Annotated in this window: 103 protein-coding genes and 3 pseudogenes (1 of these 106 running past the window's edge); 37 read left to right on the top strand and 69 right to left on the bottom strand. The window is 65.6% G+C overall.

The window, feature by feature from the left end; all coding sequences use genetic code 11:
• From ACOJB8_RS00530 to ACOJB8_RS00500, 7 genes are all read right to left on the bottom strand, one after another.
• Positions 1–212 carry the 5' portion of a FeoA family protein gene (locus ACOJB8_RS00530; RefSeq protein ID WP_475010496.1) on the bottom strand. Its footprint begins 40 nt before the window's first position, so only the first 212 of its 252 coding nucleotides appear in the window; the start codon lies at positions 210–212; its stop codon lies beyond the left edge, outside the window.
• 141 nt (positions 213–353) lie between these two features.
• The gene (gene iaaH / locus ACOJB8_RS00525) at positions 354–1,808 is read right to left on the bottom strand and encodes an indoleacetamide hydrolase (protein ID WP_475010494.1); all 1,455 of its coding nucleotides are present in this window, start codon (positions 1,806–1,808) and stop codon (positions 354–356) included.
• 33 nt (positions 1,809–1,841) lie between these two features.
• Entirely contained in the window at positions 1,842–2,792 is a 951-nt protein-coding gene (locus ACOJB8_RS00520) for a ferritin-like domain-containing protein (RefSeq protein ID WP_342946730.1), read from the bottom strand.
• A 63-nt stretch (positions 2,793–2,855) separates the two neighbouring features.
• Positions 2,856–3,071: a transcriptional regulator gene (locus tag ACOJB8_RS00515; RefSeq protein ID WP_069261717.1), complete on the bottom strand. Its 216-nt coding sequence runs from the start codon at positions 3,069–3,071 to the stop codon at positions 2,856–2,858.
• A 357-nt stretch (positions 3,072–3,428) separates the two neighbouring features.
• Entirely contained in the window at positions 3,429–4,115 is a 687-nt protein-coding gene (locus tag ACOJB8_RS00510) for an NADPH-dependent FMN reductase (RefSeq protein WP_342946729.1), read from the bottom strand.
• Positions 4,116–4,526: 411 nt separating this feature from the next.
• Complete coding sequence (locus ACOJB8_RS00505; protein ID WP_141710545.1) at positions 4,527–4,859, bottom strand: hypothetical protein; 333 nt, start codon at positions 4,857–4,859, stop codon at positions 4,527–4,529.
• 235 nt (positions 4,860–5,094) lie between these two features.
• On the bottom strand, positions 5,095–6,366 hold the full coding sequence (locus ACOJB8_RS00500; RefSeq protein ID WP_475010491.1) for a cyanate transporter: 1,272 nt from the start codon (positions 6,364–6,366) through the stop codon (positions 5,095–5,097).
• Between the two features lie 216 nt (positions 6,367–6,582).
• Here ACOJB8_RS00500 and ACOJB8_RS00495 point away from each other — a divergent pair, with 216 nt between their 5' ends.
• Positions 6,583–7,308, top strand: a complete 726-nt coding sequence (locus ACOJB8_RS00495) for a GntR family transcriptional regulator (RefSeq protein WP_342946727.1) — start codon at positions 6,583–6,585, stop codon at positions 7,306–7,308.
• A gap of 16 nt (positions 7,309–7,324) precedes the next feature.
• Here ACOJB8_RS00495 and ACOJB8_RS00490 read toward each other — a convergent pair whose 3' ends face one another.
• Together ACOJB8_RS00490 and ACOJB8_RS00485 are read right to left on the bottom strand one after the other, a co-directional pair.
• Positions 7,325–7,537: a hypothetical protein gene (locus tag ACOJB8_RS00490; protein WP_069261722.1), complete on the bottom strand. Its 213-nt coding sequence runs from the start codon at positions 7,535–7,537 to the stop codon at positions 7,325–7,327.
• A gap of 91 nt (positions 7,538–7,628) precedes the next feature.
• Positions 7,629–8,252, bottom strand: coding sequence for a glutathione binding-like protein (locus ACOJB8_RS00485; protein WP_475010489.1), 624 nt, complete (start codon positions 8,250–8,252; stop codon positions 7,629–7,631).
• Between the two features lie 79 nt (positions 8,253–8,331).
• On the opposite strand from ACOJB8_RS00485, the gene ACOJB8_RS00480 reads away from it, so the two are divergent.
• From ACOJB8_RS00480 to ACOJB8_RS00465, 4 genes are all read left to right on the top strand, one after another.
• Positions 8,332–9,000, top strand: coding sequence for a TetR/AcrR family transcriptional regulator (locus ACOJB8_RS00480; protein WP_069261724.1), 669 nt, complete (start codon positions 8,332–8,334; stop codon positions 8,998–9,000).
• Positions 9,001–9,114: 114 nt separating this feature from the next.
• Entirely contained in the window at positions 9,115–9,309 is a 195-nt protein-coding gene (locus ACOJB8_RS00475) for a DUF1653 domain-containing protein (protein WP_069261725.1), read from the top strand.
• Between the two features lie 45 nt (positions 9,310–9,354).
• The gene (locus tag ACOJB8_RS00470) at positions 9,355–9,549 is read left to right on the top strand and encodes a YqaE/Pmp3 family membrane protein (protein WP_069261726.1); all 195 of its coding nucleotides are present in this window, start codon (positions 9,355–9,357) and stop codon (positions 9,547–9,549) included.
• 127 nt (positions 9,550–9,676) lie between these two features.
• On the top strand, positions 9,677–10,060 hold the full coding sequence (locus tag ACOJB8_RS00465) for a hypothetical protein (protein WP_475010486.1): 384 nt from the start codon (positions 9,677–9,679) through the stop codon (positions 10,058–10,060).
• 113 nt (positions 10,061–10,173) lie between these two features.
• Here ACOJB8_RS00465 and ACOJB8_RS00460 read toward each other — a convergent pair whose 3' ends face one another.
• Positions 10,174–10,437: a DUF4148 domain-containing protein gene (locus ACOJB8_RS00460; RefSeq protein WP_069261728.1), complete on the bottom strand. Its 264-nt coding sequence runs from the start codon at positions 10,435–10,437 to the stop codon at positions 10,174–10,176.
• A 389-nt stretch (positions 10,438–10,826) separates the two neighbouring features.
• Here ACOJB8_RS00460 and ACOJB8_RS00455 point away from each other — a divergent pair, with 389 nt between their 5' ends.
• Complete coding sequence (locus ACOJB8_RS00455; protein WP_069261729.1) at positions 10,827–11,117, top strand: DUF4148 domain-containing protein; 291 nt, start codon at positions 10,827–10,829, stop codon at positions 11,115–11,117.
• 84 nt (positions 11,118–11,201) lie between these two features.
• Here the strand turns inward: ACOJB8_RS00455 and ACOJB8_RS00450 are convergent, their stop codons facing one another.
• The 3 genes from ACOJB8_RS00450 to ACOJB8_RS00440 all read right to left on the bottom strand — a co-directional run bounded on the left by ACOJB8_RS00450 (position 11,202) and on the right by ACOJB8_RS00440 (position 14,726).
• Complete coding sequence (locus tag ACOJB8_RS00450; protein ID WP_475010482.1) at positions 11,202–11,528, bottom strand: 2Fe-2S iron-sulfur cluster-binding protein; 327 nt, start codon at positions 11,526–11,528, stop codon at positions 11,202–11,204.
• Entirely contained in the window at positions 11,525–12,655 is a 1,131-nt protein-coding gene (locus tag ACOJB8_RS00445; RefSeq protein ID WP_069261731.1) for a VIT1/CCC1 transporter family protein, read from the bottom strand. The genes ACOJB8_RS00450 and ACOJB8_RS00445 overlap by 4 nt, the downstream gene beginning before the upstream one ends.
• A 100-nt stretch (positions 12,656–12,755) precedes the next feature.
• Positions 12,756–14,726 carry a sigma-54-dependent Fis family transcriptional regulator gene (locus tag ACOJB8_RS00440; RefSeq protein ID WP_475010480.1) on the bottom strand — a complete coding sequence of 657 codons (1,971 nt, stop codon included), beginning with the start codon at positions 14,724–14,726 and terminating at the stop codon, positions 12,756–12,758.
• Between the two features lie 244 nt (positions 14,727–14,970).
• Between ACOJB8_RS00440 and ACOJB8_RS00435 the strand changes: the two genes are divergently transcribed.
• Both ACOJB8_RS00435 and ACOJB8_RS00430 read left to right on the top strand, forming a co-directional pair.
• Entirely contained in the window at positions 14,971–15,192 is a 222-nt protein-coding gene (locus ACOJB8_RS00435; protein WP_069261733.1) for a DUF2964 family protein, read from the top strand.
• 343 nt (positions 15,193–15,535) lie between these two features.
• Positions 15,536–15,826 carry a DUF1488 family protein gene (locus ACOJB8_RS00430; protein WP_069261734.1) on the top strand — a complete coding sequence of 97 codons (291 nt, stop codon included), beginning with the start codon at positions 15,536–15,538 and terminating at the stop codon, positions 15,824–15,826.
• 314 nt (positions 15,827–16,140) lie between these two features.
• Here ACOJB8_RS00430 and ACOJB8_RS00425 read toward each other — a convergent pair whose 3' ends face one another.
• From ACOJB8_RS00425 to ACOJB8_RS00415, 3 genes are all read right to left on the bottom strand, one after another.
• Positions 16,141–17,442: an NCS2 family permease gene (locus ACOJB8_RS00425; protein ID WP_069261735.1), complete on the bottom strand. Its 1,302-nt coding sequence runs from the start codon at positions 17,440–17,442 to the stop codon at positions 16,141–16,143.
• Between the two features lie 335 nt (positions 17,443–17,777).
• Entirely contained in the window at positions 17,778–18,053 is a 276-nt protein-coding gene (locus ACOJB8_RS00420; RefSeq protein WP_069261736.1) for a DUF4148 domain-containing protein, read from the bottom strand.
• A gap of 74 nt (positions 18,054–18,127) precedes the next feature.
• On the bottom strand, positions 18,128–19,138 hold the full coding sequence (locus ACOJB8_RS00415) for an AraC family transcriptional regulator (protein ID WP_475010475.1): 1,011 nt from the start codon (positions 19,136–19,138) through the stop codon (positions 18,128–18,130).
• A gap of 226 nt (positions 19,139–19,364) precedes the next feature.
• Between ACOJB8_RS00415 and ACOJB8_RS00410 the strand changes: the two genes are divergently transcribed.
• The 4 genes from ACOJB8_RS00410 (at position 19,365) to ACOJB8_RS00395 (ending at position 24,289) form a co-directional block, all read left to right on the top strand.
• The gene (locus ACOJB8_RS00410) at positions 19,365–20,498 is read left to right on the top strand and encodes an acyl-CoA dehydrogenase family protein (protein WP_475010474.1); all 1,134 of its coding nucleotides are present in this window, start codon (positions 19,365–19,367) and stop codon (positions 20,496–20,498) included.
• Positions 20,499–20,607: 109 nt separating this feature from the next.
• Positions 20,608–22,332 carry an AMP-binding protein gene (locus ACOJB8_RS00405; protein ID WP_342946717.1) on the top strand — a complete coding sequence of 575 codons (1,725 nt, stop codon included), beginning with the start codon at positions 20,608–20,610 and terminating at the stop codon, positions 22,330–22,332.
• Positions 22,333–22,351: 19 nt separating this feature from the next.
• Entirely contained in the window at positions 22,352–23,137 is a 786-nt protein-coding gene (locus ACOJB8_RS00400) for an enoyl-CoA hydratase (RefSeq protein WP_069261740.1), read from the top strand.
• Between the two features lie 3 nt (positions 23,138–23,140).
• Positions 23,141–24,289, top strand: a complete 1,149-nt coding sequence (locus tag ACOJB8_RS00395; RefSeq protein ID WP_342946716.1) for an enoyl-CoA hydratase/isomerase family protein — start codon at positions 23,141–23,143, stop codon at positions 24,287–24,289.
• A 4-nt stretch (positions 24,290–24,293) separates the two neighbouring features.
• On the opposite strand, the gene ACOJB8_RS00390 is transcribed toward ACOJB8_RS00395, so the two are convergent.
• Both ACOJB8_RS00390 and ppnP read right to left on the bottom strand, forming a co-directional pair.
• Positions 24,294–25,694: a chloride channel protein gene (locus ACOJB8_RS00390; protein ID WP_428995938.1), complete on the bottom strand. Its 1,401-nt coding sequence runs from the start codon at positions 25,692–25,694 to the stop codon at positions 24,294–24,296.
• 175 nt (positions 25,695–25,869) lie between these two features.
• Entirely contained in the window at positions 25,870–26,190 is a 321-nt protein-coding gene (gene ppnP / locus ACOJB8_RS00385) for a pyrimidine/purine nucleoside phosphorylase (RefSeq protein WP_342946715.1), read from the bottom strand.
• Between the two features lie 235 nt (positions 26,191–26,425).
• Here ppnP and ACOJB8_RS00380 point away from each other — a divergent pair, with 235 nt between their 5' ends.
• Entirely contained in the window at positions 26,426–28,687 is a 2,262-nt protein-coding gene (locus tag ACOJB8_RS00380) for a TonB-dependent receptor (RefSeq protein ID WP_342946714.1), read from the top strand.
• A 98-nt stretch (positions 28,688–28,785) separates the two neighbouring features.
• Here the strand turns inward: ACOJB8_RS00380 and ACOJB8_RS00375 are convergent, their stop codons facing one another.
• Complete coding sequence (locus ACOJB8_RS00375; protein WP_342946713.1) at positions 28,786–29,586, bottom strand: family 1 encapsulin nanocompartment shell protein; 801 nt, start codon at positions 29,584–29,586, stop codon at positions 28,786–28,788.
• Positions 29,579–30,664 (bottom strand): Dyp-type peroxidase, encoded by a 1,086-nt coding sequence (locus tag ACOJB8_RS00370; RefSeq protein ID WP_342946712.1) that lies wholly within the window; start codon positions 30,662–30,664, stop codon positions 29,579–29,581. Before ACOJB8_RS00370 ends, ACOJB8_RS00375 begins: the two co-directional genes overlap by 8 nt.
• A 248-nt stretch (positions 30,665–30,912) precedes the next feature.
• Between ACOJB8_RS00370 and ACOJB8_RS00365 the strand changes: the two genes are divergently transcribed.
• Positions 30,913–31,185 carry a hypothetical protein gene (locus ACOJB8_RS00365; RefSeq protein ID WP_069261746.1) on the top strand — a complete coding sequence of 91 codons (273 nt, stop codon included), beginning with the start codon at positions 30,913–30,915 and terminating at the stop codon, positions 31,183–31,185.
• Between the two features lie 16 nt (positions 31,186–31,201).
• Here ACOJB8_RS00365 and ACOJB8_RS00360 read toward each other — a convergent pair whose 3' ends face one another.
• From ACOJB8_RS00360 to ACOJB8_RS00340, 5 genes are all read right to left on the bottom strand, one after another.
• Positions 31,202–33,280, bottom strand: coding sequence for a VTT domain-containing protein (locus ACOJB8_RS00360; protein ID WP_342946711.1), 2,079 nt, complete (start codon positions 33,278–33,280; stop codon positions 31,202–31,204).
• A gap of 247 nt (positions 33,281–33,527) precedes the next feature.
• Positions 33,528–34,742, bottom strand: coding sequence for a CaiB/BaiF CoA transferase family protein (locus ACOJB8_RS00355; protein ID WP_342946710.1), 1,215 nt, complete (start codon positions 34,740–34,742; stop codon positions 33,528–33,530).
• A 57-nt stretch (positions 34,743–34,799) separates the two neighbouring features.
• Positions 34,800–35,936 (bottom strand): acyl-CoA dehydrogenase family protein, encoded by a 1,137-nt coding sequence (locus ACOJB8_RS00350; protein WP_342946709.1) that lies wholly within the window; start codon positions 35,934–35,936, stop codon positions 34,800–34,802.
• Between the two features lie 10 nt (positions 35,937–35,946).
• Entirely contained in the window at positions 35,947–37,143 is a 1,197-nt protein-coding gene (locus tag ACOJB8_RS00345) for an acyl-CoA dehydrogenase family protein (RefSeq protein WP_342946708.1), read from the bottom strand.
• Positions 37,144–37,169: 26 nt separating this feature from the next.
• The gene (locus tag ACOJB8_RS00340) at positions 37,170–39,293 is read right to left on the bottom strand and encodes a 3-hydroxyacyl-CoA dehydrogenase NAD-binding domain-containing protein (protein WP_475010460.1); all 2,124 of its coding nucleotides are present in this window, start codon (positions 39,291–39,293) and stop codon (positions 37,170–37,172) included.
• 147 nt (positions 39,294–39,440) lie between these two features.
• On the opposite strand from ACOJB8_RS00340, the gene ACOJB8_RS00335 reads away from it, so the two are divergent.
• Positions 39,441–40,349 carry a LysR family transcriptional regulator gene (locus ACOJB8_RS00335; RefSeq protein WP_475010458.1) on the top strand — a complete coding sequence of 303 codons (909 nt, stop codon included), beginning with the start codon at positions 39,441–39,443 and terminating at the stop codon, positions 40,347–40,349.
• A 52-nt stretch (positions 40,350–40,401) separates the two neighbouring features.
• Here ACOJB8_RS00335 and ACOJB8_RS00330 read toward each other — a convergent pair whose 3' ends face one another.
• The 11 genes from ACOJB8_RS00330 to ACOJB8_RS00280 all read right to left on the bottom strand — a co-directional run bounded on the left by ACOJB8_RS00330 (position 40,402) and on the right by ACOJB8_RS00280 (position 52,505).
• On the bottom strand, positions 40,402–41,193 hold the full coding sequence (locus ACOJB8_RS00330; RefSeq protein WP_475010457.1) for a DUF4397 domain-containing protein: 792 nt from the start codon (positions 41,191–41,193) through the stop codon (positions 40,402–40,404).
• Between the two features lie 289 nt (positions 41,194–41,482).
• Positions 41,483–41,875 carry a Na+/H+ antiporter subunit G gene (locus ACOJB8_RS00325; protein ID WP_475010456.1) on the bottom strand — a complete coding sequence of 131 codons (393 nt, stop codon included), beginning with the start codon at positions 41,873–41,875 and terminating at the stop codon, positions 41,483–41,485.
• A 9-nt stretch (positions 41,876–41,884) separates the two neighbouring features.
• A complete protein-coding gene (locus ACOJB8_RS00320; protein ID WP_069261755.1) occupies positions 41,885–42,160 on the bottom strand; it encodes a K+/H+ antiporter subunit F in 276 nt (91 codons plus the stop codon).
• Complete coding sequence (locus ACOJB8_RS00315) at positions 42,154–42,648, bottom strand: Na+/H+ antiporter subunit E (protein WP_069261756.1); 495 nt, start codon at positions 42,646–42,648, stop codon at positions 42,154–42,156. Before ACOJB8_RS00315 ends, ACOJB8_RS00320 begins: the two co-directional genes overlap by 7 nt.
• Before the next feature lies 1 nt (position 42,649).
• On the bottom strand, positions 42,650–44,314 hold the full coding sequence (locus ACOJB8_RS00310) for a monovalent cation/H+ antiporter subunit D (RefSeq protein ID WP_475010455.1): 1,665 nt from the start codon (positions 44,312–44,314) through the stop codon (positions 42,650–42,652).
• Positions 44,311–44,664: a Na+/H+ antiporter subunit C gene (locus ACOJB8_RS00305; RefSeq protein ID WP_342946704.1), complete on the bottom strand. Its 354-nt coding sequence runs from the start codon at positions 44,662–44,664 to the stop codon at positions 44,311–44,313. Before ACOJB8_RS00305 ends, ACOJB8_RS00310 begins: the two co-directional genes overlap by 4 nt.
• Positions 44,664–47,477, bottom strand: coding sequence for a monovalent cation/H+ antiporter subunit A (locus ACOJB8_RS00300; protein WP_475010454.1), 2,814 nt, complete (start codon positions 47,475–47,477; stop codon positions 44,664–44,666). The genes ACOJB8_RS00305 and ACOJB8_RS00300 overlap by 1 nt, the downstream gene beginning before the upstream one ends.
• Positions 47,478–47,727: 250 nt before the next feature.
• A complete protein-coding gene (locus tag ACOJB8_RS00295) occupies positions 47,728–49,431 on the bottom strand; it encodes a lactate permease LctP family transporter (RefSeq protein WP_069261760.1) in 1,704 nt (567 codons plus the stop codon).
• Positions 49,432–49,522: 91 nt separating this feature from the next.
• Positions 49,523–50,989: a LutB/LldF family L-lactate oxidation iron-sulfur protein gene (locus ACOJB8_RS00290; protein WP_342946702.1), complete on the bottom strand. Its 1,467-nt coding sequence runs from the start codon at positions 50,987–50,989 to the stop codon at positions 49,523–49,525.
• The gene (locus ACOJB8_RS00285) at positions 50,986–51,717 is read right to left on the bottom strand and encodes a LutC/YkgG family protein (protein WP_342946701.1); all 732 of its coding nucleotides are present in this window, start codon (positions 51,715–51,717) and stop codon (positions 50,986–50,988) included. The genes ACOJB8_RS00290 and ACOJB8_RS00285 overlap by 4 nt, the downstream gene beginning before the upstream one ends.
• A complete protein-coding gene (locus ACOJB8_RS00280; RefSeq protein WP_342946700.1) occupies positions 51,714–52,505 on the bottom strand; it encodes a (Fe-S)-binding protein in 792 nt (263 codons plus the stop codon). The genes ACOJB8_RS00285 and ACOJB8_RS00280 overlap by 4 nt, the downstream gene beginning before the upstream one ends.
• Before the next feature lie 207 nt (positions 52,506–52,712).
• Between ACOJB8_RS00280 and ACOJB8_RS00275 the strand changes: the two are divergent.
• The 5 genes and pseudogenes from ACOJB8_RS00275 to ACOJB8_RS00255 all read left to right on the top strand — a co-directional run.
• A pseudogene (locus ACOJB8_RS00275) lies at positions 52,713–53,366 on the top strand (FadR/GntR family transcriptional regulator); the annotation flags it as partial.
• A gap of 240 nt (positions 53,367–53,606) precedes the next feature.
• On the top strand, positions 53,607–53,987 hold the full coding sequence (locus tag ACOJB8_RS00270) for a VOC family protein (protein WP_342946699.1): 381 nt from the start codon (positions 53,607–53,609) through the stop codon (positions 53,985–53,987).
• A gap of 110 nt (positions 53,988–54,097) precedes the next feature.
• Positions 54,098–55,027: a polyphosphate kinase 2 gene (ppk2, locus tag ACOJB8_RS00265; RefSeq protein ID WP_256094475.1), complete on the top strand. Its 930-nt coding sequence runs from the start codon at positions 54,098–54,100 to the stop codon at positions 55,025–55,027.
• A 188-nt stretch (positions 55,028–55,215) separates the two neighbouring features.
• Positions 55,216–55,448, top strand: a pseudogene (locus tag ACOJB8_RS00260) (type II toxin-antitoxin system RelE/ParE family toxin).
• Between the two features lie 4 nt (positions 55,449–55,452).
• Positions 55,453–55,722 carry a helix-turn-helix domain-containing protein gene (locus ACOJB8_RS00255; RefSeq protein ID WP_414695105.1) on the top strand — a complete coding sequence of 90 codons (270 nt, stop codon included), beginning with the start codon at positions 55,453–55,455 and terminating at the stop codon, positions 55,720–55,722.
• A gap of 74 nt (positions 55,723–55,796) precedes the next feature.
• Here the strand turns inward: ACOJB8_RS00255 and ACOJB8_RS00250 are convergent, their stop codons facing one another.
• Positions 55,797–57,386 (bottom strand): inorganic phosphate transporter, encoded by a 1,590-nt coding sequence (locus tag ACOJB8_RS00250; RefSeq protein WP_069261766.1) that lies wholly within the window; start codon positions 57,384–57,386, stop codon positions 55,797–55,799.
• A gap of 168 nt (positions 57,387–57,554) precedes the next feature.
• Here ACOJB8_RS00250 and ACOJB8_RS00245 point away from each other — a divergent pair, with 168 nt between their 5' ends.
• Positions 57,555–59,180 (top strand): sensor domain-containing diguanylate cyclase, encoded by a 1,626-nt coding sequence (locus ACOJB8_RS00245; RefSeq protein ID WP_342946697.1) that lies wholly within the window; start codon positions 57,555–57,557, stop codon positions 59,178–59,180.
• A 43-nt stretch (positions 59,181–59,223) separates the two neighbouring features.
• On the opposite strand, the gene ACOJB8_RS00240 is transcribed toward ACOJB8_RS00245, so the two are convergent.
• A complete protein-coding gene (locus ACOJB8_RS00240) occupies positions 59,224–59,628 on the bottom strand; it encodes a helix-turn-helix domain-containing protein (RefSeq protein WP_028202557.1) in 405 nt (134 codons plus the stop codon).
• Between the two features lie 804 nt (positions 59,629–60,432).
• Between ACOJB8_RS00240 and ACOJB8_RS00235 the strand changes: the two genes are divergently transcribed.
• Positions 60,433–60,831 carry a hypothetical protein gene (locus ACOJB8_RS00235; protein ID WP_342946696.1) on the top strand — a complete coding sequence of 133 codons (399 nt, stop codon included), beginning with the start codon at positions 60,433–60,435 and terminating at the stop codon, positions 60,829–60,831.
• A gap of 59 nt (positions 60,832–60,890) precedes the next feature.
• On the top strand, positions 60,891–61,505 hold the full coding sequence (locus ACOJB8_RS00230) for a hypothetical protein (protein ID WP_342946695.1): 615 nt from the start codon (positions 60,891–60,893) through the stop codon (positions 61,503–61,505).
• A gap of 25 nt (positions 61,506–61,530) precedes the next feature.
• Here the strand turns inward: ACOJB8_RS00230 and ACOJB8_RS00225 are convergent, their stop codons facing one another.
• The 5 genes from ACOJB8_RS00225 to ACOJB8_RS00205 all read right to left on the bottom strand — a co-directional run bounded on the left by ACOJB8_RS00225 (position 61,531) and on the right by ACOJB8_RS00205 (position 67,391).
• Complete coding sequence (locus ACOJB8_RS00225; protein ID WP_245623541.1) at positions 61,531–61,776, bottom strand: DUF2964 family protein; 246 nt, start codon at positions 61,774–61,776, stop codon at positions 61,531–61,533.
• Positions 61,777–62,096: 320 nt separating this feature from the next.
• A complete protein-coding gene (gene fliD / locus ACOJB8_RS00220; protein WP_342946694.1) occupies positions 62,097–63,539 on the bottom strand; it encodes a flagellar filament capping protein FliD in 1,443 nt (480 codons plus the stop codon).
• A 157-nt stretch (positions 63,540–63,696) separates the two neighbouring features.
• Positions 63,697–64,290, bottom strand: coding sequence for an IMPACT family protein (locus ACOJB8_RS00215; RefSeq protein ID WP_069261771.1), 594 nt, complete (start codon positions 64,288–64,290; stop codon positions 63,697–63,699).
• A gap of 801 nt (positions 64,291–65,091) precedes the next feature.
• Positions 65,092–65,409, bottom strand: a complete 318-nt coding sequence (locus ACOJB8_RS00210) for a hypothetical protein (RefSeq protein WP_342946693.1) — start codon at positions 65,407–65,409, stop codon at positions 65,092–65,094.
• Between the two features lie 311 nt (positions 65,410–65,720).
• Positions 65,721–67,391: an acyl-CoA synthetase gene (locus ACOJB8_RS00205; protein ID WP_342946692.1), complete on the bottom strand. Its 1,671-nt coding sequence runs from the start codon at positions 67,389–67,391 to the stop codon at positions 65,721–65,723.
• Positions 67,392–67,549: 158 nt separating this feature from the next.
• Between ACOJB8_RS00205 and ACOJB8_RS00200 the strand changes: the two genes are divergently transcribed.
• Both ACOJB8_RS00200 and ACOJB8_RS00195 read left to right on the top strand, forming a co-directional pair.
• Positions 67,550–68,317, top strand: a complete 768-nt coding sequence (locus tag ACOJB8_RS00200) for a Crp/Fnr family transcriptional regulator (protein ID WP_428995937.1) — start codon at positions 67,550–67,552, stop codon at positions 68,315–68,317.
• A gap of 116 nt (positions 68,318–68,433) precedes the next feature.
• Positions 68,434–68,793 (top strand): DUF4148 domain-containing protein, encoded by a 360-nt coding sequence (locus tag ACOJB8_RS00195; protein WP_475010453.1) that lies wholly within the window; start codon positions 68,434–68,436, stop codon positions 68,791–68,793.
• A gap of 8 nt (positions 68,794–68,801) precedes the next feature.
• Here ACOJB8_RS00195 and ACOJB8_RS00190 read toward each other — a convergent pair whose 3' ends face one another.
• Complete coding sequence (locus ACOJB8_RS00190) at positions 68,802–70,586, bottom strand: peptidoglycan D,D-transpeptidase FtsI family protein (protein ID WP_083245006.1); 1,785 nt, start codon at positions 70,584–70,586, stop codon at positions 68,802–68,804.
• A 208-nt stretch (positions 70,587–70,794) separates the two neighbouring features.
• Positions 70,795–72,342: a methyl-accepting chemotaxis protein gene (locus ACOJB8_RS00185; protein WP_475010452.1), complete on the bottom strand. Its 1,548-nt coding sequence runs from the start codon at positions 72,340–72,342 to the stop codon at positions 70,795–70,797.
• Between the two features lie 417 nt (positions 72,343–72,759).
• On the opposite strand from ACOJB8_RS00185, the gene aepX reads away from it, so the two are divergent.
• The 3 genes from aepX to ACOJB8_RS00170 are packed head-to-tail and all read left to right on the top strand — an operon-like array spanning position 72,760 to position 76,739.
• Positions 72,760–74,466, top strand: a complete 1,707-nt coding sequence (aepX, locus tag ACOJB8_RS00180) for a phosphoenolpyruvate mutase (RefSeq protein WP_475010451.1) — start codon at positions 72,760–72,762, stop codon at positions 74,464–74,466.
• Positions 74,463–75,662, top strand: coding sequence for a phosphonopyruvate decarboxylase (gene aepY, locus ACOJB8_RS00175; RefSeq protein WP_475010450.1), 1,200 nt, complete (start codon positions 74,463–74,465; stop codon positions 75,660–75,662). The genes aepX and aepY overlap by 4 nt, the downstream gene beginning before the upstream one ends.
• 9 nt (positions 75,663–75,671) lie before the next feature.
• On the top strand, positions 75,672–76,739 hold the full coding sequence (locus ACOJB8_RS00170; protein WP_475010449.1) for a 2-aminoethylphosphonate aminotransferase: 1,068 nt from the start codon (positions 75,672–75,674) through the stop codon (positions 76,737–76,739).
• Between the two features lie 63 nt (positions 76,740–76,802).
• On the opposite strand, the gene ACOJB8_RS00165 is transcribed toward ACOJB8_RS00170, so the two are convergent.
• From ACOJB8_RS00165 to ACOJB8_RS00155, 3 genes are read right to left on the bottom strand one after another with little or no spacing between them, the layout of a single operon-like run.
• Positions 76,803–78,260 carry a YfcC family protein gene (locus tag ACOJB8_RS00165; RefSeq protein WP_475010448.1) on the bottom strand — a complete coding sequence of 486 codons (1,458 nt, stop codon included), beginning with the start codon at positions 78,258–78,260 and terminating at the stop codon, positions 76,803–76,805.
• Between the two features lie 23 nt (positions 78,261–78,283).
• Positions 78,284–79,054 carry an IclR family transcriptional regulator gene (locus ACOJB8_RS00160; protein ID WP_069261780.1) on the bottom strand — a complete coding sequence of 257 codons (771 nt, stop codon included), beginning with the start codon at positions 79,052–79,054 and terminating at the stop codon, positions 78,284–78,286.
• Between the two features lie 8 nt (positions 79,055–79,062).
• Complete coding sequence (locus ACOJB8_RS00155) at positions 79,063–79,950, bottom strand: N-formylglutamate amidohydrolase (protein ID WP_475010447.1); 888 nt, start codon at positions 79,948–79,950, stop codon at positions 79,063–79,065.
• 439 nt (positions 79,951–80,389) lie between these two features.
• Between ACOJB8_RS00155 and ACOJB8_RS00150 the strand changes: the two genes are divergently transcribed.
• Positions 80,390–81,490: a porin gene (locus tag ACOJB8_RS00150; RefSeq protein WP_368682561.1), complete on the top strand. Its 1,101-nt coding sequence runs from the start codon at positions 80,390–80,392 to the stop codon at positions 81,488–81,490.
• Positions 81,491–81,507: 17 nt separating this feature from the next.
• Here ACOJB8_RS00150 and ACOJB8_RS00145 read toward each other — a convergent pair whose 3' ends face one another.
• The 7 genes from ACOJB8_RS00145 to ACOJB8_RS00115 form a co-directional block, all read right to left on the bottom strand.
• Positions 81,508–82,737 carry a PepSY-associated TM helix domain-containing protein gene (locus ACOJB8_RS00145; protein ID WP_475010446.1) on the bottom strand — a complete coding sequence of 410 codons (1,230 nt, stop codon included), beginning with the start codon at positions 82,735–82,737 and terminating at the stop codon, positions 81,508–81,510.
• A gap of 263 nt (positions 82,738–83,000) precedes the next feature.
• The gene (locus ACOJB8_RS00140) at positions 83,001–83,150 is read right to left on the bottom strand and encodes a hypothetical protein (RefSeq protein ID WP_176732810.1); all 150 of its coding nucleotides are present in this window, start codon (positions 83,148–83,150) and stop codon (positions 83,001–83,003) included.
• 121 nt (positions 83,151–83,271) lie between these two features.
• Positions 83,272–83,859 (bottom strand): nucleotidyltransferase family protein, encoded by a 588-nt coding sequence (locus ACOJB8_RS00135; RefSeq protein WP_069261784.1) that lies wholly within the window; start codon positions 83,857–83,859, stop codon positions 83,272–83,274.
• A gap of 143 nt (positions 83,860–84,002) precedes the next feature.
• Complete coding sequence (locus ACOJB8_RS00130) at positions 84,003–86,234, bottom strand: xanthine dehydrogenase family protein molybdopterin-binding subunit (protein WP_475010445.1); 2,232 nt, start codon at positions 86,232–86,234, stop codon at positions 84,003–84,005.
• A complete protein-coding gene (locus ACOJB8_RS00125) occupies positions 86,231–87,247 on the bottom strand; it encodes an FAD binding domain-containing protein (RefSeq protein ID WP_475010444.1) in 1,017 nt (338 codons plus the stop codon). The genes ACOJB8_RS00130 and ACOJB8_RS00125 overlap by 4 nt, the downstream gene beginning before the upstream one ends.
• Before the next feature lie 16 nt (positions 87,248–87,263).
• Positions 87,264–87,980, bottom strand: a complete 717-nt coding sequence (locus ACOJB8_RS00120; protein WP_342946679.1) for a (2Fe-2S)-binding protein — start codon at positions 87,978–87,980, stop codon at positions 87,264–87,266.
• Positions 87,981–88,484: 504 nt separating this feature from the next.
• Positions 88,485–89,453 carry a LysR family transcriptional regulator gene (locus tag ACOJB8_RS00115; protein ID WP_475010443.1) on the bottom strand — a complete coding sequence of 323 codons (969 nt, stop codon included), beginning with the start codon at positions 89,451–89,453 and terminating at the stop codon, positions 88,485–88,487.
• A 63-nt stretch (positions 89,454–89,516) separates the two neighbouring features.
• Here ACOJB8_RS00115 and ACOJB8_RS00110 point away from each other — a divergent pair, with 63 nt between their 5' ends.
• Positions 89,517–90,596 (top strand): zinc-binding dehydrogenase, encoded by a 1,080-nt coding sequence (locus ACOJB8_RS00110; RefSeq protein ID WP_475010442.1) that lies wholly within the window; start codon positions 89,517–89,519, stop codon positions 90,594–90,596.
• A gap of 74 nt (positions 90,597–90,670) precedes the next feature.
• On the opposite strand, the gene ACOJB8_RS00105 is transcribed toward ACOJB8_RS00110, so the two are convergent.
• Positions 90,671–91,966 carry an aspartate carbamoyltransferase gene (locus tag ACOJB8_RS00105; RefSeq protein WP_069261789.1) on the bottom strand — a complete coding sequence of 432 codons (1,296 nt, stop codon included), beginning with the start codon at positions 91,964–91,966 and terminating at the stop codon, positions 90,671–90,673.
• 189 nt (positions 91,967–92,155) lie between these two features.
• Between ACOJB8_RS00105 and ACOJB8_RS00100 the strand changes: the two genes are divergently transcribed.
• Positions 92,156–92,281, top strand: coding sequence for a hypothetical protein (locus ACOJB8_RS00100; protein ID WP_475010441.1), 126 nt, complete (start codon positions 92,156–92,158; stop codon positions 92,279–92,281).
• Positions 92,282–92,418: 137 nt separating this feature from the next.
• Positions 92,419–93,273 (top strand): 4-hydroxy-tetrahydrodipicolinate synthase, encoded by an 855-nt coding sequence (gene dapA, locus ACOJB8_RS00095; RefSeq protein WP_475010440.1) that lies wholly within the window; start codon positions 92,419–92,421, stop codon positions 93,271–93,273.
• A gap of 189 nt (positions 93,274–93,462) precedes the next feature.
• Here the strand turns inward: dapA and ACOJB8_RS00090 are convergent.
• From ACOJB8_RS00090 to ACOJB8_RS00075, 4 genes and pseudogenes are all read right to left on the bottom strand, one after another.
• A pseudogene (locus tag ACOJB8_RS00090) lies at positions 93,463–93,693 on the bottom strand (DUF2866 domain-containing protein); the annotation flags it as partial.
• A gap of 264 nt (positions 93,694–93,957) precedes the next feature.
• A complete protein-coding gene (locus ACOJB8_RS00085; RefSeq protein ID WP_028202533.1) occupies positions 93,958–94,158 on the bottom strand; it encodes a DUF3562 domain-containing protein in 201 nt (66 codons plus the stop codon).
• Between the two features lie 269 nt (positions 94,159–94,427).
• On the bottom strand, positions 94,428–95,489 hold the full coding sequence (locus tag ACOJB8_RS00080) for an alkene reductase (protein ID WP_069261792.1): 1,062 nt from the start codon (positions 95,487–95,489) through the stop codon (positions 94,428–94,430).
• Between the two features lie 100 nt (positions 95,490–95,589).
• On the bottom strand, positions 95,590–95,913 hold the full coding sequence (locus ACOJB8_RS00075) for an ArsR/SmtB family transcription factor (protein WP_069261793.1): 324 nt from the start codon (positions 95,911–95,913) through the stop codon (positions 95,590–95,592).
• 54 nt (positions 95,914–95,967) lie between these two features.
• On the opposite strand from ACOJB8_RS00075, the gene ACOJB8_RS00070 reads away from it, so the two are divergent.
• Entirely contained in the window at positions 95,968–96,192 is a 225-nt protein-coding gene (locus ACOJB8_RS00070) for a hypothetical protein (RefSeq protein WP_475010439.1), read from the top strand.
• Positions 96,193–96,832: 640 nt separating this feature from the next.
• On the opposite strand, the gene ACOJB8_RS00065 is transcribed toward ACOJB8_RS00070, so the two are convergent.
• The 8 genes from ACOJB8_RS00065 to ACOJB8_RS00030 all read right to left on the bottom strand — a co-directional run bounded on the left by ACOJB8_RS00065 (position 96,833) and on the right by ACOJB8_RS00030 (position 104,798).
• Positions 96,833–97,237 carry a reverse transcriptase N-terminal domain-containing protein gene (locus ACOJB8_RS00065; protein ID WP_475010438.1) on the bottom strand — a complete coding sequence of 135 codons (405 nt, stop codon included), beginning with the start codon at positions 97,235–97,237 and terminating at the stop codon, positions 96,833–96,835.
• A 971-nt stretch (positions 97,238–98,208) separates the two neighbouring features.
• A complete protein-coding gene (locus ACOJB8_RS00060) occupies positions 98,209–98,499 on the bottom strand; it encodes an RES family NAD+ phosphorylase (protein ID WP_475010437.1) in 291 nt (96 codons plus the stop codon).
• Entirely contained in the window at positions 98,489–99,151 is a 663-nt protein-coding gene (locus ACOJB8_RS00055; RefSeq protein ID WP_475010436.1) for a hypothetical protein, read from the bottom strand. The genes ACOJB8_RS00060 and ACOJB8_RS00055 overlap by 11 nt, the downstream gene beginning before the upstream one ends.
• A gap of 84 nt (positions 99,152–99,235) precedes the next feature.
• Entirely contained in the window at positions 99,236–100,171 is a 936-nt protein-coding gene (locus tag ACOJB8_RS00050; protein WP_475010435.1) for a sce7725 family protein, read from the bottom strand.
• Between the two features lie 7 nt (positions 100,172–100,178).
• Positions 100,179–101,069: a sce7726 family protein gene (locus tag ACOJB8_RS00045; RefSeq protein WP_475010434.1), complete on the bottom strand. Its 891-nt coding sequence runs from the start codon at positions 101,067–101,069 to the stop codon at positions 100,179–100,181.
• A 327-nt stretch (positions 101,070–101,396) separates the two neighbouring features.
• Positions 101,397–102,923: a tyrosine-type recombinase/integrase gene (locus ACOJB8_RS00040; RefSeq protein WP_475010433.1), complete on the bottom strand. Its 1,527-nt coding sequence runs from the start codon at positions 102,921–102,923 to the stop codon at positions 101,397–101,399.
• On the bottom strand, positions 102,920–103,879 hold the full coding sequence (locus tag ACOJB8_RS00035; protein WP_475010432.1) for a DNA-binding protein: 960 nt from the start codon (positions 103,877–103,879) through the stop codon (positions 102,920–102,922). Before ACOJB8_RS00035 ends, ACOJB8_RS00040 begins: the two co-directional genes overlap by 4 nt.
• A 481-nt stretch (positions 103,880–104,360) precedes the next feature.
• Positions 104,361–104,798, bottom strand: coding sequence for an SET domain-containing protein (locus tag ACOJB8_RS00030; protein ID WP_475010431.1), 438 nt, complete (start codon positions 104,796–104,798; stop codon positions 104,361–104,363).
• A gap of 101 nt (positions 104,799–104,899) precedes the next feature.
• Between ACOJB8_RS00030 and ACOJB8_RS00025 the strand changes: the two genes are divergently transcribed.
• Positions 104,900–105,061, top strand: coding sequence for a hypothetical protein (locus ACOJB8_RS00025; protein WP_475010430.1), 162 nt, complete (start codon positions 104,900–104,902; stop codon positions 105,059–105,061).
• 14 nt (positions 105,062–105,075) lie between these two features.
• Here the strand turns inward: ACOJB8_RS00025 and ACOJB8_RS00020 are convergent, their stop codons facing one another.
• The gene (locus ACOJB8_RS00020; protein ID WP_475010429.1) at positions 105,076–105,429 is read right to left on the bottom strand and encodes a hypothetical protein; all 354 of its coding nucleotides are present in this window, start codon (positions 105,427–105,429) and stop codon (positions 105,076–105,078) included.
• 69 nt (positions 105,430–105,498) lie between these two features.
• Between ACOJB8_RS00020 and ACOJB8_RS00015 the strand changes: the two genes are divergently transcribed.
• From ACOJB8_RS00015 to ACOJB8_RS00005, 3 genes are read left to right on the top strand one after another with little or no spacing between them, the layout of a single operon-like run.
• Positions 105,499–107,121, top strand: coding sequence for a recombinase family protein (locus ACOJB8_RS00015; protein WP_475010428.1), 1,623 nt, complete (start codon positions 105,499–105,501; stop codon positions 107,119–107,121).
• A complete protein-coding gene (locus ACOJB8_RS00010; RefSeq protein WP_475010427.1) occupies positions 107,118–108,020 on the top strand; it encodes a ParB/RepB/Spo0J family partition protein in 903 nt (300 codons plus the stop codon). The genes ACOJB8_RS00015 and ACOJB8_RS00010 overlap by 4 nt, the downstream gene beginning before the upstream one ends.
• The gene (locus tag ACOJB8_RS00005) at positions 108,017–108,919 is read left to right on the top strand and encodes a plasmid partitioning protein RepB C-terminal domain-containing protein (protein ID WP_475010426.1); all 903 of its coding nucleotides are present in this window, start codon (positions 108,017–108,019) and stop codon (positions 108,917–108,919) included. Before ACOJB8_RS00010 ends, ACOJB8_RS00005 begins: the two co-directional genes overlap by 4 nt.
• Positions 108,920–109,502: the final 583 nt, after the last annotated feature.

Below are 109,502 nucleotides of genomic sequence, written 5' to 3'. Positions count from 1 at the left end.
TGCGCTTCCGCGCGGCGCAATGCAAAGCGGGTCGAGCCGATCTGCACGAGCAGCGGGTCCGCGCCCCAGGGTGCGCGCGCAACCACGCGCACGGGCTCGCCGGGAACAAAGCCGAGGTCGCGCAGACGCTTCGCGATCGGGTCGGGGGCACGGATATCCTCGACACGCTCCACGAGGGCGGTCGCTCCTTTGGACAGGTCGGTCAGACGCATAGTTGGGGGGGCTTGCTTATAACGAATGAGAACCGTTCTCATTGTAGCGCAGCGCCGGCATTGTGGCGCTAAATGCGCCTCGGCTCCGTCGATGCGGGCGGGGAACCCGCGGCCGAGGCGGGGTAGCGGTGCCGTGTGCGCTCAAATTTCCGGCGCAGGCAGCGTCCCGAGAATCGCTTCAAATGCGAGACCGATCGCGAGCAGCCTGCGGTCGCCGCCGACCGGTCCGTCGAGTTCGAGCCCGACGGGCAAGCGCGCGTCGACAAGACCCGCGGGCAGCGCGAGACCTGGAATGCCGGCATTGCTCGCGGGATCGGTGTTGCGCAGATACGCCTCCATCTCGTCGATCGGCGCCGCGCCGTCGATCGACACGCGAGACGATCCGTTCAGCTCGTCGATCGGCACGGCGGCGAGCCGCGTCGTAGGAAAGAGCAGCGCGTCGAGTCCGCTGGCCGCGAAAGTCTGCGCATAGAGCTGCTGCAGACGCGGCCGCCACACCGTCATTGCGCTGTGATAGTCGCCGCCGCGCGCGTCGGCGAGCACGGCGTCGTAGGCCGCGCGCACATCGGGACTCGCAATGCGCACGGCGACTTCGGCCACGGTTTGTGCCGGTGCGTGGTTCGCAACGAGCCATGCTGTGAGATCGTCGATGGGCTCGTGCAGCGCGATCGCATAGCTCACGCGGTCGTTCAGCGCGAGCAGCTCGCTCATTTCGACCGGTACGAACGTGACGCCTGCGGCTTCGAGCTTCGCGAGCGCGGCGCGCGCCACGTCTTCGAGCGCGGCTTCGAGGCCTTCCCACAGCGGCGCGGGCAGGCCAATGCGCAGATTCGTCACGGCGGCCGGCGAGAGCGGCCCGTGCCCGGTAATCACGGCGTCGAGCAGCGCGACATCGGCAACCGTGCGCCCCATCGGCCCGACCGTATCGCGCGTATGGCTGATCGGCACGACGGCCTGCGGGTCGTGATAGCGGCGTTGCGTGCCGCCGTCGCCCACGCTCGGGCGCAGGCCGACAATGCCGCATAGCGCGGCCGGTATGCGCGTGGAGCCGCCGGTGTCGGTGCCGAGTCCGGCGGGAACGATGCGTGCCGCAATGGCGGCCGCCGTGCCGCCGGAGGAGCCGCCGGGAATTCGTTCGGGGTCCCAGGGGTTGCGCACGGGCCCCGCATGCGGCGCGAGATTCGTGCTGGTGATGCCGAACGCCAGCTCGTGCATGTTGGCCTTGCCGAGCAGGATCGCGCCGGCATCGACGAGGCGCTGCACCGAAGGCGCGTGACGCGCGGGCACGAAGCCTTCGAGCGCGGGCGTGCCCGCCGAGGTCTGCAGGCCGCGCGTATTGATGTTGTCCTTGACGACTACGGGCAGCCCGGCGAGCGGCAGACGCGCGCGCTCGCTGGCGCCGAGCGAGTCGATGCGCTGCGCGGTGGCGAGCGCGCCTTCCACATCGAGCACGGTGAGGGCGTTGAGGTTGGAGAGCGCCTGCGCGCGCGCCAGCAGCGTGGCGACGTAGTCGGCGGCCTTCAGTTGTCCGGCCTGGATGGCCTCGACGGCTTGCGTTGCGCTCAGTTCCAGTTGCTGGTCGACAGTCCAGGTCATGCAGCGTTCTCCTCGTGCGGCTATACAGCCATGCTAACAACGCGTGCGTTTTACGTTGCGGCGCGACTTCTTCAAGAGGCGCAGCGCGAAGCGTGCGAGCGTGGGCACGAGCGTCGGCCGCAAGAGGCGCGCGTCGTAGCCGCTCATGCGCGCGTCGTTTTCTTCGAGGCAGAGTTCGATCATCTCGCGCGGTTCCAGCGCGTCGCCCAGTACCTCGCGGTTCGCGGGCAGAAAATTCGAGTCGCGCGTATTGCCGCTGGCGTCGATGCCTCGTGCGATCGCGAGCCGCTCCCATACCAGCATGAACCAGATGGCGGCGACGCGCACGGTGTGCCACGGCCTGCGCCACGAGGGCATGGTCCTGCGATACCACGCCACCCAGTTGACGAAGAAGAGGATGTGGCGCGCCTCTTCCTGGATCACCGGTTCGAAGGTTTCGACGAGGTCTGGCGGGAAAAAGCCCGAGCGCTGCGCCGAGCGAAACAGGCCGAACGCGAAGAAGCTGTCGATGCACTCGCTATAGCCGGTGAACATCCACGCCCATTCCGCCTTTTTGGGCGGCAGGTATTCGGGTTCAGGCGCAAGTTCGATGCCGTAGGCCTGCACGAGATTCGAGAGTACGACCTTGTGGCGCGCTTCCTCGGCCGCGTCCATTTCGATTGCTTCGCGCAGCAGCGGGTCGCTGAGGGTTTGCGCGTAAGTCAGCACGCGGATCGAGGCGCGGCCTTCGGTCTGCACCGCCATGTCCCAGATCGGCAGCGATGTGAGGCGGCCGAGCGCATCGGGCTCGAGCTTCGGCCAGTCGAGCACGGCGGGGCGGTAGGGATCGTGGGTGTCGAGCAGCATCCGGCAGAACATCTTGCGATGTTCGTCCGATCCGATCTTGATGGGCCCTGGCGTGCCGTGAGTCCAGCGCCGCAGCGCGGCGTCCTGCTCGGAGATGAAGGCTGCGCCTTCGTCCGGATGCGTCAGGGTTTCGGACATGAGCATCTAACGGGAAGGGGGTATGACTCCTATTCTGTCACAACCGTAAGGAAGCATGCGCCCTCACGCGCAGCGGCGCTGCTGCTCGATCCACATGCGCGCCCAGCGGCAGGCGTAGGCGAGCGCGTGCCTTTCGTCGAAGAAGTAATCGAGTTCGTCGAACGAATGCTGCGCGCCCGGCTGCGTGCCAATGGTGAGATTGGCGGCGAAAAGGCCGTTCGGGAGCTGCCGCGCGCTGGGGGCGACGACGTAGCCTTTGTAGCGTAATGAAGTGTTCATGGCCGCGCTTCCTGCTGATCTTCTGCTGATTTGCTCGGGTTCTCGTTTTCAGTGGCGCGGGTGTTTTGCTGTCCACTCACGGTACCGACACGGACCAGCGTATGAGCCGCCGTATGTCGATGGAACCAATCATTCGTCGCAAGCAAATCACGTGTGGCCTGGAGCGGTCAGCAGGATGATCCGGATGAGGCGAGGGGTGAATCCGGCTTCAATGTGGACCGGACGAAATGCAGCGTCTGTGGGATGGCGCACGTGATCTGCGCCGCGCGACGCCGGCAATGTGGGTTAGGGAACGTTTCCCGCCCCGCACGTTCGACGCGCGGGCGGGCGGCCAGGCGGCAGAGGTCGGGCAGCGTGTCAGACCGCGAGGCTCAGACGTTTTTCGGTGCGCGGCGCGTTGGCGGCCTGCGCGCCGCCGACGCTGTTCAACGCGCTCGCCGGCGGCGCCGCGCGATGTTCCTGGCCGCCGAACGCGAGCGCGAACTGCGCCGCCTGGCGGCCGACCGTTGCGAGCTGTTCGGCGACCTTGGCGTCGGAGCACTGCAGCGCGCTCTCGAAGCGTGTCTCCAGCGTGTTGATGCCCGCGCCGAAGGGTGTCGGCCAGCCGCGCAGCGCGTGCACGATCGAGCGCAGCGAGGTCAGCACCGAGCCCGCGGCCTGCCAGCCATAGGCCGTGACGATGCAGCCCACTGCGCGGCCGTCCAGGTATGGGCGGTTGTCGGCACGCAGTTCTTCGAGCGTGTCGAGCGCGTTCTTCACGAGCCCCGATACGCCGCCGTGATAGCCGGGCGTCGCGATGATGACGGCGTCGGCGGCGCGCACGGCTTCGATCAGCTCGAGCTGGGCGTCGGTTCGCACGGGGTCTTCGGGTGCGTAGTGCGGCAGCGTGTGCAGGAACGTGCCGCCGAACAACTGCGTGCGCGCGCCGGCGTCTTCGGCGCCGCGCAGCGCGAAAGCGAGCGCGCGCTCGGTCGACGAGGCGGCGCGCGTCGTGCCGCCGATGCCCACCACGAGCGGGCGGCGTTGCGAATCGGAAATGCTCAAGGGGGGCTCCCTGAAATGCGATGAGACCTGGCTCGTGGGTGGTCGGGTGACGCCGCCACGAAGCCTGCAGGCCTGGAAACGGTCATCTTAGAGATCGCGCCGAGCGGCGCGAAACGACTTTTTGTTCTATCCATATGCCGGCGGCGCTACGTTGCGCGGCGCCATGCGCCCGAAATGCATATGCGAAACCATTGGTTGGACGCGCAGCGGGCCATGGCTAAGATGAAGCCGTCTCCTCCATGACATCTCCTTGACATGGGATTCGGCCCCGCACTTCTCCGGTGACGGGGCTGTTTTTTTTCTGGAGACGGGAACGGGCGGCGCTTCGAGGTCTTCGAGGCCACGATCGCGGCAGCTGCGTGCCGCACTGTAGGTCGTGTTTTGCGCCGCTGACTGCGGCTGCGCGCTAGCTCAAACCGTGAGGACGTTGCCGTCGGGGCCGATTTGCGGCGGAATTTCCGGCAGGGTCCCGTTGCCCGGCGCGGTGCGCGCGGGGGTGCCCGGCGTGGCCGGCAGCGTGGGCGCGGGAGCGCGCACGGCCGGTTCGGCGACCTTGCGAGTGGTGAGTTTGTCGGTGGAGGCCAGCTTGTGCTTCGTGCCGTGATGCGCCTTCTTGCCGGCATTGCTCGCATGCGCCGAGGGCGTGCGCGCTTCCGGCGGATTCCAGATCTCGATGTAGTGTTCCCCGGCGATCGCGGTGGACGCGAGGACGCCCAGCAAGGTCCCCGTGATGAAGAATCGCACGTCGTGTTCTCCGTTTCGATGTACAGGCCGGGGCCGCGCCATGCGCCGGGGCGCGATGGGGCGGCGTAACCCGGTACGGCGACCGGGCGGCACGAACGGCCGGCTGCCACGCACTGTACATTCATACAGGCGCTTATGCAAACGTTTCACGACGTGCTGCGGGCGATGTGTTGCATGGGCGCGCCGCGGCCTTACGGGGCTTGCGCCGGCGCTCAGTCTGGCGTTTGCGGGCGGTTCAGGCGTCGAGCGCCGCCCGGTTTTGTGCGATCGCTCCGTCCGCGGCCAGGCCGTGGGCGCCGAGCCAGCGCCCATAGCTGCGCGGCGAGAACGCGAGCGTGAGCACGATCATCGCGCTGATCGATACGGCGAGCATGATCCACGCGCCCGTAAAGCCGCCCGTGAGGTCGCGCACGCGGCCGGCCACGATGGGGGCGAGCGCGGCGATCACGAAGCCCAGACCCTGGACGAAGGCGACGAGGCGCGCGGCAAGGCGGTGATCCGCGCAATGGTCGAGCGCCGTGACGAGCGTGACCGAGAACGTGCCGCCGAGCCCCGCGCCCGCCGCCGCGACCCACAGCAGCGGCGCGGCCTCGGGCCACGCGGCGAGGCCGATCACACCGACGAGCTGGCCGCACAGGCCCAGAACGAGCCACGGACGCCTGTCCGTGAACGCCGCCGCGGCGAGCGGCAGGAGCAGCGCGCTGGCGGCCTGGAACACCGTCATCGCCGCGAGCAGCGAGCCGCTCGCTTCGACGCTCGCGCCGTGCTGCTGATAGTAGGCGGGCAGCCACGCGACGAGACTCGTATAACCCCCGTTGACGAGCCCGAAATGAAGCCCGAGCGTCCACGCCCGGCGCTTGCGCCAGACTGGCGCCGTTGCCGTGTCGGCATGCGCCTGCGAGGGTGCGGTAGCGGCGTGCTGCACGTGCCGGCCTGCTCCAAACCCGCCGTTCAACACGCCCCAGATCGCGAGCGCGGCCAGCGCCGGCAATGCCCAGACGGCAAGTCCCACATGCCACGAACCGCTGAGGCGTGCGACGAGCGGGCTCAGGCTCGCGCCCAGCCCGCCGCCGCCCATGATCGACGCCGAGAACAGTCCCATTGCGAGCGGCACCCGCGCGGCGAAGCGTTGCTTCATGACGGCGGCCAGCAGCGCCTGGATGGCCGCGACGCCCGCGCCGGCCGCGGCCGCCGTGAGCATGAGCGCGCCGCCGCTGGCGGCGAACGCGCGGGCCGCGCATGCCGCCGCAATCGCCACGAGCCCGAGCGCGACGTCGCGCGTCTCGCCGAGGCGGCGCGCGAGCAGGCCGGCGCCGAACGCGCCGAGGCCCATCGCGACGACAGGCAGGCTCGTGAGCAGCGAAGCGCCGTAGAAGCTCAGGCCGGTGTCGTTGCGAATGGTCGTCATGAGCGGGCTGATCGAGGTGAGCAGCGGCCGCAGATTCAGGCCGATCGCGACGATCGCGGCATACCACGCAAGCACGCTGGCCGATTCGCCGGACGGCATCCGGAAATCATTGGAGCGGGTTTGAGGGTTCAATGCGGTCAACCTTTTTGCAGCTTAACGGTTGACCATTATACGCAATAATTGTCAACAATCTGGCTCGACCCGCTATGCCCGGCATGGGCGATCGAGTATGGGCGCGGGTCTATATCGCCTCGCCATGCCGCTCGCTACAATGCGACCTGACCCATCGACCCGACCCAGCTAGCGCGCCTGCCCATGGCTCAATCCTCCCGCCACGTTCCGCCCCGCGATACCGACGAACCGTCCGATGTCGAAGCGCGTGTCTATGCGTCGATTTCTTCCGCGTTGCTCGAAGGCAAGCTCGCGCCGGGCCAGCAACTGGTGGAGCGCGAACTCGCGGCGGCGTTCGGCTGCACGCGCGGCGCGTTGCGCAAAGTGCTGGCGCGCCTCGGCTACGACGGCAAGCTCGTGCTCGAACCCAATCGCGGCGCGTTCGTGCCGTCGCCCTCGGAGGACGACATCCGCGCGGTGTACCGCGCGCGCCAGGTGGCCGAAGCGGGCGTGATGGTGAGTCTGTGCGGCACGCTCGACGCCGCGATGCGGCGCAAGCTCGCGGCTCACGTGCGCAGCGAGAAGAAGGCGTTGCGCGAGGCGCGCGTGGACGAAGCGGTACGCCTTGCGGGGCAGTTCCATCTGCTGCTGTCCGAGCAGGCGGGCGGCACCGCGCTCGTGGAGGCACTGGCGCAACTGGTCGCGAAGACGGAGCTTTACAAGGCCTTGTTCGATCCGTCGAAGGCGTCGATGTGCGCACCCGACGAGCACGCGCAGATCATCGAGGCGCTCGAGGCGGGGGACCTCGCGGCCGCGCTCGCCACGATGCGTGCGCATCTGGGCGAGTTGGAGGAGCGGGTGGTGCAGCAGGCACGTGCGCGCGCCGGACGCGATCTCAAGACGGTGTTCGCGGATCTCACGAACGGCTGAAAGCAAGGGGCAAACGTCAGCCCTGGTCTACGCGTCGGCGCAACTCCTTCGAAGCCGCGAGCGGAATGCGCGCATCGTCCCACGTGGCGAGCCATTCAATCTCTTTCGCGGCGAATACCTGGCCATGATTGCGCAGCGCGTACTGCAACGAGTCGATAACGTGGTTGCGGATGATTTCGGGCGTATGCGGGTCGTCGAGGACGATGCGCAAGGCTTCGAGCGTGGCCATGGTGCGGCTCCGGCGAATGTGGCGACCGCAACGTTATCGCACGACAAAAAAACGCTTGCCAGGCGAGAAAAAATGCCCGGCAAAGCGCGCCTCAGTGCCGCGTGCGCTTGAATATCTCGTACTCTTCGGCGAAGGCTCTCGCAACGGCGGGCCGCTCGCGCACGCGCTGCGCGTAGGTCGCGACGGCCTCCCATTGCGATACATCGATGCCCACGTACGGCGCCCAGTTCAGCACGGTCACGAGATAGGCGTCCGCCACGCTGAATTCGTCGAGCAGGAAGGTGCGCGAGTCGAGATGATGCGCGAGCAAGCCGAAACGGCGCGGGATCTTGCCGCGCGCATATGCCTTGACGGCCTCGTCCAGGTCCTTGCCGAGCAGCGGCACGAACACGCCCTTGTGCAGTTCGGTGCCGATGAAGCCTAGCCATTGTTGCAGGCGCGCGCGCTCGCGTGTGCCCGCTGGCGGTGCGAGCCGCGCTTCGGGAAAACGGTCGGCCACCCACGGCAGCACCGCCGAGTTTTCGGTGAGCGTCCAGCCGTCGTCCTCGCGCAGCACCGGCACCTGACCGAGTGCGTTGACGGCGAAGAAGTCACCGCCTTCGGCGAGCTGCTTCGTGAGCGTATCGACCTGGATGTAGCGGGCCTGCGCGCCTGCCTCGTAGAGCGCGATGCGCGTGGCGAGCGAGCACGCCAGCGGGGCGAAATACAGTTCCATCGTCTTCCTCCTTTGCGGGCTTCGGGCTTTTTTGAATTTTTGTACTATAGTGAACAAAAATCGCCGATCCAATATTTCTATGCAATCCAGTACAAAAAAGGATAGCCGCCCGCGCGGGCGGCCGCGCGCCTACGATCCGCACGAGGCGCTCGCCCGCGCGCGCGATACGTTCTGGCGCAACGGCTACGCAGGCACTTCGCTCGACGACCTGAGCGAGGCGACCGGCATGAACCGGCCGAGCCTCTATGGCGCATTCGGCGACAAGCACGCGCTCTATCTGCAGACTATGGAGCGTTACGTGGAAGCGGGGCGCACGGCGATGGAGTCCGCGCTTGACAGCGCAGTGCCGCTGCGCGAGGCGCTGATGCGCGTATTCGACGGCGCGCTCGGCTGGTATTTGCCTGCGCACGACGCGGCGCGCGGCTGCCTGCTGATCGGCACGGCGGCGGTGGAAGCCGTCAACGACGAGGCGGTGCGCGAGCGTCTTGCCGCTGGATTGCGCACATTCGACAAGGCCTTCGAGCGGCGCCTGCGGGGGGCGCTCGCGCAAGGCGAACTGCCGCCCGACGCCAGCGCGCCGATGCTCGCGCGCCTCGCCTCGGCGTTCTTGCATAGCATGGCGCTGCGCGCGCGGGCCGGCGATTCGCGGGCCTCGCTGCGCGCCATGGCGGTGGCGGGCGTCGCGCTGATCTGCGGCGAAGCGCCGACGGCGGCCGATGCGCGTGCGGCGCGGCGCCGCGCGAAGTGATGTCACGCTGAACGTTGCTGCCGGCGCCCTCCAGACGGGTCCGCACGCCGCTTTCCCTTGCTACACTGGCGCAGTCGCGCAGGGACGGCTTGCGCACTCGAAGAGGGGAACACGATGGTGCGCTACAGGCACTACAAGGGTGGCATTTACGAACTGGTTTGCGAGGCGACGCTCGAATCGGATCCTTCCGTCACGATGATCGTGTATCGCGCGGCGAACGGTACGATCTGGACGCGACCCTCCACCGTGTTCTTCGAACTCGTCGAGTATGAAGGCGGACTCGTGCCGCGCTTCGCGCCCGTCAACTAATTCTTTTCACACTCGTCTCTTCCACGCTTTAGAGGGTTTCGCCGAATGCGTTTACTGATTGCGCTGATTCTGCCCTGGCTCCTGTTCTTCACCATTGGGCGTCCGATTGCGGGCATCGTCTGCCTGATCCTGCAGGTCACGCTGATCGGCTGGATTCCGGCCGCGATCTGGGCCGTGTATTCACTCAGCCAGTTCAAGACCGACCGGAAAATAGAGGACGCGCTCGGCCGCCGCGGTTAAATCCCTGAGCGGGCGTCTACGCGCCGTTCGGAGGCGCGTTGCGCGTTACAACGCTAACGCCTGCTCACAATTCAATAAGAACTTAACGCTGATTTTTCTTTCTTACAAATAGAAAGGAGAGTCAGCTATGTTCAAGTTCGTTCTCACGGTGGGCGCCATCGCGCTCCTTGCCGGGTGTGCGGTGGCCCCGGGCTACGACTATGGTTACGGCGGCTATGGCCAGCCGTACTCCACCGGCTATTACAGCGGCTACGCGCCGGGCTATGCGCCCACATATGGCAGCGTGAATATCGGCGTCTGGGACGGTGGCGGCGGTCGCGATTATCACGGCGGCGACTGGCACGGCGGCGGCAGTGGTTGGCACGGGGGCGGCCCGGTTGGTCACGGTGGCGGTCACGGCGGACCTTGGGGGCCGCCGGGCGGTAGTCATGGAGGCGGCCCCGGCGGCGGTCATGGTGGCGGAGGCCACGGCGGTGGCGGTCACGGTGGCGGCGGACCGGGCGGCCGTTGATCCACGCCGAGTCGGAAAATCGCTTCAAAACGAATCAGGCCCGCCACTCTCACGAGGGCGGGCCTGATGCTTTGCACGAGAACCCGGCGTCACAGCCGGGGTTGTCGCGAAACTTACTGGCTCGACTGCGACGTTCCGTTCGTCGACGGGCCATAAGCCGTCGCGCGCTGCGCTGCGACCTTGGCTTCGGCAGCCTGAATGTTTTCCGGATAGTGCATCCAGTCGCTCGGATCGTAGCCGGCGGCGCGCAGTTGCGCGAGATCGGCGCGAACTTCGGCGCGGGTCACGGGTTGTTGCTGGGGTTGTGCCTGCGCGAACGCAGCGGCGGGCACGGCGACGATGGCGGCAAGCACAGCTGCCTTCAGAAACGAATTCATGACTAACCTCCGATGTTTTTGTGGGGAGCCATCGCATCGGCGGGGCCCATTTGGTCAATGTATGTGGTCGGAGGGTCAGGGTAAATACCTGGAAAGCGAATTCAGTGTTCTTCTGGCGGCAACAATCGGGTTCGGAATCTCCTGAAGGGTTGCGCGACGTGCTTGCAATAAGGCCGGACGGCCGCGGATTATCCGGCCCTGAAATCTCGCCGGATTATTGCGAAATCCGTAATTCCAATTCGCCCGAAACGGTCTGTATCCGGCTGTGGCGCTTGCCTAGAATCCACTCACAGCCAGCCGATGCGGCGAATCGCAGCGAGCCGGCCGAGCACGACAGGGTATGCACCGTCGTTGCGCATCGATGCTAAATAATTCCGGAGGTTGTCATCATGAAGTCGCTTCTCAAGGCTGTTGCCCTTACCGTTGCCATGGCTGCTCCGCTGGCCGCTTTTGCCCAGGCCGATCAAGGTCTGACCCGCGAGCAGGTGCGCCAGCAACTCGTCGAATTCCAGCAAACGAGCCGCAATCAGGCGGCAGTCGCCCCGCAGGCGGCCGCGCCGGTCGCCCAGACCGACGGCTCGTTCGGCGGCGTGAGCAACTCGACGTCGGTTGCCGGCGCTCGCTATGTGTCGGAAGCGGCTCGCACCGGTCCGCAATCGGTCTACTTCGGCGGCCAGTAAGTCTTTCGGCAGTCAGCAGATAAAAACGGCCCGCGAATTCGCTTCGCGGGCCGTTTCGCATTTGGGCGCGGCGTTTTGTTGCCGCTACATGGCTTCCGCCTCCGGCACGTCGAGCACGAGATCCGTGCGCGCGACGGCCACGCAGGTCAGCACATAGCCCTCGGCTTTTTCCTCGCGGCTCAATCCGGGCCACTCGATCGTGAAGCTCACGTCGCCGCTCGCTACGCGACACAGGCAGGCGCGGCAGGTGCCGTTGCGGCACATGCGCGGCAAACGGATGCCTTCGAACGCCGCCGCTTCCAGCAAGGTCAGCTCGGGCGGCGCTTCGAAGCTGCGCCCGAGCGGCTCCACGCGGACCACGGGCACGTGCGGCGGGCCCTCCTGCAAGCTTTCGCGGTTCACGTCGCTCATGAAAGCGACACTCCGAGCAGCCGCCCCGCGCCGGCCGTGAACGCCGCCGCGGCGAGTCCGATCACGATCTGCCGGAACGCCGAAAACGTCGCGCTGCGCCCGTTGAAGAGCGACGTGAACACGCCGACGAGGGCGAGCCCGCACGCGCTCAGCGCCACCGACTGCGCGATGGCCGTGACGCCGTGCGCCCACAGGAAAGGGGCAGTTGGAAACGCCGCGCCGAGCGAGAAGAGGCAAAACGAGACGGCGGCGGCCGACCACGGATTGCCGCCCAACTCCTTGGGATCGATGCCAAGCTCCTCACGCGCCAGCGTATTGAGCGCCTCGTCCTTGTTGCGCATGATCTGGGCGGCCACGCGGCGCGCTTCTTCAGGATCGACGCCCTTCGCCTGATAGATGAGCGCAAGCTCGTGACGCTCGGCGTCCGGCGTGTGTTCGAGTTCGTCGGCTTCCTTCGCAAGCTGCGTGCGCGCAAGCTCGCGCGCGTTGGTCACCGAGAGCCATTCGCCGAGCGCCATGGAGCAGGCGCCCGCCACGAGGCCCGCCAGCCCCGTGAGCAAAATCGTGCGATTGACGCTGCCCGCGCCCGCCACGCCCATGATCAGGCAGAAGTTCGAGACGAGCCCGTCGTTCGCCCCCAGCACCGCCGCACGCAGGTCGTTGCCCGCCATCGCGCCCTTGTGCCACGACTCGGCCGCGCCGATCGCTTCGCCGTGGCCGTGTTCGGGCTCGCGCTTCTTCGCGGCAATCGCCTGCACGATGGCCGCGTGCTGCTGCTCCTGGGCCGAAAGCTTCTCGGCGCCGGGCTCGTGCGCGTAGCGGTCGCGGTCGGCGTACTCGGCAGCGGCGACGGTGGGCAGCACGAGTGAAGGGCCGAACGTGCGCGTGAGCGTTTGCAGCAGGCGGGTTTTCGCGCTGCGCCGATGCGGCCGGGGCGTGACGCCGTTGGCCGCGAGCTTCTCGCGCCAGACGCTCGCGTGCTCGCGCTCGGAGGCCGCGAGATCGGCGAAGATGCGGCGGCGCTCGTCGTCTTTCTCGACCGCGGATAGCGTGTCGTAGACGGCGGCGCTGTCGAGTTCGTCGGCGAGATTGCGCCGGAAGCGGTTGATTTCCTGAGCGGAGGCCATGGCGCGCGGTGCGGGAAGTTATCTGCCAAGCTTACCCTGGCGCGGCAACGGCCAGAAGCCGCGCGTCGACGCCCGCCTTGCTCCTGTCGGGCCGGTACGCTCAGCGGCGCTGACGCAGATGCCGGTAGACCGTGTTGCGCGCGAGCCCGAGTTCGCGAGCCGCCGCCGATACATTGCCGCTGTGGCGCGCGAGGGTCTCCTCGATGAGCCGCGACTGCCAGACGGAGAGGCGCGCGGGCTCGCGTTCCGTGTCGCTCGCCTGGTCTTCCGTCGAGGCATCGGCGCACGGCTGCGCGCAGTCACTGGCGGGATCGCAATCGTGCATGAGGTCTTCGGGCAGATGCTCCATGTCGATGGCGTCTTCGCCTTCGGCCATGATCGCCGCCGTGCGCAGCGCGCTCGCGAGCTGACGCAGATTGCCCGGCCAGCGGCAGCGCGCGAAGCACGCCCGAACGGCCGGTGTCAGACGCGCGGGCGCGCCCGGCACCTCGCGCCGCACAATCTCGAGCATGCGGGCGACGAGCGGGTCGAGGTCGGTGCGCTCGGCCAGCGCCGGCAGCGTGACGACGAGGCCGTTGATGCGGTAGTAGAGATCCTCGCGGAACGTGCCTTCGGCGATCATCGCGCGCAGGTCGCGGTGCGTCGCGCAGACGATGCGCAAATCCACCGGCACCGCGCGCGTACCGCCGAGCGGCACGACGGCGCGCTCCTGCAACACACGCATGAGCCGCACCTGTTGCGCGAGCGGCATGTCGCCGATCTCGTCGAGAAAGAGCGTGCCGCCATGCGCCTGCGCGATCTTGCCGGCGCTGCCGCGGCGCTTCGCTCCCGTGAACGCGCCGTCCTCGTAGCCGAACAGTTCCGCTTCGATCAGCGTGTCGGGCAGGGCGGCGCAGTTGAGCGCGACGAACGGCCCGTCGCGGCGCGGCGAATCGCGATGCAGCGCCCGCGCGAGCCATTCCTTGCCGGTGCCCGTGCGGCCGAGCACGAGCACCGGAATGTCGCGGCCGCGCACGCGCGCCACGCGCTGCAGGGCGGCGGCGAGCCGCGCGTCGCCGGTGTCGAGGTCGGCGAGCGTGGGCTGCGGCGCGGTGTCGGCGGCGTTGGGCGCTTTCGCCTGGGAGGGCGCGGGCGTGAAGGGCGAGCGGGACGTGTCGGCTACGGCGCTGCGCGCGAACGTAGGGACGCCCGACATGGCCGCGCCGGGCGTGGCGCGCGCGATCACGCGCACGCCGCTTGGCAGTGCGAGCGCGAGCGGCTCGCCGCTCGCGCGCATGATCTGCTGCATGAACGCCGCGAACGGCTGACCGAAGAGCGCCGCGAACTCGCGCTGCTGCAGTTCGGCGAGCGGTGCGCCGAACTGGAACAGGGCGCTGCGGTTCGCGCAGAGCAGCGTGCCGTCGGCCGAGAATGCGGCCAATCCTTCGTAGAGCATACCAATGAATTCGGCGCGCGCATGAAACTGGAGCCGGATGGCATCGGCGAATTCGGTGTTGAACAGATGGTTCTCGATCATCTGCGCCGACATGCGCACGAGCGCGAGCGTGTGCTTGTGAAAACCGCGCGACTCGCCGCTCACGTCGAGCGCGCCAAGCGTGCGCCCATACGGATCCGCGATCGGCGCACACGAGCAGGTAAGGATGTGATTGGCGCGCAGAAAGTGCTCGCCCGCATGCACCGTGGTCGGCTGGCCTTCGACGAGCGCCGTGCCGATGGCATTCGTGCCGCGATGCTGCTCGGCCCACGAAACGCCCGGGCGCAGCGCGACGCGCTGTGCTTTCTCGACGAAGTCGCTGTCGGCGCAGCTATGGAGGATCACGCCGTTGCGATCGGTAAGCAGCACCATGCTCTGCGTATCGACGATCTGCGCGTGCAAGGCGTCCATGACGGGACGCGCCTGGTGATAGAGCGTGCGGTTCGTGTCGATCAGTTCGCGCAGGTCGGCGGCGGCGAGCGCGTCGAAGTCGGGCGCTTCAGTGGCGCGCAGTCCGAGTGCGCGCGAGCGCGCGTGAGCCTGCGCGATGGCGTCCGCGCGGGCCGCGTCGTGCGGCGTGACGGGGCGTCGGGTCACTCGTGTCTCCAGTCGTTTTGGGCGCTACGCTGCGACGCAACATGGGTGCGCGAGCGGGGCCTCTGGGGCAGTTCATGGTACAGGAAACGCGGCGGCTGCCAATTCGGGTTGAAGCCGGGTTGAAGGCAGCGGTTTCAGCCGCGCGGGCGCCGCCTCAACTGCGTCTTGAGTTTACTGGCGCGAGTGCCATGATGAAGGTGAGGGCGCATTTGCGTCGCGCCCCCGCTGAATAGCGGAGTTCGTCATGGTGCACGGCGAATTGAGGATCGTGGTGGCGGTGCTCGCCACGTTCGTTGCGCTCTTTGGCCTCGGGTATGCGATTGACGGATTGATCTTCGACGAAGACAACGTCGTGCTCTCCGGAATGGTGACCGTGGCTCTTGGGGTCGTCGCGTTCGTGGTGATGCTCACCCTGCACCCGAAAGACCTCGAATCTCTCGAACAGCACCGGCATCGCGAATCCTGACGCGCCCGGGTGGCGCGCATGGTGCGATGCGGCAACCGGCGCAGCGCGTTGGCGCAGGGCCGGGAGGAGAGTATCTTTGCGCGTAACGGCGCACGCGCTTGCTGCACCCGCGAAACAGGGCTCGGACGCCGCCGCCGCCGGCTATTTCAGGCATGTGACAACGTCGACCTTGCGGGCGGCAGGAAGTCGTCTAAAGTGAATCAAATCAACCTGCGCGAACGTGTAGTTTGCAAGGGTTGGTGTTGATCCGCGCGAGCCGGATCGGGTGTTCTCAGGCACCAGGTTGGGGCAGCCCGAAGGCGGTTGAACGCGGCCTTTTCACCCTCCACCAAAGGCGACCCCCATGCAGATCATGTTTCCGAAAGAGGTGCCCGAGTACTCGGGCCCAGACCTGACCTTGGCGTTTCCGGCGATGATCGATGGCGAGCGGGTGGAGTGTCTGATCACGGCGGCGGCGCTGGAAGATCACTTCGGGGCGGCTTCGCCGCGCGCCGAAGACATGCTCAGCGCGTTCGACCATCATCGCGACCGCATCGAGGCCTGCGCGCGCCGTTTGCTCTCCGAAACACGTGCGCAGTGTCTCGTGCTGCGCAGCGGCTACGTGCGTTTCGTGCAGGCGCACGCCAACGCGTAGTCGACAAAAAAGCGCCCGCAGGACGCGGGCGCTTTCCGATCAGCTGAGTTTGCTTGCCGCGCCCGTTGGGGCGCGGCGTTCGTTTACGCGGTTGCCGCGTTGCCGCTGGAAGATGGCGGGTTTCGTGTAGCGTTCGGATGCGGCGGAGTACGTTGCCACGTGGCGGCTCCTGTGTGCAGGGAATCTGACGATAGTTCCCTATGATAAGAAGCACGTGCCGTGCGGGGCAGTGATGCGGCTGGGAAGTTTGATGCTGAGGGGGCGGCAGCGGCGTATCAAAACAAAAAGGGTGGCGCAAAGCCACCCTTTTGCTTTTACGCGTTGCCGAGATAGAAGAACCGGAACAGGAACACGGCGGCGATGATCCACACGATCAGTTTCACGTCGCGCACACGGCCCGTGAGGAGCTTCAGGCCCGCATACGAGATGAAGCCGAACGCCACGCCGTTGGCGATCGAGTAGGTGAACGGCATGGCAAGCGCCGTGAGAGCGGCGGGCACGACTTCGGTGGCGTCGTCCCAGGGCAGATCGGCGAGTTCGCGCAGCATCAGGCACGAGACGTAGAGCAGCGCCGGCGCCGTGGCGTAGCCCGGCACGACGCCCGCGAGCGGCGCGACGAACAGGCACGCGAGGAACAGCACGGCCACGGTGAGTGCGGTCATGCCGGTGCGGCCACCCGCCTGCACGCCCGAGGCGCTTTCGATATACGCCGTGGTCGACGAGGTGCCGAGAACCGAGCCCGCGAGAATCGCGGTGCTATCCGCGAGCAGCGCGCGGTTCAGGCGGTGCATCTTGCCGTGCACGAGCAGGCCAGCGCGGTTGGCCACGCCCATCAGCGTGCCGGTCGCATCGAACAGCTCGACGAGGAAGAACACGAGCACCACGTTGAGCACGCCCGTGGAGAGCGCCGCCTTGATGTCGAGCTGCGCGAAAGTCGGCATGATCGACGGCGGCGGCGAGAAGATGCCGTGGAACTGGTTGCCGCCGAAGAAGAACGAGAGAATCGTGACGCCCACGATGCCGATCAGGATCGCACCGCGCACCTTCAGCACGTCGAGCGTGACGATCGCGAAGAAGCCGATGATCGCGAGGATCGTGTGCGGATCGTGCAGGTTGCCGAGCTCGACGAGTGTGGCCGGGCTGCCGACCACCACGCCCGAGGTCTTCAGCGAGATGATCGCGAGGAACAGACCGATACCCGCTGTGATCGACACGCGGATCGAATGTGGAATGCCATTGACGATGGCCTCGCGTACGCGCAGCAGCGTGACGATGAAGAACAGGCACCCGGAGATGAACACCGCGCCGAGCGCGGCCTGCCACGTGAAGCCCATGCCCTTCACGACCGTATAGGCGAAATACGCGTTCAGGCCCATGCCGGGCGCGAGCGCGATCGGGTAGTTCGCGTAGAGGCCCATGACGAGCGAGGCGAGCGCCGCGACGAGGCAGGTCGCGACGAATACGCTTTCCTTCGGCATGCCGGCGTCGCCGAGAATGGCCGGATTCACGAAGATGATGTAAGCCATCGTGAGGAAAGTCGTGATACCGGCGAGCACTTCGGTGCGCAGGTTGGTGCCTGCTTCTTCGAAACCGAAATAGCGTTTGATGGCGTCCATGAAGATCGGGCCCTTGAGAGTCGAGCGGGTTGTTCGCTGCTTGTTGGTGTGGTGTCTTGCGTGTAGTCGGCGCAGGCAGGTCCTTGACGTGCCCATGCACACGCGCGCATGCCGCAGCGCGCGGCTACGGGCGCGATTGTAAACAATTGTCCGTCGAGCGCAGAAAAGCCGTCGTGAGCGTGGAACGGGTACAACAGCGCGCGTTGCGGTAGCCAGCGTGACAAGGCGCGGCGAATCGCGCCCGTGGCGGGAGGAAATGGACACGACCGCTCGCAGGCGCCGGGCGTTGCTTCGCCTGGTGCCGGGTTACTGCGGCCTGTCCTGCAATCAAGCGATTACTGCTGCATTTGACCGGCGGGAGCGCCATATCCGGCGCCGCCGCGCGCCGCACGCCGTTGCGCGACGATCGCGCCCGCGCGTTGCGCGTTTTCCGGGTAGTCGATCCAGTCGAGCGGATCGTAGCCCGCCTGCCGCCATTCGATCAGATCCGCCCGGACCTGGGCGCGAGTCAGCGGTTGCGAGGGATCGTACGGTTGGGCCACCGCCGCAGCCGACGCGAAGCAGCACGCTGCGGCGAGGACGCCGAGCGTCACACGCGGAAGGGAGTTCATGGCAAGGCCTTTCGTATTAGGGATAACCCTAAAAGTATAGGCGCTATCTCATTAACTCAAAGGGGGATCGAGGGCTACCCGCGGTGCTTCGAAGCGTCTTTGCGGTTGCTTGCCGTGCGGTAGTCGGTCGGGCGCTGTCCGGTCCATTTGCGGAACGCCCGATGGAACGCGCTCGGCTCCGCGAACCCCACAGCGGCGGCGACATCGGCGACCGGGCGGCCCGGCTCCTGCAGCGCCGCGATCGCCAGGTCGCGGCGCAATTCGTCCTTGATCGACTGGCAGCTGTGGCCTTCCTGGCTCAGCCGCCGGCGCAGCGTGGCGGGCGCCACGTTCAGCTGCTGCGCGATGGCGTCGGCATCGGGCCACGCGGCGACGGGCAGGGCGCGCAGCGCGCGTCGCACGCGCGCCGCGAACGAGCCCGGATTGCGGTACTTCACGACGAAGTTGCCGGGCGCGTTGCGCAGAAACGCCCGCGCCGAGCTGGCGGTCTGGATCACGGGCAGTTCGAGAAAGCCGGGCGCGAATTCGAACCATGTGGCCGGCTGATCGAATGCCATGTCGTCGCAGAGCATGAGCTGGTATTCGTGCGCGGCGGCAGGCTGCGGGCAGCGAAAGCGCGCCGCGAGAAGCGGAATGCGGCGCCCCACGAGCCAGCACACGAGCCCGTAGACGAGGATGAACCAGGTCGCGTACGCGAACAGGGTGGGCGTGGGTTTGCCCGCGCGGTGCGAGAGCGTGACGCGCACGCGCGTGGCGTCTATGTCGATCTCGCCCGAGAGATCGTCGAGCACGAGCCGCATGAAGTGCACGGCGCGCTGCAGCGCCTGGCGGCCCGTGCTGGCGCCGAGCGCCGAGTGCGTCATGGCGATGAAGCTGCCGCTTTTCATCGCGTGCGAATCCTGGCCGAAGAATTCGTCGTCGAGCGCGCGCGCGATGCCCGACCACAACTGGCCGTATTGCGCCGCACTCACGCGCGCGCCGGGCGCGAGCAGCACGGCCGGCGCGATGCCGGCGGCATCCGTGAGTGGCGCGGTTTCGAGGCCGCCCGCGCGCGCCAGCGCCAGCGTCTCGTTCACGAGGCTCATCGAGATTGTGCCTTTTTCGCTCAGTGTCTGGGTTCTCGCCGGTTGCATAGAACCGCCTCCCAAAGGGTTGGTCGCAGCCGACATGGTAAATCCGATCAGCGACTTTGAGCGTGGCGGGCATCGAATACGGCCGCTCGCGTGCCTACACTTTTCGTAAGCCTTGCCGCCGGGGCCGCATCGCGCCAAAGTGGAAGGCAAGCGCAAGAGACACAGGAAGGGGACACACATGGACGAGTTCTATACCGACGATCAGCGCATGATTCGCGACGCCGCGCGCGACTTTGCGAGCGGGCAACTGGCGCCGAATGCGGCGCAATGGGATCGCGACGGCAAGCTGCCCGACGAGGTCGTCAAGCAACTGGGTGAACTGGGCTTTCTCGGCATGATCGTGCCGCAGGAGCAGGGCGGCTCGTACACCGATTACGTGGCCTACGCGCTCGCCATGGAAGAGATCGCGGCCGGCTGCGCCTCGTGCGCGACGCTCGTGAGCGTGCACAACTCGGTGGGCTGCGGGCCGATCCTGCAGTTCGGCACCGACGCGCAGAAGGACCGCTGGCTCGGCAAGCTCGCGAGCGGCGAGCTGATCGGCGCGTTTTGCCTGACCGAGCCGCAGGCGGGCTCCGAGGCGAGCAACCTGCGCACGCGCGCCGAGCTGCTCGACGGCAAGTGGGTGCTCAACGGCAACAAGCAGTTCGTGACCAACGGCTCGCGCGCGAACATTGCCATCGTGTTCGCCGTGACCGATCCCGACGCCGGCAAGCGCGGCATTTCCGCGTTCATCGTGCCGACCGAAACGCCGGGCTTCAACGTCGGGCCCCATGAGAAGAAGATGGGCATCCGCGCGTCGGACACCTGCCCGATCTCGCTCGTCGACTGTGCGATTCCCGAAGCGAACCTGCTTGGCCAGCGCGGCGAAGGGCTGAAGATCGCGCTTGCGAACCTCGAAGGCGGACGCATTGGCATTGCGGCGCAGGCGCTGGGGATCGCGCGCGCGGCCTTCGATGCGGCGCGTGCCTATGCGCACGAACGCGTGCAGTTCGGCGAGCCCATCATCAAGCATCAGAGCGTGGCCAACCTGCTTGCCGACATGCATACGCGCATCAACGCCGCGCGTCATCTCGTGCATCATGCAGCGCGGCTGCGTACGCTTGGCAAGCCGTGTCTTTCCGAGGCATCACAGGCCAAGCTTTATGCTTCCGAAATGGCCGAGGAAGTGTGCTCGCACGCGATTCAGATTCACGGTGGCTACGGCTTCCTGAACGACTATCCGGTGGAGCGTCACTACCGCGATGCACGCATCACGCAGATTTACGAAGGCACGAGCGAAGTGCAGAGAATGGTGATTGCACGGCAGCTTTGAAGTGAAGTGAGGAAGACGAAGCAATAAAAAGCGAGCGCTTATGCGCCATAGCTATGCATGGGACCGGAGTAAGTGCTTTGCACCAACTCCGGCTCGACAGGAGACGACGATGACCGGGTTCACCCCTTCCGCGCAGGCCTTCATCGACGCACGCGAGCTGCTGCTGCGTCACCGCACCGACTACGCACGCGCGTACGACGAATTCGCGTGGCCGAAGCTCGACACGTTCAACTGGGCACTCGACTACTTCGACGTGATGGCACGCGGCAACGACAACCCGGCGCTCTGGATCGTCGACGACCTCGCGGACGGCGGCACGCGTTATTCGTTCGCGCAGATGTCGGAGCGTTCGTCGCGCATGGCGAATTTTTTGCGCGAGCAGGGTGTGGCGCGAGGCGACCGCTTGCTGTTGATGCTGCCCAATCGCGTCGAACTCTGGGACGTGATGCTGGCGGCGATGAAGCTGGGCGCCATCGTGCTGCCCGCCACGACGCAGCTCTCGCCCGACGACGTGCGCGAACGCGTGGAAACGGGCGGCGCGCGCTGCGTCGTCGTGGACGCCGCCGAACTCGGCAAATTCGATGCACTCGACCCCAGCGTGAAGCGCATCGCGGTAGGCGCGGCGCCCGGTGCGTGCGAAGGCTGGATCGACCTTTCGCGCGCGTACGAAGCGAGCCCCGCGTTCGAACCCGACGGCCCGACGCGCGCCGCCGACCCGCTGCTGCTCTATTTCACCTCGGGCACGACCTCGAAGCCCAAGCTCGTCGAACACACGCATGAGAGCTACCCCGTAGGCCACCTTTCGACGATGTACTGGATCGGCCTCATGCCCGGCGACATCCACTGGAACATCAGTTCGCCGGGCTGGGCCAAGCATGCGTGGAGTTGCTTCTTCGCACCGTGGAACGCGCAGGCCTGCGTGTTCGTCTACAACTACGCGCGCTTCGTGCCGAAAGACACGCTCGCCGCCATCGTGCAATGCGGTGTGACCACGCTGTGCGCGCCGCCCACGGTGTGGCGCATGCTCGTGCAGGAGCCGCTCGCAACCTATGCGGTGAAGCTGCGCGAGATCGTGGGCGCGGGCGAGCCGCTCAATCCCGAGATCATCGAGCGCGTGCGCCACGCGTGGGGCATTACGATCCGCGACGGCTACGGCCAGACCGAAACGACCTGCCAGATCGGCAATTCGCCGGGGCAGCCCGTGGTGGCGGGTTCGATGGGACGGCCGCTGCCGGGCTACCGCGTGGAACTCGTCGATGCCGACGATCAGCCCGCAAGCGAGGGCGAAATCGCGCTGCCGATTGGGCGAGATTCGGCGCAGCGTCCGCTCGGCCTGATGACGGGCTACGCGAACAACGCGAAGGCGAGCGAATACGCCATGCGCAACGGCTACTACCACACGTCCGATGTCGCCTTGCTTCGCGACGACGGCTATTACGTCTACGTGGGCCGCGCTGACGATGTGTTCAAGTCGTCCGATTACCGCCTGAGCCCGTTCGAACTGGAGAGCGTGCTGATCGAACACGAGGCGATCGCCGAGGCGGCGGTCGTGCCGAGTCCGGACGAGCTGCGCCTGTCCGTGCCGAAGGCCTTCGTCATCGTGCGTCAGGGCTTCGAGGCGGGCCCCGAACTCGCACGCGAGGTGTTCCGCTTCTCGCGTGAAAAGCTCGCGCCGTACAAGCGCATTCGCCGCCTGCAGTTCAGCGACCTGCCCAAGACCATCTCGGGCAAGATCCGCCGCGTCGAGCTGCGCCGGCGCGAAATGGAGCGCAGCGCCGAACCGGCGCGTCAGCCCGACGAGTATTGGGAAGAAGATTTCCCCGAGCTGCGCTGATATCCACACGGAGTCCGAAATGATCGAATTCGAGTACGCGCATGAGGGCGCGGTGGCCCTGCTCACGCTTTCGCGGCCGCCCGCGAATGCCTTTACAGTCGACGGCTTGCGTCAGCTGCAGCAGGTCATCGAGGCGTTCGACCGCGAGCCGCAGGTGCGCGCGGTCGTCATCACCGGCAGCGGGCCGAAGTTCTTCAGCGCGGGCGCCGACCTCAACGCCTTCGCCAGTGGCGATCGCGAGGTCGCACGCACGGCGGCGAGCGCGTTCGGCGCGGCATTCGAGGCGCTGCAGAAGGCGCGGCCCGTGGTCATCGCGGCGATCAACGGCTATGCCATGGGCGGCGGCCTGGAGTGCGCGCTTGCGTGCGATATCCGCATTGCCGAAGAGCATGCGCAACTCGCGCTGCCCGAGCCTGCCGTGGGGCTGCTGCCCTCCGGCTGCGGCACGCAGACCTTGCCCTGGCTCGTGGGCGAAGGCTGGGCCAAGCGCATCATCCTCACGGGCGAACGCGTGGACGCGCAAACGGCCCTGCGCATCGGTCTCGTGGAAGAAGTCGTCGCAACCGGCGGCGCGCGCGAGGCCGCGCTCGCCATGGCCGCGCGCGTGGCGGGCTTGAGCCCGCAGGCGGTCACCTTCAGCAAATCGCTGATCCATCAGGCGCGCAACGGCGTGCCGCGCAGCGCCGCGCTCGCCGTCGAGCGCGAGCGCTTCGTCGATCTGTTCGATTCGCCCAACCAGCGCGAGGGCGTCAACGCGTTTCTGGAGAAGCGCAAGCCACGCTGGCACATTGAAACGGAGAACTAGGCAATGAATGCAACACCCGCTTCCGCCAAGGCTGCAACGGAAGCCGAACAGGACGTGCTGTTTCGCGTGGTCAATCGCGTGGCGATCGTCACGCTCAACCGGCCCGCTGCGCTCAATGCGCTTTCGCACGCCATGGTGCGCGAGCTGGCTGTGCTGCTGGAACGCGTGCGCACAGACGACGGCATCGTCGCGCTCGTGCTGGAAGGTGCGGGCCCGAAAGGTTTTTGCGCGGGCGGCGACGTGCGCGCGATCTATCGGCTCGCACGCGAGAAAGCGCGCGAAGGCGCGAATGGCTGGCAACGATTCTTCGTCGACGAATATCGCCTCGACTACGCGTTGCACGCGTTTTCCAAGCCGCTCGTCGCGCTGCTCGACGGCGTGACGATGGGCGGCGGCATGGGTCTAGGCCAGGCGGCGGCGCTGCGGGTGGCGACTTCGCGCACGAAGATCGCGATGCCGGAAACGCGCATCGGGCTCTTGCCCGATGTGGGCGCGACGCACTTCCTCGCGAAGATGCCGGTGGACATGGCGCTTTACGTGGGCCTGACCGGCGCAATGCTCAGCGGCGCGGACGCGCTGCATTGCGGCCTTGCGGATGCCTGTGTGCCGGGCGAATGGCTCGATGGCTACGAGGCGCGTCTGCTCGCCGCGCAATGGTCGGGCGATGTGCATGCTTCGTTGCGCGAAGTATTCGTCGCGCCGTGTCACGAGGCTAGCGATGGTGCGCTCGCTTCCTTCACGCCGCTCATCGTGCGGCACTTCGACCGCCGTCTGCGTGTCGAGCAGATCGTCGCATCGCTGCGCGCCGACCTCGAACGCGAACACGCGCAAGCCGAACGAGCGTGGCTCGAATCCACACTCGAAGCGCTCACGCACTATTCGCCGACGATGCTCGAAGTCACGCGCGAAGCGCTGTTGCGAGGCCGCCAGATGACGCTCGCCGAGTGCTTCCGCATGGAGCTTGGCATCGTTGGCCGTGCGATCGAGGAAGGCGACTTCTGCGAAGGCGTGCGCGCGCATCTCGTCGACAAGGATCGCAAGCCGCGCTGGGCGCCCGCCACGCTCGTCGAGGTGCGGCCTGAACGCGTGCAGCATTTTCTTGCGTCGCCGTGGCGCGGCGAGGCGCATCCGCTGGCGGACCTCGGCGCATAACGGTTCAGTCGGAAGACTCGCGCGCCGAAGGCTCGCGCAGGGCGGCGAGGCGCAGTTCACGTTCGGCGCCAACTGCTGGCGTGCCGTGGGAGGGGCTCTGCGCACGCGTCAGCAGCCGCAGCGTGGCGACCGAACCTGCCACGGCGAGCAGCAGCGGGATCGCGAGATCGTGATTCGCGTGCGTGAATTCGAGAATCAGCACGGTCGCGGTGACGGGCATCTGCATCGAGGACGCGAGAAACGCACCCGCGCCGACGATCGCAAATGCACCCGGCGATAGACCCGGCCAAACATGGTTCACCAGCCCGGCGATCACGATGGCGAGCAACGCGCCGTTCGCGAGCCCTGGCGTGAGCAGGCCGCCCTTGGCGCCTGCGCGCAACGTGGTCGTCGTGATGAAGACGCGCAGCACGAGCAGCGTCGCCGCGAGGCCAATGCCGAGATTGTCGTCGAAGCTCAGGCCGGCCGCGCCCTTGCCGTTGCCGGGCAACTGCGGAAACCAGATGGCCAGCAGGCCAATGCCCGCGAAATTGACGAGCGTGTAGAGCGGCAGCCGCCAGTCTTTGGGCGAGGCGTCGCGCGCGCGGCTCGTCAGGCGCGCGAAACCGTGCGCGGCTGCGCCGAACACCGGCCCGCAGAGCACCGACCACACCACGAGCTGCGCATTGATGCCGTAGGCGGGCACGTGGTATTGCTGCGCGTCGCCGAGACCGATCCATGCGATCACGGCCGCAATGGCCGAGGTGCTGATCGCCGGCACCGCCACCGACCAGCCGAACGTGCCGAGCAGCACTTCGAGCACGAACATCGCGCCGCCCAGCGGCACGTTGTAGACAGCCGCGAGCCCCGCGCCCGCGCCGCACGCGATCATCACGCGGCGCTCCGCGGCGGTGAGGCCGGTGCGCTTCGCGAGCCAGCTCGCAAACGCGGCGCCGATCTCGCGCGGCGCGACTTCGCGCCCGAGCGGCGAACCCATCGCGACGGTCACGATCTGCAGCAGCGCGTGCACGGTGGTCGCAAAAATGGGCATGCGCTTGCCGCCCGGCTTGATCGCCGCGCTGATGCTCACGAGCGGGCGCGCGTAGCGATAGAGCGCCCACCATCCCCCTCCGGCGATCAGCCCGCACGCCACGAGCACCGCCACGCGCCGCGAGGGCGCGGTATCGGTCACGCCCTGCAGAAAGCTCTCCTCGCCGATGATGTGCCCCGCGCCGTAGCCGTAGGCGACGTGCTGGATCGCATGCAGCAGCAGCGCGAGCAGCATGCCGGAGAGACCCGCGCCGATGCCGGTGAGCACGGTCACGATCGCCAGCGTGACGAGCGGGCTGCGTGGCGGCGGACGATCGGCGTTGGCGCGAGGGCGCGGCGCGGGTTGGGGCGCGGGTTGGTGCGGGAAGGATGACACGGCGGGAAGACAGGCGTGGGAGTCGCCAGGCGACGGGCTGGCGCCCATTGTAGCGAGGGCATGGGGGCGGCGCGTCGAGCACGTTCGGCGCGCCCGGCACGTCCCCCCCAAGGTTCGGCAAAAGCGAAAACGCCCGCCGCGCGTCACGCGGCGGGCGTTCGAATCGATGCAGCGCTTACAGGTAGCTGCAAACGTAGTCGAGCGTCTCGACCACTTCGATGTCGAAACGGCTCTTGCCCGGCACGGAGAAAGACTCGCCGGCGCCGTAGGTCTTCCACTCGTCGGTGCCTTCGAGGCGGATGCGGCACTGGCCGGCCTGCACTTCCATCAGTTCGGCGGCGTCGGTGCCGAAGTTCAGCGTGCCCGGCAGGATCACGCCGAGCGTCTTGCGTGAGCCGTCGGCGAACAGCACGGTGTGCGACACGCACTTGCCGTCGAAGTAGACGTTGGCGCGTTTGATTACGGAAACCTGGTCGAATTGTGCTGCTGCCGTCATGGCGGTCTTCCTCTGTCTTCGTGAATGGAACCGGGCGCCGGGACGACTTCTCGTCCGGGGCGAGGCCGCCATCATACCGGCAGTCGGGCGCGGCGGGCGCATGGCATCGCCGTACAGCCATTCGGTTTGCGAATTGGATATTTACAAACAAATGACCAGTTATTACAATCGCTATCACAAATGAGAATCATGCGCATTTGCAACTACGATAATTCGCCGACCAACTCGCCTACTCATGTCCGTCCATTTCCCGACGCGGATGCGCGCCATCGCCTCCGTCGCTGCGCTCTATTGCTCCGGTTTCTTCGCATCGCCGCTCGTTCACGCGCAAACCGCGCCCGCCGCCGATAGTCCTGCCGCCGCGAGTGCAGCGGCAGCACCGCCCGCATCGTCTACTGCGGCCACGGAAAGCACGCTGCCCGCCGTGAAGGTCGTTTCGGCGCCTTCCGAGATGCAGACCAAAACGCTCGGGTCGTACAAGTTCACCGCGCCGCTCATCGACACGCCGCGCTCCATCACGGTGATTCCTGAGGAGGTGCTCAAGCAGAAGAACGTCACGACGTTCCAGGACGCGCTGCGTACGGTGCCCGGCATCACGTTCCTGGGCGGCGACGCGGCGGCGAATCCGTCCGCGGACCGGCCCGTGATTCGCGGCTTCGAGTCGCGCAACTCGATCTTCGTGGACGGCATGCGCGACTCGGGCGTGCAGAACCGCGAAACCTTCGATGTGCAGAACATCAGCGTCATCAAGGGTCCGGACTCGGTGTATGCCGGGCGCGGGTCGGTAGGCGGCAGCATCGACATCACGACGAAAACGCCGCAGGCCGACAACTTCATCAACGGCAGCGTGGGCCTTGGCACCGATAGCTACAGGCGCGCCACCATCGACTGGAACCAGACGCTCAACGACACCACCGCGTTCCGCCTGAACGCCATGGGCCACGACGCCGACCAGGCCGGTCGCACCGACGTGTACAGCAAGCGCTGGGGCGTGGCGCCCTCGATCGCGTTCGGCCTGAACACGCCGACCACGGTCACGGTGAGCTACTACCACCTGAACACCTACGACATGCCCGACTTCAGCGTGCCGTTCCGCTCGACGGGCGGCACGCCGGTGTCGTCCAACCGCGGCCAGTTCTACGGCCTGAACTCGCGCGACTACCGCTACGGCCAGACCGATACGGGTGAAGTGAAGGTGGAGCACCGCATCAACGACGCGTGGAAGATCAAGAACACCACGATGTTCGGCCGCTCGACGCTCGACTACGTGGCGACCAATCCGCAGTTGACGAACGCGACCTCGAACCTGCTCAGCCTGCAGGCCAAGAGCGGCAAGTACGCGACCAACAGCGTCGCGAACCAGACCGAGGCTTCGGCCAGGTTCGATCTCTACGGCATGCGCCACACGTTCACGGCGGGCGTGGAATTCAGCCACGAGCAGGACCTGTACGAGGGCTATCTCGTGACCGATTCGGCGGGCAACAACATCCGCTCGGGCGGCCCGTGCTCGGTTGCGTACAACTGCGCGTCGATCAACAACTGGAACCCGAATAACCCGTGGACGGGCAGCATCGTCCTCAATGGCGACAAGAGCTTCCCGGGACCTGCCACGCATACGCAGACGAATATCGCTTCGGCGTACATGTTCGACAGCGTGCAGCTTTCCGAGCGCTGGATCTTCAACGCGGGCTTGCGTTTCGACCGCTACGACGTGAGCGCGCAGCAGGCGGGCGTGGCCGATCTGTCGAACACGTCGAATCTCTTCAGCTACCAGTTCGGCCTCGTGTTCAAGCCGGTGCCGACCTTGAGCCTTTATGCGTCGTACGGCACCTCGGCGAATCCGCCGGGCTCGAATTCGGGTCTCGGGGGCGGCACGGACCAGATCACGGCTACGAACAAGGACCTCGCGCCCGAGCGCTCGCGCAATATCGAAGTGGGCGCGAAGTGGGACGTGCTCGATCAGCGCCTCTCGCTCACCACCGCGTTGTTCCAGACCGACAAGACGAACGCGCGCGTGAGCGACGGCCTGGGCGGCACGATCAACGCGGGCTCGCAACGCGTGCGCGGCTTCGAGTTCGGTTTCGCGGGCAACGTGACGAACAAGTGGTCCGTGTTCGGCGGCTATTCGTATCTCGATGCGATCACGACCGATGCCGGCCCGGCGAGCCCCACGCTCTCCGGCTTGCCGATGGTGATGGTGCCCAAGCACAACTTCACGCTGTGGACGAGCTACGACGTGCTGCCAAAGCTCACGGTGGGTGCGGGCGCAACGGTTTCGAGCCTGACGTATGCATCGGTTTCGGCGACGTCGCGCAAGTGGACGCCGGGCTATGCGCGCTTCGATGCTGCGGCGACGTGGCGTGTGTCGAAGAAAATCGATCTGCAGCTCAACGTGAACAACATCTTCGACAAGGCGTACTACCAGAGCGCATATCCGATCTACGCAACCTGGGCGCCGGGCCGCTCGGCGGTGGTGACGGTGAACTTCTATCAGTGATCGCGCACGCCGCTAACGTCGCTTTCGGCGAGGCATGAAAAAAGGGGCGCTCGCGAGGAGACGCCCCTTTTTCGTGGCCTGCGAGAATCAGCGCAGGCTCACTCCGGCTTCACCGCCACCGAAGCCTCGGAGGTCAGCATCATGAACGTGAAACTCTCCTGCAGATACAGCTTCACGCTCTTGTCGTCATGCGACGAATAGCCGATCGATACGTCCTGCCCGAGGTGGAACGCGAAATCGCCGCCACGCGTGCTCAGGATCGCGCCGCCCTCGATGGCCGGCGCCCAGATGATCTCGCCATTCACGAGGCGGCGAATGTGCTCGAGAATCGGGTAACCCTGGTCGCTCGCTTCGCTCACCGCCGTGTACGCATCGGAGCCGAGCAGCACCGCATACGGGCCGTCCACGCCTTGCAGGCGCAACTGTTCGAGCGCCTTGGCGATGACCGTGGGGTAATCGGCGATATCGGCGGGCATCGGCAGGATCGGGTTCGACGAGCCTTCGCGGATGCCGGTGATCTGCGCGGCCGTGTAGCCGTCGAAAATCGCACGGTCTTCCGCGAACGCGAGGCGCGTGGCCGCGTCCTTGGCCGGCTGCCAGTCGGAGTCTTCGGCGCCGCGCTCCACGTCGTCGATGGCTTCGCGCGAAAGCTCGAACGGCACGCGCAGTTCCACGATCGCCTTCACTTCGCGCTGGCGCGCGCGGATGCCTTCGAGCGGCGCTTCGATGCCGTTCTGGTGGCCGGTGCCGACCGCCGCGAGCGCGGGGCCGCCGGGGCCCTCGACGTCCACGACGCGGCGGCCCGCGAGCGAGCGCTTGAAGGTGCGCGCAACTTCTTCTTCGATTTGCGACCACGCGGCCGTGGAAATGGGCGCCAGCTCGCGATGGAGGTTATTCATACCGGGGTGCTCCTTTGAGGGATCCGATGGCGAGCGAGCCGTCCGCGCTGGGCGCGGCGGCAGACTCGGTTTCTGTTTCTGATGCGTTGGCGGCGCTCACCTCGATGGTGGGCGCGGCGCCCGGGTCGACCTCGGCGAGCGCTTCGAGCAGCGTCTGCGACGGCACGAAGAAGAGCCCCCCTGTGACGGCGCGGCTGAAGTCGAGTAGCCGGTCGTAGTTGCCGGGCGGCAGGCCGACGAACATGTTTTCGAGCATCTGTTCGATCGGCTCGGGCGAGCGCGCGTAGCCGATGAAGTAGGTGCCGAATTCGGCCGAACCGGGCCGGCCGAACGGCATGTTGTCGCGCAGGATCTTGATCTCGTTGCCCGCGTCGTCTTCGAGCGTGGTGAGCGAGCTGTGCGACCAGCTCGGCTTCACGGCTTCGTCCAGTTCGATGTCCTGGAGCTTGGTGCGCCCGATGATGTGCTCCTGCGCCTCCACGGAAAGCGCGTTCCAGCCTTTCATGTCGTGCATGTACTTCTGCACGAGCACGTAGCTGCCGCCGCAGAATTCGGGATCTTCGTTTTCGCCGATCACCGTGAAATGGACGGCTTCGTTGCCGGTCGGATTCTCGGTGCCGTCGACGAAGCCGATCATTGCGCGCATGTCGAAGTTGCGAAAGCCGTGCACTTCGTCCACGGTCGTGACCGCGCCTTCCAGGCGCGTCATGAGCTGGGTGGCCAGCTCGAAGCACAGGTCGGTTTCGTCGGCGCGAATATGCAGCAGGATGTCGCCGGGCGTGGCGATGGCCTTGCGCTCGCCCGTGCCGAATTCGCGGAACGGGTGCAGCCCGGCCGGGCGCGGCTCGCCGAACAGCTTGTCCCATGCGTCGGACGAAAAGCCGACCACGCACGACAGATTGCCGGCGGGCACGCGCTTGCCGACCGCGCGCACGAGGTTGGCGACGTCGGCGCACCAGGCGCGTACGGTGGCGCGGCTCGCGGCGTCGTCGTTGACGGTCGCGACGATGAAGAAGGCATTGCGCGTGACGGCGCTGGAGACGGACTGCGGTTCCTGCGTGAGAGAGGCCGGCGTCATGATGTGGGGTATCGCTCGTGAGTCCAGAGTCGGTTTGGGTTTTGCTGCGCCCGCATAGTTTAGCCAAACTCGGGGAAAACGGCCGTTTGCAGGCGAGTGGGTGCCGTGCGAGGATATTCACGGTGATATCGACGTGCCCTGATGGGCAGGCCGGAGTAAGCGCTGAAGCACTAACTCCGGATCGACAGCGTTGCATGGGACCGGAGTAAGCGCTAAAGCGCTAACTCCGGATCGACAGGAGACACAGCATGTGGGACCACACCGAGCATGAAGGCTTCGAGATCTGGGTGCTGCCGATTCCGGCGTTCGGGCCGCGCGCGCCCGAGCCGCTGTTCCACTACAGCGGCTACATCTGCCGCCACGGCGCGGACGCCCATGTCGAAGGGCGCAGCGTGCGCTTTCACGACATGATGCGCAACTACACCGGTCCCGACGCCGCGCTCGACGCAGCCTACGCCGACGCCCGCAAGCGCATCGACCGCTTCCACGCGACGGGGAGCTGGGCCGAGAGCACGGCCTGAGCCTTCAATTTCCCTTTCAGCGGCCGCCCTGCACGATCAGCTTCACGGGCCGCCCTTCGCAGCTCACCTCGCCCGGTAGCGCGAGCGTACGCCAGCCCGCCGGCTGGCCGGGGGCGCTGAGTTCAGCGACGTCGTCGGGATAGGTCGTGACCACGTTGAACGGCCACGACCCGCGCCGCAGCCGCTCATGGACAAGCGAGCCGACCCAGATCGGCGTGGGCTCCCCGTCGCTCGCATGGCCATCGTCAGTGCCGTTTCCATTGCGCCGCGGCGCGAGCGCATAGCCCGAAGGCCAGAAACGCAGCACGTCGCGGCGGCTGCCCGGCTCGCCCGCGTCGTTCGGCTTCCCGTCGAGGCGCGCGCGGGCGAACACGAGCGGCGAGGGCAGGCCGTTGTTCAGCTTCGGCAGCAGCGGCAGCGACATCACATCCACGTTCGGTGCGACGAGCGATAGCACGCTCCTCACCGAGATTTGCGGACCTTCGGCCCAGCCGGCGTCACGCAGCGCCGTGCGCAGATCGTCGGCGCTCGCTGCCCACTGGATCGTCATCGGCTCGCGGCGCGCGCCTTTCATGTCGAAGCGATAGCACGCAAACGTCCTCCACAGCGAATCGCTCCACTGCATTTGCGAGAGGACGACAGGCGGCGCCGCAGCGGTCGTGGGCGGCGCGGGCGTGCGCCTGGCCGGCACCGTCTGCAGCAGAACGGCGCCGACCAGCACGAGCAGCACGATGGGCGGCACATAGGTGCGCTGCGGCGGCCGCTTGGGGTAGCGCCAGAGCGAGGTGAGCACCACGATCGCCACCCAGATGGCGGCGAAGGCCGCGCCGCCGATGGCATCCGAGAACAGGAAGCGGTCGAAATAGAGCCCCGCGAACGCCACCGCGACGATGATCCCGTTGCCGAGCGCGGCGACGAGCGCGGCCTCCAGCATGCTCGCGCGGCGCACGAGCAGGAACATCACGAAGCCGTAGACGATCACCATCGACGACACGCGGTCGCTCGGGAACACATAGGCCTCGACGGCCTGGCCGCCGCCCGGCGACGTATGGTGGATCACGAAGCGCAGGATGAGGATGAGCAACTGCGAAACGGCCGCGGCAATCATCCAGTAAGCGATGGTGCGCCAACGTCGCTCCAGCACCATCCAGATGCCCACCGTCGCGATGAGCGCCGCGAGCGTCCAGGTGCTGCCGAGCGTTTCGACGCGCGCGAGGGCCGCGTCGGCCCACGTGGTGCGGATCGACTGCAGGAACTGGCGCACGGACTGATCGATCTGCACGAGCGGCGCGCCGCGCAGCAAGTTGCCGAGCACATAGGAAAACACGGCCGCGCACACCGGCACGAGGCCCGTGATCACGATGACGGGGCCGAGCGCGGGCTGCGCCGGGTCGAGCAGGCGGGCGATGCGCTTCGAGGCGCGCCCGGGATGCTGCGCTGCCCACTGCGCCGCGCTGCGGCGCGACGCGCCGGCCCAGTTGTCGATGTGCAGTAGCAGCATGCGCACGAAGCGCCAGATGAGCCAGACCGCGAGCGCGACGATGCCGATGACGACCACCAGCCGGAACGACACCGCGCCCGCGAGCTGGAGCGAGGCGCCGAACACGACGCCCGGCACGATATGCGCGGGCGCCCAGACGAGCGCGGAAATCACGTTCATCATGAAGAAGCGCATGGGCTTCATGCCGGCCATGCCCGCGACGATTGGCACCACGGCGCGCAGCGGCGCGATGAAGCGCGCGAGGATCACGCTGCGCGTGCCGTGGCTCACGAAGTAGGCGTGTGCGCGCTCGAGAATGGCGGGGTGGCGGCTGAACGGCCACATCTGGGCCAGCGAGCCGCGGTAGCGATGGCCGATCCAGAAGCTCACGCCGTCGCCGGCCACGGCGCCCGCAATCGCGCAGACGAAGAGCCAGCCGAGGTTGATCGTGCCGGTGGCGGCGAACGCGCCGGCAATGAACATCGCCGTGCTGCCGGGAATGAACGTGCCGATGAACGCGAGCGATTCGAGGAAAGCGGCGACCACGACAAAGGCGAGCGTCCACGTCGCGTGCGCGGCGAGCAGGTGCAGCAGATGATCGTAGGCGTGCTCCATGAGCGGGGCGGGTTCGTTTGCTGGGGCTCGCGGGACGGGCGCGAGATCGGGCGGGTGGCGGTCCGCACCGGCCGTGCGCAACTAGCCGCAAGCGGCGTGCGGAACCATCAGGCGCAATATAACCGGGCGCGCGCAACTACGTGCGACACGAGGCCGGGCGGGGCGAAGCGAGGGGGCGAAGGCGGCGGCCGCGTCGCGCGGCGTAGGCAGGGTGCGCCAGCGAGTCCGGGTACGGCCGTGACGAGGTTCAGATAACGCCCTTCTCCTTCAACGCGGCCAGTTGTTCCGCCGAATAACCGAGCATCGAGTGCAGGACCTCCTGCGTGCCTTCGCCCAGTTGCGGAGGCGCATGCCGCACGGGCAGGCGCTCGCCGTCGAAGCGCCACGGCGGCGCGAGTACCGGCGTCGTGCCGCTTTCGGTATGCGGATGCGGCTGGTGCGTGACGAGCCCGCCAAGCGTTGCGCGTGGCGACAGCAGCGCCTCGCGCAAGCCCGCCACTTCGCCGCACGGGATGCCCGCGCCCGCGAGCCGTTCGAGCAGGAGCTTGCGCGGACGGCTGCCCAGTTCGCGCGTGAGTTCGGGTACGAGCGTCTCGCGGTTCTGTCCGCGCAGGATGTTGGTCTTGTAGCGCGCGTCGTCGGCGAGGTCGGCGCGCTCGATCACCTCGCGGCAAAAGCGCTCGAACTGCGCGTTGTTGCCCACGGTGATGACGAGCGGACCATCGGCTGCATCGAACACGCCATACGGCACGATCGACGGGTGCGCATTGCCGTAACGCGGCGGGTCCTCGCCGATCAGCAGCGCTTCGAGGCCGTAGTAAGCGGTAATCATGAGGCCGCAGTCGAACAGCGCCATCTCGATGTGGCGCCCGCGACCCGTGCGCTCGCGCTCGTAGAGCGCGGCGAGCATCGCCTGTGCGGAATACATGCCCGTGAAAAGATCCACGGCCGCTACACCGAATTTGAGCGGCGGCTGGTGGGCTTCGCCGTTCATCGCCATGAGGCCCGTTTCACCCTGCACGACGAGGTCGTAGCCGGGGCGTGTCGCTTCGGGTCCCGTGCGATCGTAGCCGGAAATCGAGCAATAGATGAGACGCGGATTCGCGGCGCTCAGCTGCTCATAGCCGAGCCCGAGCTTTTCCGCGCCGCCGAACTTGAAGTTCTGTACGACGATGTCGCTGGTTTTCGCCAGCTCGCGCACGATCTGCTGGCCTTCGGGCGTTTGCAGATCGAGCGTGATCGAACGCTTGTTGCGATTCACGCTGTTGAAGTACGCAGTCTCCGTCTTGCCGACGCGCACGCCCCAGTCGCGCGTGTCGTCGCCGCGGTCGGGATGCTCGATCTTGACGACTTCCGCGCCGAGGTCGCCGAGCACCATTGCGCTCCACGGCCCGGCCAGCACGCGCGAAAGATCGAGCACGCGCACGCCCGCCAGGGGCAAGCTGCTTTTGTCCGTCTGCATCAACAGGTACTCCTGGTTCGTTGTCGGGGCGACTGTATGCAGTCGCCCCCTCATGGCTCACGCCGCCTCACGCCCCAATGCGATGTAGCGCGCGAGATGATGATCCTCGTCGCCAAGCTGATGATCGATCATCACGAGCCGCTTTGCATAGTGCGCGAGCGGCAATTCCCACGTCATGCCGATGCCGCCGTGCAGCTGGATCGCTTCTTCGGCCACGCGCGCGCCAATACGCCCGATCGTGTACTTGGCGGCCGAAAGCGCACGTTCGCGCTGCGCGCGCGGCGCGTCGATCGCCGCTGCCGCGTTGATGACCGCCGAACGCGCCTGCTCGATTTCGAGCAGCACGTCCGCCATGCGATGCTGCAGCGCCTGGAAGCTGCCGATGGGCAAACCGAACTGCTTGCGCGTGCGCAGGTAGTCGAGCGTGAAATCACGCGCGATCTCCATTGCGCCCACGGCTTCCGATGCGAGCGCGACGATGCCGTATCCGCGTGCATGTTCGAGCGTCGCGAAGCCGCTGCCTTGCGCGCCGACGAGCGCATCGGCATGCACCTTCACGTTATCGAGCGCCACTTCCGCTGCGCGGCCGCCGTCGATCTTGCGGTAGCCACGCAGGCTCACGCCCGCTGCGTCGCGCGGCACGAGGAAGAGGGAGATGCCTGCTTCGGCGAATGCATCGCCGGAAGTACGCGCCGAAACGAGCAGCACGTCGGCATGTTCGGCGACCTGCACGACGCCCTTCGCGCCCTGCAGCACCCAGCCATCGCCGTTTTTCTCCGCGCGCGTCGCCACGCGTGCGTCCTCGTAATGCGAACCCGGCTCGTCGTGCGCGAGCGCGGCGATTTGCGAGCCGTCGATGAACGATGCGATGCGCGCGCGCTGCGCCTCGCTGCCCGCGTGGGCGAGCGCGCGGCCGACGATCAGCGTGTCGAGGAACGGCTCGACCACGAGTCCGCGCCCGAGCGCTTCGAACACCACCGCGACATCGAAGCCCGCGCCGCCAAAGCCGCCATCGGCCTCGTCGAACAGCGCGCCGATCACGCCGAGTTCGGCGAAGCGCTGCCACATGTCTGCGCTAAAGCCTTCTTCGGAGCGCGCGATTGTATCGCGGGTATTGAAATCGTATTGCTCCGTGATGAAACGATTGAGCGTATCCGCGAGCATGCGGCGGTCTTCTGTGTGCTGGAAGTCCATGGCGTGCCTCTCAAAGACCGAGAATCATCTTGGAGATGATGTTCTTCTGAATTTCGTTGGAGCCGCCAAAGATCGACAGCTTGCGGTTGTTGAAGTACTGCGCGGCGGCGCTGGCGGCCTCAATGGGCCCGATTGCCTCGCCCGCATACCCTTCTTCGAGCGCTTCTTCGACGAACGGCGCCGCATACGGCCCCATCGCGCGGCGCAGCAGCGAGGAAATCTCCTGGCGGATCTCGGTGCCGCGAATCTTGAGCATCGAGCTTTCCGCACCGGGCACGCCGCCGCCTGCCACGGCAGCGATCACGCGCAGGTTGGTCGTCTTCATGTTCTCCAGATCGATCTCGACTTTCGCGATGCGCGCCGCAAACTGCGGATCTTCTGCAAGCGGCTTGCCGTTGCGCGTGATCTTCTGCGCGGCGCGCTTCAGGCGAGCGAGCGCCGCCACCGAAAAGCCTACGCCGGCGATATTCGTGCGCTCGTAAGTGAGCAGATATTTCGCGTAAGTCCAGCCGCGGTTTTCTTCTCCAACGAGGTTCGCCACCGGCACGCGCACGTCGGTGAAGAATACTTCGTTGACCTCATGTTCGCCGTCGAGCGTGATGATGGGGCGAACCTCGATGCCCGGCGTGTTCATGTCGATCAGCAGGAAGCTGATGCCTTCCTGCTTGCGCACGTCGGCGGCGGTGCGCACGAGGCAGAAAATCATGTTCGCGTAGTGGCCGAGCGTGGTCCACGTCTTCTGGCCGTTCACCACATAGTGGTCGCCGTCGCGAACGGCGGTCGTGCGCAGCGAGGCGAGGTCCGAGCCCGCGCCCGGTTCGGAATAGCCCTGGCACCACCAGTCCGAGCCGTCGAGAATGCGCGGCAGCCAGTAGCGCTTTTGCGCCTCGCTGCCGTACTTGATGAGCACGGGCCCGAGCATGTTCACGCCGAACGGCACGATGCGCGGCGCGCCGGCAATCGCGCATTCGTTCTCGAAGATGAACTTCTGCACGGCGCTCCAGCCGGGGCCGCCGTATTCCTGCGGCCAGTGATTCGCGAGCCAGCCTTTTTCGTTCAGGATGGCGTGCCATTGCGCCATGTCGTCGCGCGTGAGGTGCCGGCCGTTGCTCACCTTGCTGGCGAGGCGCTGTGGCAGGCGCTCGTTCAGGAACGCGAGCACTTCGCTGCGAAACGCCTCTTCTTCGGCGGTGAATTTCAGGTCCATGTGTGAAAAGCTCCTTCAGGGCACATTCAGGCCGATTGATTGAGGCTCGCGAAATTCTCGCCGCGCTCGACCAGTTCGACGAGCAGCGGCGAAGGACGCCAGAACAGCGGATCTGCCTTCGCATACTCGCGGATATCGGCGAGCACGTTGGCGAGGCCCACGGTATCGGCGTACTTCATCGGGCCGCCGCGATAGCGCGGGAAGCCGTAGCCGTAGAGCAGCGTGACATCGACATCGAGCGGGCGCAGGGCGATCTTTTCATGCACGACGTTCGCGCCTTCGTTGATCATCGCCGCCATGTAGCGGCGCATGATGGCTTCGTCGCTGAAGCTGCGCGGTTCGATGCCGGCGCGCTCGCGCTCGGTGCGGATGATGGACTCGACTTCGGGATCGGGCGTGCCCGTGCGTGCGCCTTCGGGGTAGAGATAGAAGCCGCGGCCCGTCTTCTGACCGAACCAGCCGCGCTCGCAGATGCGGTCGGCGATCTGCACGTAGCGCGCCTTCGGGTCGCGCGTGGCGGCGCGGCGCTTGCGCGTGGCCCAGCCGATGTCGCCGCCCGCGAGATCGACCACCTGGTACGGGCCCATCGGAAAACCGAAGTCGCGCACTGCCTTGTCGATCTGATAGGGCGAAGCGCCGTCTTCCATCAGATGATCCGCAGCCGTGCGGAACACCGCGAGAATGCGGTTGCCGATGAAGCCGTCGCACACGCCGGCGCGCACCGGCACCTTGCGCAGCTTCTTCGCCAGCTCGAACGCCGTGGCCACGACATCGGCGCTCACCTGCTTCGGCACCACGATTTCCAGCAGCTTCATGATGTTGGCGGGCGAGAAGAAGTGCAGGCCCACCACGTCTTGTGGGCGTTCGATGCTGGCCGCGATGGCGTCGATGTCGAGATACGAGGTGTTGGTCGCGAGCACGGCGCCGGGCTTGCACACGCGGTCGAGCTCGGCGAACACGGCCTGCTTGACGGCCATGTCCTCGAACACGGCTTCGATGACGAGATCGGTGTTCCCGAGCGCGTCGTACGAGGTGCTGCCGCTAAAGCGCGCGAGGATCTGCGCTTTCGCTTCGGGCTTCATGCGGCCCTTGGCGATGAGGCCGTCGTAGACTTTTTCCACATGGGCGCGGCCGCGCGCGAGCGAGGCGTCGTCGCGCTCGATCATCGTCACGGGCAGGCCCGCGTCGAGCACGGCCACGGCAATGCCCGCGCCCATCGTGCCGCCGCCGATCACGCCGACGGTGTCGATCGCGCGCGGCTTCGCGCTCTTCGTTTCTGGGGCCTTCTGCACTTCGCGCTCCGCGAAGAATGCGTGCACGAGACCCGCGCGCTGGGGGCTTTCGAGGCATTCGAGGAACTGCTTGCGCTCGAAGCGCAGCCCTTCGTCGAACGACAGATCGAGCGCGGCCTGCACGCAATCGACGATCTTCAGCGGCGAGAACAGGCCACGCGACTTCTTCGCGGTTTCGGCGCGGGCGGCGTCGATCGCGGCTTGCGCCTGGGCGCGATCGGCGAGCGCCTGGGCGTCGCGCGTGCGTCGCACCGGCGCGTGACCCGCGAGCAGTTCCTGCGCGTAGGCGAGGCCTTCGGCGAGAATGTCGTCGCTTGCGCCCACGCGGTCGACGAGGCCCAGCTTGTGCGCTTCCTGCGCGCTCGCGTGACGGCCGCTCAGCATCAGCGAGAGCGCCGCTTCGGCGCCGATCAGGCGCGGCGTGCGTTGCGTGCCGCCGGCACCAGGCAGCAGGCCCAGCTGCACTTCGGGCAGGCCGAGCTTCGCGCCCGCCACGGCGAGCCGGTAGTGCGCCGCGAGCGCCACTTCGAGGCCGCCGCCGAGCGCCGCGCCGTGAATGGCGGCGATCACCGGCTTGTGGCAGGCCTCGATGCGGTTGCACGCGTCGGGCAGCGCGGGCGGCTGCGGCGGCTTGCCGAACTCGCGGATGTCCGCGCCGGCAATGAAATTGCGCCCGGCGCCGACGATCAGCACGGCCTGCACGGCGTCGTTCGCCTCGGCATGCTCGATGGCGGCGGCGAGGCCGCGGCGCACGTCCACGCCCAGCGCGTTGACGGGCGGATTGTCCACGGTGACGAGCAGCACCTTGCCGCGCAGTTCATGAGTGACGGGGGAGGCGTTCACGGGATCGGATGCCATGGCGATGCTGTCTCCATAATGAGGGCCGGACTGGCGGGCCAGACGGCAATGTTTCATGTTCGCGTCGATTCTCGGCGTGACAGGGGCAATTGACAATCCCATCGCTCGTTGACAGACTGTCAAGGTATTTTTGACAGTGGATGTGCCATGGACGTCAATGCGCTAACCCTGCTCGTCGAAATTCTCGACGCGGGCAACCTCAGCGAGGCGGCGCGCCGGCTCAAGATGAGCCGCGCGAACGTCAGCTACCACCTCAACCATCTGGAGAAGTCGATAGGCCTGCAGCTCGTGCGTCGCACCACGCGCCGTGTCGAGCCGACCGAAATCGGCTTGAAGCTCTACGAGCACGGCCGCGCGATCCAGAACGCGCTGCTCGCCGCGCGCGAATCGGTTTCCACCCTCGGCCAGAGCCTGCAGGGGCGCGTGCGGCTTTCGGTGCCGAGCGGCTACGGGCAGCTCGTGATGTCGGACTGGCTCATCCAGTTCAAGCGGATGTACCCCGGCATCGTGCTCGACGTGATGTTCGAAAACCGCGTGGAAGACCTGCTGCGCGACGAAGTCGATATTGCCGTGCGCGTGATGCACGAGCCGCCGCAGAATCTCGTGGCGCGCGACATGGGGCCGGTGAAGTACATCGCATGTGCCTGTACGGCGTGGGCCGAACAGCACGGCATGCCGCAAACGCTCGACGATCTGGCGCGTGCGCCCGTCATCACGGCAACGGTGGTGGGGCGGCAATTGCGCCTTGCGGGTTATCTAAACGAGGACCGGCACGAAGTGCTGCTCGAACCCTCGATCATTTCGGAAAACTTTCTATTTCTGCGCCAGTCGATTCTCGCGGGACTCGGCGTGGGCATCGTGCCCGACTATGTGATGCACGACGACATTCGCCAGGGCGCTGCCGTCACGTCGCTCGACGCGTGGCGTTTGAGCATATTCGGCACGCATATGTACATGCTCTATATGCCGAACCGCCACCACACGCGGGCGGCGGCCACCTTCATCGATTACGTGCTGGGCGAGGCCCGCAAAACCGGGCGCGGCGCGGCCGCGTGAGCGGCGCAGGTAGCACGCCGCCACTCGCCGCGCCAGGTGCATGCGCAACCGACTACTGGCCTGTGAGCGTGTTGCTGTACTCCACGGCGGGCTGCGAGGTGTTGCCGCCTTGCGCGACGAGCAGATGAATCTGGCCCGGCAGGAGCTGCGAGAGCGTACCCGAGGTCGGCACGGTCGTAATGAGCCAGTCCGCATTGTTCGCGAGGTTGAAAGAGGACGACTCGTAGATCGCCGTCTTGCTGCCCGCTGCCGTGACGATCGCCACGTAGTTGCCGCCGTTCATATAGATCGAGTCCTGTCCGCTTGCGGGCACGGCATTCTTGTAGCCCACGGCCGGCAAGGTCGGCTGCACGGCGCTGATATCCGTGCCGGGCGCAACGATGTAGATGTCGAGATTCTGCGCATTGACGGTGGCGTTGAACGCGCGCAGGCGTGCGCTGCTGGAAAGCAGGCCCTTGTCGAACGGATCGTCGATCAGGCCGATGTCGCCGCCCGTGAGCGCGGGCAACGCGAGCACGGTGTACTCGTGACCCTTCGCCACGTCGGCGAAGGCGCCGCTTGCAATCGGCGTGGTCGTGCCCGTGCTTGCATACGAGACGTTGGTGTTGCCGGTGTTGATGTTGGCGAAGTTCGTGACCTGCTTGTACGCGATGTTCGTCTGAAGGGCGCTGCCATTCACCAGAAAATCGACATTCGGGCCGCCGGGGAGCGCATGCACGAAATGTATCTCGGGGTTCTGCACGCCGATTTCCTTGCCGACGTCGTTGCTGCTGCTGCCGCCGCCGCATGCCGTGAGCAGGGCTGCCGCGCTCGCAAACGCGAGCAGGGTGCGTATCGTCTTCATTGTTGACCTCATTCGTTTCGTTCGAGCTGCACGGTGTACGGCCTCGATTGCGGCCGCGCGTTGTTATCGCGCCCCCGCGCGAGCCGGGACGCCGGCGCGATGCTGCATAGGGGCGATCACGATCAGCAATTGGTGTGCCGTGCGTGGCGATTCGACGCGATGCATGCGCGCGCAACGGGATGAGGAGAGGAGAGCGATGGGGGCGGCGCGCGGATGAAGCGTGGCGCGCCCGACTTTTGCGACGTTCGATGGCAGCTTTTACCGGCGGCGCGAAGATCCGCGCCGATATTCAAGCGTCCTGCGCGGAATTGTTGTCCGGGTTCGCGTCTTGCTTGCCGACTGCACTGGCGCCGGCGGCATCCGGCTGTCCGCGTGTGACAGACGAAACGGCGACGCGTTGCTGAATCCCGGCCTTGGAGAGCATATGCGCGCTGATGGGCGCGGTGAGAAACAGGAACGCTGGAATCAGCACTTCGTGCAGGCTCGCGAAATTGTTGCGCGTACTGAAGTACACAACGGAAGCGAGCACGACGCCGCCTACGCCGAGCGTGGTCGATTTGGTCGGCCCGTGCAGGCGCATGTAGAAGTCGGGCAGGCGCGCGAGGCCGATCGCGCCGATCAGCGTGAACGCGCTGCCGAGCAGGAGCAGCACGCAGACAATCGCTTCGATGACGGTTTGCATGGCGAAGCCCTAGTTCAGTTCGATGATGTCGCCGCGCTGCAGGTACTTCGTGAACGCGACGGTTGCCACGAACCCCATGACCGCGATGAGCAGCGCGATTTCGAAGAAGACCGTCGAGCGCAGCATGATGCCGTAGACGACGATGAGCGCGATCGCGTTGATATTGAGCGTGTCGAGCGCAACGAGCCGGTCGGGCAGCGAAGGCCCGCGCACGAGGCGCACGAGCGTGAGCAGGAACGCGAGCCCGAGGATCGCGAACGACACCGGGATGACGATGGCTAGCATGCGAAGATCTCCATGAGGGGCGCTTCGTAACGGGACTTGATCAAGGCGACGAGCGCGGCTTCGTCTTCGAGATCGAGCACGTGCACGACGAGGCGCCTGCGGTCGTCGGAAAGCTCGGCGCACAGCGTGCCGGGGCTCAGCGAGACGATGCTGATGAGCGCCGACAGCGCGATTTCGTGGGTGCTGTCGAGCGGCACGTCGATGAAGGCGGGGCGCAGGCGCTTCGTGGGGCCAAGCACGAGCAATGCGACTTCGAGATTCGCCACGAGGATGTCGTAGAGCACATGCCCGAAGAGCCGTACGAGCAGCCACGGCCTGCCGAAGCGCACGGGCGCGAGCCACAGCCCTTCGCCCACGCGGTAGGCGATGGCGGTCCCGAGCACGAAGCCAAGGAGCAGGTTGCCCGGCGACACGTCGTTCATCAGCAAGACCCAGCATACGAGCAGCACGACGGTGAGCCAGGGGTGTGGAAAGAGCCTCTTGAGCATGTCAGCTTCCTGCGCCCTGTGACGTTTGCGCGGCCTGCGCGGGCAGGATCGCGTGAACGTAGGCTGTGCGGTCGAGCAACTGCGCGGCGGCGGCGTCGAGATACTGCTTGAGGGGGCCGGCAAACACCGTTGCCGCCACCACGCCCGCGAGCAGCAGCGCACACGCGGCGAGCTTTGCGCGGCTGCCGCGCGGCGCGGTGGCGGGTGCGCCGTCGTAGGCGCGTGCAGCGGGTATCGCCCACAACAGGCGTGTGCCTGTACGGCTGAGCGCGACGATCGACAGCAGCCCCGCGACCAGCACGGCGGGCCAGAGCACGACGGCCTGCGCAAGCGGCGTGGCGGCGAGCACCATGGCCTTGCCGAGAAAGCCCGAGAGCGGCGGCAGGCCGACGGCGCCAACGGCTGCCGCGAGATAGAGCACATCGGCGAGGTTCGAAGGCCAGGGCTTGGGGGCTTTTTCAGGGGCCGTTGCCTTGGGAGCCGTTGCGATCGGCTCGCTGTCTGCTTCGGGTGGGATGGCGGGCGCGGTGGCGTCGTCGAGCGATTCTAGCGAGGCGGGCTCGCGTGTTTCGGTTGCAGCGGGCACGGCCGCCGGCTCGCCTGGTTCGGACTCCAGGGTATCGGCGAGCATGAACAGCGCACCCGTGCATAGCGTCGTGCTGATGAGGTAGTACAGCAGCGCGCTCCAGGCGAGCACGGTCTGCAGCGTGACAGCCGCAATCAGCAAGCCGACCGAGACCAGCACGAGAAAACCGGTCGTGGTCTTGAGGCTCGATACCGCGAGCGCGCCGAGCGCGCCATAGACGATCGTCGCAATGGCGAGCCACCACGCCCATTGATGCAGGAACGCGTCGAGTACGCCGCCCGCCGCGCCGAACACGAGCGCGTCGCAGCGAAGCATCGCGTAGATGCCTACCTTGGTCATGATCGCGAACAGCGCGGCCACGGGCCCGATTGCGCTTCGATACGCCTGTGGCAACCAGAACGACATGGGGAAGACGGCGGCCTTCAGGCCGAATACGAGCATGAGCGTCGCGCCCGCGAACTGCGCGAGCGGCAGCGACGCGGGGTCCAGATGCGCAAGCCGCTCGCCCGCATCGGCCATGTTGAGCGTGCCCGTGAGGCCGTACAGCACGCCCAGTGCGATCAGGAAGAACGACGAGCCCACGAGGTTCAACAGCATGTAGTGCAGGCCATTGCGCACGCGGCGGCGGCCGCCGCCATGCAGCAGCAGCGCGTAGGAGGCGATCAGCAGCAGCTCGAAGAAGACGAACAGGTTGAAGAGATCGCCGGCGAGAAACGCGCCGTTCAGGCCCATCAGCTCGAACTGCACGAGCGCGCGATAGTAGCGCCCGCGCCGGACATCGGCGCTCGTGGTGCCGAGCAGGCAGCAACACGCGAGCAGCGCGGTCAGCACGAGCATGAGTGCGCCGAGCCGGTCGATCTGCAACACGATGCCGAACGGCGCGGGCCACGCGCCGAGTGCATAGCTCGCAACCTGCCCTTGCGAAGCGAATTCGGCGAGCGTCACCGCGATGGGCAGCAGCGCGAGCGTGGCAATCACGTTGATCGCACGCTGCAGGCGCTTCGCGCGCAGCGGCAGCGCGACGATCGCGCCGGCCGCGAACAGCGGAATCAGGATGGGCAGGATGAGAGCGTGATTCATTCGCTGCGCATCTCCAGGCGGCTGCGCTGCGGGTTGTCGCCGTCCACGTGGTCGGTGCCGTCGATCGCGAGCGCGCGCAGCGCGAGCACGACCGTGAAGGCCGTCATGGCGAAGCCGATCACGATCGCGGTGAGCACGAGTGCCTGCGGCACCGGGTCCGCATACTGTGCCCCCGGCGTGATCACGGGGGGCTTGCCGGTGGAGAGCCGGCCCATGCCGAGCAGGAACAGGTTGATCGCATACGAGAACAGCGTAATGCCGAGGATCACCGGCAGCACGCGCGCGCACAGCAGCAGGTAGAGGCCGCTCGCGCAGAGCACGCCGAGCGTAATGGCGAAGGCGGCTTCCATCAGCTTTTCTCCACGGATTGCATGTCCTTGTCGCGCACGCCGAGGTGCGAGACGATCGTGAGCGTCGTGCCGACCACGGCGCCGAGCACGCCGAGGTCGAACAGCATGGCCGTGCTCAGTTCTATTTCGCCGATCAGCGGCACGTGCAGATGGCCGAACGCGCTGGTGAGGAACGGGTGGCCGAGCACGATCGCGCCTACGCCCGTCGCGGCCGCGACGAGAATGCCGAGGCCCGCGAGCCCGCGGTAGTTGATGCGGATGCGCGACTCGGTCCACAGCACGCCGCTCGCCACGTATTGCAGCAGCAGCGCAATGGAAATCACGAGCGAGGCGATGAAGCCGCCGCCTGGCAGATTGTGGCCACGCAGAAAGATGAACACGGCAACGAGCAGGGTGAGCGGCAGCATGAGGCGCGCGAGAATGGCGAGCAGCAGCGGATGCGACTGCGACGACCACGGCAGGCCGCCCGGGCCCGTATCGGGCGATTTCAGGCGCAGGCCGCGCAGCAGCGCCTTCACGGCGAGCCCTGCCACCACCAGCACGCTGATCTCGACCATCGTGTCGAAGCCGCGGAAATCCACGAGGATCACGTTCACGACGTTGTGGCCGCCGCTGCCCGGCAGCGCGTTCGCGAGAAAGAACTGGCCGACGCCACCGATGGGGGCGCGCGTCATCACGGCATATGCCACGGCGCCGATCAGCGCGCCGCCCGCGAGTGCGAGCACCGCGTTGCGGGTACGTGCGGCTGGAGGCTCCTGCGCGCGCTGCACGACAGGCAAAAAGTAGATGGCGAGCACGAGAAGCAGCACCGTGACCACTTCCACTGAAATTTGCGTGAGCGCGAGGTCGGGCGCGGAGAAACGCACGAACGCGAGTGTGACGAGCAACCCGCAGGTGCTCAGCATCACGAGCGCATAGAGCGTATTGGCGCGCACGAGCACGACGCCTACCGCCATCAACGCCATCAGCACGAGGCCGACGAGCGTCATCGCATCGAGCGGTGCCGAGCGGTATGCGCCGTCCAGCGAGGTAAGCGCGAGGAGCGCCGAGCCCGGCACGATCAGCATCGCCGCAATCATCCACGCGAGATACGCCGGCAGCGAGCGCGTTTCGAAGAGATCGACCACGACGCCCGCGGCTTTTTCGAGCTGCTGCACGAAGCGGTCGAAGCCTTCGCTCGCGTTCATTTCGGAGAGCACCGAACGATGATGGCGGAACGCGTCGCGGCGATAGAAGAACAGCAGCGCGCCGCCCACGAACGACACGCAGCTCATCAGGAGCGGCAGATTGATGCCGTGCCACAAGCTCAGGCTGTACGTGGGCACGCTGCCGCCCAGCGCGAACCATGCCGCGGACTCGAGCATCCTGCCGATGGTCTGCTGCGGCACGAGGCCCACGAGCAGACAGATGACGACGAGAATCTCGACGGGCAGCTTCATGAAACGCGGCGGTTCGTGCGGCGGGTAGTGCGGAAGGTCGTGCGGGGTTTCTCCGTCGAAGAACACGCCCCACACGAAGCGCAGCGAATACGCGACCGAGAGCCCCGCCGCGATGACGGCGAGCGCGGGGATGATCCAGTTGAAGTCGCCGAGGAGTCCTTGTGCGAGCGTTTCGCCGAAGAACATCTCCTTCGAGAGGAAGCCGTTGAGCAGCGGAACGCCCGCCATGGCGAGCGATGCCACGGCGGCTAGCGCGGCGGTATGCGGCATGAAGCGGCGCAAGCCACGCAGCCGGCCCAGGTCGCGCGTGCCCGTCTCATGGTCGATGATGCCCGCCGCCATGAAGAGCGAAGCCTTGAACACCGCGTGATTGAAGGTGTGAAAGAGCGCGGCGACGGTGGAGAGCTGCGTGTCGAGGCCGAACAGCAGCACGATGAGCCCGAGATGGCTGATGGTGGAATACGCGAGCAGCCCCTTGAGATCGCGCTGCACGAGCGCCATGGCCGCGCCGCCCGTGAGCGTGACGAGGCCGATCAGGCTCGTCACGTAGAAGAACCAGTCGGTGCCTTCGAGCACGGGGTAAAAGCGCGCGATGAGGAAGATGCCCGCCTTGACCATGGTCGCCGAATGCAGATACGCGGAAACGGGCGTGGGTGCCGACATCGCATGCGGCAGCCAGAAGTGGAACGGGAACTGCGCCGACTTCGTGCAGGCCGCGAAAAGCACGAGCAGGAGAATTGCGGGATACAGCGGATTGCGCTGTACGAGACCCGCATGCGCGAGCACGACATCGAGGTCGTAGCTGCCGCAGACGTGACCAAGCAGCAGCACGGCGGCCAGCAGCGCGAGACCGCCCGCGCCCGTGATGGTGAGCGCCATGCGCGCGCCGCGCCGTGCTTCGGGGCGCGAAGGCCAGAAGCCGATCAGCAGGAACGACACGATGCTCGTGAGTTCCCAGAAGATCACGAGCAGCAGCAGGTTGTCCGACAGCACCACGCCGAGCATCGCGCCCATGAAGAGCAGCAGCAGCGCGTAAAGGCGCGGCAGCGATTCGCTGCCCGCGAGGTAGTAGCGTGCGTAGATAAAAACGAGCAGGCCGATTGCGAGCACGAGCAGCGCAAACATGAACGAAAGACCGTCCAGACGCAAAGCGAACGAGAGGCCGAGCTGCGGGATCCAGTCGGCCTGCCAGTGCAGTACGCCATGGGTGGCCATGCCTACACGTTCGCTGCCCAGCAGTCCCAGGCCGAAGAGCGCGGCCGCGAATGCGATCCACGTGCCGCAGGGGGACGCCCAGCGTCCGGCGAGCGGCCCCGCGAACGCGACGAGCGCTGCGGCGACGAACGGTAATACGACGAGCCACCCCATTGCCATTCGACACTCCCCGTGGGTCCGACAGGGCGCCGAGTCGCCGCGCCGCAGTTCACGATCATAGCCGCAAACGGGGACGGAGTTCATTCATGTGGCATCGAGGCGGCCACGGGGTGCCACAGGAAATGACCGTGCGTCAGGTCCTCCGGCCTCGGGGCTCGTCGACGATCTTCACGGGCACGTTCGTCGCCCGCGCGCGCGGGCGACGGCCCTCATCACTTTGTTACGGCGCGTTGCACCGGCAACTCCGCCATCACTGCGGAATCATGCCAGTCAGCACATAGGCCTGAATCAGCGTCACCACGCCCACGACAGCCGCGAAGAACAGGCTATGACGCACGGTGAAGCGGAACAGCGACGACTCCTTGCCGACGAGGCCGGTTGCCGCACAGGCCACCGCGATCGACTGCGGCGAAATCATCTTGCCGCTCACGCCGCCCGAGGTGTTGGCCGCGACGAGCAGGGTATCCGACACGTTGATCTGGTGCGCCGTGGTGTGCTGCAGCGAGCAGAACAGCGCGTTCGACGACGTATCGGAGCCCGTGAGGAACACGCCGAGCCAGCCAAGGAACGGCGAGAAGAACGGGAAGGCTGCGCCCGTGCCCGCAAGCGCGAGCGCCAGCGTGGACGACATGCCCGAGTAGTTCGCGACGAACGCGAAGGCGAGCACGAGACCGATGGACAGCACGGGGCGGCGCAGTTCACCGAGGGTCTCGAAGAACGCGGCCACGGCGGTGCGCGGCTTCATGCGCAGCAGGATCGCGGAGAGGATCGCGGTGATCATGATCGCGGTGCCTACGGCCGAGAGCCAGTCGAGCTTGAACACGGCTTCGTACGGCTTGGGCGACGCGACGATCGGCGCCGTGCGCACCACGAGCTGATCGAGGCCCGGTACGTGCAGGCTCAGAATCGTGCCCGCGAGCGGACCTTTCGCTGCGAAGAGCGCCTTGAACGGCTTGACGCTCCACACGGTCACGATGACCGTGAGCAGAATGAACGGCGACCACGCGCGCACGGTCTGCGCGATGCTGTACGGCGACGCCTTGCGGCTCGAAGCCGCCGCACGCGAACCGCCGCCGCCGAAACCGCCCAGCGCAGCGGCGCCGCCGCTCACCTTCACGCTCGTGCCTTGCGTTGCCCGGCGCGGTTGCCACACGTTGAGGAACGCGGCGAGCGCGACGAGGCTCACGAGCGCCGAAGTGATGTCCGGCAACTCGGGCCCGATGTGGTTCGACGTGAAGTACTGCGTAACAGCGAAGCTGCCGCCGGCCACGAGCGCGGCGGGCCACGTTTCCTTCACGCCGCGCTTGCCGTCCATGATGAAGACGAGCCAGAACGGCACGAAGAGCGAGAGCAGCGGCAACTGGCGGCCCGCCATTGCGCCGATCAGGAACGGATCGATGCCCGTCACTTGGCCCGCGACGATGATGGGAATCCCCATCGCGCCGAACGCGACCGGAGCGGTATTGGCGATGAGGCACAGGCCCGCGGCGTAGAGCGGCTCGAAGCCGAGGCCGACGAGCAGCGCCGAGGTGATCGCCACCGGCGCGCCGAAGCCCGCGGCGCCTTCGAGGAACGCGCCGAACGAGAAGCCGATCAGCAGCAGTTGCAGGCGCTGATCGTCGGTGATCGAGAGCACCGAGGCGCGGATGATCTCGAACTGTCCCGTCTTCACGACAATCTTGTAGAGGAACACCGCCGTGACGATGATCCACGCGATCGGCCAGATGCCGTAGGCAAAGCCGAAGCCCGCGGAAATGAGCGCCTGGCGCACGGGCATGCCGTATTCGAAGATCGCCACGGCGAGCGCGAGCAGCAGGGTGATCGCCGCGGCGACATGGCCCTTCATGCGCAGGCCGGCGAGCGCGACGAAGAAGAACAGAATGGGAATGGCGGCCACGAGGGCGGACAGCCACAGACTGCCGAGCGGTGTATAGATCTGGTACCAGGGTTGCACTACGGTCTCCTCCGATGATGCGGGTAGAAAATTTATGTGATCTCGTCAGGCTTGCTATGAGCGTTATTTCGCAGGCCTGACGACATGAGCGCTATTGCGGCTGATCGCGTTCGCGCAGCAGGTCGTGCAGGCTGCGCGGCGCGGGCTTGAGCGGTGTGCGATGCTGCGTCCAGCCCATTTGCTGCGAGGGCGCGAGGCCGCGTAGACGCGTCACGGCCCAGCGTAGCGCCCGGTAGGCGCGCGGATGCGCGAACGCGCCGCTCCAGAAGCGCCAGATGAACTGCTCGCTCCTGCTGTGATTCGCGCCCTGGCCGCGCAACGGATGCGCAACGCTTTCCTCGGGGTCGCGGTTCGCTTCGGTGCGCAGGCGCACGAGCAGCTGCGGAATCGGAATGCGCACCGGGCAGACTTCGCCGCACGCGCCGCAAAGGCTCGACGCGGTGGGCAGCTCGGCGGTCGCGTCGAGCCCGAGCAGATGCGGCGAAATGATCTTGCCGATCGGCCCAGGGTAGGTCGTGCCGTACGCATGCCCGCCGATGCGCGTGTACACCGGGCAGTGGTTCATGCACGCGCCGCAGCGGATGCATTGCAGCGTGGCGCGCAATTGCTCGTCGGCGTAGGCCTGGCTGCGGCCGTTGTCGAGCAGGACGAGATGCACCTCGCGCGGGCCGTCTTTCTCGCCTTCGCGGCGCGGGCTGCTGATCAGGTTGAAATACGTCGTGATGGGCTGGCCCGTGGCCGAGCGCGTGAGCAGGCTCGAAAGCGGCACGATGTGCTCGAGCTTTGCCACCACCTTTTCCATGCCCATGATCGCGATATGCACGTCGGGCACCGTGGTGGAAAGGCGGCCGTTGCCTTCGTTTTCCACGAGCCAGAGCGTGCCCGTGTCGGCGGCGGCGAAGTTCACGCCGGAGAGGCCGATCTGCGCATCCACGAAGGCGCGGCGCAGCGCGCGGCGGCCCGTTTGAATGAGCGTGTCCACGTCTTCCGTAAAGGGCGTATCGGGAATGTGCGTTTCGAACAGGTGCCCGATATCCCCCTTCGTCTTGTGGATGGCGGGCATCACGATGTGCGAGGGTTTCTCGCCCGCGAGCTGCACGATGTACTCGCCCATGTCCGACTCGATGCAGTCGACGCCGTGCTCGGCGAGGTAATGGTTGAGCTCGATTTCCTCGCTCGCCATCGACTTGCCCTTGATCACGCGTGTCGCCGCGTGACGCTGCGCGATGGCGTGGACGATGCGGTTCGCCTCGTCGGCGGTCTCGGCCCAATGCACCTGAATGGCGTTCGCGCGCAGCTTCGTTTCCAGTTGCTCGAGGAGTTCGGGCAGGCGCGCGAGCGCATGCTGGCGCACGGCTTCGCCGAGGTCGCGCAGGGCTTCGAGTTCGTCCGCCTCGGGGAACTGCGCGGCGCGCTTGCCTTGCAGGAAGTCCATCGCGCCGCGAAAGCTCTTGCGCAGTTGCGGATCGTCGAGCGCCGTGCGCGCGCGCTGGCGGAATTCCGCAGTCGGGACGAAATGGAGCGTGTTTTCCTGAGAGTTCTGCGTGGTCGTGCTCATTCGGCGGCTCCGTGCTGTGTGCCCGTTGCGCGATCATCGGTCACGAGGACGACCCATAGAGCGCGGGGACCATGCGCGCCGTAGGCGGTGGTCTGCTGGATATCCGAGGTCTTCGAAGGACCGGAGATCATCACGAGATTGGTGGGCATGCCGTCACGCCAGCGCTCCGCGGCCACGGCGGCGTGCAGGTCGGCGTGCAGCGTGTTCGCGTGGATCAGCGCGACGTGCAGCGGCGGCACGAGAGAGACCGTGCGCGGCGCGTTCGCGTCGGGGACGACCACGAGCGTGCCCGTCGCCGCGAGACCCGAGCGCGCGACAGTGAAGCCCGCGTCGACGGTGTCGAAGAGTTCGGCCTTCCACTGCTCGATCGGCTGCGCGTAACTGCGCGCCTGCACGACGGACGGGAGTGCCGCCTCGAGCGCCTGGCCTTCGGCGCAGGCGGTGTCGAGCAGCAGGCTGCGCACGCCCGCCGCCGCGAGGCGGTCGGCGAGATCGGCGGCCCACGTTGCGGCGCTCGCGCAGATCACTTCTGCGTGCGCGGCTTCGAGCATGCGCTGGAACTGCGCGATGTGTTCGTTCAAGGCAAGCGGGGCGAGCGCCCGGCGCCCGGTGAAATGCGCGTCGATGCGCGCGTCGATCGCTTCGAGCGTGGGGGAGGGTGCTGCAGGGGCATGGCCACGCAGGCGTTGCAGCATGCGCGCACGCGCGCTCATCGTATCGACGTTCATGCGGCCTCCCCGCCCGTGCGGCGCCAGAGGAACGAGGCGAGGTGCTCCACGGCGAGCGGCGCGCCCTTGTGCGCTGCCGCGTGGCCGATGTTGAGCAGGCAGCCGCAGTCGGCGGAAACCAGGCGCTCGCAGCCCGTGGCGCAGGCGGAAGCGATCTTGTCGGCGACCATCGCGCCGGAAATGTCCGGGTGCTTGAGCGAGAACGTGCCGCCGAAGCCGCAGCATTCCGATTCGCGTTCGTGCTCGATGCGTGTGACGCCCGGCAGCGCATCGACGACTTCGACGCCGTGCACGCGGGTGCCCATCTCGCGCCGCGCGCCGCACGAGGTGTGCAGTACGACGCGCTCGTCGGGCTGGCGGACGGCACCCTGTGCGCCATACGCGTCGAAGTCGACGTTCAGCACGCGCACGAGGAATTCCGTGAGTTCGTACACGCGCTCCGAGAGTCCCTCGGCGCGCGCGCCGTTGGCCGCGTCGCCGTCGAATAGCGCGGGCCAGTGGTGGCGCATCATGCCCGCGCACGAACCCGAAGGGACGATCACGGGCCAGGGTTTTTCGAAGAGTCCGAGTTGCGCGAGCGCGACCTCGCGCGCCTGGCGCGGGTTGCCGCTGCTGTATGCAGGCTGGCCGCAACAGCTCTGGCTGCGCGGGAAATGGACCGTGAGGCCTTCGCGTTCGAGCAGCTTCACCGCGTCGAGGCCGGCTTGCGGCACGAACAGGTCGACGAGGCAGGTGGCGAACAGATAGACGTCGGTGGGGCGCTCGGTGGGGTATTGCCGTGGCTTCATGTCTCGCTCGGTGTCTTGGCGCGCTTTCGTGCTCCTTCCCCGCGGACCCGAGGCCGGGCGGGTTGAGGACGAGCGCTGGTTTGGGCGCATAATTCCCGCTTCGGGCGAACGGTTCAAACTGGTTGGACCACTTGCTACAAGCTGAAACGAGACTCCGGTATGACAATGAGGGACAGGGCAGGCTCGCGCGGGCGCGTGGAGACCGTGATGCGTCAGATGGAGACGTCGCTGCTCGACGGCACCTGGCGCGCGGGAGCGAAGCTGCCTTCCGAGCGCGTGCTCGCGATGGAATACGACGTGGCGCGCAACACCGTGCGCGAGGCGATCCAGCGCTTGGCCGCGCGCGGCCTCGTGCAGAGCCGGCCGGGCGCGGGCGTATTCGTCACTGACCAGTTGCGCACGGGCTTTGCTTCGCCGTGGGGGCAGCTCGTGGCCGATCATCCGGCCTTGCGTGAAGACATCCTCGAATTTCGCCGCGTGCTGGAAGGCGCGACGGCGTATTTTGCGGCGCTGCGCGCGAGCGACGAGGATCTCGAGCGTATTCGCGCGCTCATGCAGGAACTGGAGCGCACGCGCGAAGTGGACGACAAAGCCGCCGAAGCCGATACCGATGCGAAGCTGCACGAAGTGATCGCGCAGGCCTCGCACAACGCGATGTTTCTGCACTTGCACACGAGCGTGCTGGGCGTGCTGCGCGAGCACATCACGATCAACGGCACGGGGCTGCGCGTGCAGAACGAAGACGCGCCGGACCAGTTGCTGCTGCAGCACCGCACGCTGTGCGACGCGATCGTTGCGCGGCGTCCCGAGGAGGCGCGCACGGCGATGCAGACGCACATCGACTTCGTGCGCACGCGGGTGGGAGAGGAGATCGGCTGGTCGGAAATTGGTCCAACCAGTGACAATGCGCCGCGCGCCGCGCCAGCGGCTGCGCAGGCGGCCAAGCCGGCGCGCAAAGCCGCGCGCAAGGTGGCGGGCGGCAGAGAGAAAACGCCAGTGGGCCGTGCCGGGCGCGCGAACGCTGCTAAAGTCGGCTGATCGGGCCGACGGGCCTCATTCCGGGCCGCAGGCAGTCCCTGGCCGCATGAGCAGGAGGAGCAGATGAACAAACGCGCCGCGCAAATCGTAGCGTTGAGCGCCGTGACGCTGACCGTCAGCGACATCGCGCGGTCGGTGCCCTTTTACGAGGCACTCGGCTTCGAGCGGAGAGACGGGCCGGCGGTGCCGGGCTTCGCGTCGTTCGAACTGGGCGGCGCGGCCGGCGTTTGCTATCTGAACCTGCTGGAGGGACCGCACGGCGCCGTGAACGGCTGGGGCCGCGTGGTCCTCCACGTCGCCGACGTGGACGCGTTCTACGCCCACGCACTGGCCGCGGGCGCGAAGCCCGAATTCGCACCGCGCGACGCGCCATGGGGCGAGCGCTATTTCCATCTCGTCGATCCGGACGGCCACGAGCTGAGCTTCGCCAGGCCGCTCACCTGAGCCGCCGCAATGCATTTGAAATATTCGTGACACTCGCTGCGCCGATAGTGGCGCGAGTTGACAGCATATCGACCAAGGAGAGAGTCGCCATGAATGAACTGGACCGCACGATGGATGCCGAGCAACGGGATGCGCAAGAGCAGGAGGCCGAACTGCATCGTCGTCGGCGTCTGGATGAAGAGCTCATCGACGCCTATGACGAAGAGCTCGAGATGGAGGTCGACGACCGGCTGCAGGAAAGCGGTCTGCAGATCAGCGACGAGGCGCGTGCGCTGCGCCGCGTCTATTTCCGCGAGCTGATCCGCCTGCAGGGCGAACTCGTGAAAATGCAGGACTGGATCGTGAGCACGGGGCACCGGCTCGTCGTGATCTTCGAGGGACGCGACGCGGCGGGCAAGGGCGGTGTCATCAAGCGCATCACGCAGCGGCTGAACCCGCGCATGTGCCGCGTGGCGGCGCTGCCCGCGCCGAACAACCGCGAGCGCACGCAATGGTATTTCCAGCGCTACGCGCAGCATCTGCCGGCGGGCGGCGAGATGGTGCTGTTCGATCGCAGCTGGTACAACCGCGCGGGCGTGGAACGCGTGATGAACTTCTGCACCGACGACGAATACGAAGAATTCTTTCGCTCCGTGCCCGAGTTCGAAAAGATGCTCGTGAGGAGTGGTATCCAGATCGTCAAGTACTGGTTCTCGATCACCGACGACGAGCAGGAAGTGCGCTTCCAGAGCCGCATCGACGATCCGCTCAAGCAGTGGAAGCTCTCGCCGATGGACCTCGAAAGCCGCCGCCGCTGGGAGGCCTACACGCACGTGAAGGAAGTGATGCTGCAGCGCTCGCACATTCCCGAGGCGCCGTGGTGGGTCGTGCAGGGCGTGGACAAGAAGCGCGCGCGCCTGAACTGCATTCACCACTTGCTGAGCCAGGTGCCGTATCACGAGATCGAGCACCCGCAGGTCACGCTGCCGGCGCGCGTGCATCATCCGGATTACATTCGCCAGCCAGTGCCGCAGGACATGATCATTCCGGAAATTTATTGAGCGGTTGGCCGCTTTCGATCTGATCGAGGGCAAGCGCGAGGATTTTGGGATGCCCATGGCGCAGTAACATATTTGTTACTATAATCGCCATGAAATACCGGATCGACTTCTACAGTGAACGCGTCGAACGCAGCATCTACGCGCTGCAGAAAATGCTCGCTGTGCGCTTCGTGGCGCTTGCCGAGCGCATGGAGCAACACGTCCGAACCTTGGAGAGCCGCACACCAAAGCCATGGGTGACGGCTTGTTCGAACTTCGGCTCAAAGGGGCGGAAGGTATTGCAAGGGTGTTCTACTGCGCAATTGTGGATCGTCGTGTCGTGATGCTTCACTGTTTTGTGAAGAAGACGCAGCAGACCCCGCACAAAGAACTGGAAATTGCGCGTAAGCGGCACCCGGAGGTAAAAAGTGGGAACCTTTAGGGAAATGCGCGAGCGAGTCCTCGCTGATCCCGAGGCGCGGGCGGAATACGACCGGTTGAACCGGGAAGAATTTGCACTGCTCGACCAGATGCTGGCGGCCCGCCATCAAGCAGGACTAAGTCAGGCGCAGGTCGCCGAGCGCATGGGTACGAAAGCGCCAGCGGTAACGCGGCTCGAACGCGCGCTCGCATCAGGCGAGCACTCGCCTTCTATCGACACATTGCGCAAATACGCGCAGGCGTGCGGCAAGACGCTGAAAATCTCGATCGTCTGAACGAAGGCGCACGACGCAACAAAAAGCCGCGCTCGCCTCGCAGGGAGCGCGGCTTTTCTCTGGTCCTTTCGTACTCAGAACACGTGCTTGAACACCCAATAGAGCGCGCCAGCCAGCACGATCGAAGCGGGCAGCGTGAGCACCCATGCCATCACGAGGCTGCGCACCGTATTCCATTGCAGGCCCGAGCCGTTCGCGGCCATCGTGCCCGCCACGCCCGAGGAGAGCACGTGCGTGGTCGAGACCGGCAGACCGTACACGTCCGCCGCGCCGATCGTCACCATCGCCACGACCTCCGCGCAGCCGCCCTGGCCGTAGGTCAGGTGCTGTTTGCCGATGCGCTCGCCCACCGTCACCACGATGCGCTTCCAGCCCACCATCGTGCCGAGCCCCAGCGCGATCGCCACGGCCACCTTCACCCATGTCGGGATGAATTTCGTCGCGTGGTCGATCTGGCTGCGGAAGTTGTTGATGGACTTCAGGTCGTCGGCCGAGAAGGGCACCGCCTTCTGTTTATCGAGCAGGCGGATCGCCTCGGAAATCACGTACATGTTGTTGCGCACGTTATCGACGACCGATTGCGGCACTGCCGCGAGCGAGCCGTAACCGCGCACCTGTTCGGTCACCTGGTTCGACAGCGCGGCAAGCGCGGGCACCGTCGTGCTCGACAGGGCGCGGCGGCCGATGAAGCGTTCCACTTCGGCGCGCGGATCGGCGGGCGCGGCCACGCCGTTCGTATAGCGCTCGAGCGCGCGCGTGGCGTCGTGCGCGACGGCGATGAAAGTCTGCGTCTGCTCGGCCGTCACGGCGCGGTTCAGCGCGTAGGCCGTGGGCACCGTGCCGATCAGGATCAGCATGATGAGGCCCATGCCCTTCTGGCCGTCGTTGGAGCCGTGCGCGAACGACACGCCCGTGCACGTGAGGATCAGCAGCGCGCGGATCCAGAACGGCGGCGGCTCCTTGCCCTTCGGCTCCGCGTAGAGCTCGGGCACGCGCACGACGGCCTTGAGGATGAGCAGCAGCAGGCCGGCCAGCAAAAAGCCGACGATCGGCGAAAACAGCAGCGACTTGCCCACCCCGAGCGCCTGGCTCCAGTCCACGCCGCTGGTGCCATTCGCGCCGTGCATGAGCTGGTTCATGAGGCCCACGCCGATGATCGAGCCGATCAGCGTATGCGAGCTCGACGAAGGCAGGCCGAAGTACCACGTGCCCAGGTTCCAGATGATCGCGGCAATGAGCAGAGCGAACACCATGGCGAAGCCCGCGCTGCTGCCCACCTGCAGGATCAGCTCTACGGGCAGCAGTTGCAGGATGCCGAAGGCCACCGCGCCGGTGGAGGTGAGCACGCCGAGGAAATTCCACGCGCCCGACCACATCACGGCGATATTGGGCGAAAGCGAGTGCGTATAGATGACGGTTGCGACCGCATTCGCGGTATCGTGGAAGCCGTTCACGAACTCGAAGCCGAGCGCGATCAGGAGCGCGATGCCGAGCAGGATCCAGGGCATCGCCGAGCTTTCGCGCACCGGCGAGAGGTCGTCGGCGAGATGCATCCCCACGTACACGGCGCCTGCGGCGATAACGACGAGGAAGGCGAGCAGGCTGGCGTTGCGCCCGCGTGCGGGGGCGGTGCCCGGTTGCGGTGACAGGGAAAATTCTGGCATGGCAGGCGGGCTCCTGGGGGAGGGAGTGGGCAAAGGTTTCGCCTCCGATCGTGAACTGCCCAGGTGTCCGTTTGATGACGGATTCGTGCCAGCCATGCCCGATGCATGCCCGACAGACCGGCGCTCCTTCGAATCGCGCCGTCAGCAGTCAGCAAGAGGATTGCGCAGATGCCAAAACGGGTTCTTTCGCTGCGTCTTCTGGTGCACCGCTGGGCCCACGGGCGGGCGAAGGCGGCGACGCGCCTGATCGGCAACTATCCCTTCTTCGCGGGGCTTTCCGGCACGCTCGTCGCGACGGTGATGGCGATCCTCACCTACGCGGCGCTCTACGAGGGCCGTGCCGAGGAGTTGCGCCACGCGCAGGAGAATTCGCGCAACCTCGTGCAGCTCATCAGCAACGACATTGCGCGCAACGTCGAGATCTACGACCTGTCGCTACAGGCCGTGGTCCAGGCGGCGCAGCAGCCGCAGACCTGGAGCATGCCCGAGGCGCTGCGCCAGCGCGTGCTGTTCGACCGGGCGACGGCGGCGTCGAGGCTGGGCGGCGCCTATGTGATCGACGCCACGGGCCATGTGATAGCCTCGCACAGCAACGCCTTCGACGTTTCACCCGCCGGCATTTCGTTCGCCGACCGCGATTACTTCATCGCGCAACAGCGCGACCCGCATGCGGGCCTGTTCTTTTCGAAGCCGTTCCATTCCCGCCTGCGCGGCGGCGCGCTCACGATCGGCCTCACGCGCCGCATCAACGCGCCCGACGGCTCGTTCGCGGGCGTGGCGCTGCTCGGTGTGCGCCTCGACTATCTCGAGCAACTGCTCGAGCACATCGACCTGGGCCCCGGCGGCCATCTCTTCATCCTGATGCGCGACGGCACGTTGCTCGCGAGCAAGCCGCCCTCGATGCGCGGCGCCGGCTGGAGCTACGCGGACCTGCCGAATTTCGCGTTCTTTTCGCGTCGCGACGCCGGCACCTACACGTCGCACTCGGCAATCGACGGGGTCGAGCGCATCTACACCTTTGCGCATGTGGGCAACTCGCCGTTCATCGTCGTCGTGGCGCCCGCCGTGGGGGACGTGCTCGCCGGCTGGCGGCGGCGCAGCTATATCGCCCTCGTGATGACGACGGTGTTCGGCGGCGCGTGGGTCGCGGTGTCGTGGATGCTCGCCTTCGCGCTGCGCGACAAGGTGGTGGCCGAGGGCAAGCTCGTGCGTCTCGCGGTGACCGACCCGCTCACGGGTCTTGCGAACCGCCGCGCGCTCGACAGCCGTCTCGCGGAGGAATGGCATCACGCGGTGCGCGAACGCACGCCGCTTTCCGTGCTGTTTTTCGACATCGACCACTTCAAGCTCTTCAACGACACCTACGGACACGCCGCCGGCGACGAGGTGCTGGTGTTCGTGGCCGGGCGCATCGCTGCAGGATCGCGGCGCGCAACCGATCTCGCCGCGCGCTTTGGCGGCGAAGAGTTCGCGGTGGTGCTGCCGGGCACGGCGCTCGACGCCGCGACGCGCATGGCGGAAAAGATCCGCAAACGCATCGAGTCGGACAATCTCACGCTGAGTGGTACGCACCATGGGTGCGTGACGGTGAGCGCGGGGTGTGCGAGCTGCAATCCGCCGGAGGGCGGCAGCGGCGCGAAGCTGCTGGCCGCCGCCGACCGCCTGCTCTACGAGGCCAAGGAAGCGGGCCGCAATCAGGTCCGGTCGCAGCAATGGACGGGCGATGGGGCACAGCCGCTGGTGGATTCCGAAGCCGGAAGCCGAGGCCGCGATGCACCCGCAACGCGAGGCTGAGGCGCGCCGGCTTTCGTGCGGCGCGCGACGCCCGCCATGCCGTTCAGCGCGCGGACTTCGACAGCCGGTGGCCGAGGCCGAGGTTCGAGACGATCTGCCAGGTATAGACGCGCGAATAGTGCACGCCGAACTGGCGGCCGATCAGCTCGCGCACGCGGCTGTTGGTCCACGCATCGCTCGCAAAGCCGTGCTCTCGCGCGGAGCCGTGCAGGGCGCTCGCGATCCAGCCTAGCGCGGCCTGATCGAGCACTGAAGGCCGGCCGCCCACGCTCATCTGCTGGAGCGCTGCAAGGCCGCCGTCCTCGACGATGGACTTGTATCGCCTCACCGTCTGGGCGGAAAGGTGGAGTGAGTCGGCGACGCTATTCACGGTCGCGCCTTCCATCAACATCTGGCCGGCGGCCATTCTTCTCGCGACGCTCGGCAGGTTCTCGGTTCGGGTAAGCATGTGTTCACTCGTCGACGAAAGATTCCGGACACGCGGCATTGCGGATGTGCCGCTCCTGTAACCCTTCCTGCAAGCGGGTCTTGTCGCTTGCCATGGACCCGGCGCCGGTGCGGTGACGCGGGGGTCATGACGGACGGCGAAATCGACGCCCGGTGAAGGGCGCTTGTTGCGAAACGCCTCGGTGTTCCGCAGCGGATATTAATAATTGTTTTTGTAGGGAATGTGTATAGCTAGCGGAAAAATAGTCTGCTTGACTTGTGGATAATCCTGAACTAATGGAAAAAACAACCGACTCGCGTGTGTCAACAATGGGTGCCGCCATTTCGCATGGACTCCGCAATGCGAAGTTTGCTCCCATTGCAGCCAGTTAACCTGACTTAATTGCTCAAACATTGGAAAGCAACACTTTTCCTTGTTTTGTATGACTAAATCGGTATTCAGCATATATTGAGTTGAAACGGTTTTATCCAAAATGAATTAATAGCGACGATCGCACCTTTAGATGTTTGTTAGCGTTTTTGAGGTGCGCGGCAAAAAATGGCATGGTCCCGCGCGGGTGATGACGACTATGGAGCAATTTCAGGGAGTGATTTCGCTTTTGTGTGCAGAATGGTTTTCGCAAACATTTCGAATCGATTGCAATGCAGATTGGATTCGAATGAACGAATGCAGAATGCCGGATTCGCCGCGCAGCGTATCGCGTGGCGAAACGGGTCCCTGAATCCCTCGGGCCGCCAAATGCGTCCGTGCGTTTCGTCAAACGACGCGCGGCCTGGGCGGCGGCCCGCTTTCTGGCCGCTGCGGATGAATCAAGAACTCGACGAAAAGGTAGGTCGTTTGTTGCGCCGCGCTGCGAGCCGGCGCTCGCTCGTGCCGTACGGTGCGTTTCATGCCCTGTTCGCGGGCGACGTGCCGTTGCGGGTGCGTTACGAAAAGCTCGAAGCGGCCGCGGCCGCGTTGTGCGCGCCGCACGAGGCCGACTATGCCTCGCTGCTCTCGACCCATTCGGGCCTGCCCGGCCCGGACTTCTATACGCGCTTCAAGCGCTTGCATACCGAGCGCTATTACGAAACGCTCGGCGCGGACCGGCACCGCATGCTGCGGCTTGCCGAAAAGCGCCAGCTCGCCAACGAGGAACGTGAGCGTGTGTATGCCCACTACCTGCGCTGTGCGGCCGAAGAAGCCTGCATGAACAGCGCTTGATGCGTGCGAGCGGCGCCATGCCGCTCTCTTGCCATTCACGATCCACACAAGGAGGCTTCATGTCCACGCGCTACCATTCGTCCGCGCCGCTGCTCGGCGCCATACTCGTGCTTGCCCTCGGCGTGTCGCCGCATGTACCGCTGTTTGCGCAGACGGCGTCCGATGCCGCGCCCGGGAGTGCGCCCAACGCCGCGCTGCAGATCGGCGAGGTGCAGACCACGGCGACCGTCGTGAGCATCGACGCGGCCACCAACTCGGTCACGCTGCGTGGCGCGCGCCGCAACCTGGCGACGGTCGCCGTCGATCCCGCAGTCGGCGATGTGAGCAAGCTCAAGCCCGGCGATCATGTGAACATCCTCTACAAGGAGGCGTTGCTGCTGCGTGCCGAAAAGCTGGCTACGAGGGGCATCCGCTCGCGCGTCGATACGGTCGCGACCACGCCCGCTTCCGGTGGCATGACGGCGACGGCGCGTAGCGTGCAGGTGATCGCGACGGTGGAGAAGATCGACCGCAAGAGCCGCAAGGTCGCGCTGCGCGGACCGAACCGCACGGTCGTGGTGGTGGCGCCGCCGGACGTGCCGCTCGAATCGATCAAGGTGGGCGACAGCATTCGCGCCGACTACGTGGGCGCGACCGCCGTGCATGTCACGCGCGACGGCCAGAACCTGCAGTGAGGCAGCGACGCCCGGGCGGCGTGCGTTAGTCGGCGCGATTGCGGTCGCGCACGAGGATCGACACGTAGATCGCCGTGCAGACGATGATGACGGCCACGCCGGCAATCACCTTCTGGTGGTCGAAGTTGATGAGCCCGACCACTGCGATGGCGATGCCGGCGGCAGAGCCGAGCGTGCCCATTGCGGCCACGAAAATGCGCACCTTGCTCCAGACGCGATGGCGCCGCTCGGGACCTGCGCCTTCCATAAACCGATGCAGTCGATCAAACATGGCGGCTCTTCCGGGTTGGGTAGAAGACGGTCATGCGGGCGCGAATGACTGCGCGGCGCGGACCAGATCAAGTATAGCCAGCCCATTATTACGCGTTCTTTCCATTGCCTGCGCGCTCACGCGCCGGAATTCCCGATCGTTTTTTGCGCGCGTTTAAGTTTGTCTTAATTATGGCTCGCCATGATGGAGCCGTCGGGTCGATTCGATAGTTCGATTCGCGGTTGTTCTTCACGTCCCCTGTTGGCCGCCGATTCACTCGGCGGCCTTTTTTTTCGTCTGCCGTCGACGTTTGCTAGCGTCGATCACGGCGTATTCAAGCCTTATTTGTGATTCGTCGCGAGGGCGCCCGCGCTGTTTGCACCGCCAAAGAGCTGTGTCAGATATTGCTGGTTGTTGTTCATGATCGACATGAGGTTATTGAGCGCGGTGAACTGGCGGTTGAATTTCGCAGTGAGCTGGGTTGCGCGCACATCGAGCATCGACGACTGCTTTTTGATGTCGTCGAGCTCCTTGTTGATGGCCGTGCTGCGTCGCTCGATGATGCCGCTCGACTGCACGTAAGGCGTAATGGCGCTGTTGAGCTTCGTGGTCAGGCCGCCGCTGCCGAACAGCGCCGCAATCGCGCTGTTGCCCGGTTGCAGCGCCTTCTTGAACGTCTCGTCGTCGATCTCGAGCTTCCCGCTCTTGTCGAGCTTGATGCCGATCTCGCCCAGCGAATGGGTCACGCCGTCGCTGCCCTTCACGCCCGCCGAAACGAGCGCCGGCAGACTCGCCGCGAGTGTGCGCGCGATCGAGTCGCCGAGCAGCGCGCCTGCCTGCGCGCTCGTCGAACCGGTTGCGGCCGTATAGGAGGTCAGCCCGTTCAGGGCATCGACGTAACTGTTGTACGCCTTCACGAAGTCGCGGATGGATGTGCCCGTCGCTTGGGTGTCGGGAGCGACGGTGAGCGTTTGCTTCGTGCCCACCGAGGCGCTTGCAAGCTTGATCGTGATGTCGCTCACCACGCCCTCGAGCGTGTTGCTCGCACTCGTGACGCGCGTGCCGTCGATGCGCAGCTCGGCGTCGCCGGCTGCCTCGACTTCGCGCATCTGCGAGGAAGCGAGCCGCGTGTCGACGCCCGCGCCCGCCTGCACGTCGATCGCGTTGGCCGCGCCGGTCTTGTTCGCGGTCAGCACGAGGTGCTGGCCGTCGGCGCCGTTGACGATCGACGCCGTGACGCCTGGGTTGTCCTTCGCCCGGTTGATCGCCGCGACGACGTCGGTGAGCTTGTTGCTGCCCGCAGCGATCGTCAGATGCATGGACTTGCCGCCCATCGCGATGTCGAGGCTGCCTTCCCCGAGCGTCTCGCCCGTGTCGAAGCTGTCCGAGGCGAGCTTATGCGCTGTCGCGAGGCGATCGACTTCGACCGTGAAGCTGCTCGCCACGGCGTTCTTGCCGGCCACCGCGCTCAAGCCCTTGTCCTTCTCGCTCGTCGTGACGGTGAAGCGCTGCAGCGCGGCGCCGTCCTTGAACGGCTCGAGCGCGGTCTGGAGCGAAGCGAGCGCCGACTTCAGCGTGCCGAGCGCCGACAGCGTCGTGTTGCTGGCAGTCTGCTTCGCACTGAGGATGGCGCTCGGCCCCGCGATCTTCGCGTTGACGAGCGCCTTGACGAGCTGGTTGACGTCAAGTGCGGAGTTGGTCGCGCCGCTGATGATCGACTGGGCGGCGTCGCTCAGCGCGCTGTTCGCGCTGGCGGTCGTGGTGTTCGTGATCGTGCTTGCCATGAAAGAAGTCCGTTCGTTCTGGTGCGTCTAGTCGACGGAACGCGCGAATGCGCGGCCATGCTTTCATTACGGCAAGCTTTCATGAAACTTTATGAAAGAAATGAAACGTTTTTGAAAAGTGCGCGATCGGCATTGCGGCGGCAGCCAGCCGCCCGCCTCAGACGGGCTCGGGGAAGCCCGAGCGGCCTTGCGTGAGATCGGTGAGCGTGGTGCGCGCGGCGTCCACGGCGGTGGCGGGCAACTGGATGGTGAGGCGGACCGTCATGGTGTACTGGCTTTCCACGAGCGTGAACTGCTCCTGGTCGATCCAGTGGCGCACGCGGGTTTCGTCGGGATAGCCGAGTTCGACGGTGAGGCGCGCCTGCGCAATGCGCTCGACGCGCTCGGCCCCCTGCAGGGCGCTGGCAATGGCGTCGGTATAGGCGCGCACGAGGCCGCCCGCGCCGAGCTTCACGCCGCCGTAATAGCGCACCACGGCGGCGAGTACGCCGTCCAGGTCGTGATGGCGCAGCACTTCGAGGATCGGGCGGCCGGCGGTGCCGGAGGGTTCGCCATCGTCGGACATGCCGGACTGGCCGCCCGCAAGCAGCGCCCAGCAAACGTGCGTGGCGGTGGGGTGTTCGTCGCGCAGACGGCGGATTTCGGCCATGGCCGCTTCGCGGTCGGCAACGGGAATGGCGTGCGCGATGAAGCGGCTCTTGCGGACATCGAGTGCCGCGGTGACGGGATGGGCGAGGGTGAAAGTTGGCACAAGCGGGGTGGCACTGCTGGCGAAACCCCCATGTTAACCGATGCTCATGGGCCGGCTTTCGACGTCCGTCCCCATATCTTGCCAGTTTGCGTAATGGTTCTTTGCGCCGGATGCTAGTGACGCCCCGGCCTTCAGCCCGGATAATGCACGGCATGACGGATCTAGCTCTGGCTGGAGCGAAGCCGAACTCCTCATTCGGTGATCCGTCATCGTTCCTTCTCTCGCGGCGCCGCTGCATGTTCCGGCAGACGCGATTCTCCAAAGCACAGAAGCCAAAAAAATCCCCGGTCGGACTGTGTCACGACCGGGGGTCACAAGGCTCGCCTGTTCTCAAGAGGCAATCCCACCTTACGTCCGCAAAATTGCGGCCGCAATCGGAAAAAAAACCTGGTGCGCGTGACACCCAAAGGGCGCTAGTGTTCTCATTCGCGCGCAAAAAAATCCCGGCCATCGCTGGCCGGGCAATGAGAATACACCGTGCGCTCCGGGGAACGAAACGCCCATCAACGTTACCCGCGCGCCGTGCGGCCGGCAACACTTCCGCATTACCTGCAATTACTGACATCTGCCTTTCCGGCCGCAGCCGGCGCGCGGCACGGCAGCCCGGATACGCCGTGTGGCGGGCATCGTGCTCACATTGTTTCGCATGCCGAACGATATCCATGCGTTCGCACACGCGTGCTGAAGTAAGGCGCCGAAATGCGCCGAGGCCGGTCTCCCTTGAGGGAAGACCGGCCTCGGTGTGCCGCTTCAGGGGCCTCCAGAGAAGGCGGCCCCTGGATCACGCGCGCATCACGCGCATCAGTAACGCGGCGGGGGCGGCGGACGATGGTCGTCCTCGCGGTAGCGCGGGGGACCCGGATCGTGCGGGTGATGGTGCATCCACTCGTCGTGTTCCCAATAGCGGTGGCCGTCGTAATAACGGTTCTCGTGCCAGCCGATCGAGACGTGCGCGTCCACCGGCATCATGCGCGGTTGACCGTATTGCGGCGCCGATTCGGCACGCAGCCCATACGGTGCGGATTGAGCGAAGGCGCTCGATGCGCCCATCAATGCGCCGCCGGCGATCAGTGCTGCGGCGATGGCGCGGGCGGGGGTCTTCCAGCTCTTCGTGTTCATGAGTTACCTCCTCGTTGGTTGCGTCGTCAGTCACGCGGCATCGGGATGCCTTTGTGTTGCGACCACGGTTCAAAGCTTATCGGCCCGAAGCGGAGGAAAACGTGACCACTTGTAAGCTTTCGTTTCATACGATTCTTCATGCGAGAAAGGCTGCTTTGACAGTTCGCCCTTGATGCAGAAAGGATTAAGCGCCGCACCTGACAATCGCGACCGAGCCACAGGGGGTCGGGGTGTCAACTGACGTTACATTCAGGCCGCGCGGGCCGCCTGAATGCGTCACGTCTACCGGCCAGCAGGCCCCGATGTCGTTCTTACCGAGGTGTTTTCGGCGCGGGTGTTGCACCAGCCACGTCGATCGCGCTTTGCGAACCTAGTTGCGCGCGCAACTCATATTTCTGGATCTTGCCCGTGGCCGTGCGCGGCAGTTCGCCGAATCGCACGGCGCGTGGCACCTTGAAGTGCGCGAGAAAGAGCCGGCAGTGCGCGATGATTTCCTCGGCCGTGGCGCTCGCGCCGGGCCGCAGTTCGACGAACGCGCAAGGCACTTCGCCCCACTTCGGATCGGGCATCGCCACGACGGCGGCGAGCGCGACGGCCGGATGGCGATACAGCGTGTCTTCCACCTCGATGCTCGAAATATTCTCGCCGCCGGAGATGATGATGTCCTTGCTGCGGTCGGTAATGCGCACGTAGCCGTCGGGCGTCATCACGCCGAGGTCGCCCGTATGGAACCAGCCGCCGCGGAACGCCTCTTCCGTCGCGCGCTCGTTTTTCAAATAGCCCTTCATGCAGATGTTGCCGCGGAACATGATCTCGCCGAGCGTTTCTCCGTCGGCGGGAACGGGCTCCATCGTCTGCGCATTGCGCACGCTGACGCCGCTTTGGAGGTGATAGCGCACGCCCTGGCGTGCGGCGAGGCGCGCCTGCTCCTCGTCGGGCAGCGTCTGCCAGCCCGCCTGTACCGCGCATACGGCAGCGGGGCCGTACACCTCGGTCAGACCATAGACATGCGTGAGTTCGATGCCGATCGCCTTCATCTTCGCGATCACGGCCGGCGCGGGCGGCGCGCCCGCCACCATCGTGCACACCGTGTGAGCGATGCCTTCGCGGTACTCTGCGGGTGCGTCGGCGAGCGCGCCCTGCACGATGGGCGCGCCGCAATAGTGCGTGACGCGCTCGCTGCGAATGAGGTCGAACACGAGCTTCGCGTCGAACTTGCGCAGGCACACGTTCACGCCCGCGCGCGCGGCGACGGTCCACGCAAAGCACCAGCCGTTGCAATGAAAGAGCGGCAGCGTCCAGAGATACACGGCGTGCTTGGGCATGTCCCATTCGAGGATATTGCTCACCGCGTTGAGATATGCGCCGCGATGGTGATAGACCACGCCCTTGGGGTCGCCCGTCGTGCCCGACGTGTAGTTCAGCGCAATGGCGTCCCATTCGTTGCGCGGCGGCTCCCAGGCGAACTCGGGATCGCCTTGCTCGAGGAACGCCTCGTAGTCGGTGGCGCGCGGGAAGTACTCGGGGTCCGCGGGCGCGATGTCGGCCATGCTGATGATCCTGAGGTTGGGGAATTCGAGCGCCGCGCGCTGCGCGAGCGCCGCGAATTCGGTATCGACGATCAACGCCTTCGCATCGCCATGGCGCAGCATGAACAGCATGGTTGCGACATCGAGTCGCGTGTTGAGCGTGTTGAGCACCGCGCCGAGCATGGGCACGCCGAAGTGCGCCTCGACCATCGCGGGGATGTTGGGCAGCAGCACCGCCACGGTGTCGCCGCGGCCGATGCCCGCCTGCCCGAGCGCGCTTGCGAGTCGCCGCGTGCGCGCATAGGTTTCGCGCCAGTTGCGGCGGACGTCGCCGTGGACCACAGCCAGGCGCTCGCCATAGACCTCGGCGGCGCGGGCGATGAAATCGACCGGCGTGAGCGGCACATAATTGGCTTCGCGTTGCGCGAGCCCTTCTTCGTAGGGGTGCAACATGGCGGTGTCTCCGAACGGTTATTGGTGTGTCGATAGGATTCGCGCTACCGTAGCAGGGCCGCGCACGCCAGTCTGTCACCGGCGCGACAGAGCGGGCCGCGACGCACGGTCCGCCCGACAAGATCGACCCAAAGATTGACCTAACCCAGGAAAGCGCGATGTCGCAATCCATTATGCCCCCGGACGGGACACCGGCCGCCCGCGATTCTTGGCGCGAAGGCGAGCGCATCGACGCCGCCAACGCCGCGCGTCTTGCCTCGCTGTTCGAGCGCTACGCGTGGTTCCGCGGGCTCGCGCCCGAGCATCGCGAATGGGTGCTGGCGTCGTCGCATGCGCAGGGCTATGCCGCGGGCGCGATCGTCGCCGCGCGCGAAGCGCCCTCCGACTGGTGGCTCGGCGTGAGTTCCGGCCTCGTGAAGCTGGCGATCTTCAATGCATCGGGGCGCGGCTGCACGTTTTCGGGCGTGCCGCACGGCGGCTGGTTCGGCGAGGGCAGCGTGATCAAGCGCGAGCCGCGCAAGTATGACGTGATCGCGCTGCAGCCGTCGCTCGTCATGGCCGTCGCCACCGAGACGTTCCACCGGCTCATGGATTGCAGCCTGCCGTTCAGCCGCTTCGTGATCCATCAGCTCAACAACCGCATGGGCGAGTTCATCGCGTTGATCCAGAACAGCCGCTTGCTCGACGTCGATGCGCGCGTCGCGCAGTCGCTCGCGCAGATGTTCAATCCCGATCTTTATCCCGAGACGGGGCGGGCGCTCGACATCTCGCAGGAGGAGATCGGCATGCTGGCGGGCGCGTCGCGTCAACGGATCAATCAGGCCCTGCAGACGCTCGAGCGCCAGGGGCTCGTCGCGCTCTCGTATAACCGTGTGGACGTGCTCGATCTCGACGGGCTGCGCGCATTTGGCCGCGATCAGATCTGAGGACCGCAGAACTCCTTATCAATCTTGCGAGGAATGGAAGACTCTCTCCCTCGCTAGCCGGTTTTTGTGCGTGGCCGCGCTGCGTAGACTTTGCTCATCGAATTCATACGGAGAGCATGGTGAGAAACGCAATGCTGCGCGCGGCGCTGGTGTCGATGATGGCGATCGTTCCGGCGGTCTCGTTCGGTCAATCCACCGGCACGCACAACGGTCCGGTGACGCGGGCCCAGGTGCTGCAGGAATTGGTCGATCTGGAGTCGGTGGGCTACAACCCGGCTTCGGCGAACGATGCCACGTATCCGGAAGATGTGCAGAGCGCCATGCGCCGGCTCGCCGAAAAGCGCGCCAACGAAGCGCGTCTGGCGCAGGAGCAGGTCGCGCAATCGGGTTACGGCGCGCCGCCCGCACCCAATGCAGAAGCGGGGGCGCCCGCCGTGTCGGGCAGCGAGCCGCCGCCCGCGTATCGCCACCATTGATTGCGGCGCTAACCGCGCCCTGAGCCGGCCCGGGTGCCGCTGGCACCCTTGGCGCTCTCGGGGCCGGCCGCGACATCGGGCGGCACGCCGAGCAACTGGAGTGTGCCGGCCGTCACACCCGAAAATACCGGCCCCGCAACCGTGCCGCCATAAAATGCCTTGCCCGCCGGATCGTCGATCATGACCGCGACGATCACGCGCGGCGCGCTCATCGGCGCCATGCCGACGAACAGCGCCCGATAGCGGTTCTTCGCATAGCCCGCGCCGATCTGCTTGCGCGCTGTGCCGGTCTTGCCGCCCACCCGATAGCCTTCCACATTCGCGGCGCGCCCCGTGCCGCCGTCGCTCGTCGCCATCTCCAGCATCTTGCGCATGGCGGCGGCCGTGGCCGGCGTCGTGACCGCGCGCGCCGCCGACGCGGAGGCACCGCCCGCGCCGGCCGGCGCTTCGCGCAGGAGGGCGGCCGGATGCAGCGTGCCGTCGCCGGCGTAGGCCGTGTAGATCTGCGCCATCTGCAATAGCGATGTAGACAGGCCGTAGCCATATGCCATCGTCGCCTGCTCGATGGGGCGCCAGCGCGCCCACGGCCGCACGCGGCCCGGCGCCGCGCCCGGGAACGTGACGCCGGGCCGCTGCCCGAGCCCGTACTCCTGATACTTGTCCCAGATCGTTTGCGCGGGAAGGTTCAGCGCGAGCTTGGCGAGCGCGATGTTGCTCGACTTCTGGATCGCCTCCGCCACAGTCATGCGGCCATGATTCGAGGTGTCGTGAATCGTCGCGGGGCCGATGCGGTACGTGCCCGGCGAGGTGTCGATGAGCGTGTTCGCGTTGACCTTGTGCAGGTCCATCGCCAGCGAAACGACCACGGGCTTGATGGTCGAGCCGGGCTCGAACGTGTCGACCACGGCGCGGTTGCGCAGCTGCTTGCCCGTGAGCCGCGCGCGGTCGTTCGGATCGAACGACGGCCAGTTCGCGAGCGCGAGGATTTCGCCGTTCTGCGCGTCGAGCACGACGACGCTGCCCGCTTCCGCATGATTCTTCGCCACGGCCGCCTTGAGCTGCGTGTACGCGAGCTGCTGCACGCGGCGGTCGATGGTGAGCTGCACGGTGTCGCCGTTGCGCGGCTGCACGCGCTCGCTCGGCTCCGAAACGACGCGCCCGAGCCGGTCGCGGATCACCTCGCGCTGGCCCGGCGTGCCGCGCAGGCGTGCGTTCGCGGCGAGTTCCACGCCTTCCTGGCCGGCGTCTTCGATGTCGGTGAAGCCCACCACGTGCGCCGCCGATTCACCTTCGGGGTAATAGCGCTTCGAGTCGGCGATCAGGGTGATGCCGCCCATGCCCATCTCGTCGATGTGCGCGGCGGTGTCGGCGTCCACCTGGCGCTTGAGCAGCACGAAGGAGCGGTCGCCGGCAACGCGCCGGTCCAGTTCCGCGAGCGGCATGTCGAGCAGGCGCGCGAGCGGCGCGTGCGCGGCGGCATCGAGAAGCCGCGGATTCACCCAGACTTCGAAAGTCGCAAGGCTCACGGCCAGCAGCGCGCCGTTGCGGTCGACGATGCGCCCGCGCATCGCGTCGAGCTCCAGCGTGCGCTGGTAGCGCTTTTGGCCCTGCTTCACGTAAAAGCCGTGATTGGCGACCTGAATCCAGAACGCGCGCCCGGCCAGCGCTGCAAAGGCCGCGAAGGTGATGAACACGATGAACTTCGAGCGCCACGCGGGCAGGCGCGGCGCAAGCATCGGGTGACGGGTCGCGGTGGCGTGCGGGTCGCGCGGCGGTTTCCTGGAACGGATCATCGGCAAGGCGGGGTGGAAGGCAGAATGACATTGTAAACATGATGTAATTGAATTGAAATGATGGGTGCGCACGGCCGCGAGGCAATTGGGCGCGCGAGCGGTGCAGGGGAGCGGGGGAGGCGCAAAGCGAACCGGGCCGCGAATGCGGCCCGGCGGGTAGGGATGCGTACCGGCGGCGAACCGGCGGCGAGCCGGCGTGGCGACAGCGTTACGCGTGCGCGGGCAAGCGGAAGCTCGCGATCGACTCGCGCAGCACGCTCACCTGATCCTTGAGCGAATGGGCGGCGGCTGCCGCCTGTTCCACGAGCGCCGCGTTTTGCTGCGTCACCTGATCCATCTCGCCCACGGCGCGGTTGACCTGCTCGATGCCGGCGCTCTGCTCGCGCGAAGCGTTGCTGATCTCTTCGAGGATCTCGTGCACGCGTCGCACCGACTGCACGATCTCGGTCATCGTCGCGCCTGCGTTGGTCACGAGATGCTGACCTTCGGTCACGGTGCCGGTCGACTTTTCGATCAGCGCCTTGATCTCCTTGGCAGCGGTGGCGGAGCGCTGCGCGAGGCTGCGCACTTCGGCGGCCACCACCGCGAAGCCGCGGCCTTGTTCGCCCGCGCGCGCCGCTTCCACAGCGGCGTTCAGGGCGAGGATGTTGGTCTGAAACGCAATGCCGTCGATCACGCCGATGATGTCGCCGATCTGCTGCGAGCTCGTCGTGATGTCGCCCATCGTGCGCACGACGTCGTCGACTACGGCGCTGCCTCGCGTCGCGACGTCGGCGGCCTGGCTCGCGAGCGACGCCGCATGCTGGGCGCTATCCGCGTTCTGGCGCACGTTCGCCGTCATCTGATCCATGCTCGACGCGGTCTGCACGAGCGCCGCCGCCTGTTCCTCGGTGCGTTGCGAGAGATCCGTGTTGCCAGCCGCAATCTCGTTCGCGCCCACGTTGATGTTTTCGGCGCCGCTGCGCACGCGCGAGACGGTTTGCACGAGCGCCGTCTGCATCGTCGCGAGCGCGCGCATCAGGCTGGTCTCGTTCGTGCCCTGCACCTGCAGGCGCAAGGTGAGGTCGCCCTCGGCGATGCGATTGGCCGCGTCCACCGCGCCTTCCAGTTCGCCGCCGATGCTGCTGCGCACGCTGCGCACCACGAGCACCATCACGGCCGTGGCGGCCCCGCCCAGCAGGAAGGTCACGGCGAGCCAGCGCAGCAGGCTGTCGTAGAACTCGGCGCGCACGTCGTCCATGTACATGCCCGTCACGATCACCCAGTCCCACGGCACGAAGCGGCGTCCGAAGCTCAGCTTGGGAACGGGCTCGCTGTGGCCGGGCTTGGCCCAGAGGTAGTCGAGGAAGCCGCCGTTCGGGCCGCTCGCGGCGTTCACGAGCCCGGTGAACACATGGGTGCCCGCGGGGTCGGTGAAGTCGCTCAGGTTCTTGCCGTCGAGCTCGGGCTTGATCGGATGCATCAGCATGACCGACTGCGAGTTGTTGATGCTCAGATAGCCGTCGGTGCTGTAGCGGATCGAGCCGATTACGGTCAGCGCCTGCTTCTGGGCGTCGGCTTCGGGCATGACGTTGCGCTGCGAGAGCCCGTAGTAGTGGTTAGCGATGCTCGTCGCTTCGTCGACGAGCGTGGTGAGCTGCGCGCGCCGCTCGCGGATCATCGCTTCGCGGCTTTGCCAGGCGCCAAAGGCGACGATCAACAGCAGGCCGATCCAGAGGATCGCGATCATCGAGCGGAGCTTTTTGTTGAGGGTCATGTTCTGCATGGTCGGTCGGATATTTCACAGGGCAGGAGCGGTGCGACTGGCGATGCGTTGCCGCCAGACTGTGTTTACGGCCCACGCAAACGTGCGCGAGACCCAGGGGGAACCCTGCTTAGGCAGCTTTTTCTTCATACAAATCAAAGTCCTTGATCTGGCGCATATGACGCGCTGCTGAAACGCCTGCGAACGCGCCGACAAAAGCCACAAATTTCACAGCAACTCCATGATTTGCCACTCTTTGCAGGGATCGACTGCGGATAGGAATCATTTCCGATATAGTCGCGACTTTGCCCCCGGCCAGCCTGATTTCGAGGCTTGCGATCAAGCCGGGATGAAGGACCTTTACCAACGATGCGACGCACACGGCGCAGCCCCGCTGCGGCCCGCATGACGTCCACTGGAGCAACAAGAATGAACGCACGCGAACCCGCCCTGGTCCCCGCCGCTCTTGCCACATCGCGCAGCGCGCGGCTGCGCCAGATGCTGACCAGCAACGAACTCGAATTCCTGATGGAAGCGCACAACGGCCTTTCCGCACGCATCGCGCGCGAGGCGGGCTTCAAGGCGATCTGGGGCTCGGGCCTCTCGATCTCCGCGCAGTTCGGCGTGCGCGACAACAACGAGGCGAGCTGGACCCAGGTGGTCGACAACCTCGAGTTCATGGCCGACGCGAGCGACCTGCCCATCCTGCTCGACGGCGACACCGGCTACGGCAACTTCAACAACGTGCGCCGTCTCGTGCGCAAGCTGGAGCAGCGCGGCATTGCGGGCGTGTGCATCGAAGACAAGGTGTTCCCGAAGACCAACAGTTTCATCGGCGGCGAAGCGCAACCGCTTGCCGACATCGACGAGTTCTGCGGCAAGATCAAGGCCGGCAAGGATTCGCAGACCGACGAGCACTTTTCGATCGTCGCGCGCGTCGAGGCGCTGATCGCGGGCTGGGGCATGGACGAAGCGCTCAAGCGAGCCGAAGCGTATCGCCAGGCCGGCGCAGACGCGATCCTCATCCACAGCAAGCTTTCGAAAGCTGACGAGATCCTCACGTTCGCGCGCGAGTGGGCGGGCCGCGGCCCGCTCGTGATCGTGCCGACCAAGTACTACAGCACGCCGACCGAGGTGTTCCGCAAGGCGGGCATCAGCACGGTGATCTGGGCGAACCACCAGATCCGCGCGGCCGTTTCGGCCATGCAGGCCGTCACCAAAACGATTTACGACACGCAAACGCTCGTCGATGTCGAAGACCGCATTGCTACGGTCAACGAAATTTTCCGCTTGCAGGACGCCGACGAATACTCGGAAGCCGAAGACCGCTACCTTAGCGCCACGTCGCGCGGCGCGGGCTCGGCGATCGTGCTGGCCGCGAGCCGCGGCTCGGGTCTCGACGCCTACACGGAAGACAAGCCCAAGGTCATGCTGCCGGTCGCGGGCAAGCCGCTCCTGCGCTGGCTCGTCGACGCGTTCAAGAAGCAGTCGGTCAACGACATCACCGTGGTGGGCGGCTACAAGGCCGAAGCCATCGACACGGCGGGCATCAAGCTCGTGCGCAACGAGCGATTCGCGCAGACGAACGAACTCGCTTCGCTCGCGTGCGCGGTCGGCGCGCTCGACAACGACACGGTGATCTCGTACGGCGACCTCGTGTTCCGCAGCTACATCCTGCGCGATCTGGTGGAAAGCGAAGCAGACTTCAGCGTGGTGGTGGACTCGTCGCCCGAGTCGGAGAACAGCAGCACGCGCGACTTCGCATGGTGCTCGGCCGCCGACGAGCGCGATCTGTTCGGCAGCAAGGTGATCCTCGAGCGTGTGGCGAGCGACCCGGCCGCGAACGGCGCGGCCCCGCACGGCCGCTGGATCGGCCTCGTGAACGTGCGCGGCGCGGGCCGTGCGAAGCTCGCGAAGAAGCTCGCGCAGCTGCAGACGCGCGCCGACTTCGACACGCTCGACATGCCGGCGCTGCTCAACGCACTGATCGCAGACGGCGAGAAAATCGAAGTGCAGTACGTGCACGGCCACTGGCGCGGCGTGAACGACCTCGAAGACTTCCGCCGCGCGGGAGATTTCGCTCAGGGCGTCTATACGCACGCGCAAACGCCGCTGGGCGCGGAGGGCCAGGCATGATCGAAGCCGCACAATTCGTCGAAGCGGCGCGCTCGCGCGGCTTCGAGTGGTACGCCGGCGTGCCGTGCTCGTACCTCACGCCGTTCATCAACTACGTGCTGCAGGACGACTCGCTGCACTACGTGAGCGCGGCCAACGAAGGCGACGCGGTTGCGGTCATCGCGGGCGTCGCGCTCGCGGGCAAGCGCGGCATCACGATGATGCAGAACTCGGGCCTCGGCAACGCCGTGAGCCCGCTCACTTCGCTGACATGGACGTTCCGTCTGCCGCAACTGCTGATCGTGACGTGGCGCGGCCAGCCGGGCGTGCCCGACGAGCCGCAGCACGCGCTGATGGGCCCGGTTACGCCGCAGATGCTCGAAACGATGGAAATTCCGTGGGAGACGTTCCCCACGGAAGCCGACCAGATTGCGGCGGCGCTCGATCGCGCCATCAAGCACATGGACGCAACGGGCCGCCCGTACGCGCTCGTCATGCAGAAGGGCAGCGTGGCGCCGTACGAACTCGAGGGCGGCGGCGCGATGCCGGCGAAGCACGCGCTGCCGGTCGCGCAGGTCAAATGGACCGGGCGGACGCCTGATCAACTGCCCACGCGCCAGCAGGCGCTCGAGCGCGTGATCGCGGCGACGCCTGCCGAGTCGACGGTGGTCGTCGCCTCGACGGGTTTCTGCGGCCGCGAACTCTACGCACTCGACGACCGCTCGAACCAGCTCTACATGGTGGGCTCGATGGGCTGCGTCACGCCGTTCGCGCTCGGTCTCGCGCTTGCGCGGCCCGACCTCAACGTGGTCGCGCTCGACGGCGACGGCGCGGCGCTCATGCGCATGGGCGTTTTCGCCACGCTCGGCGCCTATGGCCCCGCGAACCTCACGCACGTGCTGCTCGACAACGGCGTGCACGATTCGACGGGTGGCCAGGCCACCGTGTCGGCGCAGGTGTCGTTCGCGAACGTTGCCGCCGCGTGCGGTTACGCCGACGCCGTGGAAGGCGACGATCTCGCCATGCTCGACAGCGTGCTCACCGCCGCGCGCGAACGTGCGAAGAGCGCTTCGGGTGTCGAAGGCACGCGCTTCGTACGCCTGACGATTCGCCGCGGTACGCCCGATGGCCTGCCGCGCCCCACGATCACGCCGCCCGATGTCAAGACGCGCCTCATGCGCCACATCGGCGCCGCCGTCGTCACGTCCGCTGAATAAGGAACTACCATGCTGCTGCTCAATCCCGGCCCGGTCACGCTCACCGAACGCGTGCGTCAGAGCCTCCTCCAGGAAGACCTGTGCCATCGCGAAAGCGAGTTCTTCGACGTGCAGGAAGAGGCGCGCACGCGTCTCGTGGGCGTCTACGATCTCGACCCCGCGCAATGGCAGGCCGTGCTCATGACGGGCTCCGGCACGGCTGCGGTCGAAAGCATGATCTCGACGCTCGTGCCCGCGAACGGCAAGCTGCTGATTGTCGAGAACGGTGTGTATGGCGAGCGCATCACCGCGATCGCGAAGCAGTATGGCATCGCGCATGAAGTGGTTAAGCACGACTGGATGCAGGCGCCGGATCTCGCGCGCATCACGGCCGCGCTCGACGCCGACAAGTCGGTCACGCACGTCGCGATCATTCATCACGAAACGACCACGGGCCGCCTGAACGATCTGCGCGCACTGGGCGAAGCGTGTTGCGCGCGCGGCGTGCAGATGCTCGTGGACGGCGTGAGCAGCTTCGGTTCCGAAGCGATCGATTTCGGCGACGCGAGCATCGCGGCGGTGGCGGCCACGGCGAACAAGTGCCTGCACGGCGTGCCGGGCGCGGCCTTCGTCGTCGCGCGGCGCGGCGCGCTCGCGCAAGCGCATAGCCGCACGTACTATCTCGATCTCAAGCGTCTTGCCACGCTGCAGGACCAGCGCAATACGCCGTTCACGCCTTCGGTGCACGCGTACTACGCGCTCGTCGAGGCGCTGCGCGAACTCGCTGACGAAGGCGGCTGGCAGTCGCGTCACGCGCGCTATGCGGCGCTTTCCGAGCAGGTGCGCGCGGGGCTCGCTGCGCGCGGCATGGAAAGCGTGCTGCCGAAGGACGAATCGTCGGTGGTGCTGCGCGCGTTCCGCTTGCCCGCGGGCGTCGATTATCCCGCGCTACATGACGCGCTCAAGGCGCGCGGTTTCGTGATCTATGCGGGGCAGGGCGGCTTGTCGGCGGAACTGTTCCGCATCTCGACGATGGGCGACATTCACGCCGCCGATGTCGAGCGCTTGCTGGCCGCGTTCGATGAAGTGACGCGTTGAGGGCGTAGTTCGCAAGCGACTAACGGGCGGCTTCGGCCGCCCGTTTGCTTTTTTGGTCGAGCTTCAATATCCCGTGACTACCGCAAGCGCAAGGGTCGCAGAAGACAGCACGAGCAGCACGAGAAAGAGCGGCAGAATGAAGCGTATCCACTCGCCGAAGCCCACGCGCGCCGTGGCGAGATACGCGAGCAGCATGCCGGAGGTGGGCGTGACCATGTTCGTGAGGCCGCCGCCCAGCACGAATGCGAGCACCGAGGTCTGCCCGCTCACGCCCGAAAGCTGTGCGATAGGCCCGATGATCGGCATGCTCACCGCGGCCTTGCCCGACACCGAGGGAATGAACACGTCGAGCAGCATCTGCACGGCCATGAGTCCGTTGGCGACCCAGACGCTCGAGCGTCCGTGCGCGAGGCGCGTGAAGTAGTCGATCAGCGTGTCGAGCACGAAGCTGTTCTGGAGGATCAATTCGACCGATGCCGCAAGCCCGATCAGGAGACCCGCGAGCACCATGCCCTTCATGCCGTCGACGAAGGCCTCGGACGCGCTGCGCGAATCGAGCCGCCCGACGAGCGCTGTCACGATGCTGATCGCCACATAGAATGCGGAAAGCTCGACGTTGCCCCAGTTCAGTTCGCGCGTGCCGAACACGAGTGCAGCGGCCGCAAAAGCGAGGATGACGAGCGTCGCCTTGTGGCGGCGCGAGAGCGGCGTAGGCGCATGCAGCGCCTCGACGGCGGCCTCGCGCCGATAGCCGCTGCGACGCACATAGAGCAGCAGATACGCGACGCCGATCGTCAGAAACACCACGAACACGCCGAGCCGCAGCGCCAGCCCGCTGAAGAGCGGCACGCCGACGATAGGCTGCGCCACCGCGAGAGAAAGCGGATTCGTAACCGACGCGATATAGCCGATCTTCGCCGCGATCGCGACGAGCGCCACTGCGAACAGATTCGAGAGGCCCAGCCGCTTCGCGAGCAGCATCACCATCGGGATGATGACCAGGTACTCCGAAATGAATCCGAGCATGGTGCTGCCAAGCCCGATCAGGATCATGAGCAGCGGCGCGAGCACGTAGACGTTGCCGGCGGTGAGCTGGAGCAGGCGGTCGATGCCGGTGTCCACTACGCCCGTGCGTTTCATGACGCCGAACATGCCGCCCACGAACATCACCATGACGATGAGCGGCGCGTTCTTGATGAGCCCGTTCGGGATGGCGACGAACACGGAGACGAGGCTCGCGGGCGCCGCATGATCCAGCGTGCTCTTTGTCACTGACGGCGCGACGAGCGTGGCGAGATCGCTGCTTTTCGGCACCACGTGGTAGGTGCCCGGAATCACCAGCTTGTCGTGGCGCTCGAAACGGCCCGCGTCGACGAACCAGGTCATCGCCAATGCGGCGGCGAGTACCCAGAGCATCATGACGACAGGGTGCAGCATCTTGCCGTGCGGCCTGGTTTCCGGTTTTGCGTCTTCGGTGGGCGTCGTGTCTTCGCGCGGGGAAGAGGGCGGAGCGGCGATCATGATAAGGATTCCTCTGTGCGTACTCAGGCGGAAAGCGCCGCGGCGCGTGCGCCCGCATAGCCGAGTTCGGCGGAGATCGCATCGGCGCAGGCTTGAAGACGTTCGAGGTAGTCGGGAATCTCGGCGCGGCCGATGCGCATTTCCGGCCCTGAAATGGCGACGGCCGCCACCGTCGCGCCCGACATATCGCGCACCGGCGCGGAGATCGCCACTGCGCCGGCCGTCACTTCGCCGAGACTCACGGCGTAGCCCTTGCGCGCGATCGCATCGAGTTCCTCGACAAGCGCGATCAGGTCCGGCGCCTCGGGCATCTTCTTCATGCGCGCGAGATAGTCGGTGCGCACGGCACCGGGTGCGAAGGCGAGCAACACCTTGCCCGAAGCGCCGTGGTTGATCGACCGGCGGTTGCCCACCGCGCCTACTGCTCGCACCTGGTGCGTGGTCTCGCATCGCGCGACGCAAACCGTCTCGAGGCCCTCGCGCACCCGCAGCACGATCGTCTCGTTGATCGCCTGGTTGAGCGCGAGCATGTGGCGCGAGGCGGAGCGCACGAGCGTGTTCTGCTGCGTGGCTGCCACGCCAAGTACGAAGGCTTGCGGGCCGAGCGCGTAGGTGGAGGTTTGCGCGTCCTGCACGACATAGCGGTGCAGCTCCAGCGTGCAGAGCATGCGATAGGTGCGCGATTTGTTGATACCCAGCTGCGTGGACAGTTCCGTTACGCCAAGGCCGGGATGCTCGGCCACATAGCTGAGCAGTTTGAGCGCGTTGTCGACGGCATCGACGATATAGGTCATGGTTATGCTCACTTTGCGTTGAGTCGCGCGCGCACCCGGTGGGCGAGGGCGTCGGCGAAGGCGTCGAGGTCGCACTTGAGCGTGTCGAAACCCGCGTGCTTCGAACACGTCGCCTCATCCATGTAGAGCGCGCGGTTCAGTTCGATCTGGATGCTGTGCCGGTTGCGCGCCGGATCGCTCACAGCGCGCAGCAGGTCGCCGCCCTGGTAAGGCTCGTTGATCTGCACGCGATAGCCGGCGGCCGCAAAGTGCTCGGCGACCCATTGCGTGAAGGCCGGATCCGACGTCGTGCCGCGCCGGTCGCTGATGACGAAATCGGGGCGCGCCTCGCCCGAGTCGACGTTCATTTCGTTGCCGCGCGATTTCATGGAGTGACAATCCACGTGCCATAGCGCGCCGTGCTGTGCGTAAGCCGTTTCGGCCGCCTGCGCGAGCGCCGCGCGGTAGGGGCGGTAATACGCGTCGATGCGGTGCCGGACTTCATCGACAGAAAGCTTGCGATCGTAGAGCGGCATGCCGGGCAGCGCGTAGCGGCGGATCAGTCCCATGCCGCGTCGCGTGTACGGCTCGGGCGCGAGCGGCTCGGGCCAGGGCTCGGCGAGCAGTTCGGCGTCGATGTCGGTGATGGCGCGGTTCGGGTCGATATAGGCGCGCGGAAAACGTGCGCCGATCAGCACGCCGCCGCGCGCGGGAACGCCGCCCCACAGTTCGTCGACGAACGCGTCCCACGAGGTGAGGATCGCCTCGCGCGGCGCGACGGTGCCGAAGTCGTCCGGCAGCGCAATACCGCTATGCGGGGAGTCGAACACGATAGGCAGCGGCGCAGCCTGTGCCGCAACGGTGAAGCAGGGCGCGTGTTCGTCTGCCTGGGGGGAAAGAAGGCTGGTGTTCGTCATCGCTAGTCGGTCACTTGTCGCGTGTTTTAATGAATAAAACAGCGTTTTAATTTCAAGAGACAGCGTAGCGCGCGGTAAAAATTGGGCCGATTGGGGTTTCCCCTGGAATGGCTCGGTAAAAACGGTGAAATGAACCAACTGTAAAGGATTACAGCGATTTTGACGGACGCCGCGACGCCTTGGGTCGTGTCGCGGGTTTTTGACAGCTTCTTGACGGGACGGAAAGCCGGCCCGAATAATTAATAATACGCTGTTTTAAACAATAAAACAAGCGGGGGGCAAGCATCGCTAACGGGGACTACGAGCAGGCAACCGTCGCTCTGCGCTGCACAGCAATGCCGTTTCATCAGGACTGCAAAAGATAGATCGCACCTCGCGGCGCGCATCTGGAGATCAACGTCAATTCACGGCACATCGAATGCCAGAAGGAGAAAAACGCATGTTTCACGCATCCCGGCACACCCTCGCACTCGTCATCGGCGGTCTCGGTCTCGCGGCCTCGCACGCTAACGCGCAGTCGAGCGTCACGCTCTACGGCATCGCCGACGGCGGCTTCACCTACACGAGCAACCAGGGCGGCAAGTCGAACTTCCAGGCGACGGCCGGCAGCGAGCAGGGCTCGCGCTGGGGCCTGCTCGGCAGCGAAGATCTGGGCGGCGGCAATCGCGCGATCTTCCGCCTCGAGAACGGCTTCAACCTGCAGACCGGCACCGCGAGTGCGAACGGTCGCATCTTCGGCCGCCAGGCGTGGGTGGGCCTCGCGAGCGACCGCTGGGGCTCGCTCACGTTCGGGCGCCAGTACAACGCGGCGCAGGACTCGCTCGAACCGCTGCAGATGGCCGTGGAGACGTCGCAATACGGTACGCACCCGTTCGATACCGACGACCTGAACAACACGTTCCGCACCGACAACTCGGTCAAGTACGTCACGCCCAAGTTCCACGGCCTGACGATCAACTCGATGTACGGTTTCAGCAACAACGCGGGCAACTTCGGGACGAACCGTTCATGGAGCGTAGGCGCGAGCTATGCGGGCGGGCCGCTGCAGTTCGGCGCAGCGTATGTACAGCTCGATCATCCGGCCACGGACACGACCGGCGCGATTCCTTCGGACAACTACTTCACGTTCCTGAAGGGCATTACGCAGCAGCGCATCTGGGGCGCGGGCGGTGTGTACACCTTCGGCAATCTCGGCGTGGGTGCGATGTACACGAACGTCGCGTTCGAGCTGACGCCGCAAAGTCAATACCAGCACTATCAGAACGCGGAAGTCAGCCTGCGCTATGCGATCACGCCGTCCATTCATGCCGCGATCGGCGAAACCTGGACGGGCGTGAATGCGAACGGCCAGAAGGATAGCTGGCACTACTGGCAGACGACCAGCGCGCTGCAATACTTCCTCTCGAAGCGCACGGATGTCTATCTCGACCTCATCTATCAGCGCGCAACGAACGCCGTGGCGCAGATCGAAGGGACGTCTGGCGCATCGAGCAACGGCAACCAGTTCCTCGCGGTGACGGGCATCCGCCACAAGTTCTGAGTGGCTGACCCGGGCGGTCAGTTCGCGGCGCGCTCGCGCGTGCCGATCGTGCTGGCCGCCTTCGCCTGCTTCGCGGGCTTGCGCCGCGCACGCGCTTTCTTGAGCCAGATGAGCACGCCGGTCACGCTGAGCATCGCGACGACAACGCCGGTAATGCTGATGGCGATACGTCCCGGCAGCCCGGCAATGCGGCCCGAGTGCAACGGAAACTGCGCCTGCATGAAGATATCGCCTGCGCTGCCGCGGCCCGGAATCTGCCTGCCGAGCACCTGGCCCGTGCGCGCGTTCATGATGAGCCAGGCATTGCCGAGGCCCGCGTCACCGTGATCGTTGCCCGCCTCGAAGTAGCCCACGCCATACACGCCGGAGGTGGGCAGCCCGAAGAGTCCCCCCGGCGGCGCTGTGATGCCTTCCCGGCGGCCCATCCCGGCGGCTTCCGCCACGATGCGTTCGCGCGCGGCGGTGGCTTCAGCGGGCGTGAGCGCGGGGCTCGGCGCGACGATGCGGAACGGGTCCGGCGCGAGCGTCGAGAACACCGACACCACGGGGCGCACGACCTGCGTGCCGAGGTTCATCGAAATCGATGTCACGGCCACCACGATCAGGAGTCCCCAGAGCCACACGCCGCCCGAGCGGTGCAGATCGAACGTGAGCGCATACCCGCCGCGCTTCACGCGAAAGGCGAGCGACTTGCGCCAGCTTTTCAGGTTCGGGAACGCGAGGACGATCGCGATGAAGCCGTCGAGCAGCCATACCATCCCCACCACGCCCATCGTCCACACGCCGAAGTCGATGCCCATCTTCGTCGGCATGAATAGCGTGTAGTGGAGTTGGTAGAGGAAGGGGATCAGGTTCTGGCGCGCAAGCGAAGCCTTGCCCCACATGCGGCGGCCTTGCTCCTCGCCCGTGACGGGGTCGAGCGCGACCTGGTTGAAGTCGAGCGCGTAGGGCGTCTGACTCGCGGGGTTCAGGCGCGGCGCGACTTGCGCGATCCAGGTATGGCCAGGCTCGACGGAAAGCGGCATGAAGGTTACGACCGCATGCGGTTCTTCGGCCTCGAGACGCTTCGCGAGTTCGAGCGCAGGCAGCGGGGTGCCCGGCGTCGCGCTACGGAAGAACGTTGGATTGAGCAGCGCGTCGAGTTCGTGGTCCCACGCGATCACCGCGCCGGTCAGTCCGGCGAGGAACAGGAAGGCTGCGGTGCCAAGACCGAACCAGCGGTGCAGGCGGACCAGCATCGGTCTCATGCAAAACCTCGGCTCGCCGGCCGGCGCGCGGGGGCGAACGCAATCACGATTGGGCTCACGGCAATCTTGAAAAATACTGCAAATAGGAATCGTTTGCATTCTACGGATCGACCGTCGAAGGCGCAAGCTTTGCGAAAGGCGAGGATATGGGGGCGGAAGAAGCGCGGAGCGCGCAGAAGCGGACGTGGCGCTTGCGAGATGTCGTCGCGAGCGCCGCTACGACCATGAGACGCGATGCCCGGCCGCAGCGGCCGGGCGTGCGATCACACGGGGTCCTTGTCCGGCGGCCCCTCGGGCTGCTGCGGTTCGTCCTTGTGATGGCCCGGTGCCGGTGGGGTGAGCGGGTCGCGTTCGGGGTCCCGTGTCGGATCGGCGAGTGGATCGGGAAGCGGATTCGTGTGCGAGCAGATCATCGCGAGGTCCTCTTGCGCTAAAGCGTGCGGACGTGTGGTGCGCGTCAACCTATAGCGTAGGCGATCGATTGCATGCCTGGCACTCGCAATTGAACAATCGCCGCGCGCGAGTGCGTGCGAATCAGAGCCCGTCGAGGTCGGCCGGCGTGTCGACGTCGCGCAGAATGCCCGGATCGTCGACTTCGATGCGTGTGAGCGGGTGGGTGCTCAGCAGGGCGCGTGCGCCCGCGTCGCCGTCGAGCGCGACGAGCGCTGCGCGATGCGCGTAGCCGAAGCCCACCGGATGTCCGCGCTGCCCGCGATAGAACGGCGCGACGAGCGACGCGCCGCCATCCAGTGTGCGCGCCACGGCTTCGATCGATTCGACGGCAATGCAGGGCATGTCGGCCAGCGCGACGATCCAGCTTTCCGCTTCATGATCGGTTTCCACGCCCGCAGCGAGGCTCGCGCCCATGCCGCGCGCGGCGTCGGGGGCGAACACCACCTCGCAGCCCGCGTCGTTGAGCACATGCGCGAGTGTTTCCGCCCCGGGACGGACAACGGCGATCACTTTGGGTACGACGCGTAGCAGCCGTTGCGCGGATTCGCGCGCGACGCATGTGCCTTCAGGGAGGGGAGCGAGGAGCTTGTTGCGCAGTCCGTTGGGATCGAAGCGCGAACCGGTGCCGGCGGCGAGCAACACGCCGGTGGCGAACGAAGCATAGGCCATGGGTGTGATACGCCGCGAAGAGGGTGAGCAGTGATTGTGCGGCGCAAGCGCGCGTGAGGCAAGCCCCGCGCGCGGCATAGGCCTTGCTCTGTCCTGCGTTTGCCGACTGCGCATGCACTATGCGGGTGCAGACCGGTGCCCTGTCACGCAAGCGAATTCATCTGTGGAACGACCTTGTCGAGCGTGATCGGCAAATCGCGTACGCGCACGCCCGTGGCGTGATACACGGCATTCGCAATCGCCGCCGGCACGCCGGTAATGCCGATCTCGCCGATGCCGCGCACGCCAAGCGGATTGAAGCGCAGATCGGGTTCGCCGACGAACAGCACGTCCAGCTCGCCGATGTCCGCGTTCACGGGCACGTGATATTCCGCGAGATTGTTGTTCGCAATGCGGCCCATGCGCGTGTCGAAGAGGCCCTCTTCGTGCAGGGCCGTGCCCACGCCCCATACCATGCCGCCCATCAACTGGCTGTGTGCCGTTTTTTCGTTGAGCACGCGTCCCACGTCGTACGCGCCGACCATGTGCGCCACGCGCATCGTGCCGGTATCGGCATCGACGTGCACTTCGGCGAACACCGCGCCGAATGAGTGAAACGCATACTGCTGCTTCTCCGCGCCTGGCTTCGTCGCGGCCTGCGCCTCGAGCGGCTGGCCGCCCGCGCGTGCGATGACGGCGGCGGCCGGGTCGCGTCGCGAGCTGTCGCTGCGGCTTACGACCCAGCCGTCCTGCACGGTCACGTCGTCGGCAGCGAGTCCGTAGACGGGCGAGCCGCGATCGGCGCGCGCGAGCGCAATGAGCCTGTCGCGTACGGCCATGCACGCGGCCTGCACGGCGGGCGAGACACTCGCCGCCGACTGCGAGCCGCCCGAAACGGGCGCGATCGGCAAGGTCGAATCGCCCAGCGCGAAGCGGATGCGGTTGGGCGGGAAGCCCAGCGCGTCGGCGGCCACCTGGGTCATCACCGTGTAGGTGCCGGTGCCGATGTCCTGGGTGCCCGACGCGACTATGGCGTTGCCGTCGGGCAGGATGCGCGCCACGGCGGCGGCTTCGCTGCGGTTCGCGGGATAGGTCGCGCTCGCCATGCCGAGGCCGATGAGCGTGTTGCCGTTGCGCATGGCGCGCGGCGTGGCGATGCGCCGTGACCAGTCGAAGCGTTGAGCGCCCGCCTCGTAACACTGGCGCAGCGCTTTCGACGACCACGGCTTGCCGTCCTGCGGCTCGCTTTCCGCGTAGTTCTTCAGGCGCAGCGCAACCGGGTCCATTTTCAGTTGCCACGCCAGCTCGTCCATGGCCGATTCGAGCGCGAACGAGCCGGTGGTTTCACCGGGCGCGCGCATGAAGGTCGGTGTGCCGACATTCAGGGGTACGACACGATGGCTCGTGCTGCAATTGGGCACCGCGTACATCACGCGCGTGACGAGGCCGCACATCTCGAGCCAGTCTTCGAAGGTGGACGTGTGGGCCAGCGTGTCGTGGCGCAGGCCCGTGAGCGTGCCGTCCGGGCGCGCGGCGAGCGACAGATGCTGCTCCGTGTGCGGGCGCGAGCCGACGGGGCCGAACATCTGCGGCCGCGCGAGCGCGAGCCTCACGGGGCGTCCCGTCTGCTTCGCGGCCATTGAGCACAGGCTCACGTGCGACCACGACGAACCCTTGCAGCCGAAGCCGCCGCCGAGGAACGGCGAAATCACGCGCACGTTGTCCGGCGCGATGCCGAACACGGCCGCCACCGCGTCGCGCGCGCCGTTCACGCCTTGGGTGGCGTCGTAGAGCGTGAGATCCGGGCCGTCCCAGTGCGCCATCGTCGCGTGCGGCTCCATCGGGTTATGGAATTGCGTGGGCGTGGTGTAGACGGCATCGAAGCGCACCGCGCCTTCATGCAACCCGGCTTCGACGTTGCCGCGCGTCGATTCGACCGGGCGCCCCATTGGGCTGGGCGGCGCGTGCGCGTCGCCTTTCGCGCGATTGAAGTCGAGCGTGGCCTGCGTCGGCGCGTAGGCGATGTCGACGTGACGCGCGGCATCGGTGGCGTGTTCCAGCGTGTCGGCAACCACGACTGCAACGGGCTCGTTGCTGTAGCGCACGACGTTGTCCTGTAGCAGCGTGAGGTGCCGTCCCGCTGGTGGTTTGAGCGGCGAGCGCCCGCCGTTGGGCAGCCGCATCGCGCTCTGGTACGTCATGACGAGCAGCACGCCGGGCATGGACTGCGCGCGGCTCGAGTCGATCGACGTGATCGTGCCGCTCGCAATCGTGCTGGTCACGAGCACGGCATGGGCGAGCCGCGTTTCGGGGAAATCGCTCGCGTAGAGGGCGCCGCCCGTGACCTTGAGCATGCCGTCGATGCGGTCCATCGGTTGTCCGGTCAGCGTGCTCATGCGAAATCTCCGGTGTTGTCGGCTTGCGTGCCGGTGGCGGCGAGCAGCGTCGAGCGGATGATCGCGCGTTGCGCGAGTCCGACCTTGAACGCATTGCCGCTCAGCGGCTTCGCCTGCGCGAGTTCCGCCGCGGCGGCCTCGCGTAGCGTCGACGCGCTGAGCGTCTTTCCGGCGAGATGCTGTTCCGCCACGCTCGCGCGCCACGGTCGGTGCGCCACGCCGCCCAGCGCGATGTGCGCCGCGCGGATGCGGTGGCCGTCGAGTTGCAGCGCGCTCGCGACCGAGACGAGCGCGAACGCATAGCTCGCACGGTCGCGGATCTTGAGGTAGTGCGCGTGCTCGCTGAACAACGGCGGCGGCAGGTCGACCGAGGTAATCAGTTCACCTGATTGAAGTGTCGTGTCGAGATCGGGCCTGTCGCCGGGCAGGCGATGAAACGAGGCGAACGGGATGGTGCGTGCGCCGCCCGGTCCGCTCACTTGCACGGTGGCGTCGAGCGCCGCGAGCGCAACGCTCATATCGGACGGATTGACGGCCACGCATTGCGCGCTTGCGCCGAGGATCGCATGCATGCGATTGAAGCCGCCGATCGCTGCGCAGCCGCTGCCCGGTGCACGCTTGTTGCATTGGGTGAACGCGGTGTCGTAAAAGTACGGGCAGCGTGTGCGTTGCATGAGATTGCCGCCCACGGTGGCCATGTTGCGCAGCTGCGGCGACGCGCCGGCGAGCAGCGCCTGCGAGAGCAGCGGGTAACGCGTGCGCACGAGCGTGTGATTGGCCGCGTCGCTGTTGCTCACGAGCGCGCCGATGCGCAGGCCGCCGTTGGGCAGCGTTTGAACTTGATCGAGCGCCTCGATGCGCGTGATATCGATGAGCGTCACCGGATGCGCGATGCCGCCTTTCATGAGATCGAGCAGATTCGTGCCGCCGCCGATGAACGCCGCACCGGGACGCTGCGCGGCGGCAATCGCGCCGTTCACATCGGCGGCGCGCTGGTACGAGATGGCATCCATTTGTGTGCCTCCGTGCTCAGGCGCCGGCCGTGTGCGCGTCGCGCACGGCGGCCACGATGTTGACATAGGCGCCGCAGCGGCAGATGTTGCCGCTCATGCGCTCGCGTATTTCGGCATCGCTCAGTTGGGCGGGGCGCGTGCGCACGTCGGGCGTAGCGGCGCTCGCTGCGCCTGCCGCGAATTCGCTCAGGCATGCCGTGGCCGAACACAATTGGCCTGGCGTACAGAAGCCGCACTGGAAGGCGTCGTGCTCGATAAACGCACGCTGCACGGGACTGAGCGTGGCCACGCCCGCGAGCCCTTCGACCGTGGTGATGCGCTGGCCTTCGTGCATTACCGCGAGCGTGAGGCAACTGTTGATGCGCCGTCCTTCGACGAGCACCGTGCAAGCGCCGCACTGGCCGCGATCGCAGCCCTTCTTCGTGCCGGTGAGTCCCGCGTAGTCGCGCAGCGCATCGAGCAGCGTGACGCGCGGTTCGATATGCAGCGTGTAGGCGCGGCCGTTGATGTCGAGCCTGACCGGTTGCGCGGGCGCGGGCGGCGGCGCTTCGGTTGGGGCGGTGGCAGGCGGCGCATTCTGTGCATGCAGATGAGGCGTCGCGCTCAACGCGGCAGCGGCGGCCGCCGATTGCAGGAAGCGGCGGCGGGTGACGTCGGCGGGCGCGCGGGAGGGGGAAACTTGGGAGGCGTCGTCGCAATCGCACGGCGCATCGAGGGGACGTTCGTTGGACATGGCGATCTGCGGACTCCAGGATGAAGACAGTACATAAACCGGGACTTCAAGCGCTGGCCGCGCGGGGGCTTCGTCGCGCAGCGGCGCGCCTCTTTCGTGCAGCAATTCCGATGCCGCGGTGGCTCGACCGGGCACTGCAGAACTGCAAAGTGCACTTCTCGAACACGAAAGTAAAGCGCTTACGCGTGAATTTTTCGCTGCATATTGCTTGATGGCGCAACGCTGTCGCATGGCTGGCGCCATTCCGGCGCGAAGCTGGCGCCATGGACAGAAATGCAATGCCGCAGGCGGGAAAAGGGTATTGAAAGATGATTGCGCGACGAGTCGTTCCGCGCAACGCCTACGCTATGCGCGGTCTTCCTGAAAGTTGAGGTGTCGGCCTGGCTATCTGGTGCTTCACGCTCGACCACAATGGTACGGAGTCCTTCCGACACGCCGTAGACCGCAGCGGCGGTGCGCTTGCAGACATTCGCCTTATCGATCGACTGAGGAATTGCGCACGAGTCAATCGAGAGGATCGCTAACCATGCCGGCGGTGCTCAGCGCAGCCACGGCCTCGCGCAGCCACACGAGCGCCGGATCGGCGTGATTGCGTGGGTGCCATGCCGCATGCATCGAAAAGCCGCGTGCCTCGAACGGCAGCGCGAACAGATCCACGCGGTCCTGGTAGCGTGCGGCGAGCCGATAAGGCAGCGTTGCCACGTAATCTGTGCGAGTGAGCACCTCGGGCACGAGCGTGAAGTGCTGTACTGAGTGCGCCACGCGGCGGTGTCGGCCGAGCGCTTCGAGATGTTCGTCCATGAAGCCGAAGAAGCTCGCGCCGCTGGTCGAAACGAGCACGTGCTCGAGCGCGCAATAGCTGTCCAGGTCGAACGGGGCTGCGCCGCGCGGGTGCCCTTTGCGCTGCGCCACGACGAAGTGTTCGTCGTAGAGCTTTCTGGCCTTGAGTGTTGGCGGCACCTGTTGCGCGGAGCCGAGCAGCAAATCGATTTCGCCGCGCTCGAAGCGCTCGGCGAGCGAGCCGGATTCAATCGCGATGAACGCCAGTTGCAGGCCGGGCCCAGCCAGGCGCGGCCACGCGATCATCAGCGGCAGGCCGAGCACGGCCACGCACTGGTCGCTCGCGGCGACCACGAAGCGCCGCGTGCCCGTGAACGGATCGAAGGCGCTCTCGCGGCGCACCACCGTTTCGAGCGTCTTGAGCGCCGCATGCAGCGGCTCCATCAGTTCGAGCGCGCGCGCCGTGGGGGTCATGCCGCGGCCATTGGCGGCGGGAAGGAGCAGCGGATCGTCGAAGAGTTGGCGCAGCCGGGCAAGCTGCGCCGAAACAGCCGGCTGCGTGAGATTCAAGCGCGCGGCGGCGTGCGTCACGTTCAACTCGGCGAGCAGGGCGTCGAGTGATACGAGCAGGTTGAGGTCGATACCGGAGAGATCAATCACGGTGATGGGTGGAATGTCGGCAATTGATTTCAAGAATACGTCTCGCTCGCCTAGAGTTCAATCCGTCCGATGAACACCCTTCCATTAGGAGAAGCCATGAAAGCCTGGATGCTCGATCAACCCGGCCAGCCGCTCGCGCTGCGCGACGTGCCGCAACCCGAACCGCGCCGCGGCGCGTTGCTGGTAGGCGTGGAGGCCGTGCCGCTCCTGAGCTATACGCGCCAGTACGTGCAGGGCAAGCTGCCCTACGGCTACCCGCAGGGGCCGTTTTCGCCGGGGACCAATGGCATCGGTCGGGTGCTAGCGGTCGGTGAAGGCGTGTACGGCTATCGCGTCGGCCAGCGCGTCGCGCTGAGCCCCTACTGGATCGCCGACGAAGCGCTGCGCGAGCCCGCCCATGCGCTGCTCGGGCTCACGGCGATCAGCCCGGACAGCGGGCCGATGCTCCGCGATTATCCGCACGGCACGCTGCGCGAGGCCGTTGAGTTTCCGGCCTCGACGGTATTTCCGCTCGATGGCCTCGATCATGTTCCTTCGGCGCAGCTCGCGGCGCTCGGCAAGCTCGTGGTGCCGTTCGGCGGCCTGCGGCGCGGCCGGCTCGCGGCAGGCGAAACCGTGGTGGTGAACGGCGCGGCCGGCGCGTTCGGCTCGGCGGCCGTGCTCGATGCGCTCGCACTCGGCGCAGGCCGTGTGGTGGCGCTCGGACGGCGCGCGGCGGCGCTGGCGCCGCTCGCGAAGCTCGGCGGCGGGCGTGTGGTCACCGTCGCGCTCAGCGGTGAGATGGCGCGCGACGTGGAGGCCATCCGTGCGGCCGCGAACGGCGGCGCCGATCTCGCCTTCGACATGGTGGGCCACGCCACCGACCCGGGCGCTACGCTCGCTGCGCTGCGCAGCCTGCGCCGCAACGGCCGCATGGTGCTGATGGGCAGCATGGAGGTGGATCTGCCGATCAAGTATGGCGAGATGCTCATCAACAACTGGGAGTTGATGGGCCACTTCATGTACAGCGGTGCGGACTACCGTGCGCTGATCGCGCTCGTGCAGTCCGGGCAACTGCCGCTCGATGCGATCGAAGTCCAACGTCACCCGTTCGATGCGCTGGAGACCGCGATCGACGCGGCGGAAAAGGCGGAAGGGCTGACCTGCGTGACGGTCTGCACCTCGCAAGGCGCTTGAGCGCGCCATAAACAAATCGGCCCGCAAGCGCGATTGACGCTTGCGGGCCGATGACGTTGCGAGTGCAGCGAGGTTCAGTCGATGCCGTGGAACACGGCGTCGTCCGGGCCGAGATAGGCAGGCGGACGCCAGACAGCGTCGCGCATCGAGTGCTGCACGAGATTTTCCACGCCCAGCAGCACCGCGAAGATCGCCATGCGCACCGGAATGCCGTTGTCGGTCTGGCGGAAGATCGCGAGGCGCGGATCGTGGTTCAGATCGGTCGAGAGATCGTTGGCGCCCGGGCGGCTATCGCGCGGCAGCGGGTGCATCACGAGCGTTTCAGCGCTGCAGCACTCGTCCATCGTTGCCTGGTTGATCTGGAATTCGGGCGTGTAGCCTTCGAACGACTCGTCGGCGAAGCGCTCCTTCTGGATGCGGGTGGCGTACACCACATCCGCACCGCGCAGACCCGCGCGCAGGTCGTGCGTCTGCTCGACGACGTGGCCGTTGGTCGAAATCTTGTCGACGATGTACGCCGGCATTTCGAGCTGCGGCGGCGAAATGAGCGTGAACTTGATGCCGCGATACAGCGCGAGCAGCTTCACGAGCGAGTGCACCGTGCGGCCGTACTTGAGGTCGCCCACGAGCGCGATATGCGCGCCGTCGACGATCTTGCCCAGACGCGAGAACTCGCGCTGGATCGTGTAGAGATCGAGCAGTGCCTGGCTCGGGTGCTCGCCGGGACCGTCGCCGCCATTGATCACGGGGATATTCACGGCGCGCGCGAATTCGGCCACCGAGCCTTGATCAGGATGCCGAATCACCATCGCATCCACGTAGCCGGCCATCACGCGGCTCGTGTCGTAGATCGATTCGCCCTTGGCCATCGAGGAGAACGTGAAGCCGGTCGTGTCGCACACCGAACCGCCCAGGCGGCAGAACGCGGCGCCAAAGCTCACGCGCGTACGCGTGCTGGCTTCGAAGAACAGGTTGCCGAGCACCGCGCCTTCGAGCACGCGCGAGATTTTCCGGCGGCGCGCGATGGGCTGCATGATGTCGGCCACGCGGAACAGGGCCTCGACGGAGTCGCGCGAGAACTGGTCGACGGAGAGCAGTTGCGGCTTGCCCTCGAACTGCATCTGGCTCGCGAGCGAGCGCGCCGAGTCTACGCTTTGCGTATAGTCTTCGCGCGGCTCGCCGTTGCCGACGATTTCCGAAACGAAGCGCTCGACGATCTCCGGCATGGCGCGCGATTCCTGCGACTCCTCGGGCAGCAGCCACGTGTCGAGCGCACGACGCGACACGCCGATGCGGCTCGCAAATGCGTCGCGGGTCATGTTCAGACGCCGCATGGCGTCACGGAGGAAGGCTTGTTGCGGAACGCTCATGCTGGCACCCGTGATTTCTGGTTAATGTACGCGGTGCGTATATTAGTTCGGTGGTGTGAGAAGTCAAGTTCTTTTGTCGGAGGAGCGCTCGAGAAACCGTTCTGCGCGCGTGAGACCGTACCGCTCGCGCAGCCCGCCGCTTGCTGGCACCCGCCCGCAACTGCGCGATCTCGGGTTAAACTGCGCGACATGCTACGTAACCCGCTCCGCCACGACCTGCCGAATCTCACCGCCGCCCCGCGCGCGGTGTCGTCGCTCGCGCAGGCCACTTCGGTGTGGGTGAAAGCCAAAGCCAAAAAACAGCCGCTCATCTGACCGGAGTCTGCTGTTCCGTCAGATGTGCGACGGAATAGCCAGTCGAAGGCGCCCTGCCTTCCGCCTCACTCACGGCTTGCTTCCCTCCTGCGCACCGCTGAACGGACCTTCCATACGGTCGAGTTCAAGGGAAAGTCATGTCTGAGTTTTCGGGTATCTGGATTCCGCTCATCACGCCGTTCAACGCCGGTGCAGTCGATCATGCGTCGCTCGACGCGCTCGTGCGCCACTACGTCGAGGCCGGGGTGGCCGGCTTCGTCGCGCTCGGCACGACCGGCGAACCCGCCGCGCTGAGCGACGCGGAAGCGGACGACGTGCTCGCCACCGTGCTGGCGTCGGCGGGCGGCCTGCCGGTCGTGGCGGGCGTGAGCGGCAATCACACGGCGGCCGTCTGCGAGCGGATCGCGGCGCTCAACGAGCAGCCCGTCGCGGGCGTGCTGGCGGCCGCGCCTTACTACATCCGCCCATCGCAGGCGGGTGTGATCGGCCACTTCGCGGCGCTCGCCGATGCAAGCCGCAAGCCCCTGATCGTCTACGACATTCCCGCGCGCACGGGCGTGCGCATCGAGTTGCCGAGCCTGCTCGAACTCGCGGCGCACGAGCGCATCGTCGCGGTGAAGGACTGCGGCGGCTCGCTCGACAAGACGCTCGCGCTGATTCTCGACGGCCGTTTGCAGGTGCTCTGCGGCGAGGACATCGACATGTTCGGCGCGATGTGCGCGGGCGCGAGCGGGGCAATTGCGGCGTCGGCGCATTGGCGGCCGGAGCGTTTCGTGGGGATGGCGCGCGCGTTGCAGGAAGGGCGTCTCGCCGATGCGCGCGCGATCTGGCACACACTCGTGCCGCTCGTGCGTGCGGCGTTCGCGGAGCCGAATCCGGGCCCGGTGAAGGCGGGGCTCGCTGCGTGCGGGCGTATCCGCAATGAACTGCGCGCGCCGATGACGCGTGTGAGCGATGAGCTGGAGGCGTCGCTGGCGCGCCTCGTGGTTTGACGCTGCCCGTGCGGAAAGGGTGCGTGGTGGGATGGGATGCTGGGGCAGGTGCGGCGTGCGCCGGTTCTTGTGCGCCGCCCGGAAGCGGCGCGTCTAGCGCGCCGCGCGTGCGTTCGCGGCGCTGGACGCGCGGCGGCGGCGCGAGCGAGGGCGTTCGACTGCAGCGGGTTCGCCGTTCAGCAGAATGCGGCGGCCGGGCACGTGCTGCGCAACGAGGCGGGCGATATCGAGCGCCGTGCTCTCGGCGGGCACGACCTGACGGCGGGCGCTGTCATCGAGCGGCGTTGTCCATTCGACGAGCCGGTAAGCGCGGCCCCACGGATGCTGGAGCGGCGTGGACACCCGGCACGACGCGACCGTCGAAGCGGCGCCGTCGCGCAGCAGGGACTGCAGGTGCACTAGTACATCGTCTTCAACCATGACCTCGCTCCTCCTAAGCTTGCCGCGCAAAAAAACGCCGCCGATGTTCCGGCGGCTCAACAGGGGTTGAGCCTATGTTTGCAGCAAAGAATTAAACCAACCTTAAGAGAGGGGCTTGGGCGCCGGCAGCCCGAGTGTGACCGGCACGGCCGATGGCGGCAGCGGTGCGAGCCCTATGAGGGCGCGCACCAGCCAGAAAAATGCTGGGCGGTGGAGCGGCCGGCCTGCGTGTGGCCGGCGCAAAGACAAGCTGACAGACGGCGATTAGTGCGGCTTCGTGCCATTTTGCCGCAGCGTCGCACGCGTCTTGCGGGCGGCGAAAAGCGGCAGATAGTCCTGGATGCGCGCTTGCGCTCGATATTCATTGAGCGTGTCGGCGTAGATGCGCGCGACCGTTTCCTCCGGCGTATTGGTTTCTTCGGCGATGGTATGGACGATCTCGGAAGCATCGGCGGTCTTCGGCATGACTTGGCTCCGGTCAGCGACGTGGGGTTGGCAGGCGGGTTTCAATTCAAGGACATCCGGGCGCGGGATACCAATTGAATCCACCTATCGCGCAAAACCGCCATACGCGCATCACAAGCGTGAACTGTCTGAGCATTGACGCTCGCTTGCGCGAGCCCTGTATTTTCGGGGCTTCCAGCGCAAAAACGACCACGGCGAGACAGAATGTCTGCGCCGTGGCCGCCTGATGGCATGCGGCCATGGGCCGCACGCGTTCCGCTTATGTCACCTTACGCCGCGGTTTCGAGCGACGGGTAGTCCGTATAGCCCGTTTCGCCGCGCGCGTAATACGTCGACGGATTCGGCGCGTTGAGCGGCGCGTTCAATTCGAAACGGCGCGGCAGGTCGGGGTTGGCGATGAAGAGCTGACCCCACGCGACCGCGTCGGCTTCGCCTGCCGCGAGCACCGCTTGCGCCGATTCAAGCGAGAACTTTTCGTTCGCGATGAACGGACCGCCGAATTCGGCCTTCAGCTGCGGCCCGAGACGGTTGTCGCCAAGCGATTCGCGCGCGAACAGGAACGCGATCTTGCGCTTGCCGAGCTCGCGCGCCACATACCCGAACGTCGCCGCCGGATTCGAATCGCCCATCGTGTGAGCGTCGCCGCGCGGTGCGATGTGCATGCCTACGCGATCCGCGCCCCACACATCGATACACGCGTCGGTGATTTCGAGCAGCAGGCGCGCGCGATTTTCGATCGAGCCGCCATAGGCGTCCGTGCGCTGGTTGGTGGTGTCCTGCAGGAACTGGTCGAGCAGGTAGCCGTTCGCGCCGTGAATTTCCACGCCGTCGAAACCGGCCGCTTTCGCGTTGATCGCGCCCTGGCGGAACGCGGCGATCACGCCGGCGATCTCTTCGGTTGCGAGCGCGCGCGGCGTGACGAAGCCGCGTTGCGGACGCACGAGGCTCACGTTGCCTTGCGGCGCAATGGCGCTGGGCGCCACCGGCAGTTCGCCGTTCAGGAACACAGGGTCGGACACGCGACCGACGTGCCACAGTTGCAAGAAGATGCGGCCGCCCGCGGCATGCACCGCATCGGTCACGATCTTCCAGCCTTCCACTTGCTCCTGCGACCAGATGCCCGGCGTTTCGGCATAGCCGACGCCTTGCGGCGTCACCGAGGTCGCCTCGCTGATGATGAGGCCGGCGGTGGCGCGTTCGGCGTAGTACTTCGCCATGAGTTCGTTGGGCACGCGCACTTCACCGGCGCGTTGACGCGTGAGCGGGGCCATGATGATGCGGTTCGGCAGCGTGAGGTCGCCGATCTGGATGGGGTCGAAAAGCGTTGCCATGTAGGGTCACCTTGTCTGCGGGCGCGGCCCGCGGGCTGAAAAGCGATACAGGAATCGAAACGGACGATGCGTATTCAGCAGATGTTTCGTCGCTGAAGCATCACAACTGCGCGTTCATATGTGCGATAAACGCCTCGATGACCGGCTCGTTGCGCTTGAAGAACACCCACTGCCCCACGCGTTTGGACGTGACGAGTCCCGCCTTCTGCAAAACGGCCAGATGCGCGGACACCGTCGATTGCGAAAGCTCGCAATGCGCGTCGATCTTGCCCGCGCAAACGCCGTTTTCGAGCGGCAGCTCCTGGTCGCCAAAGTGCACCTGCGGCTCGCGCAGGCACGCAAGAATCTCGCGGCGCACCGGATTGGAGAGCGCCTTGCAGATCGCGTCGACGTCTAGAGCGGGAGTGGTAGGGGAATTCTTCATCGAGGCTGCATCGTAACTGTCCGAATCATATATCGGATTTCTACGATATGGGCGATGGCACTGATTTCAATAGGGTTGTCCGTTATCGACATACAAAAAAGTCCGCACTTTCGTGGAGACGCTCAAGACAATCAAAAAAGAACACATCTTCGTCCGCATAGTGGGATTTTTCATTATGCATATGTTTATATTGAGATTTTGTCCATTGCTTATGCGGCATTGGGAGCATCTGAAACTGCTGGAAAAAGCGATAGAGTGTTCCGCTTGATGTTCGGATAACTAAATATAAGTTCGCACTCGCCACGCGCAGTACAGGTTTGTTGAATCATTTCATTTTGCTTTCGATTTTCGGCTTGCGGTTTGGGTCGGGTGCGGCGCAGCGTGTGAGAGCGTCGCGGTGATACTCGAGCGCTGCCGCAATCTGTGCTCGATCCGGACGGTACTTTTGTCTCTAGCGCCGAGGGTATGTCATGGAGAAGTGCTCGCCCTTTGCTGGCGTACAGGTATGCCGTTGGGCAGGCGGGTCGCCGCCGCCTGCCCTTGGAAAACCTTGTCTACGCAGGTTCGAGCGGTCTTGGATACGAGGAAGGTTCCGATGAAGGTGCTTGCGGCAGAGCCTCAGATCGTGTCTAAAGCGGGCGATCATCGTTGCGGGAGCCCGCGTGCACGCGGAACGAACCGGCGTGGGCGCAATTGTGAAGAGTGAATCTACCGCACCACTAGCCCGCCCTAAAAATAGGGTCGTATCGATAATCGACAACTTGAACCTCTCTCATCGAACTTCGCGAGGGTTCCGGGCAGAGCGTGTGGGAATCGTTATATGGGGTGCGGTCACATGTTGAGGCGTCTGGTTCTGCTACGATTCCAGCGTGTAGCGAAAAGGGCCATGGTGAGGAGATCGCGGTTTTTGATGATCGCCTCAGCAGCAAATCAATTCATAAATCAAAAGGCGAAATCGCGGGGGCGATGTGAAAAGCGTCGAAGACCTAGTTGGTGTCGAAGTACGCGGCCGATAGCCGCGCCGTTTGAGCGACAGCACTGCTTTGAGCCTGGACTTCGGGGAGGACCATGTAATGCCGTCCACTCCCGGCGTCCGTCTGCCCTGATTCTCAGTCACCCGTCTGACGGCGAGTGCCTTGCCGCTGAACGAGTGGGTTAGCAGCCATTGCAAGGCTTTTACCTTGCCCCAGCGGCCTTCCTGCGTTGCCTTCACGATACGCGCCTGGAGCCTTCGGATCTCGCGATAACACCCGGCCCAGTCGATGCTGTGCCAGTGCGTCGCTCGATCGGAGGACGCACCAGTGCCTTGCTGCTGCACCGTCATCTGCTTCTCCTCCTTTGAAGGTTGATCAAACTCTCTCGTGACGAAAGACCAAACGGAAGTGGGCCTGCTTTCGCATGCGGTGATGTTGCAACCGCTATGCTGCCCATTACAGGCAGCCGTTCGCTTTCTCCGTCATCCTCTACCCGCACCGCCAACAGCCTTCCTTGCGGTTGGCCTGCCCCGACAGCATGGGCGGCGATACGGGCTTACCGAGTTCCGCGTAGTTCGCACGGATGGTTTAGGTTCTGCCTCTCCACCGGTGGCGATGGTGTCCGTGCTGCCCGATGAAATAGCGAGCAGACCCGCCACGGTCCCTTTTTGGGGCTGGCCTATCAGTGTCTTTGGCCCGTTCCGAATGACGGTGTTTATCAGCAGTTCAGGTGCCTTAACCTTGCCATCCAGCCTAGCGCCCCCTCCGCGTTGACACTCGCAGAGGAACATCGATCTCGCGATCTAGGTACGGCTTGCGCCGGGCTACATTGTTTCGGAGGCTTCACACGAGACCGTTGCCAGTCCCGCATGCCCCGATAGGCTACGGGCGACGGAACGCCCGGTTTTGCTCCCGCCGAACGTCAGCGGTAAAACCACGAACTACGCGACGTCACGTCGCACATATCGAATTCGGCCATTCTGCGCTGCAGATAGGCCACGATGCTGTCGCGCCTTCTTTCATCCATCTTCTGGTTATCTCCACTACGCATGTAATTGTCCCGTGCAGGCCGCCTCATCCGAGTGACGCCACAGGGGTGGCGCAGACGACGAGGCCTGATCGGGGCAACGCGCGCGCTCTTGTTTGGCGGGCACGTAAGGTCTGGCCCGCGCGCATCTGACGCGAACCTGTCTGGCGTTTTGCCTGCGGATACAGATTGCGCGACCCGTGCGATGAACGGCGCGATCGGGTGCGTTCACGGTCGTGTGCTACGGCTCCAATCTGGGTGTCATGTGCGCGCAACGATGCTGGCAGGTCGTGCTCAGACGGGTGCAACGTCAACGGAAACGCGGGTGATGCTATAGCGGCGCACGGACACCCCCTGAGCCTTGGCCGGATCAAAAAGGGCGAGATTCATGCCGCTGCTGACTGAGCTGCGAAAGACCACGCCGTCAAAGCCGCTCTTCTTGATGAACTCGCACAGATACTGGCTCGGGATGTAATCGATGGCCGCGCTTCGCGGCAGGACCGGCCGTGTCAGCTCCTCACCCAGCCGCTCCGGAAAGGGAATGTCGGCACGCAGTTGCCCGATGGCGCTGGCTTCATCCAGCACGAAGGGTGAGACGAAACGGCGGAGATCGCGCTGGTCGACGGCGGTGAGGGGGGTACCCGGAATTCGGCCACACAGGCCACTTCGCCCGTATGGGATGCACCTCGGCCGCCGCGGTTTCCTGGAGGGATCCCAGGTAGAGATACGGAATGTCCACAGGATTGGCGCGCCCATGCGTCGCGTAGCGTTGCGGTGGTGCGCCCATGTCCTCGATCGCGAACGCCGCGTCGCCGTTGCTGATCTGCGCCCGATACCAGACCTCCTGAAGCGGATCGGTCAGCAGGTGGGCAAGGAGTTCCCGCAGCCGATGCGTATCCAGCGTTCCATCGAGAAAATAGCGGTTCTTGTGAAGCAGTTCGTCCCTGAGCGTTTCCCAGCGCGCGAGTCCCTCGCTCCGGTAGGCCGGTGACGGCGAGAATGTTCGCCGGACAATCTCGTGATTGTCGAGGATCTCACCCAGCAGTGCCCCGGCATGGGTGGCATCCATCCGGGGATGCGAGAAAAGCCGCCAGTCCTCCTTCATCCAGTCGGTCAGCGGCCTGCCGGCGACATCCGGCTCGTACACGTTCACGAGCATTTCGAACTCGCCGGCAAGCTGTCCGGGTTCAACGAGATCGACGTCTTCTGTTCCGCAGAAGTCGCATCGTCCCTTCACGGGATTGCGTGAAGGGGATAATGTGCGTGCGCAGACCGCGGTCCCCGAAGCACTCGGGGTAGCACCGTGCAGTCATGGTTGGGTTCAGGAGAGGTAGTGGGCGAGCGTCTCGACGTGATGTTTCATCGATAGTTTCTTCACATAGCCGAGACCGGGGAAATGCCCTTTCGCGTGGAGATCCCGGAATTCGCCAATAGCGCTGCTTTCGAACAGGTGGGGGTTTCCTGAATCGAGCCGGGCGACTAGCTTTTCCAGCGCCTGACCGAATTTGCCTGCCGGGTCGGTCGGGGTATTGTTCGTCGTCGAGAGGAAATGATAGACGTACATCGTATCGTCCTTCCCGCCATCGATGTAGGTCAGGTGAATGGCCACGGCATAAGCCGGTCCACCGCCTTCGCTGTAGTCGTCTCCCACCGTCAGAAAGTCCCCGAAGCCGTTCACGCCTTCTTCCTCATAGGCCGCGTGCAGATCGGAAAAGATTTCGACGGGCGGATAATCGGCATTCTTGCGTCGCTTGAATCCATCGCGCAGCAGTATCCGCAGACTATGCTCGAAATGCTTCCGGTAGAGCTTGCGGCAATGCTCCTCGATGAAAACATGCGTCGTGGTGGCGAGATCCTTGCCGAGCTTCTCGGCCAGGGCCTGGGGCTCGCCGAAGCCGGCGTGGACAAACACAGGTTGGTGCACCTGGTGTTCATCATGGAGCGCCAGTGCGTCGTCGACGCTCGTGTCGGCCGTGAGCAGGATTCCGGCGGCAATGCCGGCTTCTTCCTCACACTGCTCGCTGAGCAACTCACTGATGTCCGCACCATTGCCGGCGTGATCCCCGAAATTGGGGTTCACGATGATGATCGCCTTGCCCTCTGCGGAGCAGACTGCCTTGATGGCTTTTTCAAGGCCGCTCAATGATCCCTTTACCGGCTCGATGATGGGTACAAAACCCGATAGGGCAAGGAGTGGCGCGGTCTCGCGGATGGCCAGCAGTTCGAACTGCTTCCCTCGGAAATAGGGGTAGTACATATTTTTGTTATGCCCAGGTCATTGCCTCATCGAGCGGGGTATGGACCGCTTCAACCAGGCGTTCATGATCCGCGCGACGTACCTGAATGGACAGCGCTGCTGGCTGGAGCGACATCGGCAACTGCTCTACCAGCGAACCCAGTGACGCCAGATTGCGCGTTTTCTTTAATGTGCAAACCATCTGCTCATGTACGTCAGCCGGTGCGAGCGTGGCGAACAGTTCACGCATGCTGGCCCACAGCAGCGTGTTCGGCACATCGGGGATCGGCACCTGAAGGTTTTTCAGGATTGCCCGCGCCTCGGCCACCCTCAGCGACTCGAAGACAGTTACCGGGCACACGAGATCGGCGCGCGCAACGGCTTCACGTACGGTAGATATCCTATCCCAGCGCGCGAGACTGAGCACGCCGACTTCCTCCGGCGTGCTGTCCATCACACCCTGCACGTGAGCTTCGCCGGCGATCACATAGACCTTCGCAAAGACCCTGCGATAGTTTTCGATCTGATTGGCGAGCCGCGCGAGTGAATCACGGTCCGACTTGATTTCGTAGACGGTCCCCGTCCCGTTGAGGATGGCGAGATCCGCCTTGCAGGAACCCGCGCGGAATTCCGTGAGCATGCTGGCCGTACTCAGGGAGTGCGTGCCAAGCAGGATATTGTGCGTGAGCGCGGCTCGGTACACATATTCATCGCGGATACCCGCGCGGCGCAGCACCGAGAAGGCCATATCGAACGCAGCGCTGACGGTCCGGACATCCGCGCCTTTCTTTTCGGGCAGACCGGACTGGGCAAACAGCTGGGCAAACAGGGCGGAGCGGCCCTTGCGCGCCATCTCACGAAACACGCTGGAGGAAAACAGGCGCGAGAGCGCCGACAGCTGTGTTGCGTTCAATAACATGATTCTCCCAGGCCGGTATCGTATCCCTTGCGGGATTTATTCTTGACTCCATCGTCCCGTGGGGATTCTAAGCCATTACTCGCGTAAGACTGTGATTTTACGCCGATAGTTAACGGCGCTGCCGCGAGCGGCAATCAGAGGCATGCGGGGGCTGCGACCGGACCGCGGGGCGCGCGCCACGCCATTTACTGCGCTCTTGCATCGCCATCGGAACGTCCTGCGGTGGCCATGATCCTGGCGACGGGAATGCATGCAGCGGGTGGATAACGGCTTGATCACGGCGTCTGGCGCCTGTGCCGTGCCGACGTGTGGCCGCGCGCGCTAAGCTTATTCAACCTTCGGAAAACTCCCCTCCACAAACTCCCTGAGCTGCGTGCCGTCGGTCCTCGCATAGGCCGCCGTCGTCTGCACCGAGGCGTGCCCGAGCAGCGCCTGGGCGACCGGCAGCGGCACGCGATGATCGACCACCAGGGTGCGCGCATAGCCGTGCCGCAGCCAGTGCGTCGACGCGGCTTCCAGCGCCGCGCGCATGGCGCTTTCTTCTAACGGCAGTCGTGCCGCCCCCAGTGCAAACACCGCCCGCACCTCGTCGTAGAGGCCGCTCGGCCCCAGCGCGCGGCCACGTTCGCTGTGGATGAGCGGTAACTGTTCTCCCGGTGGCGGATCGTCGGGCAGTCCGCGCAGCCGCCGGTAGGCGCGCAGCGCGGGCAGGCAGGCCGAGGGCAGGGGAACCGCACGCACCTTGTTGCCCTTGCCGCTGACGTGCAGGGTCCACTGCCTGGCCTCGTCCACCTCGAAGCGCGGCAGCATGCGTTCCTCATGCCACACCAGTTCGGCGAGCCGGATACCGGCAAAGCGGTACAGCGTCCAGATGGCGCGGCGCCGGGCCCAGCTTGTTGAAGGCACGTCGTCTGGCGCATCGCCGGCCGCGACCGCATCGCAGTGCGCGAGCGCGGCGGCGGACAGGAACCGCACCGGCGTCCACGTCATGCGCGCGCGACGTCCGGCGGCGAGTCCCTCGGCCGGATTGATGCTGAGATACCCTGTGCGGTGCCACCAGGCATAGAGGCTCGAGATCACGGCGAGCGCGCGGGAGACCGACGCCGGCGCCGGGCGTCGCGCGTTCCCATCGGCACCGGCACGGGCGGCCTGCAGGACGTCGCGGTACGCCATCAGGTCCTGGCGTGTGAGATCGGAAAACGGGCCCAGACGTTCGCGCGTGCACCAGGCGGCGAGCCGCCGCAGTTCCGTCACGTAGGCACGCAGCGTGTGCGGCGAGTGCGAGGCCCGCTCGCGCAGGAACAGCCGCACCGCCTGCGCGTCATCGGCCACACCGAGGGTGTTGGTCAGTGCCGCCGCATTCGCGAAGCGCCCGGCGCGCGCAAGCCATGCGGGCTCGACTCCGGTGGCCAAGAGCGCACCGTCTTCGGCCACTTCGTGCCGAACCGCGAGTGAAGTGTCGGGCGCATCGTCATTGGGCGCCAGGCGGAACCGCCGGCCGTGATGGCGCAGCACCCGTTCCAGCACCGTGTCTGCAGAGGGCGCCGCTGCTTCAGGCTGGACGCGCAGGCGCCCGCGTTCCCAGTACTCGATCACGGCGTCATGGTCAAGCAGCAGCGCAAACACGGCAGGGTGCTCATGCTTCGCGTCGGCGAGCGACGGGCAGCCCCGCTTGAGTGCCGTGAGCGTCCAGCGCACATAGACCGGGTGCCCGAGGGCGTGTGCGATGTATTCAATTGCCGCGTCGGTCGCCTCCGGCAGCCGCTGCGGCGGCCGGCAGCCGGTGTCGAGCCAGCGGGACGCATGAGACGAATGGGACGGGTGGGACGGCCCGGGCGGACTGGACGGCTTCATCGCGCTTTCCTCGAAGTGCCGGTGGCCGCCTTGATTGCTCCGGCCGAGCGGGCCGCGCTGCGGGCCGGCCGGCGCGCACCGGCAGGGGGCTTTCGCGCCGTCGCGGCCCCAACCAGTGCCAGGGTCTGGCGCTGCTGTTCCACCACGGTGGCCAGCGCCGTCGCTTCCGCGGCGGCCTGCTGCCGCGCGTTGCGTTCGTCCGCGAGTTCCGTCAGGATCCGTTCGCGCAGCGACTCGAGGGCCGCGAGCCGCTCGCCCGCGCGCGCCAGTTCCGCCTCGAGCCGCTGCCGTTCCGTCTGGAACATTTCGCGCTGGTGCGCGGTTTCCCGCAGCAGCTGCTTCGACAGCCCCTCGTAGCGCGCCCGCTCGGCGGCAAGTTCACTCTCATGCCCACGCACCGCGTCGGCGGTGGCCGTCTCCGTGGCGGTCAGCCGTGTCCGCAGCTGGGTGCAGGTGGATTCCAGCGCCTGGGCGCGCTCCTGCAGCGCCCGGCCTTCGAGCCGCAGGCCAAGCAGCTCGTCGTCACGCGCCGAGAGCTGCCCGCGCAGGTCGGCCAGTTCCGCGCGGAACAGCTCCGTGCGCAGCTCGGCCTCGTGTCGCGCGGCATCCGCCGTTGCCTTGACTGCTTCGGCCTGCTGCCGCAGCTGCATCACGTCGGCGAGCTGCGTGGCCACGGCTGCTTCCCACAGCGCGCGCATCTGGGTGGCGATCTCAACCGGGACGTCCGGTACCGCGAAGCCGGCGAGTCCCGCCTGCACAATTTCCGCCTCGATGGCGTTCAGGTGCCGCGAGAGTGTGGCGGGGTCGCCGGCACCCAGCCGCGCCCGGAGTTTGCGCACCGAGACGATCTTGCGGAACCGGGCGTCGGACGCAGGGGCGGGGTCGCCCGCCTCGGCGAGCAGGGCGAGGACAGTGGCGCGGATGGCGTCGGGGGTGACGGCGGCGGGTCGGGCCATGGGGGCCTCCGGCAGCAGAGGAGGAGCAAGCGGGCAGCAGACGGGCAGCCAGCGCCGGCGCGAGGCGGGGAGGTCGGGAAAGGCCGGCCGCGCGAAGCGCCAGGCGGGATTTCCAGAATAGATAACGCACAGACCTGACGCAAGACAACCCGATTCGGCACAGTTAAAAGCACACGTGCCGCGATAAACCTGATTATCACGGCCATCCCCAGCCTTCACGTGCCTGACTTCAGCGGCACGCCTGCGCTTGCCACCTGGCAGACTTGACGGTGTTCGCAGACATCAGGTTGCCGGGCGCCTGCCGCGACGCTGGCCGCCAACGCGTTGCCTGGTCCACATGCCGGACGTCCGGTGAACGGCGCGGCTGGATGCCGGCCCGGCCAGGTCAGCATCCTGCCGGCGCGATCAACGCGCGCCACGATCGGCGGCCCCGTGGCGGAGCGCCGGATGACGCGTGGCCGGGCGACAAGGCGGGGACGCCTCAAGCAAGGTTGAGCATGGTTCCGCGGCAATGATGGTTGCCGCAGTGACAGGCATACCCATCGAGCGTCGCCTGGTCGGTTCCGGGCGCGACCTCCAGCGCGTAGTCGATGAGCAGCTCTTCGCCGGGCGCGATGTCCCTCGCAGCGTCAATAAAGACGCGCTCACCTTCCTCGATCGCCTCGCAGTTCGCCACGCAGGCATGGTTCAGCCAGCGCGCCCCGTTGCCGCCCCGCGCACCGTCAATCACCCGGCCATCGGAGAGCCCGAACAGGAACGTGTGGCCTGCTTCCCCGCGCCACCTGTGGAACCGCGCAGCTTCCTTCCAGGTTGTCACGAATCCCTTGTATTCGAAGATGCGTTCGCCGGCCACCAGCGGCCGCAATGCGAATACGCCCTTTCCATGGATGATGGATTGCCTGACAGTGACGCGTTTCATGGGTACCGGCGAGAGGGAAAGGACGCGAAGTATAGGCCGCGAAAAATGTCCCTGGTGGGACAGGCGGCGCGCGAATCGGCGCGGACCGCGCGAGGATATCGATGATGACCATCGGTACGCCGCAGTGCCGGCCGATGAAGGCCGGCCGAGGTTCGACGGCAGTCTCTTCGGAGGAGGTGCTGACCACTGCCGCGATGTGCAGCAGTTCACGCACCTTCGCGAGGTTGGCGCGGCGCACCAACCTTGGTCTGTTTGCAACCTGAGGGAACTTCCCTACTCACCCATTCTGGCGGCCGGACGTCAACAGCACCAACGCTTCGCGCAGAAGCAGGACCGTTGCGCCAATCTCAGCCGTCGGATCGGCACTTCTTCCCGCCATGATGAGGTAGGCGTTGTGTACTGCGCTTGAATGCTGCGCAAGCGCAATCATGTGCGGCCCGCTCGGGCCGCGCACCGCAGACAGCCAGTTTTGCACGGTCCTCTCACTGGCTCCGGTCCACCGCGTTAGCGTTTTGATCGCGCGGCGCGAATCTCCAAGTTCTTCCTTCAACGCCGTCGCAATCACACGAGGATATTCGGTGTGAATCTGGCAGGCCCCTTGACGCAAACTGTTGCGTGTCGTCGGCAACATTTTTCGTGCCTCCGTAACTATATTTCCTGAATGAGGTGCGCAATGGTGCCGTCGGAGCCCCTGGTTTTCATGGACAGGGAACTCAGGCCGGGTACCGTTCGCGATTCACGGGAGCTTGATGTGGATCGAATAGCCCAGACGCAGGATTCGCCCCCCGGAGTTCAGAGCAGCCGCGGTCGCGCGGCTGCCTACGTGCGTATGTCGACAGAGCATCAACAGTATTCGACCCAAAACCAGCGTGACAGGATTCTTGAGTACGCCACCCGCCGCGGGTTACAGATCGTTCGTACGTATGCCGACGAAGGGCGAAGTGGATTGAGTATCGATGGTCGTCCAGCCCTGCAAAAGCTCATCTCGGATGTTGAGAACCGTCGAGCGGATTTTCAGGTCATCCTGGTGTACGACGTAAGCCGCTGGGGGCGCTTCCAGGATGCCGATGAAAGTGCGTACTACGAATACATATGCCGGCGGTCCGGTATCGAGGTCGCGTATTGCGCAGAGCAATTCGACAATGATGGCTCGCCGATTTCCACTATCGTCAAAGGGGTCAAACGTGCGATGGCCGGTGAGTATAGCCGGGAACTGTCAGCAAAAGTCTTTGCTGGACAATGTCGATTGATTGAGCTCGGTTTCCGGCAGGGAGGATGTGCCGGCTATGGGTTACGCCGCCAGTTGGTGGACCAGAGCGGCGTACTGCAACGTGAACTGCATCGCGGCGATCGCAAGAGTTTGCAAACCGAACGCGTGATCCTTGTGCCCGGTCCCGAAAGCGAGATACGTATTGTCAGTCTGATCTATAGCTGGTTTATCGACGAATCCTTGAGCGAGCGAGAAATCGCCGCACGCCTCAATGCGATGAATGTCCGAACCAGCTTCGATCGCGAGTGGTCGCGTTCGAGCATAAGGGAAGTGCTGACGAACGAAAAGTACATCGGCAATAACGTGTACAACCGGATTTCGTTTAAACTCAAACGGCTACGCGTCAATAACCCGCCCGGAATATGGGTCAGAAAAGACGGCGCATTTCAGCCGGTTATTTCAAGTGAAGTGTTCTATACCGCGCAGGGCATCATACGGGCTCGGGCCCGCCGTTACACAAATGATGAGTTGATCGATCGGCTTCGTAACCTGTATCGCAATCGCGGTTTTCTGTCCGGCGTCGTGATAGATGAAACGGAGGGGATGCCGTCATCAGCCGTCTATGCCTATCGATTCGGAAGCCTGATACGAGCTTACCAGACGGTTGGATTCACACCCGGCCGTGACTATCAATACATTGAGGCGAACAGATTTCTTCGACAACTTCATCCACAGGTTGTGGCAGATACGGAGCGGGCTATCGCCGACCTTGGCGGTGCAGTGGCCCGGGATCCGGGCACTGACATACTGAACGTGAACGATGAATTCACGGTTTCTATTGCGCTCGCTCGTTGCCAATCTCATGAAAGTGGGCGAAATCACTGGAAGGTGAGATTCGATACCAGCCTGTTGCCTGATATTACGGTCGCTGCGAGGCTCAACTCGGGCAATAGCGCGTTGCTCGACTACTACCTGTTGCCCCGTCTCGATTTTACCCAGCCGCGCATTCACCTCGCCGAGCATAACCCGATCGAATTTGAGAGCTATCGCTTCGACACGCTGGACTACCTCTACGGGATGGCTGAGCGGGCACGCCTCAGGAGAGCGGCATGAATGGCGTGCGGGGAAAGAGCGCGATCCGAATGATCCCGATCGACAGTATTGAAATCATCAACTCAAGGGAGCGCGACAGTCGTGTCTTCGAAGAAATCGTCGACAACATCCGAGCCATCGGCCTCAAAAAACCGATCAAGGTGACCCCTCGCGCAACCCGCGACGGTACAGAGAAATATCTGCTTGTATGCGGCGAAGGTCGTATCAGGGCATATCAGCGACTGGGGGAAACCGTCATTCCTGCGCTGATCGTCGATGTGAATGACGAAGACGCGTTCATCATGAGTTTGGTCGAGAACATTGCCCGCCGCTCGCCCCGTCCACTTGAACGACTGGGAGGGATACGGCGACTGTACGAGCAGGGGTATTCCTCACACGCGATTTCGGAGAAAACCGGGCTGACACAGGATTACATACAGGGAATCCTGCACCTTTTTCGCCATGGCGAGGAGCGACTGCTCGTCGCCGTGGAGATAGGCCGCATCCCGTTGAGTGCAGCCCTCGCGATTGCCGGTGCCGGCGACGACGATACGGCAATCGAATCGGCGCTTCAGGATGCCTATGAATCGGGGCGGTTACGAGGACGGCCGTTGCTGGAAGCTAGACGTGTCATTGAGCGTAGAAGGATTCTTGGTCGAACGGACAAACGTGGAACTTCGAAGAAGAGCGTAGACGTGACCGCATCAAGCCTGGTACGCGCGTACCAGAATGAAGTTGAGCGTCAGAAAGCCATGATCCGGAAAGCGGAATTCACGCAGCAGCGGCTGATATTCATTGTGAGCGCACTACGTCAGTTGCTGTCTGACGAAAACTTCGTGAATCTGCTTCGCGCCGAGGACCTGGCGACATTGCCAAGATACCTGGCGGATCGCGTCTGGTCCAGTGGGGGTGCAATATGACAGGCGTGACGTTGGCTTTCATCCCAGAGCCTCTGTCTGTGTCGCTAGACTGCTTGCTGCCATCACGGAGATATCCCGCGAACATTTGCGGAACTGGAAAATTCAGGAGGATCGAGTCGTCTATCAGAGAGGTAGGACTCATTGAGCCCCTGTCGGTGATGCCGGCTGACAAGGCAGTGGGGCAGTACGTTATTTTGGACGGACATCTCCGTGCTCTCGCCTTGAAGGGTATTGGAAAAAATGAGGCTGAATGCTTGATTGCTACCGACGACGAGACATATACGTACAACAACAGACGAAATGGAGTCTCGACGATCCAGGAACACTACATGATTCAACGTGTGATTGCCCGAGGCTCACCGCCGGAACGGGTCGCAAAGGCACTCGCAATGGACGTCGCCACAGTTCAGCAGAAACTTTCGATTCTCGACGGGCTGTGCAAGGAAGCGACGGAACTCCTGGCAAACCGGCAGTTCTCTCCAGCCTTTGCGCGCGCGCTCAGGCGGATGAAGCCCATGCGACAGGTCGAGTGTGTCGAGTTGATGATAGCGGCAAACAAGTTGACGCATCGATACGCTGAGGCGCTTCTGGTCGCCACGCCCGCAAGCGCACTGGTTGATGGGCTAAAGCCAAAAAGGATGCAAGGAATTAGTGCGCAGCAGGCAGTCAGGATGGAGCGGGAGATGAGCAATCTGCAGACACAATACAAACTGGTCGAGCAGACCTACGGGCAAGACGTCCTGCACCTCGTCCTGGCCAAGGGATATCTGGACAAGGTGCTGAAGAACAAGCCAGCAAGGCAGTACCTGCGTCAAAATCATCCGGACCTCCTGGCAGAGTTCGAGGCGCTAGTTGCAACGATCGCTCTCGATAGGCAGCAGATTGTCGCGGCCGCGTGATTCTGCGTGATGTCTCTTTTCGCGCGAAAGTGAGTCACTCAAATGGCAACGTGCGTACGTCTACCAACGCCGCACGATGGCTGACTTTACTCGTTCAGGGCAAGCCCAAAAGCTGCCTTCGACGATTTCAACGTTCGGTCTATGGGGACTCGTCGAAACGGTGCTCTCGGCCACGCAAAGACATTCACCTGTGTCTCTACTGAGACATCTGGTCGTCTGGTTCGGCCAATGAACGGCCACTGACTAGCCCTGAGGTTCCGCCGCTGCCATAGCCCTGCGCGTGACATGTTCGCCGAATGCAACGTCGGCGAGCGCGACAAGCAAGGGCGCATAGATCACCGTCAATACAAGAAGACTTATCGCAACAGGTGGGTTATGAGGCGGTTTCTGGAGAAAACTTCAACCATCGCTCACTCAACTAAAGTGTGCCTAGATTGCAAGGAAAGCTGGTCGTGCCACGCGAATTTCGTGGGCTTCGACAAATTGCACGCGTGGATCAAACCCGTTCGCGCACCGGCGAGGTTGAAGCGTTCCGAAGCAGCTCCAGCACCCGCTTCACGTCCGGGTCGGCAAGGTCGCCTTC

The organism is Paraburkholderia sp. BR10141 (assembly GCF_056155635.1).
Note: the sequence above shows the minus strand (reverse complement) of the source record. Positions and strands in the feature narration are given on the sequence as shown.

Excerpts from the sequence above, each read along its gene's own strand:
- iaaH (WP_475010494.1), bottom strand. The coding sequence starts at position 1,808 with ATGACCTGGACTGTCGACCAGCAACTGGAACTGAGCGCAACGCAAGCC.
- ACOJB8_RS00520 (WP_342946730.1), bottom strand. The coding sequence starts at position 2,792 with ATGTCCGAAACCCTGACGCATCCGGACGAAGGCGCAGCCTTCATCTCC.
- ACOJB8_RS00515 (WP_069261717.1), bottom strand. The coding sequence starts at position 3,071 with ATGAACACTTCATTACGCTACAAAGGCTACGTCGTCGCCCCCAGCGCG.
- ACOJB8_RS00500 (WP_475010491.1), bottom strand. The coding sequence starts at position 6,366 with ATGCCGTCCGGCGAATCGGCCAGCGTGCTTGCGTGGTATGCCGCGATC.
- ACOJB8_RS00495 (WP_342946727.1), top strand. The coding sequence starts at position 6,583 with ATGGCTCAATCCTCCCGCCACGTTCCGCCCCGCGATACCGACGAACCG.
- ACOJB8_RS00490 (WP_069261722.1), bottom strand. The coding sequence starts at position 7,537 with ATGGCCACGCTCGAAGCCTTGCGCATCGTCCTCGACGACCCGCATACG.
- ACOJB8_RS00485 (WP_475010489.1), bottom strand. The coding sequence starts at position 8,252 with ATGGAACTGTATTTCGCCCCGCTGGCGTGCTCGCTCGCCACGCGCATC.
- ACOJB8_RS00480 (WP_069261724.1), top strand. The coding sequence starts at position 8,332 with ATGCAATCCAGTACAAAAAAGGATAGCCGCCCGCGCGGGCGGCCGCGC.
- ACOJB8_RS00475 (WP_069261725.1), top strand. The coding sequence starts at position 9,115 with ATGGTGCGCTACAGGCACTACAAGGGTGGCATTTACGAACTGGTTTGC.
- ACOJB8_RS00470 (WP_069261726.1), top strand. The coding sequence starts at position 9,355 with ATGCGTTTACTGATTGCGCTGATTCTGCCCTGGCTCCTGTTCTTCACC.
- ACOJB8_RS00465 (WP_475010486.1), top strand. The coding sequence starts at position 9,677 with ATGTTCAAGTTCGTTCTCACGGTGGGCGCCATCGCGCTCCTTGCCGGG.
- ACOJB8_RS00460 (WP_069261728.1), bottom strand. The coding sequence starts at position 10,437 with ATGAATTCGTTTCTGAAGGCAGCTGTGCTTGCCGCCATCGTCGCCGTG.
- ACOJB8_RS00455 (WP_069261729.1), top strand. The coding sequence starts at position 10,827 with ATGAAGTCGCTTCTCAAGGCTGTTGCCCTTACCGTTGCCATGGCTGCT.
- ACOJB8_RS00450 (WP_475010482.1), bottom strand. The coding sequence starts at position 11,528 with ATGAGCGACGTGAACCGCGAAAGCTTGCAGGAGGGCCCGCCGCACGTG.
- ACOJB8_RS00445 (WP_069261731.1), bottom strand. The coding sequence starts at position 12,655 with ATGGCCTCCGCTCAGGAAATCAACCGCTTCCGGCGCAATCTCGCCGAC.
- ACOJB8_RS00435 (WP_069261733.1), top strand. The coding sequence starts at position 14,971 with ATGGTGCACGGCGAATTGAGGATCGTGGTGGCGGTGCTCGCCACGTTC.
- ACOJB8_RS00430 (WP_069261734.1), top strand. The coding sequence starts at position 15,536 with ATGCAGATCATGTTTCCGAAAGAGGTGCCCGAGTACTCGGGCCCAGAC.
- ACOJB8_RS00425 (WP_069261735.1), bottom strand. The coding sequence starts at position 17,442 with ATGGACGCCATCAAACGCTATTTCGGTTTCGAAGAAGCAGGCACCAAC.
- ACOJB8_RS00420 (WP_069261736.1), bottom strand. The coding sequence starts at position 18,053 with ATGAACTCCCTTCCGCGTGTGACGCTCGGCGTCCTCGCCGCAGCGTGC.
- ACOJB8_RS00415 (WP_475010475.1), bottom strand. The coding sequence starts at position 19,138 with ATGAGCCTCGTGAACGAGACGCTGGCGCTGGCGCGCGCGGGCGGCCTC.
- ACOJB8_RS00410 (WP_475010474.1), top strand. The coding sequence starts at position 19,365 with ATGGACGAGTTCTATACCGACGATCAGCGCATGATTCGCGACGCCGCG.
- ACOJB8_RS00405 (WP_342946717.1), top strand. The coding sequence starts at position 20,608 with ATGACCGGGTTCACCCCTTCCGCGCAGGCCTTCATCGACGCACGCGAG.
- ACOJB8_RS00400 (WP_069261740.1), top strand. The coding sequence starts at position 22,352 with ATGATCGAATTCGAGTACGCGCATGAGGGCGCGGTGGCCCTGCTCACG.
- ACOJB8_RS00395 (WP_342946716.1), top strand. The coding sequence starts at position 23,141 with ATGAATGCAACACCCGCTTCCGCCAAGGCTGCAACGGAAGCCGAACAG.
- ppnP (WP_342946715.1), bottom strand. The coding sequence starts at position 26,190 with ATGACGGCAGCAGCACAATTCGACCAGGTTTCCGTAATCAAACGCGCC.
- ACOJB8_RS00380 (WP_342946714.1), top strand. The coding sequence starts at position 26,426 with ATGTCCGTCCATTTCCCGACGCGGATGCGCGCCATCGCCTCCGTCGCT.
- ACOJB8_RS00375 (WP_342946713.1), bottom strand. The coding sequence starts at position 29,586 with ATGAATAACCTCCATCGCGAGCTGGCGCCCATTTCCACGGCCGCGTGG.
- ACOJB8_RS00370 (WP_342946712.1), bottom strand. The coding sequence starts at position 30,664 with ATGACGCCGGCCTCTCTCACGCAGGAACCGCAGTCCGTCTCCAGCGCC.
- ACOJB8_RS00365 (WP_069261746.1), top strand. The coding sequence starts at position 30,913 with ATGTGGGACCACACCGAGCATGAAGGCTTCGAGATCTGGGTGCTGCCG.
- ACOJB8_RS00360 (WP_342946711.1), bottom strand. The coding sequence starts at position 33,280 with ATGGAGCACGCCTACGATCATCTGCTGCACCTGCTCGCCGCGCACGCG.
- ACOJB8_RS00355 (WP_342946710.1), bottom strand. The coding sequence starts at position 34,742 with ATGCAGACGGACAAAAGCAGCTTGCCCCTGGCGGGCGTGCGCGTGCTC.
- ACOJB8_RS00350 (WP_342946709.1), bottom strand. The coding sequence starts at position 35,936 with ATGGACTTCCAGCACACAGAAGACCGCCGCATGCTCGCGGATACGCTC.
- ACOJB8_RS00345 (WP_342946708.1), bottom strand. The coding sequence starts at position 37,143 with ATGGACCTGAAATTCACCGCCGAAGAAGAGGCGTTTCGCAGCGAAGTG.
- ACOJB8_RS00340 (WP_475010460.1), bottom strand. The coding sequence starts at position 39,293 with ATGGCATCCGATCCCGTGAACGCCTCCCCCGTCACTCATGAACTGCGC.
- ACOJB8_RS00335 (WP_475010458.1), top strand. The coding sequence starts at position 39,441 with ATGGACGTCAATGCGCTAACCCTGCTCGTCGAAATTCTCGACGCGGGC.
- ACOJB8_RS00330 (WP_475010457.1), bottom strand. The coding sequence starts at position 41,193 with ATGAAGACGATACGCACCCTGCTCGCGTTTGCGAGCGCGGCAGCCCTG.
- ACOJB8_RS00325 (WP_475010456.1), bottom strand. The coding sequence starts at position 41,875 with ATGCAAACCGTCATCGAAGCGATTGTCTGCGTGCTGCTCCTGCTCGGC.
- ACOJB8_RS00320 (WP_069261755.1), bottom strand. The coding sequence starts at position 42,160 with ATGCTAGCCATCGTCATCCCGGTGTCGTTCGCGATCCTCGGGCTCGCG.
- ACOJB8_RS00315 (WP_069261756.1), bottom strand. The coding sequence starts at position 42,648 with ATGCTCAAGAGGCTCTTTCCACACCCCTGGCTCACCGTCGTGCTGCTC.
- ACOJB8_RS00310 (WP_475010455.1), bottom strand. The coding sequence starts at position 44,314 with ATGAATCACGCTCTCATCCTGCCCATCCTGATTCCGCTGTTCGCGGCC.
- ACOJB8_RS00305 (WP_342946704.1), bottom strand. The coding sequence starts at position 44,664 with ATGGAAGCCGCCTTCGCCATTACGCTCGGCGTGCTCTGCGCGAGCGGC.
- ACOJB8_RS00300 (WP_475010454.1), bottom strand. The coding sequence starts at position 47,477 with ATGGCAATGGGGTGGCTCGTCGTATTACCGTTCGTCGCCGCAGCGCTC.
- ACOJB8_RS00290 (WP_342946702.1), bottom strand. The coding sequence starts at position 50,989 with ATGAGCACGACCACGCAGAACTCTCAGGAAAACACGCTCCATTTCGTC.
- ACOJB8_RS00285 (WP_342946701.1), bottom strand. The coding sequence starts at position 51,717 with ATGAACGTCGATACGATGAGCGCGCGTGCGCGCATGCTGCAACGCCTG.
- ACOJB8_RS00280 (WP_342946700.1), bottom strand. The coding sequence starts at position 52,505 with ATGAAGCCACGGCAATACCCCACCGAGCGCCCCACCGACGTCTATCTG.
- ACOJB8_RS00270 (WP_342946699.1), top strand. The coding sequence starts at position 53,607 with ATGAACAAACGCGCCGCGCAAATCGTAGCGTTGAGCGCCGTGACGCTG.
- ppk2 (WP_256094475.1), top strand. The coding sequence starts at position 54,098 with ATGGATGCCGAGCAACGGGATGCGCAAGAGCAGGAGGCCGAACTGCAT.
- ACOJB8_RS00255 (WP_414695105.1), top strand. The coding sequence starts at position 55,453 with ATGCGCGAGCGAGTCCTCGCTGATCCCGAGGCGCGGGCGGAATACGAC.
- ACOJB8_RS00250 (WP_069261766.1), bottom strand. The coding sequence starts at position 57,386 with ATGCCAGAATTTTCCCTGTCACCGCAACCGGGCACCGCCCCCGCACGC.
- ACOJB8_RS00245 (WP_342946697.1), top strand. The coding sequence starts at position 57,555 with ATGCCAAAACGGGTTCTTTCGCTGCGTCTTCTGGTGCACCGCTGGGCC.
- ACOJB8_RS00240 (WP_028202557.1), bottom strand. The coding sequence starts at position 59,628 with ATGCTTACCCGAACCGAGAACCTGCCGAGCGTCGCGAGAAGAATGGCC.
- ACOJB8_RS00235 (WP_342946696.1), top strand. The coding sequence starts at position 60,433 with ATGAATCAAGAACTCGACGAAAAGGTAGGTCGTTTGTTGCGCCGCGCT.
- ACOJB8_RS00230 (WP_342946695.1), top strand. The coding sequence starts at position 60,891 with ATGTCCACGCGCTACCATTCGTCCGCGCCGCTGCTCGGCGCCATACTC.
- ACOJB8_RS00225 (WP_245623541.1), bottom strand. The coding sequence starts at position 61,776 with ATGTTTGATCGACTGCATCGGTTTATGGAAGGCGCAGGTCCCGAGCGG.
- fliD (WP_342946694.1), bottom strand. The coding sequence starts at position 63,539 with ATGGCAAGCACGATCACGAACACCACGACCGCCAGCGCGAACAGCGCG.
- ACOJB8_RS00210 (WP_342946693.1), bottom strand. The coding sequence starts at position 65,409 with ATGAACACGAAGAGCTGGAAGACCCCCGCCCGCGCCATCGCCGCAGCA.
- ACOJB8_RS00205 (WP_342946692.1), bottom strand. The coding sequence starts at position 67,391 with ATGTTGCACCCCTACGAAGAAGGGCTCGCGCAACGCGAAGCCAATTAT.
- ACOJB8_RS00200 (WP_428995937.1), top strand. The coding sequence starts at position 67,550 with ATGTCGCAATCCATTATGCCCCCGGACGGGACACCGGCCGCCCGCGAT.
- ACOJB8_RS00195 (WP_475010453.1), top strand. The coding sequence starts at position 68,434 with ATGGTGAGAAACGCAATGCTGCGCGCGGCGCTGGTGTCGATGATGGCG.
- ACOJB8_RS00190 (WP_083245006.1), bottom strand. The coding sequence starts at position 70,586 with ATGATCCGTTCCAGGAAACCGCCGCGCGACCCGCACGCCACCGCGACC.
- ACOJB8_RS00185 (WP_475010452.1), bottom strand. The coding sequence starts at position 72,342 with ATGACCCTCAACAAAAAGCTCCGCTCGATGATCGCGATCCTCTGGATC.
- aepX (WP_475010451.1), top strand. The coding sequence starts at position 72,760 with ATGAACGCACGCGAACCCGCCCTGGTCCCCGCCGCTCTTGCCACATCG.
- aepY (WP_475010450.1), top strand. The coding sequence starts at position 74,463 with ATGATCGAAGCCGCACAATTCGTCGAAGCGGCGCGCTCGCGCGGCTTC.
- ACOJB8_RS00170 (WP_475010449.1), top strand. The coding sequence starts at position 75,672 with ATGCTGCTGCTCAATCCCGGCCCGGTCACGCTCACCGAACGCGTGCGT.
- ACOJB8_RS00165 (WP_475010448.1), bottom strand. The coding sequence starts at position 78,260 with ATGATCGCCGCTCCGCCCTCTTCCCCGCGCGAAGACACGACGCCCACC.
- ACOJB8_RS00160 (WP_069261780.1), bottom strand. The coding sequence starts at position 79,054 with ATGACCTATATCGTCGATGCCGTCGACAACGCGCTCAAACTGCTCAGC.
- ACOJB8_RS00155 (WP_475010447.1), bottom strand. The coding sequence starts at position 79,950 with ATGACGAACACCAGCCTTCTTTCCCCCCAGGCAGACGAACACGCGCCC.
- ACOJB8_RS00150 (WP_368682561.1), top strand. The coding sequence starts at position 80,390 with ATGTTTCACGCATCCCGGCACACCCTCGCACTCGTCATCGGCGGTCTC.
- ACOJB8_RS00145 (WP_475010446.1), bottom strand. The coding sequence starts at position 82,737 with ATGAGACCGATGCTGGTCCGCCTGCACCGCTGGTTCGGTCTTGGCACC.
- ACOJB8_RS00140 (WP_176732810.1), bottom strand. The coding sequence starts at position 83,150 with ATGATCTGCTCGCACACGAATCCGCTTCCCGATCCACTCGCCGATCCG.
- ACOJB8_RS00135 (WP_069261784.1), bottom strand. The coding sequence starts at position 83,859 with ATGGCCTATGCTTCGTTCGCCACCGGCGTGTTGCTCGCCGCCGGCACC.
- ACOJB8_RS00130 (WP_475010445.1), bottom strand. The coding sequence starts at position 86,234 with ATGAGCACGCTGACCGGACAACCGATGGACCGCATCGACGGCATGCTC.
- ACOJB8_RS00125 (WP_475010444.1), bottom strand. The coding sequence starts at position 87,247 with ATGGATGCCATCTCGTACCAGCGCGCCGCCGATGTGAACGGCGCGATT.
- ACOJB8_RS00120 (WP_342946679.1), bottom strand. The coding sequence starts at position 87,980 with ATGTCCAACGAACGTCCCCTCGATGCGCCGTGCGATTGCGACGACGCC.
- ACOJB8_RS00110 (WP_475010442.1), top strand. The coding sequence starts at position 89,517 with ATGAAAGCCTGGATGCTCGATCAACCCGGCCAGCCGCTCGCGCTGCGC.
- ACOJB8_RS00105 (WP_069261789.1), bottom strand. The coding sequence starts at position 91,966 with ATGAGCGTTCCGCAACAAGCCTTCCTCCGTGACGCCATGCGGCGTCTG.
- ACOJB8_RS00100 (WP_475010441.1), top strand. The coding sequence starts at position 92,156 with ATGCTACGTAACCCGCTCCGCCACGACCTGCCGAATCTCACCGCCGCC.
- dapA (WP_475010440.1), top strand. The coding sequence starts at position 92,419 with ATGTCTGAGTTTTCGGGTATCTGGATTCCGCTCATCACGCCGTTCAAC.
- ACOJB8_RS00085 (WP_028202533.1), bottom strand. The coding sequence starts at position 94,158 with ATGCCGAAGACCGCCGATGCTTCCGAGATCGTCCATACCATCGCCGAA.
- ACOJB8_RS00080 (WP_069261792.1), bottom strand. The coding sequence starts at position 95,489 with ATGGCAACGCTTTTCGACCCCATCCAGATCGGCGACCTCACGCTGCCG.
- ACOJB8_RS00075 (WP_069261793.1), bottom strand. The coding sequence starts at position 95,913 with ATGAAGAATTCCCCTACCACTCCCGCTCTAGACGTCGACGCGATCTGC.
- ACOJB8_RS00070 (WP_475010439.1), top strand. The coding sequence starts at position 95,968 with ATGGCACTGATTTCAATAGGGTTGTCCGTTATCGACATACAAAAAAGT.
- ACOJB8_RS00065 (WP_475010438.1), bottom strand. The coding sequence starts at position 97,237 with ATGACGGTGCAGCAGCAAGGCACTGGTGCGTCCTCCGATCGAGCGACG.
- ACOJB8_RS00050 (WP_475010435.1), bottom strand. The coding sequence starts at position 100,171 with ATGTACTACCCCTATTTCCGAGGGAAGCAGTTCGAACTGCTGGCCATC.
- ACOJB8_RS00045 (WP_475010434.1), bottom strand. The coding sequence starts at position 101,069 with ATGTTATTGAACGCAACACAGCTGTCGGCGCTCTCGCGCCTGTTTTCC.
- ACOJB8_RS00040 (WP_475010433.1), bottom strand. The coding sequence starts at position 102,923 with ATGAAGCCGTCCAGTCCGCCCGGGCCGTCCCACCCGTCCCATTCGTCT.
- ACOJB8_RS00035 (WP_475010432.1), bottom strand. The coding sequence starts at position 103,879 with ATGGCCCGACCCGCCGCCGTCACCCCCGACGCCATCCGCGCCACTGTC.
- ACOJB8_RS00030 (WP_475010431.1), bottom strand. The coding sequence starts at position 104,798 with ATGAAACGCGTCACTGTCAGGCAATCCATCATCCATGGAAAGGGCGTA.
- ACOJB8_RS00025 (WP_475010430.1), top strand. The coding sequence starts at position 104,900 with ATGATGACCATCGGTACGCCGCAGTGCCGGCCGATGAAGGCCGGCCGA.
- ACOJB8_RS00020 (WP_475010429.1), bottom strand. The coding sequence starts at position 105,429 with ATGTTGCCGACGACACGCAACAGTTTGCGTCAAGGGGCCTGCCAGATT.
- ACOJB8_RS00015 (WP_475010428.1), top strand. The coding sequence starts at position 105,499 with ATGGACAGGGAACTCAGGCCGGGTACCGTTCGCGATTCACGGGAGCTT.
- ACOJB8_RS00010 (WP_475010427.1), top strand. The coding sequence starts at position 107,118 with ATGAATGGCGTGCGGGGAAAGAGCGCGATCCGAATGATCCCGATCGAC.
- ACOJB8_RS00005 (WP_475010426.1), top strand. The coding sequence starts at position 108,017 with ATGACAGGCGTGACGTTGGCTTTCATCCCAGAGCCTCTGTCTGTGTCG.